This is a genomic window from Luteibacter sp. 1214 (assembly GCF_031455395.1).
GTDB lineage: Bacteria > Pseudomonadota > Gammaproteobacteria > Xanthomonadales > Rhodanobacteraceae > Luteibacter > Luteibacter mycovicinus.
Window position 1 is genome coordinate 1 of record NZ_JAVDSQ010000001.1, and the last position, 115,343, is coordinate 115,343.

The window sequence follows — 115,343 nt, forward strand, 5'->3', positions numbered from 1 at the left end:
GCCGGGCATCCCTGCAACGCCACCGTATGCTGGCATGTCGGTGCTCTGCGCTCGACGCTCTCCGACCGGCGGCGTCACGGGCTGGAGGTTGCCGTTGGGTGTCGTTCCCGGAGCGCTTCCGCACGAAGGCGAAGGCCGTAGGAGGACTTAGCGACGAGAATGGCACCCAACGGCACCCGTGCCACGAGGCAAAGCTCCTCAGCTCTTCTTCCGCCGAGCCAGCCATCTATCGAGTTCATTCGCGAAGTTCTGCCGATCGCGTGGATGCATCGCGGCGGGCCCACCGGTGTCGACGCCCGATCCGCGGAGCTCTTCCATGAAGTTACGCATCGAGAGGCGCGCCGCGATCGTGTCCTTCGTGTACATCTCGCCGCGCGGATGCAGCGCCAGTGCGCCTTTCTCGATCGCGAAAGCCGCCAGCGGAATGTCCTGCGTCACCACGAGGTCGCCCGGATGCACGCGGCGGACGATCTCGTCGTCGGCGACGTCGAAGCCGCCCGGGACCTGGATCGACTTGATGAACCGGGAGGCCGGTGTGCGGATCCACTGGTTGGCGACCAGGGTGACCTCGACCTGCTCGCGCTCGGCGGCACGGAACAGGATGTCCTTGATGACGTTGGGGCAGGCGTCGGCGTCGACCCAGATGTTCACGGTCAGACGTCCGTCCAGTCCACGTGGCCGTCGATGATGGTGTTGGTGCGGCCACCGACCCACACGGCCTCGCCGTCGATGCGGATGATGATGCGTGCGTCGTGCCCGACTTCGCGACCCTGGCTGACGATGTAGCCCTTCGCCAGCTGACCGGTCCGGTCGCGCTCGGCGACGTAGGCGGCGATCAGGCCGTTGGCGGCGCCCGATGCGGGGTCTTCGACGATGCCGACGCCGGCGGGGAACGCGCGCACGGCCAGGCCCTCGGCCGAGCGTGCGAACACGCACAGGCCGAGCGTATCGGTGGCCAGGGCGAGACCGCGGATGGCGGCGTGGTCGGGGCGCCAGCTTCGCAGCGCGGCTTCGTCGGCGAATTCAGCGACCCACCAGCGACGGCCACCTTCGACACAGGCCGGAGGCAGTGCGCCTGGCTGCATGCCGTAGAGAACGGCGGACAGGGTCTCGCCGCCGTGCGATGCGTCACCGACGATGCGCGCCTTCGGCGACTGCACGAAGAGTTCACGCGAGGGACCTTCGCCCTCGACGCGGATCGGCAGCACGCCGGCGCCGCATTCCTGCCAGATGACGCCGGCGGCATCGGGTTTCACCAGGCCGGCATCGAGCGCGGCATGCGCGCTGCCGATCGTCGGGTGGCCGGCGAAGGGGATCTCCTTGGTCGGCGTGAAGATGCGCGCACGATAATCCGCACCGGCGGCGCGCGCGGGCATCAGAAACGTGGTTTCGACCAGATTGGTCCAGTGGGCGAAGCGCTGCATGCGCGCGTCCGACCAGCCGTCGGCTTCGACGACGACACCGAGCGGATTACCGCCGCCGTGACGGGCGGCGAAGACGTCGAGCTGCTTGTAACGGGTCGAAGGCATCGGTGGGACCGGATCGATGGGGGAGGGCGCCATGATAGCCGCATCATTCGACATCGGGCCCCGCAAGCGCGAAGATGCGCGCTGGCTCGACCCCTGAAGGACACTGTTCCAGGCATGATTACGCTGATCATCATCCTCGTGACCTGCGTGGTCTCGATCGTCGCATTCCGCAACCAGCGCCTGCTGGACGACCTCATCCTCTGGCCGCCGGCCCTGTCGCGAAGCCGTGAGTACTACCGGCTGGTGACCTATGGCCTGGTCCACGCGGACATGGGCCACTTGTTCTTCAACATGTTCTCGCTGTACTTCGTCGGCCGCAGCATGGAGCAGCTGTTCACGCAGGAAATGGGGCCGCTGGGCTTCGTCACCTTCTACATCGGTGCGCTGGTCTTCTCGATCCTGCCGTCATACATGGCCAACCGTCGCAACGCGGGCTATCGCAGCCTGGGGGCGTCGGGTGCGGTCTCCGCCATCCTCTTCGCGTTCATCCTGGTCCAGCCCTGGGCACGCATCATCGTGTTCATCGTGCCGATGCCGGCGATCCTCTATGCCGTTCTTTTCGTGGTCTATTCGATCTACATGGACAAGCGCGGCGGTGACAACGTCAACCACAGCGCGCACCTTTGGGGCGCGGCTTATGGCGTCATCTTTACGATCGCACTGGAGCCGCGCGTGCTGCCGTATTTCCTGCAGACGCTGATGAATCCGCGGTTCTGATCACCCCGAACCTGAATTCTTTCCGACGGATTTGTGTGACTTCGGGCGACGGCTGATACATCATGCGGTTGTCCGCGACGAAGACCTATCAACTTGAGTCGTCCGGCATGCACGCGGGTTTCCCCCGGTGGGGTGGTTCGCGTCGGCTACTACCGCAGGAGGAATGAACGCATGGCTACGACCCGCAAGTCCGCCGCGAAGAAGTCCGCGGCAAAGAAGACGGCCACGAAGAAGACCGCCGTCAGGAAGGCCGGCGTCTCCGCCGCCGCGAAGAAGACGGCCCGTAAGAGTGCCGCACGTCCGGCAGCGAAGAAGACGGCCGCTAAGAAGACGGCCGCTAAGAAGACGGTAGCGAAAAAAACGGCGGCGAAGAAGGGCGCGGTCAGGAAAACCGCCGTCAAGAAGTCGGCCGTCAGGAAGTCGGTGGCGAAGAAGGCGGCTGTGAAGAAGGCGGCCGTAAAGAAATCGCCGGCGAAGAAAGCGCCGACCCGCAAGGTCGCTGCGAAGAAAGCCGTCAGCAAAACCGCTGTGCGTAAGGTCGCAGGCAAGAAAGCCGCGGTGAAAAAGGTCGCCAGCCGGCCGTCGACGCGCAAGTCGGCGGTGAAGAAGGTGCCCGCCCGCAAGGTCGTTGCCGCGAAGAAGGTCGCGACAAAGGCGCCGGCCCGGAACGTCGCCGCCACCAAGAGTCCGGCAAAAAAGGCGGCGGTAAAGAAGTCCGCGAGTAAGTCGGTCGTACGTAAGGCACCGGCGAAGAAAGCGGCGGTCCCGACGACGTCGGCTACGGCGGCAGCCGCGTCCAGGAAGTCCGCGCCGCGTTCGTCCGCTGCGCACCCCGTCGAGCACAAGCCCGTCCAGCGGGCACCGGAAACCAGGGCCGCACGTCAGGCGTCCCCGTCAGTGGCGACGCCGAAGGCGACACCGACATCGGCGCCAGCGCCGGCGCCTAAGCCCACGTCGGGCGCCAGCCCGACGCCCGTCGCGAAGGCCGCCCCCAGGCCGCGTCCGAAACCCGTTCCGACACCCGCTCCAGCACCTTCACCCGCCGCTGAGCCTTCGGCCGACGAGCCGGTTCAGCACATCAGCCAGGAAGAAGCGGTAGCGCATATCCAGGCGTTGCTCGATGCCAAGCGCGAACGCGATCGTCAGCCACCGACATGGCCCACGGGCGAAAACGGCAACGGTACGCCGGCCGTGCAGCCAGGCAGTGAGCCCAATCCAGCACCGAAGTCGCCATCGTCGGAAGCGACTCACGCCAACGCGGCGCACGAGCGCGGCGATCAGCAGAAAGACAAAGGCTGAGATGCAGCCTGAATGAAAGGGAAGGGCCGCCACGTGCGGCCCTTCTCGTTTTAGCGGCCATTCAATCGCGCGAGCGCAGTGTCCAAAGCGCCATCTGCCGAGGTTCCCCATGCGTACCGCGCGCGTCTTGTTAATGACCCTGGCCGTCTCCCTTCCGCTCACCGGGTGCTACTACGACCCGGGCTACGGCTATGTCCGTAACGGCTCGGGCGGAGACGCCTATTACGGTGAAGAGACCACGACGACGATCGTCGACCCCGGCTACGGCTACTACGACAACGGCTATGGCTACGGTCCGGGTTGCTGCTATTCGGGCGTCACGGTCGGTGCGGTGTGGTACGACTATGGCGGTCGTCGGTATTACCGCGGGCGCGATGGAAATTACTTCGACCGCGACGGGCATCGCGGCCCGCCTCCGGGTCGCGGCGATCGGCGACCGCCTCCCGGCGGCTGGCATGGTGGCGATGACGATCACCGGCCGCCCGGTGGCTGGCAAGGCGGCAATCGCCCCGGCGGCTGGCAGGGTGGACGTCCCGGTGGCGATCGCCCCGGGGGTTGGCAAGGTGGCCGTCCCGGCGGCGACCGGCCTGGCGGTTGGCAGGGCCAGCGTCCGCCGCAAAACGGGGGTGCCGGAGGCGGTAACCGTCCGCCGCCGCCCGGCGGCTGGCACGGCGGTGACCGTCCTGCCGGCGGCAACCCCAATGCGCACCCTCCCGGGCAGCGTATGCGGGACGATAATGGCGCGCGTAACGATCGCCGCGGCAATCGCGATCGGTAAACGCTGACGCCGCAACGCGGACCACGCTGAGGTCGTCGCCACCTACGCTGGCGACTCTCCGAGTCGATGACCAACGGTGTTTCGCGTCCCTGCTGTCTCCCTCATTACCGTGGCGGTCGCCGCGCTGCTTGGTTGCACGTGGGTGCAAGCGGCGCGGTCGCTTCCTCCGTGGCCGGTATGTGCGCTCACGGCGTGCGTATCGCTCTGCGCGGCGCTGCGTGCGCGACGACGCCCGGCCTTATGCCATGTCGCCCTCGTGTCGGCCTTCGCGGCATGGGCGGCACTGCACGGCGTGCGAGCCTTCGAGGCAAGACTGCCGCGTGAGCGCGAAGGCGACGATGTCACACTCGTCGGACATGTTATCGAGCTACCCCGCCGCATCGATGCCGACACCAGCTTCGTGTTCGTTCCTGACGACGCCACCGGCAACGACGCGGCCTTGCGGGGCAAACTCCGCCTCACGTGGTACCGGGCCGAGGCAGCGCCGCGCGCCTGCGAGCGATGGCGACTCACGGTACGTCTGCGTCGTCCGCGCGGTTCGCTCAATCCCGGGGGCAACGATGCGGAGCGCGGCGCGCTGCAACGGGGTGTGGTGGCGACGGGCTACGTGCGCCCCTCGGCAGGCAACGAACGACTGGCGACAGGCACGTGCGTCGACGGATGGCGATCCGCGATCGCGGATGCGCTGGACCGGCAGCTCGGCCCGCGTGGTTCCCGTGTCGTCAGGGCACTCACCGTCGGCGACACGCGAGGTCTCGACGCGTCGGACTGGGACGTCGCGCGCGCGACGGGCGTCTCCCACCTCATCGCCATTTCCGGCTTCCATGTGGGGGTCGCCGCCGGCGGTGGTCTGCTGTTGGTCCGCCTGCTTTATGCGCTCTTGCCGTGGCTGGCGCTGCGCGTGCCACGGCCCATCGCACAGTCGGTCGCAGGCCTCGCCGTGGCGGGTGTCTACGGCCTGCTGGCGGGGATGGGGCTGCCGACCACGCGCACACTGTTGATGATCGCGGTGGTGGGTGTCGCGGCATGTCTTCGTCAGCGGACCCATGGCCTGACGATGCTTGCCCTCGCGTTGCTGGTGGTGCTGATCGTGGCGCCGCTGTCCGTCCTGTCGGCGGGCTTCTGGATGTCGTTCGCGGGCGTCGGCTTCCTGATGGTCTGTGTCGCGCCGCGCGCACAAGGCTGGTGGGGCTGGGTCGGCGAGCTGTTGCGTGCGCAAGCCGCGATGAGTCTCATCCTGCTGCCGATGTCGCTGTGGTGGTTCGGCAGCGCCTCGCTGGCCGGCTTCATCGCCAACCTGGTGGCCGCGCCGCTCGTGAGTTTCGTCGTCGTGCCGATGTGCCTCGTCGGCTGCGCGCTGCTGGCGTGGCCGGTGCTGGCAGGCCCCTTGCTCGACGGCGCGGCGTGGTTGCTGGAAGCGCTGTGGCAAGGGCTGGCGGTGATGGCGCAGTGGCCTGCCGCGCGCCTGGGCGTCTCCGAAGCGGGGCTGTTGCCGGTCCTGCTGGCGACGTTCGGCGCGGCGTGGCTGTTCATTCCCCGGGGTGTCCCGTTGCGCGGTTATGGTGCCTTGCTCTGCCTTCCGTTGTTGCTGCCTCCGCGAGACGAACCGGCGCACGGCGCGTTTCGCGCATGGGTGCTGGATGTGGGACAGGGTCTGGCCGTGCTGGTGCGCACACGCTCGCATACGCTGGTCTACGACGCGGGCCCGGCATGGGCGGGAGGGCGGGACGCCGGTAGCGGCGTGGTGCTTCCCGCCGTTACGGCGCTGGGTCTGTCGCCGGTGAACCGACTGGTCATCAGCCATGGCGATCGCGACCATGCCGGCGGCGCGGCATCCATCGTCGCCCGCTATCCGTCAGCGGAGCGCCTGTCCGGCGAGCGTCGCCGACTGTCGTTCGAGGCGGAGCCCTGTACCGCCGATCGATCCTGGTCGTGGGACGGCGTGGACTTCCGCTTCCTCGTCGTGCCGCGCGAGCGCAGCGGCAAGACGCCGGGCAACGACCGTTCCTGCGTCCTGTCCATCGAAGGGGAAGGGGGCCGGTTGTTGCTCACCGGGGACATCAGCGATCGTGCCGAGCGACGCATGGATCCGGCGTCGCTCGCCGTGGAGGTCCCGACCGTCACTACGGTCGCTCATCACGGCAGCCGTCATGGCTCGAGCGACGCGTGGCTTGCCGCGGTGGCTCCGGTCCTCGGCGTGGCTTCGGCCGGCTATCGCAACCGCTTCCACCATCCGCATCCCGCGGTCGTGCAGCGTTACCGGGCGGTCGGTGGCGACGTGGTCGTCACCGCGGATACCGGTGCCGTTCGTATCGATTTTCCGGTCCGGAACGGTCCCCGGCGGGTCCGCGAGTGGCGCCGGCCGAAGGATCGCTACTGGCGCGAGTGACCGGCGCCGTGTTGCAGCGCGGTTTGACATTCCAAATTTAGAACGATTTAAATGGGGATTCCGCACTCAAGGGGATAGACGCGTGATGCGATCGAAGCAGGGTTGGGGCAGGACGGCATTCGTCCTGGCGATGGCGGCTATGGTGGTACCCGTAGGGGCCCTCGCGGCCAATCAGCGCTTCGACAGCTCATTCGAGCCGGGTGATCCCGCGCTGGCGAATAAGGCGCCGGGCGGTCTCGACGTCAGCCTGGTCGGCGGCCCGCCCGCCGAAGCCGTCCTTACGGCCAAAGCCAATGTCGGCTTCACCGGTACGCACTCGCTGCGCTACGCCGGCAACTCCACGGGCGCGCCCAACACGGCGAAGCTGTTCGACACCGATATCCGCGTCGGCGAGGGCACCACGCTGTCCTGGCTGGTCTTCCCGCGATCGAATAAGGACGACCTCGCCAATCCGGCCAACTACGTGGCCGTGGATCTCGTCTTCGACGATGGCTCCCGCCTGTCGACCACCACGGCAGCGCGCGACCAGCACCGTATCGCCGCCACGGCGAAGGCGCAGGGCGAAGGCCGCGTACTCTATCCCGACCAGTGGAACTACGTCAGCGTGGATCTGGGCGCGGTCGCCAAAGGCCGTCGTGTCCGCTCCATCGAGCTGGTCGCCGACGCACCGCCGGGTGAAGCCTTCGAAGGATTCATCGACGACGTGCGCATCGGCACGGCAACGCCTGTTTCGAGCACGCACCCCACGGACTACGTGGACACGCGTCGCGGCTCCAACGCCAACGCCAACTTCTCGCGCGGCAACAACTTCCCTGCCGTGGCAACGCCGCACGGCTTCAACTTCTGGACGCCGGTGACCAACGCCGGTTCCAACTGGCTCTACCAGTACCAGGAGCGTAACGGCGACGACAATCGCCCCCGCATCGAGGCCTTCGCGCTGTCACATGAGCCTAGCCCGTGGATGGGCGAGCGGCAGACCTTTCAGGTCATGCCCGCACAGGCGGAGACGGGCGCACCGGCGCTGAAACGCGAAACGCGCGCGCTGGCGTTTGGCCACGATGCCGAGGTGGCGCATCCGGACTATTACCGCGTGCGTTTCGACAACGGCGTGACCACCGAAATCACGCCGACCGACCATGCGGCGATGTTCCGCTTCACCTTCACGGGGAAGCGTTCGCAGCTCATTTTCGACAACCTCAACGACAAGGCCGAAGTCACCCTGGATCCGGGTCATCGCGCGATTCAGGGCTGGTCGGACGTCAGGAGCGGCCTGTCGACCGGTGCCACGCGTCTGTTCTTCTATGCCGAGTTCGACCGCGATGTGTCGGAGAGCGGCCGCCTGACCGGCGAGAAGCGCGACGCCGCCTCGGCATGGTTCGGCTTCGACACCGCGAAGAAGGGCAACCGCACGGTCAACATGCGCATCGCCACGTCGCTGATCTCGGTCGATCAGGCCAGGGCCAATCTCGGTCAGGAAATCGCGAGCGCCGATACCTTCGACAGCGTGCGCGAACGCGCGCGCAAGGCCTGGGACGACCGCCTCGACATGATCAAGGTCGAAGGGGCATCGCCCGACGAGCGCACGATCCTCTATTCGAACCTGTACCGTCTGTTCCTGTACCCGAACCAGGCCTACGAAAACACCGGGACGAAGGATAGGCCGGTGTGGCGCTACGCCAGCCCGTTCTCCGCGCCGGCCGGCCCGAACACGCCGACGCAGACCGGCGCACGCGTGGTCGACGGCCAGCCCTACGTCAATAACGGCTTCTGGGATACGTATCGCACGGCGTGGCCGGCTTACGTCCTGTTTACGCCGACCGAAGCGGGCAAGATGATCGACGGTTTCGTGCAGCAGTACCGCGACGCCGGCTGGATCGCGCGCTGGTCCTCGCCCGGTTACGCTGATCTGATGGTGGGTACCAGTTCGGACGTGGCCTTCGCCGATGCATGGCTCAAGGGCGTGCGTAACTTCGATGTGTCGGCGTTCTATCAGTCGGCGATCCGCAACGCCTCGACGGTCAGTGACGTGAAGGGCACGGGCCGCAAGGGCATCGAGCGGTCGCTGTTCAACGGCTACACCGACGACAAGGTGCACGAAGGCCTGTCGTGGTCGATGGACGGCTATATCAACGACTTCGCGATCGGCAACCTCGCCGCCGCGCTGTCGAAGGACCCGGCCGCGGCCGGTGACTACAAGGCCTACGCGGACGATGCCGCCTGGTATCGCTCGCGTGCGGTCGGCTACGCCAACCTGTTCGATCCGGCCGTCGGCTTCTTCGTCGCCCGCGACCCGGCTGGCAAGTGGCGCTGGACCGACAAGGACTTCAGCCCGATCCGCTGGGGCGGCGACTACACCGAGACCAACGCCTGGAATATGGCGTTCCACGCACCGCAGGACGGCGCCGGCCTGGCCGCGCTGTACGGTGGTCGCGAAGCGCTGGCCGCCAAACTCGACCAGTTCTTCAGCGCGCCGGGCAAGTTCGACGTGGGCGACTACGGCGACGTAATCCACGAAATGCTCGAGGCGCGCGATGTCCGCATGGGCCAGTACGGCCATTCCAATCAGCCGTCGCACCACATCATCTGGATGTACGACGAGGCCGGCCAGCCGTGGAAGACGCAGGACAAGCTGCGTGACGCCGTGTCGCGCCTGTATGTCGGCAGCGAGATCGGCCAGGGTTACCCGGGTGATGAGGACAACGGCGAGATGTCGGCGTGGTGGCTGTTCGGCGCCGCCGGCTTCTACCCGCTGCGCATGGGCACGCCGGAGTACGTCATCGGTGCGCCGCACTTCCCGCACATGACCATCCGCCTCGAAAACGGCGCGAGCATCGACATCCGTGCGCCCGGCGTCAGCGACACCAATCGCTACGTGCAGTCCCTCAAGGTCAACGGCCAGGCATGGAACAAGGTCACCCTGCCGCACGAGCTGCTGGCCAGAGGCGCCACGCTGGACTTCGACATGGGTCCGTCGCCATCGAAGTGGGGCACCGGTGAGGACGCGCTGCCAGCGTCGATCACGACGGAGGGGTCGAAGCCTGCGCCGCTGGTCGACCTGACCGCCGATGGCGGCAAAGCCTTCGGCTCGGTCAAGGCCGACGAGCTGGCCAGGCTGTTCGACAACACGTCGGACACCACGGCTCACCTGGATGCCAAGGGTGCCGCGATCGGCTGGCACTTCGCCAGGCCGGTTACCGTGGAGATGCTGACCCTGACGTCCAGCGCGAAGCCGGCCGATCCGTCGGGCTGGGTGCTGGAGGGTTCCAGCGACGGCAAGCACTACACGCCGGTCGATGAGCGCAAGGGTGAGACCTGGCCGTGGCGTCGGCAGACGCGCGCGTTCGCCGTGGCGACGCCGAAGGCGTATGCCTGGTACCGCCTGCGTCTGGTGGCGGCTGACCCGGCAGCGGGTGTGGATATCAGCGAAGTGGAGTTCCTCGGCCACCGCTGAGAGCTTCACTCTGGCGGGGCCTATGGACCTTGCCTGCCCTGGTAGGAGCCAGCCCTGCTGGCGATTCATGCTTGCCTCGGTTCTTCGTGGAGACTGAGGCAAGATCCTTTCGCCAGCAGGGCTGGCTCCTACCAGAGCCGGCCTCTGGAGCTGGCCGTTCGCCGTAGTGTTAAGAGCGCCTCAGTCCCTTTCCCGGGCCCTGCTATGATGCGCATCTGACTCAAAAGTACCTCCGGGGTTCACGTGCTCGAGATCCTTCTCGCTGGCGGCTGGGCATTGCTGCCGATCCTGATCTGCTCGCTGGTCGCCATGGCGATCGTGTTCGAACGCTTCTGGGCGCTGCGTCGCGCGGCCGTGCTGCCGCCGGGGCTGGGTGAAGAGGTGCGGCAGTGGGCCCGCTCGGCACAGCTGGATGCGGCGCACCTTGCCGCGCTGGAGAAGGGGTCGCCGTTGGGCGAGCTGTTCGCTGGCGCGCTCGCCGTGCGCGACCGTCCGCGTGAGCTCATCAAGGAGCGCATCGAGGACAGCGGCCGTCACGTGGTCCACCGCATGGAGCGCTACCTCAATACGCTCGGCACCATCGCCCTGATCGGTCCGCTGCTCGGCCTGCTGGGCACGGTCATCGGCCTGATCCGCATGTTCATGGGCGTGATGGCCGGCGGTATCGGCGATCCGACCAAGATGGCCGGCGGTATCGGCGAAGCCCTGATCTGCACGGCCTTCGGCCTGATCGTCTCGATCCCGGCCTACGTACTGCACCGTTATTTCCGCTCCAGGGTGAGCGGCTACGTCGTCCAGATGGAAAAAGAGGCAACCGCGCTGCTCGACGACCTGTCGGCCCCGCGTCCCGCCGCGCCGCGTCGTCGCACCGCCGCGGAAGCCGCCGCGCCGCAGGCTGGCTGATCCATGCGCATCGGTTCCCGCCGTGAGGACGACTTCGAGATCAACGTGATCTCGCTGATCGACGTCCTGCTCACCCTGCTGATGTTCTTCGTGCTCAGCACCACCTTCGTCCAGCATTCGCGCCTCAAGGTCAACCTGCCCAAGGCGGACAGTGAGGCGCGCGAAGGCACCGACAACGCGCTCAACGTGGTCATCGACCGCGACGGCCATTACTCCGTCGGCAGCGACGAAGTGATGGGCGAGGGCATCGAGCCGCTCAAGACCGCCATCCAGCGCGTCGCGGGCGACGATCGCAATCGCCTCGTGGTGATCCGCGCCGATGCCATGACCCCCCACCAGAATGTCGTGCGCGCCATGGATGCGCTGGGCCAGGTCGGCTTTACCCGCCTGTCCATCGCCACGACGCCGTCCGAGGCGGCTTCGGCCCAGTGAGTACTCCACGCGTTTCGGTCTGGGATGTCCGGACCTGGCAGACGTACAAGCGTCTGCTCAGCTACACGAGACGGTTCCGCACCGCCGGCATCATCGCCATCATCGGCATGATCATCGACCCGGCCTGTCTCTCGCTGTTCACCAACCTGCTGCAGCCGCTGATCGACAACCTGTTCATCGCACGCGATCCGCACACGATCTTCTGGATGCCGATCTGGATCATCTGCATCTTCGCGGTGCGTGGCGTGGCCTCGTATTGCACCGACTACGGCATCGCCTTCGTCGGTCGCAACGTGGTCCAGGCGATCCGCATCGAAGTGTTCGCGGCGTATCTGCGCCTGCCGTCGACGTTCTTCGCCAGGGAGCCGTCGGGCCAGCAGATCTCCCGCATCACCTACACCAGCGAGCAGGTCGCGGCGGCATCGTCTGATTCGCTCAAGGTCGCGGTGACGGAAGGCCTCACGGTCGTCGGCCTGCTTGCGGTCATGCTCTATCAGAGCGCGTATCTCGCGATGGCGTTGCTCGTGCTGGTGCCTTGCGTGGTGGTCATCGTCACGGTGATCAGCCGGCGCTATCGCAAGATCAGCAAGCGCATCCAGGGCAATATGGGCACGGTGACCAGCGCGGTCGAAGAAGCCGTCGCGGCCAATCGCGAAGTGCGCATCTACGGCGGCCAGGCGCGCGAGGGCGACCGCTTCGGCGCGATCGCCGACCGCCAGCGCCGGCTCAATCTCAAGGTGTCCGCCACGAGCGCAGCCTCCAGCGCGACCATCCAGACCGTCGGCGCCATGGCGCTGGCGACATTGGTGTTCCTGGGCACGCGCCCCGGCGTCATCGAGACGATCACCCCGGGCGTATTCACCGCCGTGCTGACCGCGATGGGCGGCATGCTGCCGTCGCTGAAGCGACTGGCCGGCATCCAGTCGAACCTGCAGAAGGGCGTGAGCGCGGCGGAAGACCTGTTCGCGATCATCGACGAGCCGCCGGAAGTCGACCATGGCACCGAGAACCTGGTCCGTACCAAGGGCGACATCCGTTTCGAAGGCGTCAAGCTTGTCTACGAGCGCAACGACCATATCGCGCTGCGCGGCGTCGACCTGGTCTGCGCCCCCGGCACGGTCACCGCCCTGGTCGGTCGTTCCGGTAGCGGCAAGTCCAGCCTCGTCAGTCTGCTGCCGCGTTTCTACGAGCCGACCGAAGGCAACATCCTGATCGACGGTCGCGACTATGCGCAGTACACGCTGGCCTCGTTGCGCCGACAGATCGCCTGGGTCGGCCAGCACGTGGTGCTGTTCGACGACACCGTCGCCGCCAACATCGCCTACGGCGAGATGGCCGGTGCCGCCGAGGCGGACATCATCGCCGCCGCGAAGGCCGCTAACGCGATGGAGTTCATCGAGCGCCTGCCCGAAGGCCTCAATACGCAGATCGGCCAGGGCGGTAACTCGCTCTCCGGCGGTCAGCGCCAGCGCATCGCCATCGCCCGCGCCATCCTGAAGAACGCGCCGATCCTCGTCCTCGACGAAGCGACCAGCGCGCTCGACACCGAATCCGAGCGCCTGATCCAGGACGCGCTGACCCGCCTCATGCGCGACCGCACCACGCTGGTGATCGCGCACCGCCTGTCCACCATCGAACACGCCGATCAGATCGCCGTGATGGAGCAGGGCAGGATCATCGAACTCGGCACGCACCGCGAGCTGCTCGACAAGCAGGGCCAGTACGCCGCCCTGCATCGCATGCAGTTCCACGAGCAGGTCTCCGAGGGCTGACCGTGGCCTTCGGAACGTCGTTACAGAGGCGTTGGTACGGGGGCGGGAAGCCGCCCTTGTGGACGCTGCCTCTTGAAGCGTTGTACCGCGCCGTTGTCGCTCGTCGCGCGGAACGTTTTCGACGTGACGCATCGAGCGTTGTGAAGCTGTCCGTGCCGGTTGTCGTGGTGGGCAATATCACCATCGGCGGTACCGGAAAAACACCGCTGATCGTCGCGCTGGCCAGAGCGATGGCCGAGCGCGGGTTCAAGCCCGGCATCGTGAGCCGCGGGTACGGTGGGTCCGAGCGTGGCCCGTACCTGCTCACCGGCAGCGACGATCCCTCGAAGGTCGGCGACGAGCCCACCCTGATCCGCCAGAGCGGCTTTCCTGTCGCCATCGGTCGCGAGCGTCCCGAAGCCGCGCAACTCCTGATCGATGCGGGTTGCGATCTGATCCTCGCCGACGATGGCCTGCAGCATCACCGCCTCGGTCGCGACGTGGAAATCTGCGTCATCGACGGCGAGCGCCGCCTCGGCAACGGCCACCTGCTGCCTGCGGGCCCGCTGCGCGAACCGGCCAGTCGCCTCGCACAAGTCGACTTCATCGTCGTCAACGGCCACACCGGTCAGCCGAACGAAATCGTCATGACGCTGGAAGGCGGCATCGCGATCAACATGGCCGACCCCTCGCGCACGGCACCGCTCGCCGACTTCGCCGGCCGCCCCGCACATGCCGTCGCAGGCATCGGCAATCCGTCGCGGTTCTTCGCCAGCCTGACCGCGCAGGGCATCGCCGTGGACGGTCACCCGTTCGCCGACCATCATGCATTCACCCGCGACGACTTGACGTTCGCCGACGGTTGCCCCGTCCTGATGACTGACAAGGACGCGGTGAAATGTCGTTCGTTTGCGCGCGAGAACTGGTGGCGCGTCCCGGTGAGTGCGTCGTTGCCGCCGTCGTTTTATGACGAAGTCGTGGCGTGCGTCGCACGTAAGCGATCATAGATAAGGTTTTCTGACTGGAGTTCGCATGAAGCATGGAACAGCTTGGGTCGTCGGCGTATGCGGGCTTCTTTTTTCGCTCCAATCAGTCGCGGGCGCCGCTTCCTTCATCGGCATCCGTCCGGGATATGCGGCCTGTCTTGACGCTACCGAGGGTCCTGACCTCGATTGGATCGGCTGCTCGCGTAATGAATTCGGATTCCAGGATGTGCGCTTGAATGCGGCTTACCGGACACTCCTGAGCAAACTCCCGGTCGAACAGCGATCTGAGCTGAGGGCAAGTGAGCGGGCATGGATTTCTGCGCGCGATGGCGTTTGTGCCAATAGCAAAGAGGACGGGCAAGGCAAGCCGTTGCGATGGTCGAATACCTATGCATTCAAGTACTCAGATCCAGCGAAGGCCTGGATCTTGTCCAGCGCGCTATTTGGCGAGAAAGACACGGTGACAGGTCAGGAGAAGCGCCGCCTTCTCACGTCCAGGGACTTTGGCGTTGTGAGGTTCGAGGACGCGGATCCAGCGCAACTTTCAAAGTTCAACAAGGTTTGATGAGTTCATCGTCGGAAGCGAGCCGATAAGGCGCAAGCACCTTCAACTGCTACAGATGCCCAGGGGCTCGGCTAGCGGCCCAGTCACGGAGCGAACCGCCGCTCGACCCCACGCTGCCTTACCGTCCGAAAGAGCCGGCGGGTGCCACCCTCGCGTCCGGTAGCCGCAGGCGAGGGCTCCGACTGGAAGAGGCCGCGACAGCGGGGCCGGCCATGGATGGCCGGTCGTTTTCGGGGAGGCAGGGACAGCCGACTCGAAAACCCCCAGTCGGAGCCCGACCCGGCCGTAGGCCATTGAAATACGGCCGCGGTAGCGGCCTTTCCCTGAGGGGTCGCCGCAGGCGTGGGCGCGAGGGTGGCACCCGCCGGCTCTTGCTCGTGCCGCCCGAACGCGGAAAGCCAAACGCGATGGCGAAGCCGAGCCCTCAGCTTAAAGCACACAAAAAAGGCCGGTCAAAAGACCGGCCTTCGAATAGCGAAGAAGTCGGAGCGCCTGTTACTGCACCCGCGACACGTTCCCGTTCTCGTCCACCACCACGATGTCGCCCTGGCGAATGGCGCTCGCATCCTTCACCTGGACATTAGTGTATCCACCACCGCCCATCTTCAGACGCAGCGTGTAGCTCTCGCTGCCGCCGCCCTTGCCGATCGCGTTACCGGCGAAGCCGCCGCCCACCGCGCCGCCGACGGTAGCCAGCTTGCGGCCGTTGCCCCTGCCGACCTGGTTGCCGAGGACGCCGCCGGCGATGGCGCCGATGACCGCACCCGCGGTGCCGTGGTCGCGGCCCTGGACGACGTTGTGTTCGATGCTCTGGACGACGCCGCACTGGTCGCAGCGGACGTAGATGCCGTCGCTGCGGGTCAGCGTGGCGGCCGAGGCCGGCGCGACTGCCGCCGTGGCGAGCAGGGCGGCCAGGGGAAGGCCGAGGACGGTCTTGACGTTCATGGAAAACTCCTCATTCGAACGGCGGGGACGGTGCCGGAGTGGGACCAGTCTAAGCATCGCTGCTGAATGGATGGCGAGCACGATTCACACTTCACACAAAGACTGGATACTAGGGGCATGACTACCGCCATCCTGTGGTTCCGCCGCGATCTTCGTCTTGCAGATAACCCCGCTCTCGTCGAGGCGATGAAGGCGCACGACCACGTCGTGCCGCTGTACATCCACGCCCCGGAAGAGGAGGGCGAGTGGGCACCCGGCGCCGCCGGGCGCTGGTGGCTGCACCATTCACTGGCGGCCCTGGATGCCTCGCTTGGGGCACACCGCGGGTCGCTGCAGATTCTGCATGGGTCGAGCCTCGATTCGCTGCGCGCCGCCGTCGAGGCGACCGGCGCCACGGCCGTGTACTTCAACCGGCTCTACGAACCGAAGGTCATCCGTCGCGACAAGGCCGTTCGCAAGGCGCTGGAGGAGGACGGTATCGACGTCGCCTCGTTCAACGCGTCGCTGTGGTGCGAGCCCTGGGACATCGCCACGAAGCAGGACGAGCCCTACCGGGTGTTCACGCCGTTCTGGCGCAACCTCCGCACGCGGATCGACGAGGTCGGGCCGGTCGAGGCGCCGTCCCCCATGCACCTGGCGGGCCTGCCGACGTCGGTGGCGCTGGACGACCTGGCGCTGTTGCCGACACTCGACTGGGCCAGAGGCTTCGACGAATGGACGCCGGGCGAGCGGGGCGCTCACGAGATGCTCGAACTCTTTGCCGACGATGCCGTGGGCCACTACGTGGAGGGTCGCGACCTGCCTGCGAGGCATGGCACGTCAAGGATGTCGCCGCACCTGCACTGGGGTGAGATATCGCCCCTCCAGATCGCCGCGGGTCTGCGCGCCCACGCGGCAAGGACGAAGAAAAAGCCCGACATCGAGCCCTATCTGCGTCAGCTCGGCTGGCGCGAGTTCGCGCATCACCTGCTGTTCCACTTCCCCAAAACCCCGAAAGAAAACTTCAACCCGAGGTTCAACGGATTCCCCTGGGCGAAGCGCGATGCGCACGCGTTGCGCCGTTGGAAGCAGGGCAAGACCGGCATTCCCATCGTCGATGCGGGCATGCGGCAGCTTTGGGCAACCGGCTGGATGCACAACCGCGTGCGCATGCTGGTCGCCAGCCTGCTGACGAAGAACATGCGTCAGCACTGGGTGCTGGGCTCGAAGTGGTTCTGGGACACGCTGGTCGACGCGGACCTGGCCAACAACGCGCTGGGCTGGCAGTGGGTGGCCGGCAGCGGCGCCGATGCCGCGCCGTACTTCCGCATCTTCAACCCGGTGACCCAGTCGGAAAAATTCGACAAGGACGGGGCATACATCCGGCGCTGGGTGCCTGAGCTTCGCGATGCGCCCGGACGCCTGGTGCATGCGCCGTGGGAAGACGAAGCGTTCCTGAAGGCCTCGGGCTACCCGCGCCCGCTGGTCGACCTGAAGGCCACGCGCGACGACGCGCTTACGGCTTACCAGGCGTCGAAGAGCGATCGGGCGCCGTCCGCGGATCGTGCAGACGGCTGAAGATCCAGCTGGCACTGAGGGTGATCAGCCCGAGCACGATGACCGACGAGCGGAACGCCCAGACATAGCCCTGGGCGTTATGCGAACCGAGGAAGCCGGCCATCAGCAAGGATGCCAGCGCGATGCCGAAGCTCATCGACAGGTACTGCGCGGTCGAGGCCATCGAAGACGCCTGCGAGGCGTACTGCACGTCCAGGTCCACATAGGCCAGCGTGTTCATCGAGGTGTACTGCAAGGACATCACCGCGCCGTAGACGTAGACGAAAATGACGGTGACCCAGGCCGGCGTGTCGGCCGAAAGCAGCGCGAAGGAGCAAAGTACGGCCGAGACGGCGATGGTGTTGCCGAGCAGCAGGCGGCGATAGCCGAACTGAGTGAGCAGACGGTTGATGAAAGGCTTGACCGAGATCGAGCCGATCGCCTGCGGCACCATCATCATGCCGGCTACAAGGGGCGACCAGCCGCAACCGATCTGCAGGAACAGCACCAGCAGCAGATACATGCCGGAAACGCCCAGCCGCGTGAACAGGTTGCCGGCCAGCGAAACCCACACGCTGCGCACCTTCAGCAGCGAGAGGTCGCTCACCGGGAACTCGGTACGACGGCTATGCCGGACGTAAAGCATGCCCGTCGCGATCGCGGCAACCGCATAACCGAGCACGAGGGGCCAGTGGCCGTCGCCACCGGCGGTCTCGGCGGCCATCAGCAGCAGCGCCGATGCGCCGGCAAACAGGATGAACCCCAGCGTATCGAAACGGTGCGCGGTATCCAGCCGGTAGTCCGGCATCTCGCGGCGATTCAGCAGCAGACCGACGATGCCGACCGGGACATTGATAAGGAAGATCAGCCGCCAGTTGGTGAACTCGACCAGCGCGCCGCCGACGAGCGGGCCGACCACCGATCCCAGCAGGCCGAAGGTGGCTACCGTCGTCATCGAACTGACGAACTCCCGGCGATCGATACTGCGCACCAGTACGTAGCGACCCACCGGCATCAGCGCCGCGCCGCCCAGGCCCTGGACGATACGCGAGGCGACCAGCTGCGGCAGGCTCTGGGCCACACCGCACAGCAATGAGCCCAGCGCGAAGACCAGGATCGCGCCGCCGAACACGCGGCGTGTGCCGAAGCGATCGCACAGCCAGGGGCTCATCGGGATGAAGATCGCCAGCGTCAGTACGTAGCTGGTGAGGGCGGTGCGCATGCTCAGCGGCGTCACCTCCAGCGCGTGGGAGATGGCGGGCACCGCGGTGTTGACGATCGTCGAATCCAGCGCCTGCATGAAGAATGCGGCCGACACCAGCCAGATCAGGCCGCGATAGCGCGCCTTGCTGGACGGCTCTGCCGGAGCGAGGGCCGGTCGATCGGCGGGTAAGGCGTGGACGTCGGTCGAAATGGGGGTGTCAATGACGTCGGTCGGGGGCATGATCCGGGCGATTATAGCGGATCGAAACCTTGCTTTTGACGCGCCTTCGGCCGACAGTTCAGGGTCGCGTCTGCTTCGCTCATGCCATCACGGACCCTGCACATGCCTCAAGCCACCGCCCCCGAAGCTGAAGTCGCGCGCGCCGCCGAGCTGCGCCGCCGCATCGAGGATGCGAACTACCGCTATCACGTCCTCGACGATCCCGATATTGCCGACGCCGAGTACGACCGTCTCATGCGTGAGCTCGAGGCGCTCGAAGCCGAATACACCGATCTGGCCGCACTCGACTCGCCCACGCGTCGTGTCGGTGCGCGAGCTCACGGCGGTTTTGCCGAAGTGACGCATGCCTTGCCGATGCTCTCGCTGGGTAACGCCTTCGAACAGGAGGGCGACACCGATCGCGAGAAGTACCGCGAGGTCGCCGAGTTCGAGCGTCGTATCGAACAGACCCTCGGCCGCAAGCAACCCGTGTTTTCCGTCGAGCCCAAGCTCGATGGCCTCGCCATCAGTCTTCGTTATGAGGACGGTGTCTTCGTACAGGGCGCCACACGCGGCGACGGTGCGGTCGGGGAGGACGTCACCGCCAATCTGCGCACGGTGAAGGCGATTCCGCTGCGCCTGCGCGGTTCGGACTGGCCGCGCGTGCTGGAAGTGCGTGGCGAGGTGATCATGCCGCGTGCTGGCTTCGAGAAGTTCAACGAGCGTGCCCGCGAAGCCGGTGAGAAACCGCTCGCCAATCCGCGCAATGGCGCCGCGGGTTCGCTGCGTCAGCTGGATCCCGCCATCACCGCGAAGCGTCCGCTGGCGTTCTTCGCCTATGCGATCGGTCTGGTCGAGGACGGCGAATTGCCGGATACGCACTCCGCGACGCTGGCGAAGCTGCGCGAATGGGGTTTTCCGGTCTCGCCGGAAGTATCGACGGCGAAAGGCTTCGAGGGTCTCATCACCTACTTCCGCAAGATCGGCGAGAAACGCGACAGATTGCCGTACGACATCGACGGCGTCGTCTACAAGCTCGACGATTACGAAGGTCAGCGGGAAATGGGCTTCGTCTCGCGCGCACCACGCTGGGCCATCGCTCACAAGTATCCGGCGCAGGAGCAGATGACCACCGTCGAGGCGATCGAGATCCAGATCGGTCGCACGGGTGCGGCCACGCCCGTGGCGCGTCTCACGCCGGTGCAGGTCGGTGGCGTCACCGTGACCAATGCGACGTTGCATAACGCCGACCAGGTCGCGCGTCTGGATGTGCGCATCGGCGATACGGTGATCGTGCGCCGCGCCGGCGACGTCATTCCCGAAGTCGCGCGCGTGGTGGAAGAGCGCCGGCCGACGGGGACGGTCGCCTGGCGGATGCCCGCGACGTGTCCCGTGTGCGGATCCGAACTGCTCCGCGAAGAGGGCGCGGCGGCGTATCGCTGCTCCGGTGGCCTGATCTGCGCTGCGCAACGCAAGGAGGCGCTGATTCACTTCGCCTCCCGTCGCGCGATGGACATCGACGGCCTGGGCGATCGCTTTGTCGACGCGCTGGTCGAGTTCGACATGGTGCACACGCCGGCCGATCTGTATGCGATGACCGTCGACCGCTTCGTGCAGATGAAGACGCTGGCCGACGAGCGCGACGGGTCGACGCCGGAGACGGTGAAGCAGGGCAAGGTCGCGACCCGGTGGGCCGAGAATCTCGTAGCCGCCATCGAGGCCAGCAAGCAGTCGACGCTGCCGCGCTTCCTGTTCGGTCTCGGCATCATGCATATCGGCGAGAGCACGGCGAAAACGCTGGCGTCCTGGCTCGGTTCGCTGGAGTTCGTGCGACATACGCCGGCACCGGTGCTGCGAGTGCTGCCCGATATCGGCGACGAAGTGGCGACGTCGATCGCCGCCTTCTTCGAGCAGGAAGGTAACCAGAAGGTCGTCGACGCGCTGCTCGATGCGGGAATCGTTTTCGCCGACGAGGGCGCGCCGTCGCCGAAGCTGCGTGAGCGGCTGGGGCTGGATGTGCTGCTCGATGCGGCGAAGGTGCCCAAGCTGGGTCCGAAGAGCACGGCGACGCTGGCGAAGAACTACGCGAACCTCGATGCGCTGATCAAGGCCGGCGAGCATCAGTGGATCGTCGCCGGTGTGCCGCAGGCGGCGGCGTCGAATCTCAGTGCTTACCTCGCCGACAGCGATCGCGCGGCGGCTCTGCGCGCCAGTGCGGAGGCGATGGCCCGGCTGGCGGAGGCCTTGCCTGCGAAGGCGGCTGCGGCCTTGCCGCTGGAAGGGCTGACCTATGTGATCACCGGCACGATGGAAGCGCTGAAGCGCGATGACGCTACGGAACGGCTCGAAGGTCTCGGGGCCAAGGTGGCGGGGTCGGTGTCGAAGAAGACGACGGCGGTGTTCGCAGGTGAGGCCGCGGGGTCGAAGCTGGATAAGGCGAAGGAGCTGGGCGTGCCGGTTTATACGGAGGCGGATCTGGTGGCGTTGCTGGCCGAGCATGGGGTGGCGCCGTGACGGCGGACCACCGCCGAAAGGGCTGGCTCCCGCCGGGGCGCGAGGCCTTGAGACTGCGGGCGGAGACGCTGGGCCGGATTCGCGCGTTCTTCCTCGAGCGCGGCGTGATGGAGGTGGAGACGCCCATGCTTTCCGCCGCCGGAAACACGGATCCCAATATCCAGAGCTTTACGGCCAGCTTCACCGGCCACGTGGATGCCGGTGCGCGTGAGCGCTGGATGCGTACGTCGCCGGAGTTTCCGCTGAAGCGCCTGCTCGCAGCGGGCGCGGGTGACATCTATGAGCTGGGGCGCGTGTTTCGCAACGGCGAGGCGGGCGGCAGGCACAACCCCGAGTTCACCATGCTCGAGTGGTATCGCGTGGGCTGGGATGACGTGAAGCTGGCGCGCGAGGTGATCGACCTGCTGGAGCGGCTGCTGGTGCAGGCGGGGAAGACGTTCGGCGTATACGAGACGACGTATGGCGGACTGTTTCACGACGCGCTGGGCATCGACCCGCTGGTCGATCCGGTCGAGAAACTTCAGGCGGCCATGACCGGCACGGAGATCGACGGCGAAGGCCTCGAACGCGACGACTGGCTCGACCTCGTGCTGACCCATCGCATCCAGCCGTTTTTTCCGCGCGATCGCATCACGGTGGTGTATGACTTCCCGGCGAGCCAGTGTGCACTGGCGAGGATCCGTCATGACGATCCCCCGGTGGCCGAACGCTTCGAAGCCTATGTCGGGCCGTACGAAGTCGCCAACGGGTACCACGAGCTGAACGATCCCGCCGAGCAGAGGGCACGCTTCGAGCGTGACAACGCGAAGCGGCGTGAGCGGGGCGACCGCGAAGTGCCGATCGACGAGCGCTTGCTGAGTGTGCTCGCGGATATGCCGGATTGCGCGGGCGTCGCGCTGGGCGTCGAGCGCCTGCTGATGGTGCTGGCCGGTACGGATGCGATTGCCGACGTGCTGGCTTTCCCGTTTTCGGAGGCGTGACGATGGGGATGCTCGAGGCCATTCACCACGTCGCGATCATCTGCTCCGACTATGCGAAGTCGAAGGCGTTTTATACCGAGACGCTGGGATTTCGCGTGGTGCACGAGGCGTACCGGGAAGCGCGTGACTCGTGGAAGCTGGACCTGGAAGTGAGCCCAGGCGTGCAGATCGAGCTGTTTTCGTTTCCGTCGCCGCCGAAGCGGCCGTCACGGCCGGAGGCGCAGGGGCTGCGGCACCTGGCGTTTTCGGTAGGCGATATCGATGCGGTCGTGGCGACGTTGGCGGAGCGTGGTGTGGATTGCGAGCCGATTCGTGTGGACGAGTTTACGGGGAAGCGGTTTACCTTCTTTGCCGACCCGGATCATTTGCCGATTGAGTTGTATGAGAACTGAGGCGGGTTGAATCGCCCGCAAGGCGGGCTCCTACAGGTACGGCGGCACCCGGTGCCGATACCCTATGTAGGAGCGCGCCCCGCGCGCGATGCCCGTCCGCGCGCGATCCCCTCAAAACTCCAGCTCCTGCGCCGCACACAGATAATCCACCATCGGCGCGAGCCGCCTGAAGCTGTCCACCACAAACGGAAGCAGCTCCGACGAGCACGCCATCTCCTCATCGAAATTCTGCCCGGCGGCGAAATTCTTCCGCTTCAGATCCTCGATCAGCTCATGGTTCGGATCGAACCCGCGCGGCGGCCGCGTCAGGCTTTCACCCCAGAACTCGAAGCGCTCGCGAAACGCCTTCCCGTGCGTCGCCCGCTTCCATGAATCCGGGTTGTCCGCGAGAAAGTCGCGCAGCTTCTTCAGCACGGGCGGCTCGGGATGCCACATGCCGCCACCGGCGAAGCATTCGCCCGGCTGGATATGCAGATAAAAGCCGGGCGCCTGGATCTCATGCCGGCGCTCATGAAAGAAGCGCGATCCCTGCCAGCCCTTGTACGGCTGCTTGTCATTGGCGAAGCGCGTATCGCGATGAATGCGATACAGCGAGCCGCCGACCTTGCGCGTATCGGCGCGGTAATGCGGGCTGATCTTCTTCAGCGGCGCGTCGAGGTCGCCGATCAGCTGAAGGAACGGCTCGCGTACGTGACGCTCGTAATCCGCCTTGTGATCCTGGAACCACTCGCGGTTGTTGTTGCGCATGAGCGACTTGAAGAAACGAAAGGTCGCGGGCGTGAAATAAGTCTGGGCCATGGGTGTCAGAGCAGTTCGTGGCCCCACGCTTCCAGCTCGTCGAGCAGGGGCAGCGGGGAGCCGGGCAGGGCGCGGAGGGCGGTGAGTTCGAGCTGGTATTCGTCGAGCGTGAGCGAGGTCAGCGGGCCCCTCCGGGTGAGGCGCGCGACGCGGAACGCCTCCCAGCGCTCGTGCTCCTGTACCGAGAGGGTCTCGGGCCAGTTGCGCGCGCGATAACGGAACAGCAGTTCCGCGTAGCGCGGGTCGCGGAATGTGAAGCCACGCGAGCCCAGCTGGTCGGGCGGCGTGGCACGTACTTCGGCGAGCAGCCGCTTGTCCGCGTCGGGCAGGAAGCCGCCGTACAGCGCGAGTTCCGGATCCTCGGCCGGCGGAAACTGGCCGGCCTGACCGTAGATGCGCCGCACCTTTTCGGCGAGGCCTTCCGCCTGGCGCAAAAGGGCGAGATGGCGTTCGACCGCGTCCATGTCCAGGCCGAGGCGGGTGTGGTCGGCACCCTTCAGGACGGAAAGCGGCGCAAGCGCCGGCGCGTTGTTCGCCTTGATCGTGCGCAACGCGATGCGTTCGACCCCTTCGGGCAGGTCGGCGCGCGACGTGAACACGCGGTCGGCCACATCGCCGTCGTCCAGCGCGAGCAGATCGGCGGGATCGGCCGTGAGATCGTAGACGATGATTTCTCCGGCGCGCGACGGATGCGCCGCCAGCGGCGCGATCACGGTCAGGCACTGGCGGCTGGCGGGATAGCGCGACGACACGTGCACCACCGGCGTCATCGCCGCCACGTCCAGCAGTTCGAAGACACGCTGTTTGCGGCGCAGGGCGAAGTACCAGTCCCACAGCTTCGGCTGGTGCCGGCGGATCAGGCGGGCGAGCGCGATCAGGGCTTCGACATCGGACAGCGCGTCGTGCGCGCGGTCCTGCTTGAGCCCATTGGCGGTAGCCAGGTGCTCGAGCCGGAAGCTGGGCAGGCCGTCCTCACGGGTCGGCCAGACGATGCCGTCGGGGCGCAGCGCCTGGCACAGGCGCACGAGGTCGATCAGGTCCCAGCGGGAATTGCCGTTCTCCCATTCGCGACCGTACGGCTCGTAGAAATTGCGGTACAGGAGATGCCGGGTGAACTCGTCATCGAAGCGCAGCGAGTTGTAGCCCACGGTGCAGGTACCCGGCACGGACAGCTGCTCGTGGATCGCGGCGGCGAAGTCGGCTTCGCGCAGGCCTTCACGTGCGGTCAGCTGCGGAGCGATGCCGGTAATCAGGCAGGCCGCGGGCTGGGGCGGCATGTCGCGCGGCGGCTGGCAGTAGATCATCAGCGGCTCGCCGACGATCTCCAGGTTGGCGTCGGTGCGGATGCCGGCGAACTGGCTGGGACGGTCCCGCCGCGGGTCGGAGCCAAAGGTTTCGTAGTCGTGCCAGAAGAAGGTCGGTTCGGCCATCGGCACATCATCTCATGGGTCGACCTGCTTTCCACGCGCACTGCCGTTAGACTGGGCGACACCGTTAGGAGCCCCCATGACCGCAGCGCACGACGACAACCTCATCTGGATCGACCTGGAAATGACCGGTCTGGACACGGACAACGACTCCATCCTGGAGATCGCCACGATCGTGACCGACAAGGATCTGAACGTGCTGGCTGAGGGCCCGGTCTTCGCGATCTCGCATGCCGACGCGCGCCTGCAGCAGATGGACGCCTGGAATCGTAACCAGCACATGCGCTCGGGCCTCTGGGGTCGGGCCGTCGAGTCCGACACCGCACCGGGTGAAGCCGAAACGGCCACCATCGAATTCCTCAGGCAGTGGGTGCCCGCCGGCAAGTCGCCGATGTGCGGCAATTCCATCTGCCAGGACCGCCGCTTCCTGCATCGCGAGATGCCGAAGCTGGAGCGCTTCTTCCATTACCGCAACCTCGACGTATCCACGCTGAAAGAGCTGTCGCGTCGCTGGTCGCCGGACATCGCGCGCGGCTTCAACAAGGACTCCGCTCACACCGCGCTGTCCGACATCCGCGATTCGATCGACGAGCTTCGCTACTACCGTCGCTTCATGGGCCCGATGGGCGGCCCGCAGCAGGGCTGAGCCATGAATCCCTTCGCCACCTCGCTGGACTGCAACGGGCGCGTACTGGTCCTCGACCGGCCGCGCGTCGTCGGCATCGTCAACGTCACGCCGGATTCGTTTTCGGACGGCGGCCGGTACGACACGCTCGACGCCGCCTACGAGCACGCCCTGCGCCTGGTGGAAGAAGGCGCCGACATGCTCGACATCGGTGGTGAGTCCACCCGCCCCGGTGCGGACGACGTCGGCGCCGCGGAAGAAATCCGTCGCGTGGTCCCGCTGATCGAGCGGCTGGCAGCGGCGACCACCGTGCCGCTCTCGATAGACACCTCCAAGGCGGAGGTGATGCGCGCCGCCGTCGGCGCCGGCGCCGGCATGATCAACGACGTCTTCGCGTTGCGTCGTGAGGGTGCGCTCGATGCCGCCGCCGATCTGCGGGTGCCGGTCTGCCTGATGCACATGCAGGGCGAGCCCCGGGGCATGCAGGACGCGCCGGATTACGACGACGTGGTCGGCGAGGTCCATCGCTTCCTGACCGACCGGCTGTTTTCGTGTGAACTGGCCGGCATCGATCGCAGGCGGGTGCTGGTCGACCCGGGCTTCGGATTCGGCAAGAGCCTCGAACACAACCTGGCCCTGCTGCGCGCCACGGGGCGCTTCGCGGAACTCGGCGCCGGGGCGTACGTAGGTCTGTCGCGCAAGTCGATGATCGGCGCCATCACCGGTCGTGACGATCCGCGCGCCCGGGTGTCCGGCTCGGTCGCCGCCGCCCTGATCGCCGTGCAGCGTGGCGCCATCCTGGTCCGCGTCCACGACGTGGCCGCCACGGTGGACGCCCTGGCCGTGCAGCACGCCGTCCAGGCCGGCGACACCGCCGCCCGGGTCGACAAACCCACGATGCCGCGCTGGCCGGACGACGACTGAGACGGGGATCGCGCGCAGGCGCCGGGTCGCGCGCAGGCGCGCTCCTACAGGCGGCTTTCGTAGGAGCGCGCCCTGCGCGCGAAAAGCCAACAAGGCGACGACGCGGCACCCCCCATCCGGAGGTATCCTTCCAACCCCGGAAAGGAATTAGCCATGAGCGAACGCAAATACTTCGGTACGGACGGCATCCGTGGCCACGTCGGCTCATACCCGATCAGCGCCGACTTCATCCTGCGACTGGGCCGCGCCGCCGGTGCCGTGCTGGCGCGCCGCCGCGCCGCCGACCGCCGCGGGGCCGGTGCCGGTCCCGATCGCCGCGACCCCAACCGCAAGGTGCTGGTTGTCATCGGCAAGGACACCCGCGTGTCCGGCTACATGTTCGAAGCCGCGCTGGAAGCCGGTCTGGTCGCCTCCGGTGCCGACGTCCGCCTGCTCGGCCCGATGCCCACACCGGGCGTGGCTTACCTGACGCGTTCCCTGCGCGCCGACGCCGGTATCGTCATCAGCGCCTCGCACAATCCGCACCAGGACAACGGCATCAAGTTCTTTTCCGGGCAGGGCGAAAAGCTGGACGATTCGCTGGAGGCCGAGATCGAGGCCGAGCTCGAGGCGGACTTCGCCACCGTGGCGTCCGAAGCGTTGGGCAAGGCCCGCCGCGTCGACGACGCGGTGACCAAGTACGCCGAGTTCTGCAAGTCCACCGTGGCCGACGAGTTCTCGCTGCGCGGCATGCGTCTGGTGCTGGACTGCGCCCACGGCGCCACCTACCAGGTCGCGCCCAAGGTGTTCACGGAGCTGGGGGCCGAGGTCTCGACCATCGGTGCCGAGCCGGACGGCCTCAACATCAACCGCGGCGTCGGCTCCACGGCCCCCGAGGCGCTGGCCAGGGCCGTGGTCGAGCGCGGGGCCGACCTGGGCATCGCCTTCGACGGTGACGGCGACCGCGTCCGCATCGTCGATGCCGACGGCTCGGTCACCGATGGCGACGACATGCTCTACGTGATCGCGCGCCACTGGAAGCGCAAGGCATCCCTGCCGGGTCCCGTCGTCGGCACGCTCATGAGTAACTACGGCCTGCAGCGTGCGCTGAAGGCGATGGACATCCCCTTCGTGCGCGCCAACGTGGGCGACCGCTACGTCCTGCAGCAGCTCAAGGAACACGGCGGCATCCTCGGCGGCGAGACGTCCGGGCACGTGCTGTGCCTCGACCGCTTCACCACGGGCGATGGCATCGTCGCCGCGCTGGCCCTGCTCGAATGCCTGGCCGAGACGGGCGAGACCTTCGGCGAGGCCCGTGCCGGCCTGGTCAAGCTGCCGCAGACGATGCTCAACGTGCGCGTGCAGGGCGCCAAGGCGGCGCTGGGCAGCGACACGGTGAAGCAGGCGCTTGCCGAGGTGGAAGCCGTACTGGAAGGCCGCGGGCGCGTCGTACTGCGGGCTTCGGGTACCGAACCGCTGGTCCGCGTCACCATCGAGGCCGCCGACGCGGCCGAAGTGGAACGTCTGGCGGGGCAGCTGGCCGAGGCCGTAAAATCGGCGGCCCAGGCAACCGCCTGAACGAAATCCGGAAGCAGCATGAAGAAGGTTCCCACCCTCGATATCCGTCGTTACGAGACCGACCGCGACGCCTTCGTCGCCGAGCTCGGCGCGGCCTATCGCGAATTCGGTTTCTGCGGCATTAGCGGTCACGGCATCCCGAAGGAAGCCATCGACGGCGCGTACGACGCCTTCGTGCGCTTCTTCGCGCTGCCCGACGAGACCAAGCGGCAGTACCACATCCCCGGCGGTGGCGGTGCGCGCGGCTACACGCCGTTCAAGGTCGAGACCGCCAAGGACAGCAAGTTCGCCGATCTCAAGGAGTTCTGGCACATCGGTCGCGAGATCCCGCGCGACTCGAAGTTTGCCGACGTGATGCCGGCCAACGTGTGGCCGTCCGAGGTGCCGGACTTCAAGGAAAAGGGCTACGGCATCTACGAGGCGCTGGACCAGCTCGGCGCGCGCGTGCTCCGCGCCCTGGCCCTGCACATCGACCTGCCGGAACGTTTTTTCGACGACAAGATCGACTCGGGCAATTCCATCCTGCGTCCGATCCATTACCCGCCGATCGTGCAGGACGACGTGCCCAACGTGCGCGCCGGTGCGCACGAGGACATCAACTTCATCACGCTGCTGGTGGGCGCGAGCGCGGAGGGCCTCGAGGTCCTCACGCGTGAAGGTGAGTGGCTGCCGATCACCACCGAGGGCGACGCCATCGTCGTCAACATCGGCGACATGCTGCAGCGCCTCACCAACCACGTGTACCCGTCGACGACGCACCGCGTGACCAACCCGCAGAACGCCAACGCGCGCAAGCCGCGCTATTCGGTGCCGTTCTTCCTGCATCCGAACCCGGATGTCGTGCTGGACGTGCTGCCGTCCTGCATCACGCCCGAGAACCCGAAGCGGTACCCGGAGCCGATCACGGCGCACGAGTATCTTCAGGAACGTCTGCGCGAGATCAAACTGATCTGACTCCGCCTTAGCGGCTTTTTCACCGGGAGGGTCCCACGATGGACCCTCCCGGTTTTCGTTCCGGAGTACCTCGTGAAGACATCCAGCCAGCAAACGCCGGCCAAGCCGTCGTCTACCCGAAAAAAGGCCGCCTCCACCAAGGGCAGCGTGCGCACCTCCGGTAAGCGCGTGCGCCGCCAGCGCACGATGCGCGCACGCGGCCGGGCATAAACAGCGCCATCCCCCACGCAAAGCTCCTGTAGGAGCGCGCCCCGCGCGCGACATCCCTTGCAGAAGCCTGCCCCGCGCGCGATGTCCCATGCAGGAGCGCGTCGCGCACGCGACCCTAAGGCACCACCAGATCCGACGTCTCCGCCTTCTCACCCCTATGCAGATAAGGATGAGCAAACACGGCGCCCAGAATGATCGCCACCCCCACATAAAACGCCCAGCCCAGTTCCTTCTGCTCTCCCAGCAGCGGAATGGCCAGGACGATCGCATACACCGGCTCCAGATTCGTCACCATCTGCGTCGCGAAGGCGGTGAGATGCCGTAATGCCGTCAGCGCCAGGACGAACGGCAGCAGCGTGCACCCATAGGCCAGCAAGACGATCAGCGCCCCGTCATGCAGATCGGGCACGGGGAATGCCGTGCCCGGCATGAACGGTGCAAGCACGGTAAGGAACAGGGTGCCCGTGCCCAGCTCGATACAGGTCACGGTGAGCGAATCGGCCTTATCGATGAGCCGCTTGTTGAACGCGCTGAAGAACGCCACGAACAACGCGGACAGCACGCCAACAGCGAGGCCGATCCGCATCTCACCCGGCACGCCGCCGGCGACCAGCGCCACGCCGGGCACGACGGCGGCACCGATCAGCAATTCGCGTGGATCGAAACGTCGTCCGGCCACCCAAGGCTCGACCATGGCCAGAAATGCGGGGCATAGCGCGATACACGTCGCGGCGACCGAGGCGTTGGCCAGTTTGATCGCGCCGTAAAACGTCAGCCAGTGCAGCGCGACGATGACGCCGATCCCCGCATAGGACAGCAGCAGCTTTGGCGGAAGCGCGCGTATCGCTCGCCATACCCGGGGCAGGCAGAGCAGGGTTCCCGAGACCAGCAACATTCGCCACCAGACCAGGGGCAGGGCGGCCAGGGTGATCAGCTTGCCGAGGATGGCGGTAAAGCCCCAGAGCAGGACGCAGAAGTGGATCTGGAGATGGGCTTTACGGGAAGGCGACATGCGCGAAGCTTGCCGGGGCCGTGGCGCATCCACAAGCGCCACATCGCACCCATAGGAGCGCGCCTTGCGGGCGATGCTCTTGGTCAATGCCCGTCAGGGCAAAAAGCATCGCGCGCAGGGCGCGCTCCTACGGTGGGTTACCGGCCCTTGGTCTTCCCAGCCGGCGGGGCCTTAGGCGGGTTGTTCCGGATGTCGTCGAGCAACGGCTTGCACTGCGTCGCATCCGCTTTGCCGCTCTCCGGCACCGCCAGGGCACCGAGGGCAGCGACAGGAGCGGCAAACACCGCCAGCGCCGCCGCACCGCCCGCACGCAGGATCAGCGGCCCGGCATGCACGCCGACCGAGGGGTTCTTCATCGTCCCGTGCACATACAGCGGCGAGCGAAGCGAGAAGAGACGGAAACCCTTCGTATGCGGAACGATGTCGAGGTTCAGCTTTTCATCCCGGAAGTTGATATTGCCGTTGACATTGATCAGAGCCTTCTCGGTATCCAGCGCGAAGAGGCGCGACTCCATGTCGCCGTTGGTCGCCACCAGATCGGCGGCCATGCAGTTGATCTTGACTACCTCATCGCCGAAGAGCTTGTTCACCGCGTAGCTGCCGACATTCAGGCCGGCGAGTTCCAGCAGCGAGCTGCTGATGGCGCCGTCGTTGATCAGCAGCTTCACCTCGCCGTTCGAGCTGCCCAGCAGGGCGGCGGGCGAGTTGCCGGTGGCGGTGAGGGAAGCATCGCCGTTGAGCTCACCGAAGCTGGTCTGCATCGGCGCGAAGGTCGGGAAGAGCTCCTTCAGCTTCAGATGACGGGCGCCCAGATTGAAGCCACCCCTCAAGGGCGTCTTCGATCCGTCCAGTTTGATGTTGCTGCCGACCGTGCCGCCGGCCACGCCGAACTTCAGCGGGTCGAGGATCAGCACGGCGTCCTTCATGATGAGGTGGGTGTAGAGGTTGTCGATCGGCAGACGCTCACCGTGGACGATCTTCACGCCAGTGAATTCGACATCCGCGTCCATGGCGTTCCAGCGATCGGTCTTGAACGGCTCGACGGGCAGCACCTTGTCGTTAGGTTGCTTCACCGCGTCGCCGCGCTCGGCCTTCTCTTCGTTCGAGCCACCGCCGATGAGCGGGGCCAGATCGCTGAAGAGCAACTGGTTGGACTTGAGCGCGCCGGTCAGCTTCGGACGCGGCCCGCCCGTGTTGAACGTCAGGCTCCCGCCCAGGTCGCTGCCTCCCACCTTGCCGGTGAAGTGGTCGTAGGTGAAGACGCTGGCGCCCTTCTTCAGATTGGCCTTGAGGTGGCCCTCGGTGGCGAACGGCGGCGTGTCCGGCAGGGTCACGCCGGTCAGGTCATACAGATGCGACATGCTCGTGCCGGAAAACCACAGGCGGACGTCCAGCGCGCCCATGTTGATCGGGTCGGTAAGGGTACCGACGAAGGCGATATGCGTATCGCCGAAGCGCGCGTCGGCCGCGACCGGGAAGGGACGGTTCGAGTCGCGGAGCGCGAGCACGCCGCCGGTCTTCGCCTTTGCGGTCACCGTCGACTTCTTGTACGTGCCCTTGGCTTCCCACGCGAACTGATAGACCTGCTTCTTCTTGGTCTCGTCGTTGCGGTCCTTCTCGTCCGCGTCGCTCTTCGACATCGCTTTGGCGCTGGCGCCCGTGGTCTTCTTTGCCTGCGCGCGCGAGTCGGTCTCCTGCTGCGCCATGATCTCGTCGAACGGGATGCCCTTGCTCAGTGGCGTCACGTCGATGCCCATGGCGATCTGGGTCTGCGCATCGTTGAAATCGATGTGACCCTTGTCGAACGCGATCGCGTTGAGTTCGAGCTGCCACTCGGACGGGCCCGTGCTTTCCGGCAGCTTGAAGGTCCACGTGTTGTCACCGTTCTTCACCCGCTGAAGATCGATCTTCGGCTGGCCAAGACGGATCTCCGGCACCACGATGCGGTGCGAGATCAGCGGGAAGGGCGAGAGGCGGAACTGGAGGGAGTCGAGCGTCGCGAACTGCTTCGTCTTCGCCCAGTCGGGATTGGCGACGGTGATGTCACGCGCTTCGAAGTGCGGCCAGGGGATCAGGCTGACCAGCCCGCTTTCACCCGGCTCGCGCGACCAGTGCGCGGAAAGGTCGCCATTGATCGCGAAAGGACGGCCGATGGCCTCCGAGACCTTCTCGTTGATCGTCGGCTTCAACCGGTTCCAGTCGAAGAACGCGATGAACAAGATGATCGCAACGATCAGCAGGACGAAGATCCCGATAACCCAGGCCAGTATTTTCCTTCCACGTCGCATCGTCACTTCTCCACTCCCATAACGGAGACAGAGGTAACGTGATCGCCGCCAACGTTATGTGTTCACGGAAGGCGGCGATTAAGCGTCGTGCAGGGGAGGTGATTGCGGGAGTATCGGAGGCCCCGCGGCATCAGTCGGCCTGCCAGTACCCCGTCGCCTTCACCCAGTCTTTGTCGATCCCGCGCGTTTCGACGAGCAGCGAACGCAGGGATCGCGCACGCTTCGACTCCGTGGCCACCCACCAGAACGTGTCGCCACCCGGGATCGGCAGCGCCGCCAGCGTATCGTCCAGCGACGGCACCGAGCGATCGCGTACGAACCAGTGCACATCCCGCGCGAGTATCTGCTTCTCTTCGTTGGAGCCGATCTCGACCAGTACGGTCACGGGTGTCGAGGCAGGCAGCTCCTCGAGCCAGCGGCCGATGGCAGGCAGCGCGGTTTCGTCGCCGACCAGCACGTAATGATCGAAGTCGTGGGGCACGATCATCGATCCCCGCGGCCCGCCGACACCGAGGGTGTCACCGACCTTCACCCGCTCCGCCCAGGTCGAGGCCGGGCCTTCCCCGTGCAGAACGAAGTCGATGTCGAGCTCGTTATGCGCGGCGTTGTAGCGGCGCGGCGTGTAATCCCGGGCGGGCGACGGGGTGACACCCTCGGCGAACACCGGGCCTTCCGGGGTCATCGTCGGCGTGTTGATCGCGCCGTCGTCGACGGGGAAGAACAGCTTGACGTGGTCGTCGGGCGAGGCGGTGACGAAGCCCTCGAGGTCCGGGCCGGTGACCGTCACCCGCACCATGTGCGGGGTCAGGTTCTGCACCCGGGACACGCTGAGCTTGCGCATCTTCAGTTCGTGGCGGACGCGGGTGATGGCGTGGCGCTCGGTGATACCGCTCATGCGCTGCGCTCCGCGATGGCCCTGGCGGTGGCTTCGAGCAGCTTTGCGACGCGATGCAGCTCGGCCTCGTCCCATGCCTTGTGGTGGTTGATCAGCTGGTGCTTCAGTGTGTGCATCGCCTCGCGTACCTCGTTGGGAACGCTCATGCGGCGCATGTGGCGCGACATGACCTGCAGGCGCTCGGTCAGGGCTTCCAGCGTGTCGCGGTTCTCCTGAAGGAAGGTGCTGCCGGCTTCGGTGATCGCGTAGAGCTTCTTGCCGCCGGTCTCGGCCTCGACCCGGGCGTAGCCCAGCTCTTCGAGCATGGTCAGGGTGGGATAGATGGCGCCCGGGCTCGGGCTGTACTGGCCCTCGAACATCTCCTCGATGGTGCGGATCAGCTCGTAGCCGTGGCGCGGCTGCTCTTCGATCAGGGCGAGCAGAAGGAGGCGCAGGTCGCCGGTGCCGAACATGCGGCCGCCGAAACGACCGCCGCCGCGGCCGCCGCGCATACCGTCGCCGCGGTCGTCGAAGCCGAAGGGGCCGCCGCCGAAGCGGCCGCCCGGACCGCCGCGGCCCATGGCCATGGCCGCCATCTTGTCGTGGAAGCGGTGTTTTGCGTGGTGGAAAAAGTGCATGGGGGTGCTCCAGATATATCGTACGTAGTGGTCGTACGATATATCTTAAGAAACACTCTTGGCAAGACCCGCGCTGGCGCCGCTCCTAGCCGAAGGTGAACGTGAACGCGTGGAACCCGCCCTTCGGAATCTTGATCGTCAGCACGTGGTCCTTGTATCCGTCGCCATCGAACAGGGTGTACAGCTGGCTCTTCTGGACGGTCACCGGCGCCATCGGCTTGCCGTCCACCGCGATCTCCAGTGTCACGGCATCGTTTGCGCTCGCCACCATATGCACCTTCTTCGCCTTGAAATGCAGGCGAATCTCACCGTTGGCGCCCACCAGCGTGGCGTTCTGGCGACCGATCTCCCACTTGCCGATCAGTGCGAACTGGTTGAGCTCCAGCCTCGACGGCGCCGTGAAATCGCGGGTACCGGCGCTGTCGCCGCCCGGGCTGGCATTGTTCTTCGCACGGTCGCTGCCGAAATACATTTCCGGCGAGCCCAGCTGGGTGAAGTCCGGCGCGTCCTTGTCGGCTTCGGCGGTGGCCTCAAGACGGGGCAGGCCGAGCAGGGTACGGATCGCGTTTTCCATCTCGGCGTAATTGCCCTCGCCGAAATGATGGGCGATGACGTTGCCGCGCTGGTCGACCAGATACTCGGCCGGCCAGTACTGGTTATCCCAGGCGTCCCAGGTCTCCAGATCGTTGTCCTGGGCCACCGGGTACTTGATGTTGTACTTCGCGATGGCGTCGCGGACGTTGCCGTCCTGCTTCTCGAAGGCGAACTCCGGCGAGTGAACGCCGACGATCACCAGACCCTTGTCCTTGTACTGGTCGTACCAGCGGGTGACGTGGGGCAGGGTGCGCAGGCAGTTGATGCAGGAATACGCCCAGAAGTCGATCAGCACGACCTTGCCGCGCAGGCTCTTCATGGTCAGGGGCTTGGAATTCTGCCAGTTGGCGATGCCGGCGAATTCCGGGGCGGTCTGGGCGGCCATGGCGGGCGTGGCCGCCGCGAAGGCGGTCAGCGCGACGAGCAGGGCGAAAAAGGTGTGACGTAGCTGACGCATGAAAACTCCGTGGTTCCTGGGTACCGGAAGAAGACCGGTCGATCGCCCGGCACCTTACACCGGCCGGGTGCGCTAAAATCGCTGCTTTGCCAGCCCCCGCGAGCCAGCCGAAGCGCCATGACCTCGATCAAGCAGGACGACCTCATCACCAGCGTCGCCGACGCTCTCCAGTACATCTCGTACTATCACCCGGTCGACTACATCAAAAACCTCTCCGCCGCATACGAGCGTGAAGAGTCGCCGGCCGCCAGGGATGCCATCGCCCAGATCCTGATCAACTCGCGCATGTGCGCCGAGGGGCACCGCCCGATCTGCCAGGACACCGGCATCGTTACGGTGTTTCTCAAGGTCGGCATGAACGTGCGCTGGGACGATGCGACGATGGGCGTCGAGGACATGGTCAACGAAGGTGTGCGTCGCGCCTACAACCATCCGGACAACAAGCTGCGCGCCTCGGTCCTGGCCGACCCTGCGGGCAAGCGCATGAACACCCGCGACAACACGCCGGCCGTGGTCAACGTGTCGATCGTGCCGGGCGACAAGGTCGACGTGATCGTCGCCGCCAAGGGTGGCGGTTCGGAAGCCAAGTCCAAGTTCGCGATGCTCAACCCGTCCGATTCCATCGTCGACTGGGTGCTGAAGACCGTGCCGACGATGGGCGCCGGCTGGTGCCCGCCGGGCATGCTCGGCATCGGTATCGGCGGCACCGCTGAGAAAGCGATGCTGCTGGCGAAGGAAGCGCTGATGGAGCCGATCGACATCGTCGACCTCATCGCGCGCGGTCCGTCCAACCGTGCCGAAGAACTGCGCATCGAGCTGTACGAGAAGGTCAACGCACTGGGGATCGGCGCGCAGGGCCTCGGTGGCCTGACCACCGTGCTCGACATCAAGGTCAAGGATTACCCGACCCACGCCGCCAACCTGCCAGTCGCGCTGATTCCCAACTGCGCCGCCACGCGTCATGCGCACTTCGTGCTCGACGGCTCCGGCCCGGTGGCGCTCGATCCGCCGTCGCTGGAAGACTGGCCGAAGCTCACCTACGACTCGTCCAAGGGCCGTCGCGTCGACCTCGACACGATCACCCGTGAGGACGTGCTCGACTGGAAGCCCGGCGAAACGATCCTGCTCAACGGCAAGCTGCTCACCGGTCGCGACGCCGCGCACAAGCGCATGATCGACATGTTGAACCGCGGCGAGACGCTGCCGGTCGACTTCACCAACCGCTTCATCTACTACGTCGGCCCGGTCGATCCGGTGCGCGACGAAGTGGTGGGCCCGGCCGGTCCGACCACCGCGACGCGCATGGACAAGTTCACCCGCCAGATGCTCGAGACCACCGGTCTGCTCGGCATGGTCGGCAAGAGCGAGCGCGGTCCGGCCGCTATCGAGGCCATTCGCGACAACAAGGCCGTTTATCTGATGGCCGTGGGTGGTTCGGCGTACCTGGTGTCCAAGGCGATCAAGGCGTCGCGGGTGCTGGCGTTCGAAGACCTCGGGATGGAAGCGATCTACGAGTTCGAGGTGAAGGACATGCCGGTGACGGTAGCGGTCGACAGCGCCGGCACGTCGGTGCATGAGACCGGCCCGAAGGAATGGAAGTCGAAAATCGGCAAGATTCCCGTAGTCGTCATGTAGGAGTCAGGTGCCATGTGTGGCGGGCGATCTGCTCATCTTCTTCCGTCACCATCACCCGTGACGGAACATCGCCGATCCACTGCAGCCCCGCGAGAATCGCATCGCGGGTTACCGCATCGTTCTCGCCGATACCGCCGGTGAACACCAGCAGATCGATGCCGCCAAGCGATGCGACCATCGCCGCGATCTGCTTCCGCGCTACATGCACGAACACATCCTGAGCGAGCGTCGACGCCTCGTTATCCATCGCATGCAACTTGCGCATGTCGCTGATACCGCCGGAAAGCCCCTTCAGGCCGGCCTCCCGATCGACCAGTTTTTCGAGCCGCTCCGCATCGTAGCCACGCTCGCGCATTAGGTAGAGCAACACGCCCGGGTCCAGATCGCCCGGTCGCGTCCCCATCACGATGCCGCCGGTGGGCGTGAGCCCCATGGTCGTATCGACCGACCGCCCGTCGCGTACCGCGCACAGGCTCGCGCCATTGCCCAGATGGGCGATGACGACCCGCGACGGAATGCCCTCGCCCAGCTGTCGGACGATCGACTCGTACGAGAGCCCGTGAAAGCCATACCGCTCGATACCACCCTCACGCAGATCCGCCGGCAAGGGCAGGGTCTTCGCGACCAGCGGCATCGACGCGTGAAAGGCCGTGTCGAAACACGCCACCTGCGGCAGGTCCGGGAAACGTTCCCTGCACCGTTTCACCATCGCCACCGCGGGCGGCACGTGCAGTGGCGCGAACGCGCGCGCCTCGTCGAGGTGCGTCATCATCGCCTCGTCGATACGCGCATGCTTCCGCACACGGGGTCCGCCGTGCACGATGCGGTGACCGATCGCATCGGGGGAGGGCAGGGACTGTTTCGATAACGCATCGACGATGCCCGCCAGCGGATCGGCATCGGCGGGGCCGTCCGTCTGCCCGGTAAGCAGCGCCTCGCACCGATCGCCATCGACGCGGTACAGGCCGTATTTCAGCGACGACGACCCCGTGTTGAGGGCCAGTACATGGCCGGTGGCGCTCACGAGGGATCCTTCCCGTGCGATGCCGCCTCTTCCGCCTTCCACTGCCAGTCGCGCACCTCCGGCAGGTCCTGCCCGTGCTCACTGACGTACAGCTTGTGTCGCTGGATATCCGACCAGTAACGCTGCGTCGCCTTCTCGCGCTCACCGGCCAGGCGCGGAATGCGGTTGATCGCATCGAGGGCCAGCTGGAAGCGGTCCATATTGTTCAGCACCATCATGTCGAGCGCGGTGGTGGTCGTGCCTTCTTCCTTGTAGCCGCGCACATGGATATTGTCGTGGTTGTGCCGGCGATACGTCAGCTTGTGGATGATGCCGGGATAGCCATGGAAGGCGAAGATCACCGGCTTATCTTTGGTGAACAGATCGTCGAACACGTCGTCGTCCATGCCGTGCGGATGTTCTTCCGGCTGTTCCAGCGACATCAGGTCGACCACGTTGACCACGCGGATGCGGATGTCCGGCACGTATTCGCGCAGCAGCATGACGGCGGCGAGAATCTCCACGGTCGGCGCGTCACCCGCGCAGGCCATGACCACGTCGGGATCCTCCCCGCCACGGCCGGCCCATTCCCAGATGCCCGCCCCGGCGGCACAGTGACGGATCGCACTCTCCATATCCAGCCACTGCCAGTCCGGCTGCTTGCCCGCGATGATCACATTGACGTAGTGGCGGCTGCGCAGGCAGTGATCGGCGACGGAGAGCAGGCAGTTGGCATCGGGTGGAAGATAGATGCGCACGATCTCGGACTTCTTGTTCGCCACGTGATCGATAAAGCCGGGATCCTGATGCGAGAACCCGTTATGGTCCTGGTGCCAGACGTGCGAGCTCAGCAGGTAGTTGAGCGACGCGATCGGCGGACGCCACGACATCTTCCGGGTGACCTTCAGCCACTTCGCATGCTGGTTGAACATCGAATCGATGATGTGGATGAAGGCCTCGTAGCACGAAAAGAAACCATGGCGGCCGGTGAGCAGATAGCCTTCGAGCCAGCCCTGGCACTGGTGCTCGCTCAGTACCTCCATGACGCGGCCGGCGGGGGAGAGGTTCTCATCCACCTCTTCGTATTCCGCCAGCCAGGTCTTGCCGCTGGCTTCGTAGACGGCTTCGAGCCGGTTCGACGCGGTCTCGTCGGGCCCGAACAGGCGGAAGGTCTGCATGTTCTGCCGCATTACGTCGCGCAGGAACCTGCCGAGCACGCGCGTGGCTTCGGCCTTGTGGTCACCCGGTGTCTTCACGTCTTCCGCGAAACTGCGGAAGTGCGGCATATGCAGCTGCTTCAGCAACTGGCCGCCATTGGCATGGGGATTCATGCCCATGCGGCGCTGACCCGTGGGTGCCAGCGAAGCGAATTCGTCCCGGAAACGCCCGTGTTCGTCGAAGAGTTCGTGCGCGTCGTAGCTCTTCATCCAGTCTTCGAGGATCTTCAGATGCTCATCGGTCTCGAACTTCGCGATGGGCACCTGATGAGCGCGCCAGGTGCCTTCCACCGGCTTCCCATCGACTACCTTCGGGCCGGTCCAGCCCTTGGGGCTGCGCAGCACGATCATCGGCCAGCGCGGGCGCACGGCATCGGCGGCATCATCGCTGCGGGCGGCCTCCTGAATGCGTCGGATCTCGTCGAGGCAGGTGTCGAGCGCCGCCGCGAAGTCCTGATGCATCGGCTCGAACTCGTGGCCTTCGACGAAGTGCGGCTCGTAGCCGTAGCCGCGCATCAGGTCGCGCAGTTCCTCCGGTTCGATGCGCGCGAGCACGGTGGGATTGGCGATCTTGAAGCCGTTGAGGTGCAGGATCGGCAGGACCGCGCCGTCGCGTGCGGGGTTGAGGAACTTGTTCGAATGCCACCCCGTGGCCAGTGCGCCGGTCTCGCCTTCACCATCGCCGACTACGCAGGCGACGATGAGGTCAGGGTTGTCGAACGCTGCGCCGAACGCGTGTGACAGCGAGTAGCCGAGTTCACCGCCTTCATGGATCGAACCCGGCGTTTCGGGTGCGACGTGGCTCGGAATGCCGTACGGCCACGAGAACTGGCGGAACAGTTCGCGCATGCCCGCTTCGCTGCGGTCGATGTGCGGATAAATCTCGGTGTACGACCCTTCCAGATACGTATGCGCGACCAGGCCGGGACCGCCATGGCCGGGACCGATGACGTAGATCATGTTGAGATCGCGTTCGACGATCGCGCGATTGAGATGCGTGTAAATGAAGTTCAGGCCGGTAGTCGTGCCCCAGTGTCCAAGCAGCCGGTGCTTGATGTGTTCCTTGCGCAGCGGCTCCTGCAGCATCGGATTGTCGCGGAGGTAGATCTGTCCCACGGTGAGGTAGTTGGCGGCACGCCAATAGGCGTGCATGCGACGGAGCAGGTCGGGCGCGAGCGTCATGAGTGCTTCCAGGCGACGGGGTCGCCAAACAGGCTAAGCGCGCGAGGATTGTCCCGGCGTGAACGAAACGGCCCTGACTTCGTTTAATCGTGCGGCGGAACGCCGCGACGCGATGACGAACCGGTCAGATGACGGATCGGTTACTCGTGCGAGCCCAGTTCGCGCGTGCTCTGTTCGAGCACCTTCATGCCGTCTTCGTGCCTGCGTGCGTTGCGTGCGTCCTCGGACTGCTGGCGCAGGCGTTCGCGCTCCGCGATTTCGCGCGCGGCGGAGGGCGGATCGAGCGCACCATGCGTGCTGACGATGCCGGATGCGCCACTGAGCGGAGGCGTGCCGGTCGCCGGCGCGACGGCGGACGCCGCCGGGTCGACAGGCGGGGCGGGTGCGACCGCCGGTGCGATGGCCGGCGTCTGCGCCGACACTGGCGCCGTGGACGGGGAGGGTGTGGCGTCGTCCGTCGGTGCCGTGGCGGCCACCTCTTCCCGGCGCGACATGCTGTGCCAGACGAATAACCCGAGCAGCGCCAGGATGGCGATCACGAGCAAGGCCGGGCCGAGACGCGAGGCGTCACCGGACGACCGGCGACGGGGCGCCGCGCCGCGTGTTTTCTCGTGCTTCGCGCCTTTGCCGCCCCGGGCGGATGGGGCCGAGGCCGCACCCGGAAGCGACATGTCGAGATGATCGGGCAGCTTCAGCATCACGCGCAGGACGTCACCGTCGACCAGCTGCAGGCGTGGCTGGCGGCGCATCAGTGCCCTCGCCTCGCTGCTGTAGCGCCCGCGGGTGACGAAGACGCCCTTGCTCGCGGCCTCGTTGAGCATGTTGCCAAGCAGCTCGTTCACATCCTGCAGCTGCACTTCCTCGGTGTCCCAGTGCTTGCACTGGACGATGACGGTTTCGCTTCCGCGGCGCAGCCGGAGATCGACGCCAGCCGTCAGCGTCTTGAGTGACGTGGCAGGCGTATGGTGTTCAACGAGGTAACCCTGGCTACGATAATGCTCGGCCAGCAGATGCTCGAAATCCTGCCAGGCGAGGCGCGCGAGGGCGTCACCGGCTTGGGCTGGCGTCTGTCGTGCCGCAAACATCGTTCGGAAAAAACCCTGCCAAGGTTCAAACCGGCATTGTACCCGGACGGGACGCCGGATTTCCGCAACGGCGGATTTCCGCCATGGCATGGCGCCCGCCGTGCTCTCCGCCCTGCGTTGTCCGGGTTGCCGACGGTGGTTTCGCCCGGTAAATTGGGAGGTTGTATCGGGGGAATTCGGGGTTTGTCTGTGATCAAGCACGTATTGGCCGCCGCCGCGGCCCTGGCGCTGTCCGGCTGTGGCGGCAAGTCGATGATCGAGAGCGACATGAGTCGCCTGGTGTCCGCCAGCCCGGCGTCGCCGTGGCTCACTGTCGAAAACCGCGGTGAAAGCGTCGTCGTCGTTTCCGGGCTCGAGGGCAAGCCCAAGGTTCAGGTCAGCCCGGACATCGCCACGGCCGTCGAGGCCCGCCTGCGTACGACACTGCAGCCGAAGTACATCACCGACCTGATCATCAACTGCCGTGGGCTGGAGACAGCCACATCGGTCGCCGCCGAGGCTGAGCCGCCGGCCGCCACTCTCACCCTCGCGGTGAACTGCCGAATCGTCAATCGTGGCGTGGTGACGGCGAAGGCCTATCGCATTCAGCAGTCGCTGCCGGTACAGCCGGACGCGCCGCGCCTGGATACGCTGGTGCCGCGCCTGATCGACGGTGCGTCGACCCAGCTGGCGGATCAGCTCTGGGCGGACGTGAAAGCGACGACCCGTTAAGCCTCGACCGTATTGGCCGCCCGCACGGCTTCCTGACACTCCACCAGCTGAGCCTGGGTGAAGCTCTGGCCGGGCACGGCCAGCAGCACGGCATCGGCCTCGGCTCCGCCCTGGTCGATGAGGACGTCGATCATCGCCACGCGACTGGCCGCGATCAGGGCGCGGCCCAGCGGCGTGCGCGCGCCCGCGTCGGCGGGATCGGCGCGCTCGGACAGGGCCTGCACCACGCGGGATGGGAAGTCCCAGTGCCGCGCCGCATGCAGCGACAGGCGCTCCATCTGCTCGGCCAGCGCGGCGATGAACGAGCGGCTGTACTGCGGTACCGCGTCGCCGTATTTCTCGAGCTCGGCCAGGATGGCCTGGGAGCCCGTATGGCTGACCAGTCCGGCCAGAAAGGCCTCGAAGGGGTCGCAGGCCGGACGGCCCAGATGGGAACAGGCGCGGGCGCAGCGCTCGGCGTGCTCCCACAGTCGTTCGCCGGCATGGTGGATGCCGTTTTCGCCCGTGCGCAGGATCGGCCGCATCACCAGTTGCATGACCACCCGGCGCAGGCCGTTCTGGCCGAGCAGCGTGATCGCCTGCTGCAGGCCCGTCACGGGTTTGGTCGAACGGAAGAAAGCGCTGTTGGCCACGCGGATGATTTCGCCGACCAGTACGCTGTCGCGGGAGACCTGTTCGGCCAGCATGCGGCTGTCGGTGTCGTCGCTGCGCAGTGAGCGCATCAGCTGCGGCACGACCGAGGGCAACCGGGGCAGCAGGCCGACGTCGAAACGTTCGCCGCCGAAGACGTCCTTCAGGCGGCGCAGCAGGCTCTGCTCGGCCGGCGTCATGGCGGGTTCGAACGATGGCGCCGCCGAGAGGATCAACCGGTAAAAACGGTCTTCCACCTCGTCGGCCGGCAGCGCGCCGGCGGGCACCTCGACGATCGCCTCCACCCCTTCGTCGGCAACCGGCGCGGGCGCAGACACAAGCGGCCATGCGTTGCTGGCCGCCGCCGGGGGAGTCGCGCCGCGAGCGCCGAACCACTTCCTGAAAAACCGGCCGATCACGGGGAAGCCTCGAGGCTGGGGAGGGAGGAAGACACAGTATATGGCGGCCGTGAGGCGAACGAGTTGAGGGATATAATCTTACGATGGAACCGCTTCCGCCCAGCCGACTCGTCCTGCCCGCCGGCGCGTGGCCTTCGGTGCTGGATTTCCTGTGCGAGCGCTTCCCGGCGATCGGCCGTCCGGTCTGGATCGACCGCATGGAGCGCGGCATGGTGGAGATCGACGGCGTGGCGATCGACCGGCTCGCGCCCTACCGGCCGGGTACCAGGCTGGCCTACCGCCGCGAGGTGCTGGCGGAGCCGACCATTCCCTTCGAGGAAACCATCGTCCATGCCGACGACGACCTCGTCGTGGCCGACAAGCCCCACTTCCTGCCCACGATGCCGGCCGGTCGTTTCGTCGAGGAGACCCTTTCCGTACGCCTGATGCGCCGGCTGGATAACCCGGTGCTGGTCGCGCTGCATCGGCTGGACCGGGGCACCGCCGGGCTGGTCGTGTTCTCGGCCCGGGCGGAGAGCCGGGACGCCTATACACGCCTGTTCCGCGAACGCCGGATCGGCAAGGTTTATGAGGCGCTGGCCGCCCCTCTGCCGGACCTCGTTTTTCCGCACGTCCGGGAAAGCCGGATCGAGCGCGGTGAACCTTTCTTCCGCGTCCGCGAAGCCGACGGCGAGCCCAATGCGCGCACCCGCGTCGAGGTGCTGGAGCGAGGCGAACACTGCTGGCGTTATCGGCTGCAGCCGGTGACCGGACGCAAGCACCAGTTACGTCTGCACATGGCCGCGCTGGGTGCGCCGATTCTGGGCGATCACGTGTATCCCGAACTGCGCGATGAGCCCGCGGACTTCAGCGAGCCGCTGCGGCTGCTTGCCCGCGAACTGCGCTTCGTCGACCCCGTCACCGGACAGGACCGCTCGTTTCTAAGCAAGCGTTCACTCGACCTTTGAGGCGTGCGGGCGCAAACTGTGCGCTTCCTCGCCGCTCCTTTCCGGATGACTTCCGCTCCTGGCTTCCGCACCGTTGCCCTGATCATCGCAAGCGCGATGTTCATGGAACAGTTGGACGGCACCATCCTGGCCACCGCGCTGCCGGCCATGGCGGAGTCCTTCGACGTTTCCCCGCTGCACATGAGTGTGGCGCTGACCTCGTACATGCTCAGCCTCGCCGTGTTCATCCCGGCCAGTGGCGCCATCGCCGATCGTTACGGTTCGCGCAACGTCTTCCGCGCCGCCATCGCGTTGTTCACGGTGGGATCCATTCTCTGCGGTCTGTCCGGCAACCTGCCGCTGCTGGTGCTGTCGCGCCTGCTGCAGGGTATCGGCGGCGCCATGATGGTGCCGGTGGGCCGCCTGGTGCTGCTCCGTTCGGTGCCCAAGTCCGAACTGGTCAGCGCGATGTCGTGGCTGCTGGTCCCTGCACTGATCGGGCCCGTGGTCGGGCCGCCGCTGGGTGGCTTCATCGTCACCTGGGTGTCCTGGCGCTGGATTTTCTACATCAACGTGCCGATCGGTCTGGCAGGCATGTGGCTGGCGACGAAATTCATTCCCGACATCCGTATTCCGGACAAGGTGCGCTTCGACAAGCTCGGTTTCGTGCTGTCGGGTGTCTCGCTGTCGTGCCTGGTGTTCGGGCTGGAAATGGCCAGCCGGGGCGCGACGTCGATGGCAGGTTCCACGGGGCTGATGGTGGGCGGCCTGATCGTCGGTGCGATCTACGTATGGCATTCGAAGCGGACGACCAACCCGATCCTCGACCTGTCGCTGATGCGTTTCACCACCTTCCGCCTGTCCGTGATCGCAGGCTCGCTGACGCGTATCACGGCCGGTTCGGTGCCGTTCCTGCTGCCGCTGATGATGCAGCTGGGCTTCGGTCTTTCGGCGGCGCACAGCGGCGTGATCACCTTCGTGTCCGCACTGGGCGCGATGTTGATGAAGGCGACCGCGGCGCCGGTGCTGCGCTGGTGGGGTTTCCGCGCGACGCTCGTCTGGAACGGCGTCCTGTCGATGGTCTGCGTGGCCTTGTGCGCCGCGTTCCGGCCCGAGTGGCCGCTGTGGATCATCTACGTGGTACTGCTGTTCAGCGGGTTCTTCCAGTCGCTGCAGTTCAGCGCGTACAACACCGTCGCGTATGCGGATGTGCCCAGCGAGCGTTTTTCCAGCGCGACCAGTTTTTACACGACGTTCCAGCAGCTGATGCTGTCGCTGGGCATCTGCGTGGCCGCCGCGGCCTTGCACGTGTCGGTGACCTGGCACGGCCGTGAGCATGCGCAGCTGCCGGACTTCAGCGTGGCGTTCCTGGTGGTGACCTTCGTCTCGCTGCTGGCCGCGCCCGTGTGTCTGCTGCTGCCGAAGAATGCCGGCGCGGAGATGAGCGGACACCGCCGCCGCTAACGCCGTCGCTCACGTGTAGGAGCGCGCCCCGCGCGCGACCCGCGACCCGTCAAGGCAGCGCAATCGCCTCGCTGATCCAGCTCCCCACCTTCCCCGGCATCGCCGCCAGGCGCCTCGCCTGCGCGATGAACGGTCGCCTCGGAATCTCCACCGCTCCCATGCTCAGCAGATGATCGTTGGTCACCTGCGCATCCAGAAACGGAAACCCCCAGCCATGCAGCAGTCCGCATAAGCCCGCCAGCGCTACCTTCGATCCACCCGTGCGCGCACTGAACATCGACTCGCCGCAAAACAGGCGCCCCACGGCCACACCGTAAATGCCGCCGACCAGCGACCCGCGATCCCACACTTCGACGCTATGCGCATGCCCGCGCCGGTGCAGTTCTTCGTAAGCGGCGATCATGTCCGGTCCGATCCACGTGCCCGGCTGGCCGTTACGCGGCGCCGCGCACGCACGCATCACCCGGGCGAACGAGGTGTCCGCGGTGATCCGCCAGTTCGACTTGTTGAGCTGCTTGCGCAGACTGCGGCTGATGTGGACTTCGTCCGTGCGGAACACGCAGCGCGGATCGGGCGACCACCAGAGGATCGGCTCGTCTTCGTTGAACCAGGGGAAGACGCCCTGCGAATACGCCGCCAGCAAGCGATCGGCCGAGAGATCGCCACCCCACGCCAACAAGCCGTTGGGCTCGGCCAGCGCCGACTCGGGGTCGGGGAACAGGCCAGTGCGCTGGGGATGCAGTTGTGGCAGCTGGATCATCGGTCCGCGTAAGGCGAGTGAGTCATCAGTTCGTCTTTATAGGCTTCGCGGTGAGCCGCTTCGTGGACCAGGGCATCGGCCACGGCCTGGCGGAAACCTTCATGCGCAATGTAATGCCGTGAGTGGGTCAGCGTCGGCAGGAAACCACGAGCCAGTTTGTGTTCGCCCTGCGCGCCAGGTTCGAAACGCGCCAGACCCTCGCGGATCGCGTAGTCGATACCGCGGTAGTAGCAGAGCTCGAAATGCAGGCCGGACAACTCCACGCTGGCGCCCCAGTAACGTCCATACAACGCGTCGGCGCTGCGGAGGAAGAGCGCCATCGCTACGATGTCACGGTCGTCGCGTGCAAGCGCGACCTGCACATTCGAACCGAGCGTACGTCCCAGGTATTGGAAGAACCGCGCCGTGAGTGCGGCATGGTTGCCCTTCATGTCGAAGGTGAGCTCGTAGAGGCCATGGATCTGCCTCCACTCGGCATCGGACAGCGTGTCGCCGCCGCGCATTTCCAGGGTCAGGCCGGAGGCCGCCGCATGCGCGCGCTCCTGTCGTATATTCTTGCGCTTCTTGCGCGCCAGCGCATCGAGGAAGCCGTCGAAATCGGCATAACCGCGGTTATGCCAATGAAACTGATAGTCCGCCCGGATCAGCCAGCGGTCGTCGAAGGCGTGAAGATCGGCCTCGGCGAGGAAGTTGGCGTGGATGGAGGACAGGCCGAGGCGATCGGCTTCGTCCACCAGCGCGGCGGTCAGCCGATTGCGATGGATGTCGGCCCCGGGGCCCTCACGCACTAGCAGGCGCGGACCGGGCACGGGAGAGTAGGGCGCGGCGACCAGCAGCTTGGGGTAATAGTCCCCACCGGCGCGTTCCCAGGCCGAGGCCCAGCTCCAGTCGAAGACGAACTCGCCGTGCGAGTTGCCCTTGAGGTAGGTCGGGGCGGCGGCGACCAGCCGGCCGCCGTCGAAAATGGCAAGGTGGTAAGGCTTCCAGCCGTAATCTTCACGCAGGCAGCCCTTGGTCTCCATGCCGCTGAGAAACGCATGCGACACGAAAGGGTTGCCGTCGGGCACGAGCGCATCCCAGTCGGCGGCAGGGATCTCGCCGAGTCCGTCGAGGAAGCGGATCTCGCTCATGCGGCGCGGTGCCCCGCGCGTCGGGAGGCGCGGGGCGGTGCCATCACGTCAGCAGGTGCTGCTGGTCGAGCCAGCGCTCGGCATCCAGTGCGGCCATGCAGCCGAAGCCGGCCGAGGTGATCGCCTGGCGGTAGACGTGGTCGGCCACGTCGCCCGCCGCGAACACGCCCGGGACCGAGGTCGCCGTGGCCATGCCGTGGGTGCCCGACTGGATCTGGATGTAGCCGTCCTTCATGTCGAGCTGACCTTCGAAGATGCCGGTGGCCGGGGTGTGGCCGATGGCGACGAAGAAGCCCTGGACGTCGAGGTCGCGCTTCGCGCCGGTGTTGACGTCCTTGACGCGGACGCCGTTGACGCCGGAGTCGTCACCCAGCACTTCGTCGATCTGGTGGTTCCAGAGCAGCTCGATCTTGCCGGCCGCGACCTTCTCGAAGACCTTGTCCTGCATGATCTTTTCCGCACGGAACTTGTCGCGGCGGTGGACGAGGTACACCTTGCGGGCGATGTTGGCGAGGTACAGGGCTTCTTCGACCGCGGTGTTGCCCCCGCCGACCACCACCACGTCCTGCTCGCGGAAGAAGAATCCGTCGCAGGTGGCGCAGGCGGACACGCCGCGGCCCTTGAACTTCTCTTCCGAGGCGATGCCCAGGTACTTGGCGGTGGCGCCGGTGGTGATGATCAGCGCGTCGGCGGTGTACTCGCCGCTGTCACCCTTCAGGCGGAACGGGCGGTTGCCCAGGTCCACACTGTGGATGTGGTCGAAGACCATCTCGGTTTCGAACCGCTCGGCGTGCTCGGCCATGCGGCGCATCAGCTCCGGTCCCTGCACACCCTTCTCGTCACCGGGCCAGTTGTCGACCTCGGTGGTGGTCATCAGCTGACCGCCCTGCTGCAGGCCGGTGATCATCGTCGGCTTGAGGTTGGCGCGCGCCGCGTAGACGGCGGCGGTATAGCCGGCGGGACCGGAGCCGAGGATCAGCAGACGGCTGTGCTTGGGGGTGCTCATGTATAATCCTTGAGGTTTGCTGCGACGTGTTTCGAGGTTGCGCAAGATCGTTGTCGACCCGGAAGAATGGGGAAGACGAGGGTGCGATTCAAGACATTCGCTTCATGATGGTGCCTCCCATGTCCCCGCATGGTGGCTTTTGTTCGTCCGACTTCTCTCGGTTCATTCAGGATCCTCCTCAAGATGCGCATCGGTATCCCCTCCGAAACCAAGACCCTCGAAGGCCGCGTGGCCCTCATTCCGGCCGCCGCGGCCGATCTGGTCCGCCGTGGCCATGAGGTCTTCATCCAGTCCGGCGCCGGCACCAAGTCCGGTTATACGGACGCCGACTACGCCGTGCTGGGCGTCACCGTGGTGCCCGACGCCGCCGCCCTTTATGAAAAGGGCGAGCTGATCGTCAAGGTCAAGGAGCCGATCGAAGGCGATCTGAAGCTGCTCAAGAAGCACCACCTGCTGTTCTGCTACCTGCACCTGGCCGCCGAGCCGGCGCTGACCAAGAGCCTGCTGGATATCGGGCTGACCGGTATCGCGTTCGAGTCCGTCGACGAAAACGGCGTGCTGCCGCTGCTGCTGCCGATGTCCGTCATCGCCGGCCGCATCGCCACCCAGATCGGCACCACGCTCCTGCACCAGCCCAACGGCGGCAAGGGCAAGCTGCTGGGCGGCATGGCCTCCACACCGCGCGGCAAGGTCGTCGTGCTGGGTGCGGGCGCCGCCGGTGGCAACGCCGCCGCGCTGGCCGCCTCGGCCGGTGCCAACGTCGTCGTCTTCGACAAGCGCCAGGACCGTCTGGCCGAGATGATGGCCATGGGCCCCAACGTCACCGCGCTCTACGCCTATGAGTCCTCGGTGGCCGAAGAAGTCCGCAACGCCGACATCGTCGTCGGTGCCGTGCTGATCCCCAGCGCCAAGGCGCCGCGCGTGGTCACGGAAGAGATGGTCAAGACGATGGAGAAGGGCTCGGTGCTCGTCGACATCTCGATCGACCAGGGCGGCTGCTTCGAGACCTCGCGTCCGACCACCTGGAAGGAGCCGACCTACGACGTCCACGGCGTGACGCATTTCTGCGTGACCAACATGCCGGGCGCCGTGCCGCAGACCTCGTCGACCGCCATTTCGGCCGCCATCCTGCCGTACGTGCAGCGCCTGGCCGCCGGCGACGCGTGGCGCGATCACGGTCCGCTGGCCGCCGGCATCAATATCGAGGGCGGCAAGCTCGTCCACCCGGCGCTTCAGGGCGTGGCATGATGCCGAAAACCCGATCCGAGGTCGTTTGCTAAGTGGCGCGCAGCGCGAAAGTCGTCAAGAAACAGGCCAGGACGCAGATCAAGGCCCAACGCGAAGGCTTGAGTGACGAACTCAAGCGTCGCCTGCGCGAAGCGGGAGCCCTTCTGGTGCTCCCGCTCGCCCTGTACCTGCTCGTCTGCCTGATCAGCTACAACGATCAGGACCCGAGCTGGGGCCACATGGGGGTCGCCGAGCACGCCACCAATTTCGGTGGTGCGGTCGGCGCCAACATCGCCAATCTGCTCCGTTACATCTTCGGCCTGGTCTCGTACTTCTTTCCGCTGCTGCTGCTGGCCCTCGGCGTGCAGGTGATCCGCCAGCGGGGCGAGCGCAACGTCGCCCCGTGGGAGCCGTCCCTGCGCCTGATCGGGTTCGTGTTCTTCTTCATCACCGGCCCCGCGCTGGTGTATCTGAACGTCGATTCGCCCGTGTTGCCGGAAGGCCCGGGCGGCATCGTCGGCAAGTGGGTCGGGCGCGGCGTGCATGCCGCGTTCGGCGACAAGGGCGCGCCGCTGCTGCTGCTGGCCCTGTTCCTCATCGCCGTCACCCTCGCCACTGGCCTGTCATGGTTCCGCCTCATGGACCTGACGGGGCAGGGCGTGGTGCGACTGGGCGGCTGGTTCGGCGGCAAGATGCGCCGCGCGCCGGACGTCATGGCGGCCCGCACCGCACGCGCCGAGCGCGAAGTGGTGAAGAAGGCCGAGGCCGTCAAGCAGGCCAGACGCGAGCCCGTACGTATCGAGACGCCCACCCCCATGGTGGTCAAGAGCGAGCGTGCGTCCCGCGAGAACCAGATCCCGCTGTTCACCGGCGCGTCCATCGAGGGTGAGATCCCGCCGCTGTCGCTGCTGGACGAAGCGCCGCCGCAGGGTCCCGGCTACTCCGAGGAGACCCTCGAGGTGCTGTCGCGCCAGGTGGAGCTGAAACTCAAGGACTTCCGTGTCGAAGCGCGTGTGGTCGGCGTCTATCCCGGCCCGGTCATCACCCGCTTCGAGCTCGAACCCGCCGCGGGCGTACGCGGCAGCCAGGTCTCCAGCCTGGACAAGGACATCGCGCGCGGGCTGTCCGTGGTCAGCGTGCGCGTGGTCGACGTCATTCCGGGCAAGAACGTCATCGGCCTGGAAATCCCGAACACCAAGAAGCAGATCGTCTACCTCTCGGAAATCCTTCGTTCCGAGCGCTACGACCAGGTGAAGTCGCCGCTGGCGCTCGCCCTCGGCAAGGACATCGGCGGCAAGGCCGTGGTCACCGACCTCGCCAAGATGCCCCACCTGCTCGTCGCCGGTACCACCGGTTCCGGTAAGTCCGTGGCGGTCAACGCCATGGTGCTCAGCTTGTTGTACAAGTCGAGCGCCAGGGACGTGCGGATGATCATGATCGATCCGAAGATGCTGGAGCTCTCGGTCTACGAGGGCATCCCGCATCTGCTGGCGCCGGTCGTCACCGACATGAAGGAAGCCGCCAACGCGCTGCGCTGGTGCGTCGCCGAGATGGAGCGCCGCTACAAGCTCATGGCCGCGGTGGGCGTGCGTAACCTCGGTGGCTTCAACAAGAAGGTGAAGGACGCGGAGAACAGCGGTCAGCCGCTGCTCGACCCGCTTTTCCGCGCCAACCCCGACATGCCGTCGATGACGGCCGATCCGCTCGAGCCGCTGCCGCACATCGTCATCATCATCGACGAGTTCGCCGACATGATGATGATCGTCGGCAAGAAGGTCGAAGAGCTGATCGCGCGTCTGGCGCAGAAGGCGCGTGCGGCGGGTGTGCATCTGATCCTCGCCACGCAGCGTCCGTCGGTCGACGTCATCACCGGTCTGATCAAGGCGAACATCCCGACGCGTATCGCGTTCCAGGTGTCGTCCAAGATCGACTCGCGCACCATCCTCGACCAGTCCGGCGCCGAAGCGCTGCTCGGTCACGGTGACATGCTCTACCTCCCGCCGGGTACGGCCACGCCGGAGCGCGTGCACGGTGCCTTCGTGGACGACCACGAGGTGCACAACGTCGTCGAGTGGCTGCGTGCGCAGGGTGCGCCCAATTACATCGAAGGCGTGCTGGAAGAAGTCCAGTCCACCGCCGATGGCAAGATCATTAACGACGCCGGTCTTCCGCAGGACGCCGACGGTGACGGCGACAGCGACAACGCTCTCTACGACCGCGCCGTGCGCGTGGTGACGGAGACGCGTCGCGCGTCCATCTCCGGCGTGCAGCGTCATCTGCGTATCGGCTACAACCGCGCCGCCCGCCTCGTCGAACAGATGGAGCAGGAAGGCATCGTCAGCGCCCCGCAGCACAACGGTAACCGTGAAGTGCTGGCGCCGCCGCCCCCCAAGGATTAATCGCCCCATGAACACCATGAAACCGGGCGCGCTACGTCAGCGCCCCTGGAGCCTGCTCGTCACCGGCGACCTCGTGCCCACGGCCGAGGTGCTCGACGAAGTCACGAGCGTGTTCGAACTCAATCCGTCCATCCCGGGTCTGGAGCTGCGCGCCGACGACGGCCGCGCCTGTTTCGTCACGCGCGAGTACCCGAGCGGACACACCGCCGAGGTCGACGACGCGCTGGAAGTGATCTTCGCCGAACAGACCGAGATCGCCGAGATCGTCGTGCTGGGTCAGGAAGCGCGCCCCGCACACACGGCCACCCGCGATGCGCCTTTCTGGCACCGCGACGGTAAGGCCATCGCCGACATCAGCGAGAAGATGGAGGCCGGCGAGATCTCGCCGGGAGAAGCCATCGACATGCTTAAGTCGCTGTTCGAAACCGATCGCTGACAATCGCGCCGAACCCTACGGAAGACATCCCATGAAACGCCTCCTGCTCGCCGCGACGCTGTCCCTCCTCAGCCTGCCGACTTTCGCCGCCACCGGCGCGGCTCGCGAGCGCCTGGATGCGTTCTCAAAGGGCCTGCATTCGCTGACCGGCCGTTTCAGCCAGACCCTGGCCAACGCCAATGGCGACCAGGGCAAGGTCAGCTCCGGCACGCTGGCGCTGCAGGCTCCGCGCCAGTTCCGCTGGGAGACCACGGCGCCGTACAAGCAGACGATCGTCGCCGACGGTAGCCGCGTATGGCTCTACGACCCCGACCTGGAGCAGGTCACGGTGCGCAAGCAGAGCAGCGAGGAAGCGCAGAGCCCGCTGACGGTGCTGACCGACCTGTCGCAGATGGACAAGGACTTCAAGGTCACCGAGCAGGGTGAGCACGACGGCCTGGTCTGGCTGCGCCTGCAGTCCACCTCGAAGGACCCCCAGTTCGACTTCGCCGATCTGGGGTTCGACGCCAGCGGCCTCGCCCGCATGGCCTTCAAGGATCAGCTCGGCAACACGACGCAGATTTCGTTCGCCGGATGGCAGAAGAACCCCGCCGTGCCGGCCAGCACGTTCGAGTTCGTCCCCCCGCAGGGCACCGATGTGATCGGAGACGCCCCGGTGCTGCAGACCCAGCCGGTGAAATAACGCACATCACCCCCTCCGGGGCGCGCTCCTACACGCGCGGGGCGCGCTCCTACGCGTCTGGCATTCATGCCAGACTCCGCCCGTCACACAGGATGTTACGGAGAGACCAACGGTATGTACGTCATCTGGGCCATTGTCTGCGCGGTGATCGGCGCCCTTGTCGATCAGGGGTGGACCGGCGCCGTCGCGGGGGCTGTCATCGGCTGGTTACTGGGGCGGCAGTCGCAATTTCGCGATGAGCTGGATGCACTGCGGACGCGGCTGGATGCGGTGAGTCCGGGCGCGGCGGAGTCAACGTCCGCGACGCCGAAGCCACTGACGCCGGCGGACTGGCCTGACGCCGATCCGGTGCGGATGCCGCGACCTCCGGTGCCTGTTGCGGGACCGGAGGGCCAGCCGGGGGGCTTTTCTTCACGGCCGCCGCCGGTGCCTTTGTCGGTGCCTGGGGCGGTTTCGCAGGCCCCGATCGCCAACAGGGTTGGCGCCACGCAGGAGCCGGGGACATCGGGTGAACCGGCAGTGTCCCGCGAGCCCTCCGTGCCCGTTGAGCCAGTCGGGCCTTCGTTGGTCGATCGGTGGATCGAGGCGGGCAAGCGCTGGTTTACCGAGGGTAACGTGCCGGTGAAGGTCGGCATGCTGGTGTTGATCGCCGGCGTGGGCGCGTTCCTGAAATACGCCTCGGATAACGGCTTGCTCCGGGTGCCGGTATCGGTACGGCTGAGCATCGTGGCGCTGGTGGCGATCGCTGGCGTGGCGTTTGGCTGGGTGCAGCGCGAGAAACGGCGTTCGTTCGGGCTGGCCTTGCAGGGCGGCGGCCTGGGTGTGCTGGTGATGATCGTGTTCGCCGCGTACCGACTTTATGGTCTGCTCGATGCGGGTCCGACGTTCGCACTGCTGCTGATCTTTGTCGCGGGTATGGGTGTGCTGGCGGTGCTGCAGGATGCGCTGGCGCTGGCCGTGCTCGGACTGATCGCCGGCTTCGCCGCGCCGATCATGGCATCGTCGGGGCAGGGCAATCACGTCGCGCTTTTCAGCTATTACGCGGTGCTCAACCTGGGCATTCTCGGCATCGCATGGAAAAAGGCGTGGCGCGTGCTCAACGTGCTCGGCTTCGTCGCCACCTTCGGTGTCGGCACCGCGTGGGGCGTGCTGAAGTACAGCCCGTCGCTGTTCGAAAGCACCGAGCCGTTCCTCATCTTCCACTTCCTGCTCTTTCTCGTGGTGCCGTGGCTGCACGTGCTGCGCTCGCCGAAGGGTCGCCGCGCCATCCTCGACGGCTGCCTGATGTTCGGCAATCCGATCGCCAGCCTGCTCTTGCAGGGCGCGTTGCTCGACTGGGAGCCGATGTCGCTGGCCATCTCCGCGCTGATCGCCGCGGGCCTTTATATCGCCATCGCGTTCGCCATCCGCAAACGCGAGGATATGGGCCTGCTGCGTGAAACCTGGGCCGTCCTGGCCGTGGCCTTCGCGACGATCGCGGTGCCGTTGGCGCTGAGTGCCGCTGTGACCGCCAGTGTCTTCGCGCTCGAAGGCGCGGGCCTGATCTGGCTCGGCTTCCGGCAGGAACGTCGGCTGCCGCGCTGGTCGGGTGTGTTCCTGCAACTTGTCGCTGGCGTGGCCTGGTGCCTGGCTCTTGCGTTCCGCACACGCTACCGGGACACCGCCTTCCTCAATCCCGAGTTCATCGGCAGCTTGCTGCTCGTGGTCGGCGCGGGTGTGGGGGTATGGCAGTTCGATCGTCATGGCACGTCCCGGGGCGTTTCCAGTCTCGCGCGGGTCGGTCTCCTGCTCTGGGCGGGCCTCTGGTGGTTCGTGGGTTTCGGCAATGAAATCGGGCGATTCGTGCGCGATGCCGGTGACACAGGCATCCCGGCGAACGTGGATGCCGCATGGCTCGCGCTGGTCGGCGTGACCGGCTGGTTGCTCGCGGAAGCCTGCCCGCGGACACGCAAGCTGGATCTCGGCGCCGTGCTGGCATTCTCGGTGCCGCTGTCCTTCCTGTTCTCGCTGCTGATCGTGCTGCAAGGCGCCAACGAGCGAGTGCAATGGCTCGCCGGTTGGCCCCTGGGTGCAGTCGTCGTCATGGCGGTGACCGGCTGGCTCGCGATGCGCGGCGAAGGTACGCACCGTGTCGCCGGCGTGGCGACCAGCACCGTCTGGTGGCTTCGCTGGCTGGCCCTGTTCACCTTGTCCATCGGGCTCGCGCTGGATCATGTGGCGGGCGTGGGGCAGGGCTGGCAGATCGTCGCCTGTTCGGTGCCGACCCTTTTGATCGCGGCAATCACGGCGTGGTGGCCTCGTCTGCTTGCGTCGCCACTGGCGATTTACCTGCGCGAAATCCGCGTCAGTGTCGGGGGCGCGATGGTGCTGGCGATGGCCGTCGTCGGCCTGATCGCACTCACCGCCGCGGGCAGTCCGCAGCCGTTGCCCTTCGTTCCCGTCCTCAATCCGCTGGATCTTCTGCTCATCGCGGTGCTTCTGTTTACCGCACGTGCGATTTCCGACGAGGCCGTTCCGTCGGCGATCAGGCGCACGCGGCCCGCTGCGCTCGCGGCCGCCTTCTTCATCGTCGCGACCAGCATGACGCTGCGCGCCGTGCATCACCTTGGCGGCGTGCCGTGGGATTCGTCGATGCCTTCGTCCAGTCTTGCCGAACTCTCGCTCACCGTGGTCTGGAGCGTGATCGGTGTCGTCGCCTGGGTGCTAGGTTCGCGCCGCGGCCAGCGCCTGCTGTGGATGGCCGGTGCGGGCACGATGGCCGTGGTGCTGCTGAAGCTGCTGCTGGTGGATCGCGGACATCTGGGCAACCTGTTCGGCATCGCGTCATTTATCGCCTATGGCCTGCTGTGCACGGTTATCGGCTATCTCGCTCCCGCGCCGCCCAAAGAGGGCGCGGTCATCGCTCCGGAGTCACCGCATGCGTCGTGATGTGGGTTGTTTGCTTGTTCTCGGTCTGTTTGCCGTGGGCGCCCGTGCCGAGGTGCCCGAGGCATTCGCCTATTCTTGGCCGATCGTCGCGCCGCAGGGTGGCAAGGCCTACCTCGTCGAACTGCCTCAGGACGCGTACGCGTGGGCATCGCGCGATGCCGGGCTCGCCGATGTCGTCGTGGTCGATGCGGAGGGGCGGCAGGTCGCCGCCGGCCCGTACACCGCCGCGGCGCCCACGTCGCATCCCGTGACGCTCGACGCGCCGTTGCGCGCCGTGCCCGCCGCGGTGGACGGCGTGCCTGGTGCGCGCATCCAGCGCAGCACCAACGGCGACATCGTGATCGAGCCGGGTCCGGTGGCGCCGACCGCCACGCCGCGCGTCTGGCTGTTCGACGCGCGCTCGGCGATCGCGCCGGAGCGCCTGGAGTTTGCGGCGATCGACCACGACGTGAACCTCGGCGTCGACGTCGATACCAGTAACGACTTGCAGGACTGGAACACGCGCGTGCGCGGCGCGTCGATCGTGACGCTCGGCAAGGGCGATGGCGCGGTGGATGCGCGCGTGATCAAACTGTCCGGTTCGCCGGCGCGTTACTACCGCGTCCGTGTGATGAGCGGCGAAGCACCGTGGGCGGTCGACGGCACGTCGTCCGTCACCTTGTCGGGAAGTGTCGAAGACGCGGCGGCAAAGGACGAAGCGAAGCTGCTCTGGCTGGACGTTCCCGTCGGTGACACGAAGAGCAGCGGGCAGGGCGTCGATTACGACTATCGCTTGCCGGCCGCGTTACCGCTGAGCGCCGTGCGAGTCACCCTGGGTAAGAGCGACAGTGTGGCCCGTCTGGATGCATCGGCGGTCGAGGGCACGATGAGCAGCGAGGCGCTGGGCACGCTCGTCGTCACCCCGGATGGTACGGAAGGTCGTCGGCCGCTCGAGGTGAATGCGCGCCGCCGCGATCTGCTGCGTCTGCATTCGGCGACGCCGCTGCGCGAAGCGCCGCATCTGTCGGTGGGCTGGCGGCCGGATCGCTTCGTCTTCCTGCCCGAAGGCAAGGGGCCGTATCGGTTGCTGGTGGGCAGTGCGCGCGAGCGGCGTCCGGCGTGGCCCGTCGGCGATGCGGTGACGGCCTTGCGTAAGAGCGAAGGCGCGGCGTGGCGGCCTGACGAAACGACATTGGGTCCCGGACAGGAGCTGGGCGGACGCGAAGCGCTGAGTTCGCCGGCGGCGCCATTCGACTGGACCCGGCCTTTGCTCTGGGTGGTGTTGTTGCTGGGGGCGGGTTTGATTGCAGGGATGGCGGGCAGTTTGCTGCGGAAGCCGAACGCGGGTGGCGAGGACGAAGGCAAGGGTTGAGGGCTAAGGGCGGCTCAGAGGCCTTGAGCGCATCTGCACGCCTGACGCGCGATAATAGGCCTTCACCCCCTCCCGCGAGTCCCATGTCTTTTCAGTCCCCCGGCCTTTTTGCCGAACCCGAAGCGCTGAAGCCCCTGGCCGAGCGTATGCGTCCGCGTGCCCTCGACGAGATAGTGGGGCAGCAGCGGGTGGCGGGCGAGGGTAAGCCGCTGCGCCGTGCGCTGGAGGCAGGCAAGGTCCATTCGATGATCCTGTGGGGGCCGCCGGGGTGTGGCAAGACCACGCTGGCCCTTCTGGTCGCCCGGTACGCCGACGCCGACTTCCGCGCCATTTCCGCTGTCATGAGCGGCCTGCCGGACGTGCGAAAGGCGCTCGCGGAGGCGGAAGGCAACTTCGCGCAGGGGCGCCGCACCGTCCTGTTCGTCGACGAGGTGCATCGCTTCAACAAAGCCCAGCAGGACGCCTTCCTGCCGCATATCGAGCGGGGCGTGATCATCTTCGTCGGCGCGACCACCGAGAACCCGTCGTTCGAGCTCAACTCCGCGTTGCTCTCACGGTGCCGTGTGCACGTGCTGGACGCGGTGAGCCCGGACGATATCGTGGCCGCATTGCATCGCGCGCTGGCCGACAAGGAACGCGGTCTGGGCGATCTCGAACTCGATGTCGACGAAGCGTCGCTGAAACTCATCGCCAGTGCCGCCGATGGCGATGTACGTCGTGCGCTTACCTTGCTGGAAATCGCCGCCGAGCTCGCCGAAAACGGCCGGATCGACGATGCGACGCTGGAGCAGGTGCTGGCGGATCGCACGCGTCGTTTCGACAAGAGCGGCGAGCAGTTCTACGACCAGATCTCGGCCCTGCATAAATCCGTGCGCTCGTCCGATCCGGATGCCGCCGTTTACTGGCTGACGCGCATGCTCGACGGGGGCTGCGATCCGCTGTATCTGGCCCGGCGCATGACGCGGATGGCGGTGGAAGATGTGGGTCTGGCCGAGCCGCGCGCGTGGCGCATGGCGCTGGATGCGTGGGATACGTACGAGCGCCTCGGCAGTCCCGAGGGCGAGCTGGGCCTGGCGCAGCTGGCGATCTGGCTGGCCATTTCGCCGAAGAGCAACGCCGCGTACATGGCGTACAACAAGGCCAGGGCCACCGTGAAGCAGATGGGCACGCTCGACGTGCCGATGCATCTGCGCAACGCGCCGACCAAGCTGATGAAGGGGCTGGGTTACGGCACCGGTTACCAGTACGACCACGACGTCGAAGGTGGCATTGCGCTGGATCAGCAGTGCCTGCCGGATGAGCTGACAGGGACGACCTTTTATGAGCCGGTCGATCGCGGACTGGAAACGAAACTGCGCGAAAAGCTGGAGGCGTTACGCGCCGCGCGTGCGGAAGCCCGGACGCGGAAGTAGTTCACCCGCTGTCACGGGAGTCCTGGCGGTCAGTCGTCTGCGGCATCTCGAGAGCGTCATTTTCCGCGGCCAGTTCGGCTGGCACCGTGCGATCCTCGTCCAGCCATCGCCTGGGTTTATTGAGCGAATGCTCCAGGCAGTGTGAGAACCACGACCCGATAAACCCCTCCCTCAGCATCGATCTCAGCCGCGCCGCGCCGGCGGTGCATCCCACCCGCCGCGCGATTTCGTCCCGGTCCTCGACGCCTTGCTGCTGCAGATCCGCAACGAGTGCACGAAGGTTGTTCCTGCGGGCGGACTGGGTGGACATCGTAAAAAGATGCTCCCGGAACTGTGACTTTGGCGCATACGTGGCGCTGGAGGCTGAGGGCTCGCTTTTTCAGGGCGTCCCCCGCGACCTTAACGACGGTATTTGCTGCATTGCGGTACGATACGGTGCATCCCCGCTGAGACTTTCCCCGATGATCGATCTGATTGCCATCGACATGGATGGCACGCTGTTGAACGCCGCGCACGAAATCACGCCGCGGGTAAAGCAGGCCATCACGGCGGCCCGGGCCCGGGGTATCCGCATCGTGCTGGCTACCGGCCGGCCTTTCTCGGGTGTCGAGGAATACCTCGCGGAGCTCGGCATGAACGGGGAAGGCGACTACTGCGTCACTTTCAACGGTGCGGTCGTGCAGAACGCCGCAGGCACGAAAATCATCGCCGAGACGACCCTCGGCTACGACGATTTCATCTACTGCGAAGAAGTCTCGCGCGACCTGGGTGTGCACTTTCATGCACTGTACGAGCGGAGCATGATGACGCCGAACGCGGACATCAGCTCGCACACCGTGCGTGACGCGTACATCTCACGCACGCCGTTGCTTTACCGCTCCATCGAACAGCTGGACCCGGCGTGGCGCTTCCGGAAGTTCATGATGGTGGATGACGGTCCCGTGCTCGATCGCGCCATCGCCAACATGCCGCCGGAACTGACGGAGCGTTACACGGTGGTCAAGAGCGCCTACGACTTCCTCGAGATCCTGCATCCGGACGCGGGTAAGGGCAGGGCGCTGGCCACGCTGGCCGCGCACCTGGGTGTCCCCAGCGATCGCATCATGGCGATCGGCGATCAGGAAAACGATCTGGTCATGCTGGAGTTCGCGGGCGTCGGCGTGGCGATGGGCAACGCGATCGACACCGTGAAGGCCGTGGCGAACCACGTCACGACGAGCAACAACGAGGACGGCGTGGCCGTCGCCATCGAGCGATACGTGCTCGACAGGCACTGAAGAACCCCTGCCGAAAGCCACTACCATCGTGCGTTGACGAGTCGTACGCTCGGACCAACAGCCCGGGTGGAGACGGCTCATGCGTATCGCGATGGCAACGCTGATCGGTGGTCTCGTGATGTTTCTCTGGGGTGCGTTCGCGCACATGGTGTTACCGCTGGGCGAGATGTCCATGCGGGCGCCACTGGACGAAGACAGGGTGATTGCCTCCCTGAAGCAAGGCCTGCCGGCCGAGGCTGGCATCTATGTGCTGCCGCACTTCGACAGGGGTGCCGCGGACGATGAAAAGGCCCGCGCCGCGTTCTCCGCGAAGGCGGTGGCCAGCCCGTTCGCTTTCATCGTTTATGAGCCGCATGGGCGCGATTCCATGCAGATGGGCGTCAACCTGTTTCATCAGTGGGTGACGAACACGCTCGGGGCATGGATTCTCGCCCTGGTGATGATCCGTGCCGGGGTGGGAGTGACGCGCGGGTTGGTGCTTGGCCTGGCGATGGGCGTCTTCAGCTGGTTGTCGATCAGCGTGCCCTACTGGAACTGGTACCGGTTTCCGGACGCGTTCACGGTGGGGTCGCTGCTGGAGATCGCGTTCGGGTGGCTGCTGGCGGGTGCCTCTATCGGATGGTGGTTGAGGCGGGGGGTATCGCCAGCAGGCCCGGATCCCACCGGCCCACTGTAGGAGCGCGCCCCGCGCGCGACCCAGTTCGCACGAAGAACATCTGACCAAGGCAACCCGCAAGCGCCAGCAAGTCCGACTCCTACCCAAGAGCGTTATTGCCGGGTAGCCTGCGCGGACCGACTTGGGGAAGTCTCGCCCGTGACGTTATTCGAAAGCCTTCTTCTGCTGCTGCTGGCGGCCATCGTATTGCTGCAGGTGGCGCGGCATCTGTCGTTGCCGTACCCGTCGATGCTGGCGTTGGCGGGCGTGGGCGTGGCGCTTCTGCCGGGGGCACCGGACTTTCCGATCGATCCGCAGACCGCTTTGCCGTTATTCATCGCGCCGGCGCTGATGGATGCGGCGTTCGATTTCCCCGTGACCACCGCCAGGCGCTTCTGGATCCCGCTGGTCATCTTCGCGCTCGGCGGGGTGCTTATCACGGCCCTGCTGGTCGCGTGGGTGGGCTGGGCGTTCGCGGGCCTGCCGATCGCCGCGGCGCTGGTGCTCGGTGCGATCGTGGCACCGCCGGACGCGGCGGCGGCCACGGCGATACTCTCCGGCATGGCGATTCCGCGCGCCACCGACGCGATCCTGCGCGGCGAGAGCCTGTTCAATGACGCGGCCGCGCTGTTGCTGTTCAGCGCCGCGCTGACCGCGCAGATGTCCGGCGGACTCACGGCGGCCCAGGTCGGCGGATTCGCACTGGCTGCGCCCGGGGGTGTGTTGTTCGGCATGGTCGCCGCGTGGCTGATGCCGTACATGAGCCGGCTCGTCACGGGCGCGCTGGACAGTAACCTGCTGCAGTTCGTCAACACCTTCCTGGTCTGGATCATCGCCGAGCACCTTCACGTATCGCCCGTGCTCGCCGTGGTGGCGCTGGCGATGACGCTCGCGTCGCGTACGGCGCGACCGACCTCGCCGCGCATGCGCGTGCAGTCGTACGCGGTGTGGAACGTCGTGGTGTTCGTGCTCAATGTGCTCGCCTTCCTGCTGATGGGCCTGCAGGCGCGGCGGATCATCGGCGACATGAGCGGCGAGCACCTGCGCCACGCGCTCGCCTTCACCGGGCTGGTGATCGCCATCGTCGTGGTCGTCCGGCTGGTCGTCGCGCTGGGCTTCAATCGCGCGGTGGCGTGGTACCGCCGCCGTTCGGGACGGGCGGAGCCCGCCACCTGGCGGCAGGCCACGCTGGCCGGGTGGTGCGGTATGCGCGGGCTGGTGACGCTGGCGACGGCGTTCATCCTGCCGGCGGAGTTCCCGCAGCGGGACACGGTGGTTCTCGCCGCCTTCGGCGTGGTGCTGGCCACGCTGGTGGTGCAGGGGCTCACCCTCGCGCCGATGATTCGGCTGCTGGGGCTGGATCATCGCGCGGTGACCGAGCGCGAGCTCGTCGCGGTCCGTCGCGGTCTGGCCCGGGCAGCCCTGCATCGGCTGGAGGACGAAGCCAGTGAAGAGGGCGCGCGGCTGGCCGCGCTGTTCCGCATCGAGGTCGACGCGCTGGACGAGCCGCCACGTGGCGATGCGCATCAACGGCACTGTGCCCTGTCGCTCGCCGCCATCGCCGCGCAGCGGGCGGAGCTCGAACGCTGCCGTCTGGAATTTCAGCTCAGCGACGACGATTACAACTTCCTGCTCGAGCAACTCGACTGGCGGGAACTGACCGTGCTTCCGCCGGAAGCGACGCGCATCGGTACGGCTTAGCCGCCGCAGCGGCTTCGGCTCGAAAAATCAGCATTTGGCCGATACGGCTGGTGGGGCGTCACGACATACCGTGACCACTCCTTCCACCGACCGGATCGTGTTATGCCTGGCGATTATCTGCGTCCCAAACCCGACCCCGTGTACGCGACGGCACGCTGCGGCCGTGCCGTCGTGGCGCGGCCACCGGGCGCACCCGTGGCCGCCAGCCGGCAGCGAAGCGTCCGCCGGTAAGGGTAGTCAATCGGGGGACCGACGATGGATTCGCAGCATCATTTCACCGCCATCGATGGCGGCTTTTGCCGTGGGCGGCTCGCATGATGCCCGTGTCGGTTTTGCTTGCGGACGAGCAGGCGCTGTTGCGCGACGGTGTGGCGGCGCTGCTGAGTCACTCCACGCGCTACCAGGTGATCGGCAGTACCGCGGACGGTCGCGACTGCGTGCGCCTGGCGTTGCGACAGCAGCCAGGGCTGATCGTCTTCGACTGTGCCATGCGCGGACTCAGTGGTCTGGAAGCGATCCGGCGGATCGCACCACGCTGTCCACACACCCGGCTTCTCTGCCTTTCCGGCTACGAGGATTCCCGATGGGTACGCGCCGCCTTCGACGCTGGCGCCCATGGCTACGTATTGAAGCGCGACGGTTTCGACGTGCTACGTGAGGCGATCGATACGGTGATGCGCCAGCGTTACTTCATCAGTCCGGACATAGGGCATCTGCTGGTGGATGGTCTGCGTCGCCAGGATGGACCGTCGTTTGCGACGACCGGAGCGCTGAGTGCGCGCGAGCGCGAAATCACCCAGCTGTTCGCCGAAGGGCTCAGTGCACGCGACATTTCCGAGCGATTGCACGTCAGCATCAAGACCGTCGGCACGCACCGGGAACACATCATGGCGAAACTGGGCATCAACGGTATCGCACAGCTCACGCGATACGCCTTGCGCGAAGGACTCACCACGCTCGATCCGTGAGTCCCGCAGGTCAGCAACGGCGGCCGCGCGATTCAGTGTTTTGCCGATGCCGCCATTGCCACCACCCACGGATAGTGACTCCACGGACGCCACCGCGTCTTTTCAGGAGCTCACACCATGGCCGACTTCAACAGCTTCTTTCCCACGCTACTCAGACATGAGGGAGGGTTCGTCAACGACCCTGCGGATCCGGGCGGCGCGACCAACAAAGGCATCACGCTGGGCACGTTTCAGCAGTGCGCCAAACGCCTTCTGGGTGTCGAGCCCACGCTCGATAACCTGCGTGCGCTGAGCGACGCGGACGCGGGCAGGATCTACAAGGCGTTGTACTGGGACAAGGTGCACGGCGACGAGATCGCGCTGCAGGATCTGGCGAACATCGTCTTCGACTTTCAGGTCAACGCCGGTGGTAACGCATCCAGGCTGCTCCAGCGCGTGCTCAATGCGCAGGGTGTGACCCCACAAGTCGTCGTCGACGGCGCCATCGGTGCCGGTACGCTCGCCGCGCTGGGCAAGGTCGATAACGTCGCGGTTTACACCGCGTACAAGCAGGGGCGCAAGGACTACTACAAGAACCTCGTCGCCCAGCGGCCGGGGCTGGGCAAGTTCCTGAAAGGCTGGCTCAACCGCGTCGACTCTTTTCCCGATCTGCCGCAAGCCGCCACGGGAGGTCCCTGAGCCATGGCCGCGCAGACCTCGCTCAATACCCTGATCGAAGCCATTGCCGGCGCGGTGGTCGATGCGCAGGACCGCATCGAGCAACACCAGATCTCCCACCTCAGCGAGTTTTTCGATGAGGACAACCGGCCCAAGAGCGTCGTCATCCGCATGCCGTCCCTGCATCCGCAGGCTGGCGAGGACGATGAAGACCTGTACCGCGCGCCGATCCTTCCCCTGGTCTCGACCAACGTGCTGCGCATCAAGGATGTCGAGATCACCTTCGACGCGGACCTCGGTCCGCTGATCGAGGGCGACCCACCGGGTGATGACGCGCCCCATGAGCCCGGCTGGAAGGGGGCGAGCGCCGCGTCGCGCCCCCACCTGCGGGTCGATCCCTCGGTCGGTGGCAGCGATCGTCGCGGCGGGTCCGTGCACGTGGTGCTGCGCGTGGAAGGCAGCGAGCCGACCGACGGCGCGTCGCGGCTGATGAATCACCTCGCGCAGACCCAGGGGATCTTCAAGACGTTCAAGCCGGGCGACTGAACACGTCGGTCGCGCTGAACCGCTACGCGCATTCCGCGTGTCGCGTCACATCTCACCAGGAGTCACATCATGGCTGACGAACTCGTCAACATGTCGAGTCAGTTCAAGGGTCTGCCCATGGGCGACCTGATCGGTTCGCCGCTCAGCGCCGCCTGCGAAGCGCAGGTCAAGCTGGCCCAGGCCACCGCGGATTTCATCAAGGTCATCGGCTTTCTGCCGCCGGCCGCGAACGATCCCAATGGCGTGGGCGATACCCGTACCGCCACGTTCCGTTTCAAGCGTCCCGTCGACGATCCCAATGTCCAGGGCGGCACCGCCGAGGAAGACGTCGAGATCGTGGTGCCGCTGCTGGCCATCGTCAAGGTGCCCAGCCTCAGCATCACCAAGGTCGACATCACCTTCGACATGGAAGTGAAGTCGTCTTTCAGCAGCACAGAAAGCGAAGACAAGAAGGGCGAGTTCAGCGCCGAGATGTCGATCGGCTGGGGCATCTTCAAGGCCTCCGCCAAGGTGTCCGGTTCGGTCGCCACCCATAAGGAAAACACCCGCAAGTCCGACAACTCGGCGCGTTATCACGTCGAAGTACACGCGGAAGACGGTGGCATGCCGGAAGGCCTGTCGCGCGTGCTGGACATCCTGCAGACCGCCTGCGCGCCGCGCAAGGTCGGCGCGCCGGTGGCCGTGCCGGGTAACGCCTTGCCGAAGAAGACCAAGATCGCACCCGCGGCCATTCCGGCGCCGGCTCCGGCTCCGGCAACGGGTCCGGGCCCGGGTCCGTAAGCGGTTTGTTCCATACCTCGAGTCGCGGCGTCCGCAAGGCCGTCGCGATTCTCTCCAGGAGACCCAGTGATGTTCGATCTGACTGACGTCAAGTTCGTCAAGCGTGTGGTTGTCGGCAGCGACAACCCCAACCAGATGAGTACGGAGGCGCAGGTGGAAGAAGCGCGCGCCTTGCTCAATCGCTGCCTCACCGATTCGCCGAAAGGCTCGATCATCGGGACGGAAAAGAGTTTCACCATTCTGCAGGTCGGCGAGCATCAGGTCGTGCTGCAGTGGCTTTGCTATCACGTGGGCTTTCCGCGGAAGCCGTCGTGGATGACCGAGGGGTAGGGTGCCATGGCCGAGTGCAGCTTCGATCAGTTGTTGTTCGCGTTGCGTGTTTCCGTGGAGGCGGCCAATGACGGTCTGCGCCGTCGCCGGGGCTTGCATTACGAACACGACCGTGCCGGAAACGAGGCATTGCACGTGGATATTCCGCGCGGTCCCCGCGACGATGCGACGCTGGATCCCGTGGTGATACCGATGAGCTGGTTCCGCGATCCGCGCCTGCCGCAGGTCACCGAACTGTCGGTCGCGTTCGACTGTCGCCTGCGCTACGAGCGGGTGCGCGGTGCGGCCGATGCACTGATCATCGACATGAATCCACCCCCGCCTCGCTGGTTCCGGCGACGCCCCCTGCACCGCATGGTGATCCGCTTTCGTGCCGCCGACGCCTGGCGGGCCGACGTGTCGCTCGATGGACGTCCGGTCGTCGTGTCGCATGCCGGGGCGTCGTGATGGACAGGCTCTCCGGCCTGCGCGTGTCGACTGCCTGGCAAAGCGCCCTGATCGCCAGTACCGAGGTTGCTCCACGGTCGCGTCGCGGCCGCAGCGCCGTACGGGTCACGGCATACGTTCTGTTTCTTGCCGGCTTAGCCGGCTTCGCGGTGTGGCTTGCTCGGTAGCGTGAGCCCACCACCCAACATGTAAGGAGATCACGATGCATCTGAACACCATGAAGTGCCTGAGCCTTGCCGCTCTCATCGCGGCGCTGCCGACCCTGGCCGTCGCCGCCGAGCCCCAGGGGGTATGGCAAGGCCTTATCCAGCAGGCAAACTCCGATGTCGCATTGCGGCTTACGTTTGCACCGCAGCTGGTCAGGCTGCATTTCAACGAGCCGCTGTCGTGCGACGTGCCGGCCCGATTTCTGAAGGCCGACGGCGACACGTTGATCTATCGCTTTGCCCCGTCCGTCAACGGCGGCAGGTTCTGCGACGGCGTGTTGAATCACGATCTTCGGATCAAGGTAGCCGCCGAGCCGAAACGTGAGCTGGATCTGGTCTTCGACGGTCCGCGCTCGACATGGCACGGCCGTCTGGCTCCGGTCACGTCCCCCTGACCACAGCGAGGTCGCCATCATGGATTCCGTGGTTCTCTTCACCCGTTTCTGGCTGCTGCTGGCGGCCGTGGGCGGCGCCATCCTGCCTGTGGCGCTTGGCAACGAGGCATCGCGCAAGCGGGCCGTCGTCCAGGTGGTATGCGGGGCGATGATGGCGATCTTCCTGGGGCCCGCGCTGGAGCGGCGTTTTCTTCCCGACTCGCCGGCGGAGGTACACGCCGGCGTCTCTTTTCTCATCGGTTGTTTCGGTTTACGCCTGACGATGATCGTGCAGCGACTGATCGACTCGCGCGGTGAAACACTGGCCAATCGCGTCATCGACCGTATCGCCGGAGGCGATAACCTGTGAATACACTTTTCTTTCTTTACACCGACCTTGCCTGCAGTGCGGTCATCATGGTCTCGGCCTGCTGGCTGCTGACCGATCTCAGCCTGCGGCGCATCAACCGCACGTGTCACGCCTGTATCGCCGCCGGTGCCTTTGCCAACATCCTTGGCATCGTGGCGGACCGGATCGGTTTTCAGGACATCAGCTACGGCAACGTCTGGCCGGGCGAGGTCGTGGTCAACATCGGCCTCGCGGTGATGCTCGGCGCGACGTTCTGGCGCTCGGTCGGTCGTCGTCTACAATGGACTCCTCTGCAGCGCGAGGGCGTCGCACGCAAGGAGTGATCCATGAACACCGACACATCCAGGCCAGACATTCAGGGGTTCTGGGAGCCGCGGACGGGCACGGTGCAATACATCGTCGCCGATCCGGTCACGAGGCACTGCGCCATCATCGATCCGGTGCTCGACTTCGACGAGAAGTCGGGCTCCGTCGCGACGACGTCCGCCGACGCCTTGCTCGATGCGGTGGCGTCACAGGAGCTCACGGTCGAGTGGATTCTCGATACGCATCCGCATGCGGACCATTTCTCCGCCACGGCCTATCTGTCGTCGAAGACCGGTGCGCCGATGGCGATGGGCGCTGGCGTGCTGGACGTGCAGCGCATCTGGGGCGAGATCTACGGGTTGCCACTGGATCAGCTGGACGGGCGTTACTGGGACCGGTTGTTCAATGAAGGCGATACGTTTTCCATCGGCTCGCTGGAAGTGCGCGTGATCTCGTCGCCGGGTCACACCGCGCCATCGGTGACCTACGTGATCGGCGACGCGGCGATCGTCGCGGATACGCTGTTCATGCCGGACAGCGGCAGTGCCCGCGCGGATTTTCCCGGCGGCGATGCGAGCGTGCTGTGGCATTCGATCCAGCGGATCCTGTCGCTGCCGCCGGAGACGCGGTTGTTCACCGGGCATGACTACCAGCCGGGAGGTCGCGAACCACGCTGGGAAAGTACGGTGGCCGAGCAACTAGCCACCAACACGCATGTGGCCGGCCTGGATGAGGCTGGGTTCATCACGTTGCGCCATGGGCGGGACAGGGTGCTGCCCATGCCGAAGCTGCTGCTGCCCGCGTTGCAGGTAAACCTGCGCGGTGGGCGGTTGCCGGAGCCTGAGGCTAACGGTCGGCGTTACCTGCGGATTCCGCTGGATGCGTTTTCGGGGTCGGCCTGGTAAGCATTGCGGGCAACGGGTGGAGCTACCTAAGTAGCTTTCGGGAGCGCGCGTTCACTCAGGTGTTCTCTCTCTTCACCCGCGTTGCGGTGCGCGCAAACATCCATAGCGCTAGTTTCGTAAGTCTTATCCGGGAGACAGCGCCATGACTATCAAAACCATCGAAGATCTCTTCATCCACGAGCTGTCCGATATCTACAGCGCCGAGAAGCAACTCACCAAGTCGCTGCCGCGACTGGCACGTGCATCGACGGCTCCGGAGCTCAAAGAAGCATTCACGTCTCACCTCGAGGAAACGCAGGGCCAGGTCGAGCGCATCGATCAGGTCGTCGAGCTTCTGGGTATCCGTCTGAAGCGCATCAAGTGCGCCGCGATGGAAGGGCTGGTGGAAGAGGGCAAGGAAGTGATCGACGGCGTCGAAGAAGGTCCGCTGCGCGATGCCGCCCTGATCGGCGGCGGAAACAAGGTAGAGCATTATGAGATCGCCTCTTACGGCACCCTCATCGCGCTGGCCAAGCAGCTCGGCTACACCGATGCCGTGCCGCTGCTCGTCGCGACGCTGGCTGAGGAGAAGGCGGCCGATGAGAAGCTGACGCTGTTGTCCGAGCAGTTGTCGAAGCAGATGCGGGCTGAGAAGGCCGCCTGATAACCTGACACGGGACGGATATCCCGTGTCATCGACGGGCTGATGGCGCCTTCCCTGAGGCGCCAGTGGCGGGGTTCGACGAGGATCTGGCATCGGGCGGGCATGAGGCCCCCCGAATTTGCGATAATCCTCCGTTCGAACACCCACGGAACCCGACCCATGCTGGATCCTGCTCTCCTGCGCGGCAAACTCGCCGAAACGGCCGAACGCCTGCGCGCCGCCCGGAACTTCGACCTCGACGTCGCCACGATCGAGCGCCTCGAATCCGAGCGCAAGGCCCTCGCCACCGAGACCCAGGAGCTGCAGAACCTGCGCAACACGCGTTCCAAGGCGATCGGCCAGGCCAAGAGCAAGGGTGAAGACGTCGCCCCGCTGATGGCCGAGGTCGCCGGCATCGGCGACAAGCTCAAGGCCAACGAACAGGCCCTGGCCGACGTCCAGGCCAAACTGGCCGACATCTCGCTGGGCCTGCCCAACCTGCCGGACGAGTCCGTGCCCATCGGCAAGGACGAGAACGACAACCTCGAGATTCTCCGCTGGGGCCACGCCCGCGCGTTCGACTTCGAGGTTAAGGACCATGTGGACCTGGGCGTCCGCCATGGCTGGCTCGACGGCGACGCTGGCTCGAAACTCAGCGGCGCGCGCTTCACCGTCCTGCGCGGCCAGCTCGCGCATCTGCACCGCGCGCTCGCCCAGTTCATGCTCGACCTGCACACCACGCAGCACGGATACCTCGAGCACAACGTGCCGCTGATCGTGAACCCGGCCGCGATGGAGGGCACCAGCCAGCTGCCGAAGTTCGAGGAGGACCTGTTCGCGACCCAGATCGGCGATGCGAAGCGCTACCTCATCCCGACCTCCGAAGTGACCCTGACCAACCTGGTCCGCGAGAGCATCGTCGAAGCCGACGAGCTGCCCATGCGCCTGACCGCCCATTCCATGTGCTTCCGCGCCGAAGCCGGCAGCTACGGCCGCGACACCCGCGGCATGATCCGCCAGCACCAGTTCGAAAAGGTCGAAATGGTGCAGATCGCGACCGCCGAGACCAGCATGGCTCAGCTGGAGGAGATGGTCGGGCACGCCGAGACGGTCCTGCAGAAGCTGGGCCTGCCGTACCGGAAGGTGCAGCTGTGCACGGGCGATATGGGCTTTGCGGCGGCGAAAACGTATGACCTGGAGGTCTGGCTGCCTTCGCAGAATACGTACCGCGAGATCAGCAGCTGCTCGAATTGCACGGACTTCCAGGCGCGGCGGATGCAGGCCCGGTGGCGGAACCCGGCGACCGGGAAGCCGGAGCTGGTGCATACGCTGAATGGGTCTGGGTTGGCTGTGGGGCGGACCCTCGTTGCCGTGATGGAGAATTTCCAGCGGAAGGATGGGTCGATTGAGGTTCCTGAGGTGCTCAGGCCTTATATGGCGGGTTTGGAAGCGATTGCGTGACCTGACCGGGGGTCGGTCGGGTACAATGGCGCGCCGCTGGGGTGCAATGCCTTGGTGGCGTGCGGTAAAAATACGGAGAGATGGCCGAGTGGTTTAAGGCAGCAGTCTTGAAAACTGCCGTAGGTGTGAGCCTACCGTGGGTTCGACAAGGCGGCGAAGCCGCCGCAGGACGCCCGAAGTGCGGTCCCGACCAACGGGAGGGATTCGTCGCGAAGCGGCGAACAATCCCACTCGGCGTCCGAGCCACCTCGACGGTGATCGGAGCTAGCGTAGAATCCGAGACGCGCAAAGCGCCTCATACAATACGGAGAGATGGCCGAGTGGTTTAAGGCAGCAGTCTTGAAAACTGCCGTAGGTGAAAGCCTACCGTGGGTTCGAATCCCACTCTCTCCGCCAGCCATCGAGAAAAAGCCTGTTTTAAGGGCAATTTGAGATGTCTGGGAGAAAAAAGGCGCTTGGCGAAGTCGGTTGGCGAAATGCACCATGCGACTTGCCCACCATTTGCAGCGCCACCCCTCGGGGATGTGGCACTTCTGCCTGACCGTTCCGAAAGACCTGCGGGCCGCCTTGGGCCTGCGTTACATCAAGAAATCCCTACGCACCCGTGATCCGCTGCTTGCCCGGTGGTGGGCCTACGCTTTGGGCGCGCACTATGCTCAAATCTTCGCCACGACACGCGGAGCAGGGGCAGGCGCCACGATGGCACAGGAACCACCAAACACGGACGAGCCAGAGGCGAGCACGCCTGGCGCTCCGCGAAATCGGGTAAACCTGAGGACAGGGACCGGCAACGAGCTGGTCGACTACGCGTGCGAGATCCGAGTGGATGGCTCCATGCGGTTCGAAGCCACAGACCAGGCCGACCACGAGCGACTGATGGAGGCGTTGCGGGAGGCTAAGAAGCCGGTGCCTTCGCACACACCGAAACCGCCGCGGCCGGCTCCGGTTCAATCTCCTCATCCCGACACTCAGGTATTGGCCGGCATGATGGAGGCGTTCAACACCTCGCTGGTCCAGGCGAGGGCAGGTGCCGCGGTGGCGGTTAGGCCCATCGTTCCAACGCGACCACGCGAAATCGGCAAAGCGGCCGACCAATGGCTGCGGAGCATTAAGGCCGACACCATCCCCAAGACCCTCATCATCAAGACCGCGGCGGTGATGGGCTTCGTCCGGCACGTCGGAAGCAAGAAGCTCATGCACGAGGTCCAACGCGAGGACGTGCATGCATGGGTTGAAGCGCTCAGGGCGAGCGGCCTGCAAACGCCGACGCTGGTAAACAAGACCTCGTATCTACGCGGCTTCTTCACTTGGGCAGTGTCGTCGGGCTGCTACCCGAAGTTTCCGAAGGACGAAAATCCGGCCGCCGGCCACGTGGTGTTCCGCAAGCAGGAAAAGCACCGACGCAAGGCTTTCGGCTTCAAGGCATTCAGTCCGGAGGAAATCCAAAGGCTCTACGCGCCTGATGCGCTCGCTAGGTTGAGCGAAGGCGCCCGGTGGGGCGCGGTCATCGGGCTTTACACGGGCGCGCGCGTGTCGGAGATCGGCCAGCTTGCGCTGGTGGACTTCACTACGGTGGACGGGATCCCGTGTCTGACGATCACTGACGAAGGAGAGGGTCAGAGCGTAAAAAATCTCCCTAGCATCCGCACCATCCCGATCCATGCGGATCTGCTTGCACTGGGTCTGATGGAGCGTGTCGAGAGGTTGCGGGAAGAGGGTGAAAAGCGCTTGTTCCCAAAAGTGAAGATCGGTTCGGTGAACGGGCAGGGCGACTGGCTCTCCAAAGCATTTGGTCGGCACATTCTTGCGGTCGGCATCACCAAGCCGGCTAAGGGCAAGCATGGGTTTCATAGTCTTCGCAAAACCGCCATCCAGACGATGAAGGCGGCGAAGGTGCCGTTGGAGTGGCGTTGCGCTTACGTTGGGCACGATCTCGACGAGGAACACGTTGAAACATATAGCGGCGATTACGGACCCGGAGAGATGCTGGATGCTGTCGGGACCGGTTTGAGCTGGAACCTCACGCTGGGCTCTATCCGGAAAATCCTGCTCTATTGAGCTGGGTGCGCGATACTAAAATTTGGCTATCGGCCAGCTGCTCAGTCCGGTCGAAGCACTAGCGAAAAGTTGGAGACCCCCGCATTGATTGAACATCCCTTCCCGACGGATGCCACGGCCAAGCGGTTGTATGCACTGGCCGTTGACTGCGCTTTTCCTGGATGCTTTGAGCCCCTCTATCGCGAAGACGAGGCTTCGGGCTCGTGGGTGCTCAACTCGCGCATTGCGCACATCTGTGCGCGCAGCGAGGGAGGGCCGCGATGGGACGACGAGCAACCTGCGGATGACAATCGTTCGGATAGCAACTTGCTGCTTATGTGCATCAAGCATGCTGCTGCAATTGATGAGCCGAGCGGGCAAAGTGACTACACGGCCAACGTGCTCCGTGATTGGAAGGCCGCTCAAATTGATGCTCATCGTAAACGACGCCAAGGCTGGCCCTTGACGGATGCCATGGCAAGAGCCGCGGTTTCGGCGTCCTTCTCGAACGTCGAAATTGCTATCAGCAATTCTACATTGGACCTCGGGGGAGGTGGCGGCCATGCACCTGGGGCCGGCGGAGGCGGTGGGGGTGCCATCGGCCCAGGAGCTCGTGGGGGAAATGGAGGGCGCGGCGGAACCTTCTTGGATCTGGTTGAAGGTCAATCTGGGCACGTTGACCTTGCCCATATCTTGTCGGATGCATCTATGGATCTACCGCCTGGCTCGGGCGGCGCGGGTGCAGGCGCCATTGGCCCTAATTCGATCGGTGGAGACGGCGGGAACGGTGGCAACAGCTTTCGTGGTTCATTCGCCGTCGAGCCTGGCGACGAGGTTCAGATCGAAGTCGGACAAGGGGGGCGGGCCGCGCGTCTCCCGGGCCAACATGCCGAATGTGGGGGAAAAACCTCTCTAACCATTCGTTCCAGCGATGGCACGATCAAGGACGTGTTGAGTGTCGACGGCGGCGAAGGAGCATTGTCAGGTCGCTTGCCCGATGATTGGTTAACCATCTCGCCATCCGACGTCGATGGTGGATTTCACGTCAGCACTTTGCTCACGGCGAACGCGTTCGAGCTACGCGAAGGACTGCTATTCGCCCTGGGAGCCGGATGGACAGCGCTTAATGTTCCCATTCTGCCGGTGGAAACAGTTTGGCCAGTTGCCTGCATCGCCACATGGAAGAATTTGATCGGAGGCCACTGTCGAGGACTTCAATTGTGTCTCGTCAACCCGGAAGGGGCTGAGGTGTCTCGATTGGCGCTTCACTTGCCATCGCCTGATGGGACGGGGAACAGCCAAACTTGGATACAGCAATTGGGTGCACCTCTGGATCGTGAGGGGCGCTATCGCATCCAGCTTAAATCCGGGCAATATCTGTTTCAAGAAATTGAGATTAAAGTTAGCTCGGCTTCGCGAAGCTATGGGATGTCGACATAGCAGATGCACACCCGTGCGGACGAAATCGAACCTGCACTAGATCAGGTCCTGTCCCTGCTCTGTTGGTTTCTGCAGCGCGAGCCAACGAAGCTGGACATCAGTAAAATAATTACTGCAAGAGAGGAGTGCGGGAACGCAGATCCGAGCCCGGCCACCTAATTCGATGTTAGACGCGTAGTGCATTGCTTGCGCGTATAGCGTCGAACAAACCACGGCCTTAGAGCTGATACGAATCGGCCTTTGGTTACTGTCCCATAGTCCTCGACCTCGCCACGCGTTCCAAGCCAGACGTATCAGGTAACTAAAATCGTAAGTCTGTTTGCCCTGAGTAAGTGCGCCGATCACAATCCTATACCGTTCGAGATCGCTCATCCTCGGGCGGCGAAGTTTAAGGGCATGCTGTCCATCGGCATATTCTTGAAGATTGCGTATCATCACGCCGCGACGAAGACCAGGTATCTTGAAATTGGCCTCGACCACGTTTTGTCCATCGCCAAGACAGACAGCGGCGTGGGTCCACTGGGCATCCTGCTCCTCATATGCGCTCGCTTGCGCTTTAACAATACCTCTGGATACCCAGTCATTTTCACGCCCACCAAATGGACGCGTTAAAAGTAGATCGCCAGGCGCAATATTTTGGTGATCGATCAATCGCCCAAAAGCACGAGCTTGTGGAGGCAGTGTTATGTTCGAGGGAGTGGTACCGGAGGCCGCGTCCGTCGGCAAAAGTTCCAAGTGACGAACCCTTCTTAGCGGAAGAGACGTTTGATGAGCGAATCTTCACGATTGCTCACAATCAAGACCTTCGTTAGGTCACGCTTTTGGCCGACTTCAACCCGGGTCCCATGACGAAGTCCCAACTCGTCAAACGACTGGCCGCCATATGAGAAAATCTTGCCATCGAACTTCTTCACCATCAGATTGCTGGGGCGGAAGCTTAGGCTCTCACCGTCATCCATCACGACATAAATAATCGAGTCGCCGAACGTGCTTTCGACGCGACCTGTGTGAAGGGTGGCGCTTTCTGTTGCTAGGGCGGCGGTGGTGCTCATAGTTTCATCATCGTAGCTCTCCATAAAAAGTCAACCTTTTTAGGATAGCGGCGATCTTTGCCTTTCCATCTGGTTCACCAGAGAGGTTTCGATCAGGAAGACACACCGGTCATAGCAGGCTTGCCGTGTTGGGTGTGGGATTGGTTCCGATTTGAATTGGTCTCACCCCATGAGACCCCGCCCCGCCATGTTAGCCCCTGAACCCACCTCATCCCCTTTATGAGGTTCAGCGGCCATCCCGTTGATCCTGGCACTGGGAAATTTTGACCCTTTCATTTTCACCTAAAAAGGTGAAAAGTGGCCGCCATGACGCTCCTTCTCACCCATCGCCAACAGAATGTCCTCGACTTCATCCGCGCCCGCCTCCAGCGGGACGGGGAGGCCCCGACGTTGGAAGAAATCGGCCAGGCCTTGGGCATCGAGCACGTCAGCGCCGTTCTGAAACACGTTCGCTCGCTCCAGACGAAGGGGCGCCTCGTGATTGAGCCCAACCGGCCCCGCGGCATTCGTCTGATCGCGGAAACGGACCCCATGGCGGCGGACACCCTGGACCTTCCCTTGGTGGGGCGCATTGCCGCCGGTGAGCCGCTGTTCTCATCCGAGCGGGTCGAGCGTTCACTTCGGGTGTCCACCTGGCTCTTCAAGCTGAAACCCGACTACCTGGTCGAGGTGGTCGGTGACTCCATGCGGGACGAGGGGATCCTCAATGGCGACCTGGTCGGGGTGCACGCCACCCCGGTCGCCCGCCACGGCCAGATCGTCGCCGCCCGCGTCGGTGGCGATCGCTTCACCATCAAGCGCCTCCACCATCAGGGCGATGTGATCCGCCTGCTGCCCAACAGCCCGGGCTACCACCCGATTGATCCCGACCCCACGGACGACTTTGCCATCGAAGGACTGTTTGCAGGCTTGGTCCGGAGAAGCTGATGGGCGCCGTCGTTGCCTTATCGGACCTCGTGGAAGCCCGGCAGGTCTGGCGTGGCCGTGCCGCGCCCGTGCCTGCTGGCGACCAGCCGACGGGCTTGGCCGCCCTGGATGCCGCGCTGCCGACCGCTGGCTGGCCGGATGCTTCGGTTTCCGAAATCCTCATGCCGCTGGATGGAGTAGGTGAGCTGCGCCTGGTGCTGCCCACCCTGGCCCGCCTGACCCAAGGGAAGCGTCCCGTGGTCGTCATCGCGCCGCCCTACGTGCCGTTCGCCCAGGGCTGGCGCCAGCGGGGCCTTCGCCTGGCCCAGGTCCACTTCGTCCGCGCACCCGACGCCGAGGTGCTGTGGGCGGCCGAACAATGCCTCCGCTCCGGGGCGTGCGCCGCCGTCCTGGTCTGGCCGAAGCAGGCCGACGACCGCGCCTTGCGGCGGCTGCAGGTGGCCGCGGCGGACGGCCAGGCGCTGGGCTTCGTCTTCCGCGACCGCCGCCACCTTTCGAACAGTTCGCCCGCGCCCCTGCGCCTGGAACTGGCCACCCAGCCCACGTTCGCCGTCTGGATCCGGAAGTGCCGCGGCGGCAACCCTCCAGCGCACCCGGTTCCGTTCCCGGACACGGTGCATTGAGGGCGACTGGCGATGCTTTGGGCCTGCCTGTTGCTGCCATCCCTGGCGCTGGATGGGGTTCTCCGCCGCCAGGCTGATCCTGGACCGTTGGTCTTGGTGGATGGCCCGGTCCAGACCCGGACCGTGGTCGCCGCCAATGGCGAGGCAAAGGCGGCCGGGCTGCGGGTGGGCCAGCGTCTCAGCGCCGCCCAGGCGCTGTTGGCCCAGTTCACGGCGTTGCCCCACGACCCGGCCGAGGTCGAACGGTGGCAAACCTTCCTGGCCGGGGTGGCTTACCGCTATTCGTCCGAGGTGGCCCTGCTGCCGCATGCCCTGGTCCTGGAAGTCAGCCGGAGCCGGGGCTTGTTCGGCGACTGGCCGGCCATCGAGCGGCGCTTGCGAGCGGATTTGACTGACCTGGGCTTTCGACACCGCCTGGCGGCCGCGCCCACCCCGCACGGGGCCTACGTGCTGGCCGGCATCCGGGATGGCTTGGCGGTGGCGTCCCCGGATCACCTGCGACGCGCCTTGGAGCCGGTCCCCCTTGGGAAAGCTCGGTTGCCGGTCGAAGCCGAGCGATTGCCGGGCATGGGCATTCGGACGCTGGGCCAACTCTTGCGCATGCCCCGCGATGGGCTCCGCCGCCGGTTTGGTGCGGCGTTACTCGACACGGTGGATCAGCTGCTGGGCGACCGTCCTGCCGGTCTGGACCTCTTCGTGCCGCCGGACACCGTGGATTGGCGCATTGAGCTGTCGCACGAAGTCGAAAACGTTGCCGCGCTGATCTTCCCGGTCCGGCGCATGACGGCGGATCTGGCGGCTTACCTCGCTTGCCGGGACGGGGGCGTGCAGCGTTTCGTTCTTCACCTCGAACATCGGGAAGGAGCCACCGAGGTCACCATCGGCTTGCTCGCACCGGAACGCGCGGCCACCACGTTGTTCGAAGCAGCGCGCGGTCGTTTGGAACAGGTGCGTTTGCCGGCGCCGGTGCTGGCGCTCCGTCTGCGAGCCGATCAGTTGCCTTCCTTCGTCCCTGAGGGGAGGGACCTCTTCGATGAGCGTCCGGCGAACGCGCTGCCGTTCGGACAATTGCGCGAACGCCTTCGCGCGCGACTGGGCGACGAGGCCGTCTATCAGCTGGCGACCACGATCGACCCCCGACCGGAACGGTCGCAATGCGTGGGCGCGCGGGACGAGGGCGAGGCCGAAGTGCTGCCGCGGCCGACCTGGTTGCTGGAACGGCCCATTCCGCTACGCGGACCCACGCCCACCGTGCTGGCCGGTCCCGAGCGCATGGAGACGGGTTGGTGGGACGGCGACGTGGTGCGTCGGGACTACTACGTGGTCGAAACCTCTCAGGGCCAACGGGCTTGGGCTTTCCTCCCGCCGGACGAAGCGCAAGGTTGGATGCTGCACGGCTGGTTCGCATGAGCGAACCGGACGCATCCGCTTACGCCGAACTCCATTGCCTCTCCAACTTCTCGTTTCAACGGGGGGCTTCCACGGCGCGCGAACTGTTCGAACGGGCCAAGGCCTGCGGCTACACCGCGTTGGCGATCACCGACGAATGCTCGATGGCGGGGATCGTGCGCGCGTTGGAAGCATCCCGGCTCACCGGCGTCCGGCTCATCGTGGGCACGGAAATCCAGCTGGCCGACGGGCCCAAGCTCGTGTTGCTGGCCGAAACCAAAGCGGGCTACGTCGCTTTGTGTCGGATCATCACCCAAGGTCGTCGCGCGGCGGAGAAGGGCACTTACCACCTGACGCGCGCCGACCTGGCTGACGGATTGCCCGGAACGCTCGCGTTGTGGGTGCCAGGAAGGGAACCGGAGGCGGAGCAGGGCGTGTGGGTGCGAAAGACCTTCGGCGACCGGGCCTGGCTCGCGGTTGAGCTGGTCAAAGAGTTCAACGACCCGCGCCGCTGCGCCCAGCTCGAAGCGCTGGGACGCGAGGTGGGGCTGCCATGCGTCGCCGCGGGTGACGTGCACATGCACGTGCGGCGACGGCTGGCGCTCCAACACACGATGACCGCCATTCGACACCGGCTGACCATCGCCGAAGCCGGCGCCGTGCTGTTTCGGAACGGGGAGCGGCATCTGCGCCATCGAGCGGTCTTGGAGACGTTGTATCCGCCGCACCTGCTGGCCGAGACCGTGCGCATTGCCGGCCGTTGTCGGTTCTCCCTCGATGAGCTGAGCTACGCATACCCCGCCGAACTGGTGCCCTCCGGCTACACCGCGACCCGATGGCTGCGGGAGCTGACGGACGCGGGAGTGCGCTGGCGCTGGCCGGAGGGGCCGCCGGCCAAAGTGCGAGAGCAGATCGAACACGAGCTGGGCCTGATCGCGGACCTGAGCTATGAGTCTTATTTCCTCACCGTCCACGACATCGTGCGCTTTGCGCGCGGCGAGGGCATCTTGTGCCAGGGTCGCGGGTCGGCGGCGAACAGCGCGGTGTGCTTTGCCCTGGGCGTGACCGAGGTGGATCCGTCCCGGTTCAACCTGCTGATGGAGCGGTTCATCAGCAAGGAACGGAACGAGCCGCCCGACATTGACATTGACTTCGAGCACGAACGGCGCGAAGAAGTCATCCAATACATCTACCGGAAGTATGGCCGGGAGCGCGCAGCGCTCGCGGCCACGGTGATCTGCTACCGCGGCAAGAGCGCCGTGCGGGACGTGGCCAAGGCCATGGGCTTGCCACTGGAACAAGTGGATCTGCTCAGCAAGGTGTTCGCCTGGTGGGACGGGTCCGTCCCGTTGGACCAACTGTTGCGTGAGCGTGGCTTCGACCCGAGCAGCCCGGTGATCCGCAAAGTCGTGGTGCTGACCGCCGAACTCATGGACCAGCCCCGGCATCTCTCGCAGCACGTGGGTGGCTTCGTCATCGCCGATGCCCCGTTGCACGAACTGGTGCCTGTGGAAAACGCCGCGATGGCCGATCGCACCATCCTCCAATGGGACAAGGACGACCTGGACACCATGGGGCTGTTGAAGGTGGATTGTCTGGCGCTGGGGATGCTCACCTGCGTTCAGAAGTGTTTGAACCTGCTGCGACGGCACGAGGGCCAGGCGCTGACCATGGCGACGTTGCCGCCCGAGGATCCGGAAACCTACGCGATGATCCAGAGGGCGGACACGCTGGGCGTGTTCCAGATCGAAAGCCGGGCGCAGATGGCGATGTTGCCGCGGCATCGGCCGGAGAACTTCTACGACCTGGTGATCCAGGTGGCCATCGTGCGTCCGGGACCCATCCAGGGCGACATGATCCACCCGTATCTGCGACGCCGGCGGAATGAGGAGCCGGTGGACTACCCATCCGAGGACCTGAAAGCGGTTTTTGAACGCACCCTCGGCGTGCCGTTGTTCCAGGAACAGGTGATGAAACTGGCGATCGTCGCCGCCGGCTACACCGCAGGCGAGGCCGACCAGTTGCGCCGCGCGATGGCCGCGTGGAAGCGGCATGGGGGCATGGAGCACCACCGCGAACGGATCATGAAGGGCATGTTGGAACGGGGCTACACCACGGCCTTCGCCGAGCAGCTGTTCGAGCAGATCAAAGGGTTCGGCTCCTACGGGTTTCCCGAAAGCCATGCGGCCAGTTTCGCCGGCATCGTCTATGCGTCGTGCTGGCTGAAGTGCCACCACCCGGCGATGTTCGCGTGCGCGTTGCTCAACAGCCAACCGATGGGTTTTTACGCGCCCAGCCAAATTGTCCAGCACGCGCAGCGCAGCGGCATCGCGGTGCGTCCCGTGGATGTGCGTTACAGCGATTGGGATTGTTCGCTCGAACCCAACCCGAGCGGTCGCGGTGAGTGGGCGATCCGATTGGGCTTCCGCCAGGTGCGCGGGTTTGCCGAAGGCGTGGCGCAGACGATCGAGCGAGCACGGGAACAGCGTGCTTTCGTGGACATCCCGGATTTGTGCGCGCGGACTGGGCTGGACAAACGCCATCAAGACCTGTTGGCGGAAGCGAGCGCGTTGCGCGGGCTGGCTGGGCATCGGCACCGGGCTCAGTGGGCGATCGCCGGCGTCGAAGCGCAGTTGCCGCTGTTTGGGGAGAGCCCGGCGGAACAGCCCGTGGTGCTGCCGCCCCCAACGCAAGCCGAGGACACCTTGGCCGACTACGCGCGCACTGGGGTGAGCCTGGGACCGCACCCGCTTCGGCAGATCCGCCACAAGCTGCGCAGCGCGCGGTGGCTGGACAGTCGGACCCTGCGCACCTTTCCCGATGGCCGGTGGGTGCGAGCCGCCGGCATGGTCACTCTGCGGCAGCGGCCGCAGACCGCGTCGGGTGTCACGTTCCTGACCATGGAAGACGAGCACGGCCTGCTCAACGTGATCGTCTGGCGGAAGATCGCCGAAGCCCAGCGGCGGGAGCTGTTGGAAACCCGGCTGCTCGGAATCGAGGGGCAGTGGCAGGTGGAGGAGGGGGTTTGCAATGTGGTGGCGAGGCGACTGGTGGATCTGAGCCATTTGCTGGGAGCGCTGGACGCGAGGTCGCGAGATTTCCGGTAGCTTTGCCCAGGCGATCCGTCTAACCGACAAGTTCAGAGGTGTCTGATCTATGGCTTTTTGGGAGTCAATTAATCCTGGCACATGTTGCATTTGCGGAGCGGCCGGGCCCTTGACCGGTGAGCACCGCATCAAGCGGTCACTGATGAAATCAGAATTTGGCAGTGAGCCAGTGGTCCTTGCCTCGTTCGATCCGGAACGGCGGTATCGTCCGCTACAAAGCCTGCGCTCTAAGTTGCTTCACTTTGAGTCCGGGCTTTGCGCTCGGTGCAATAACGAACGGACTCAGCCTGCCGACCGCGCTTTCGACGATTTTTTTGAAGCGCAGAAAGAGCGACTAAGTCGGCCTGATGAACATGGGATTGCGGTAAACGAAGATTTGTTCAAGGCTGAGGGTCCTGGCGTTATCCCATTGGCCCAATACTTCGCAAAGCTCATCAGTTGCCATCTGGCGGATCAATGTCAAATTCGTTGGCGTCGCCTGGCAGACTTCGTTTTAAACCCGGACATCGCGTTCTTCCCAGCGTTTGTGGTGACGAACGACCCGGCGGCGTCGGAATATCGCGAATCAGTCGGAGTGCGGTCCTATGCGTCAAACGGTGGCTTCGGGATGGTTTGGTCAACCGATGCCGACAGCGTGGTTTTCCTGCGTTCGTCACGGACTTTCGGCGAAACTCGCGTCATCTTCTGGTTTCGACCAAACGAGGAAGAACAGGCAGCATTAAAGCTGGAGCACCCAACGATCTGGCGGGAGTGGCGAGAAATAGCCCTGAACCCAGCAGTTGAACCTGCCGCTGACGATCTTGCCCGGCTGGGCCTTGAATGATTACGCGTCGCCCTTGTTCACAGTCTGATAGTTGTAGGTGATATCCAGCGGGTCATCCAGGATCGCCACCATGTCCATCAGCCCGCCGGCCTGCGGATCGAGCCAGGCATCCAGGTGCTCAGGCTTGATCGCGATGACGCTGCGGTCGTGTCCAGCGGCGACGAAGTCGGGCAGGGGATCGCCGGTGATGGCGGCCACCGTGTAGAACCCTGGTTCTTCGCCCTCGGGCTCGACATAGCGCCACAGACAAGCCAGCAACAGGTCCTGATCCGGCTCCGGGCGAAACTCTACCTCCACCGAGGTCTCCCGCTCTCCGGGAACCAACAAACGGCGTTCCAAGTCATGGAGGGCCACTGACTCATAGATGCGGCGTGCCAACATGATCCCGTGGGTCTTGCCCCACAGCTCTCGCCAGGCGGTGGTGAGCTTGTCTCTGCGAGCGTTGTAGGTGCCGTCCCACTTCTTCTCATCGGCCGCCGTCCAGCTGGGCAGCCGGCACCGGTAGCGCATGGGCACCACGCGGCGCTCCCCGGTGGCCGGATCTCGGATCAGCACCGGGGTGATGCCGCCGGGCCAGATCCGGGCATAGCCGTCACCCTTGGCGTGGTCGTGGACTTCGGCCAGTTTGGCTTTGGCCGCCGCGACCTTCTTGGTCGCGACGCGCTGATCGGTCTCGGCCTTCTTGGTGGGCTTGGGGCCGGTCAAGACCGTCTGTGCCTTCGTCAACCGGGCAGTCTGTTCGGCCAGTTCCTGTTCCAAGACGAGAGTGGCGGCCTGGTAAGCGTCTAGCGCGGCCGCGCGGGCTTCCTGTTCGTCGGGTTCGTCAGAGTCCAGGAAGGCGTTGCGGATGCCCTTGGGGACACTCTGAATCCAGTTGCCGTTCCGCTTCGACCAGCCCGCCATTTTTACGTAGGCATCCAGGTCGAGGTCGCCCCCGAAACGTTGGTAGGCCTTGAAGTCGGCCTGAATTTGAGCGGAGTAGCACATGGGAAGAGGATAGCGCGGTCGCCCATTCCCGTGGTCAAGGGCGACGGCCTCTTGCGCCCCACGACGCCACATTGATCCCCTTGTGACCCCAAGCGGGAACGGACACGCACATCGAGTGGCCTCGTGGAATCCTCGCACGACGGCCATTTCCCGTCGGTTGATACGAGTGAGCCCTTGGCAAGCAGAACGACTCACGCTTAGGTTGTGTTTCTAGTAAGTGCACAGGCGCATTCACCCAAAAGGTGCCGTGCAGAACGATGCAGCGTGACGAAAGTCGCGTTTCCGGATGCTTCCTAGAACTCAGTGCAGTTTTCTCATGCTGGCCGCATTGACATTCATTGTGGTTCGGCTTGGATGCCCTTTTGCAACCTCCGCCTCGTTCCACACATAAAGGATCATTGATGTATTTGCCACCTTCACTCATTACTTATCATCGCCTCTTCGAACCATCCATGTTCGAAGCCGCTTCTCGTTTGCAAAAAAGGCCAATCTTCGATGGGCGAAGCGGCGATTTCCATGATGTCGGCGACGAAGATCCAGAGAGGACCGTCGTGAAAACGTATGTCGTTGCGCCCGATGACAGTCCCGCATGGGCTTTCGACGTTGAAACCCTCTTGAATTCGGTGGATGAAGCCACGGAAGGTGGGCGCGAGGCGCTTGCGCACCACGCGTGGATTTCGATGCCTAACGGATACGATGAAGACCGAGCGGCGAGGTTGACGAAGCGCGTGGCTTCCTATGTCGCGTGGCGGTTCAACGTTCCGGTATCGGTGACGCTTTGCCACGAATGGAATGAGCCGGAAGTGGTTGAAGGAAAATCAGAGCCACGACGTTGCGCAGAATTCTCAGCAGAATTGATATTTCCGGCGCGAGAACTGGCGGCCCGCGGTGGACGCGAAGGGGATCAAGCAGACCGACGAAATTTCGTCGAGAAGTCAAACGAGAAAATGAGCAAGAAAGTGCGAAAAGCGATTGAGGTGCTTGTTGAAGAAGCAGACCACGACCTTTGCGCGGACAGGCGCGTCCGCTTTACCTGAATCGTCTCACCGTGAAGCTTCGCGCTTGACGGAACCGATCGGTGAAGCCCCAAGAAGCGGCCCGCGAGGTCAGCGCGGTCCAGGTGAGCCGGGATGGTTGATGAAGCCGTCCCGGCCTTGAGAGCATGATCATCTGGTGTGAACAGGATGGATCATGCCCCTGGCTCAGCTTTGTTCTCATCATCAAGAACAGCACATCCAGCCCGCCTGAAACGTTTCCTGGCAACGGTGCCTCACTCAGTCGTTCGGCACTCGCGATCAGAGCCGCTTTCTGACAGCCGGTGACACGCTGGAAGGTGGCAAGACATACTCCAACAGCGCTGCGGAATGTATCGCTTCCGACAGCGCGGCTTTCTTATGCGCCTTGGCGGTGTGTCGAATGGCGGCTTGGCCGCGTCGGGTGCCCCTGTCTTTTGCCGCTTTTGCGGCATCCAGGACGAGAGAAGCTTTTTTCAGTCGCTCGTCGGCGCGCCGGTGGTTGGATTGGAGCTTGCGGTGTTCAATGTCATTAGGCTGGACACTCATGTGATTCCACCTTCCGTTGTGTTTAGGTTGACGCGTTCGTTAGGGCGTTGCTGACGATGCCTTGCTCTCCCTTCACTCGGATCCATTCCTCTTTGAGGATGATTTGCGCTTGGGACAAGATCTGCTCGATGATCTCGCCGATGCGCGATTGAATGACGGATGTTGGCTCTTTGGATCGTGTTCGATCGAACTGCTGAACGTTGGCTTCGAGACGTTGGATCAATTTCACTAACTGGTTGTGGTTATCTTCATTCGGGTTCAGCCGCAATCGGATTCGCAAAACGTTCTCGTGTGCTCGAAAACGAATATCAGCCACTTCTTTTTCGAACCTTGGAAGCTTAGCGGCCACAGAGGTTCCGCCCTTCGCACGCCTTTGTGAGTTGATCTCTTCTGACGCGCGATCCACGATTGCCTGCCACCGGTATGAAATGTCCTGCCACATAGCCAAATAGACAGAAAGGTCACTGCGGAGGCCGTTGATCCATTCTTGGCGCTTTGCCGCGATGTTGTCGTGGGCCAGCCTTCGGCTTGCGGACAGTTGAATGTCCAATTGCCGAATGGAAGACTCCTGTTGCTTTTCCGCGATTTTCTCATGCGCTTCCAGCTGTCGAGCGGCCGTGGCTAGCTGGTCTTGTGCAATGTCGCTTTGAACTTTCAGTTGACGCCTCATCACAAAGACCTGAATCACGGCACCCACGACGAGGGAGACGAAGGCGACACCTCCGGAAAGGGCGGCAACGTAGACCTTGTTGAAGCTGTCCACGTTCGCGAGGCCGGCGTCGAGGAGGGCCTTAAATGCCATTAACTCGTCCGAGTTTGGCGGCGATCCAAAGAGCATGCAGATGAACCCCTTTTGGTTGCGGTGACAGATAAGGCATGGCGGTCGGGCGGAGCCGGATGCTACCGCTTCGGCGATGGCGCATGCACCGGGTGGTCCGCCCCCGGTTTACGGGGCCAATGCAACGTCCAAACCACCAGCAACAAGCAAAAGCGAAGAGCGCGTCTATGAGTTGTTCCAACACGCCGCTAAGAGCCAAGTCAAAAGCGAAAATCATTAGCAAATGCCTGAAAAGAAGGTGCCAGAGCGAAGCGCACACCGCAACGTCGGGCGTGTCCCTCTCGCTGCCAACTGACAAACCCTGATCGACATCTCGCGTGTCGTTCCTACGTCTCCTGCCGTCGACGCTGCCGACCCGGTTCGGAAGACCTTGCAAGATTTGCCGAAAAGACATGATTCTTTCGGGATTGTGATGCGCGTCATGTCAAGTTCGATTGACAGTCATCGACCCTCCGCTTTGATGGGTTGCACGAGGCAGCGCAGTGCTCATCAAGCTCTGCGCAGGCTATTTGACGGTCTTCGGACCGATGGAACAGACGCACCGCCTCACGCGGTAGATAAGGAATGCCATGCGACATGCTCGACCCCACCTCGAAGTCCACTCTCGATCCAAAGGCCATTCTGCGGTCGCCGGTGCGGCATATCGGCTCGGCCTGAAACTCAAAGACGAACGCACTGGCCTTTGGCACGACTACACGCGTCGTGCTGCGGGGGAGGAAATCGTCTTTGCTACCACTGTGGCGCCTGAGGGCGCTCCAAGCTGGGCGAGCGATCCTGCCCAGCTTTGGAACTGGGTGGAGAGCGTCGAGAGACGCAAAGATGCACAAGTCGCTCGCGACTATCGCATCCCCATTCCCTTGGGGTTGGATGATCGTCGAGCCGGCCAACTGGCCGAACGGTTGGCCCGGTTCATCATGTGCGAACTCAGCACGCCGGTTTCCGTGGGGTTGCACCGCGACGCCTCAGTCGATCTTTTCGGGGATGTGAAACCGCAAGAGAAGCAGGGGTATCACGCCCATCTCTATTTCCCATCCCGTCCGCTACTGGTGTCCGTTCCGGACGGCGAGGATCAGGAGGCGGCCAGCACTGCAACGTTTGGTCCGCGCCATCCGATGCTGATCAGCAGAAAGCTCGGCCGGGGCATGGTCGAGATGTTCAACCGCACTTGGGCCGAGATGTCCACCGAGGCGGCAGCCGATGCCGGTATCGACGCCCAGTATGACCACCGCAGTTACGTCCGGATGGGTCTGCCGATCGAGCCGCAGCCCACCTTGGGCGCCGAAGCCACTGCGCTCGAACGAAAGGGCTTCTTCACTCGAAAGGGAGACGCGGTCCGCGAGATCGTCGTGATGAGCAAGGTCTACGAAGCCGCCCATGCCGAGGTCGCGGCGGCCCAGCAGGACCAGGCCCGGTCGGACGTGGCGAGAGAGCGTTTGGCGGGGGTGGAAGCGGAACGCCCGGCGCCGATGACACGGACGGACGCCATGCCAGGCAAATTCGACTTCGTGCCGTCAGAGCCAGCGACGGGTTCGGCTTCTCCTCAGCTGGCCGAGATGGATGCCCGACCTGCGTTGTCGCCCGACGCGGCACTGGTGGAGCGCTTCACGGCCATCGCTCCGCACCCAGCGTCGGCAGACGACGACGCGCGGTGGGGAGCGTGGCTTCGGCTCGTGCGCACCCTGCAACGGGCACTGGCGGTCCTGCGCGAGCTCGGCGGACGTCGTGCTGAGCACGAGGGAAGGGCCGAGCGTGCCACCGCCGCGAAGCTGGAAGCCGAATACGAGCTGGACGAGGCCCGACGGCGTCGCATCGTAGCTTCTGAGCGTGCGGCCAGATGGGCCAGGGACCATCGGTTCCGCATGTTCGCCGCGAAATGGGCGACCCGCGGCAAGCCGAAGGCCTGGCGTGAGCTCGCCGCCGAAGTCACGCATCGACACCACGCCGTGCAGGAGATGGAGGCTGCAGTGCGATTTCGGTCGGTGAGGGCGGACGACCTGAAGCGCCAAGCGGCCGCAGTTGCCCAACGTGAGCAGCGGGCCAATGTCGTGTTCCGACGGACGGTCGAGGTGTTGGCCAATATGCCTGGTGAACTCATGCCGCCATTGCTGGCCGCCATGAACCCGGTCGAACGCGCCGCGTTCGAGGAGGTGTCCCCGCTGCCGGCACCGCCGCCGGACGTTCCCACCGCTCCCGTTGCCCAGGAGCGTTTGGATTACCGGCCACCCATTCAACGGGCCAGACCATGACGCAAGGTCAGTGCAGCCGTTTGTTTTAACCGCGGGGCGAACTGGCATGGCCGTCGAACGATCACCCGCACCGTTCGACGGCGTCCAAATGAACATGTCCGCGGTGCATCCACACCAGGCACATGTCAGTTCCAACCCCCGACTTCTTTCCATTGCTTCATCGCACCCAGAGAGAGCCCGCCATTGGTCGGGCTCTCTCTTCGTTCGCGTGGTTTGGTCGCCTTCGCAAGATGCGAAGTCAAAAAATTATGCGGCGCGCCGCGCTTTGAACTGGCGCGCGAAGGGGACAGTATTCATCAGGTGTGTAACCCACAAGTTTCGCGCAGAAAAACTTTCTGACTTCGCGCATGAGAAAAATCATCTCAATGTAATAGAGAGAAATCTCTCAACGATTTAGTTAAGGGAGCGGCCGCGGCGGGCGCAAAAAAAGCCCCGGGCTTTCGCCCAGGGCATAGGGACCGACGGTGGCTTGTGGAGAAGGGGCTGGCTACGGGCCCGCTGACCGCCGCCCGGGTTTACGCATCCACGCCTTCAACTCGACGTCGTGGGCGGAGGTGAGCAACCGACCGAAGATGCCGCTGGCTGCGGACGGGTCCGCGAAGAGACCGTCCCACTCGTCCACCGTCCGGGGTGAGATCACGATCACCGCCCCGTTCCCTCGTTCGCGGACGTCGACCACACGCCGGAGGAGGTAGGTGTCTTTCACCGAGGCGCGCTCCAAGGCGAAATCGTCCAACACCAGCAGGTCAAACCGCGCCACATGTTTGAGGAAGGTGGTCAGTGTCTTGGCCTCGCGGTGATCGTGCAGCACCGAAAGCAACTCAGGCACCCGCACATAGTGAGCCGACCGGCCGCGATCCACCGCCATCTGGGTCAGTCCAGACGCCAGGTGCGTCTTCCCGCTCTGGGTGGGGCCCGTGATGATCAGGTTCTGGCGCCGGTCTAACCACGCCAACGTTTCCAGATGCCGCAGTTTTGCGGTGGCCAGGCCCCGACTGGCGCTCGGCTCCCAGTTGGCCATGACGAGGCCGGCGGGCAGCACGGCCTTCTTCCGGAAGCGCTCCGCCCGCAGGCTGGAGGCGACGTTGCGTTGTTGGGCCACGAGCTCGGCCACGCATTCTAGGGAGCACCGATCGGCGTTGGCCGGGTCGGCGACCCAATGTTCCAGCGCCAGGGCCATGCCCGGCATGCGAAGGCTCCGCAACGACCCGACCAGCTGATTGACGTTGATGTCAGTCATGACGATTCTCCCGGATGGCGCGCGCGCTCATGTCGAGCTTCGACCGCACGACTTCGCGTTGGCGGCGCTCCGCGTTGGCCAGAACGCGTTTGACGGTCGAGATGTTGGGCGTGCCTTGTTCATAAGCCCAGCCAATGGCCCGGTCCACAGCCTCGGTCCCGTGGGCGCCGGCCAAGCTCTTGATCGCTTCGCTGGGCTTCCACCCCAGCATCCGCCGATCTTGCGCGAACTGGTCGGTGACAAACCGGACGATGTTGGGGCCGGCCTCCTGCGCCCATTCCTTCAACATGTCCGGCGTCCGCTCCGATTGGGCCCGATGGGCCACGGTCTGGTGATCGGGCAGGGTGGTCGAGCCGCCCACGTCATTTCTGCGGACATGCGTGGCGACCGTCTTCCGCTGGTGGACGACGGTGACCTGGTCGGCGGAGACCCGAACGTCGACCGACTTGCCGACGAGCGTATGCGGCACCGAATAGAAATGACCCTGCACCGGCACGTGGTAGTCGGGGGCCACCGCTTTGATCGTCATCCAGTCGGCATACTCGAACGGCGCCGCCGGCAACGGCCGCAATGCGGCGCGTTCGATTTCTTCGAACCGCGCGCGACGACTTGGCTCTCCACGTGTCATGGGACGGTTGTTGGCTTGCTCCAAGAGTCCGGCGATCGCCTCATTGATTTCGTCCAGGGAATGGAACGTCTCTCTGTTCAATCGGGACAGGATCTGTTGCTGCGCGAATTTGACGCCGGCTTCGGCCTTCGCCTTGTCCTTTGGTCGCCACGGTCGGGCGTGCAGGGCGACGGCACCGTAGTGTTTGGCCATGTCCCTGTAGGCCTGGGTGTGCGATGCCTTCAAGTTGTCGGGCACCAGGATCTCGCTGACCCCTCCAAAATAGTTGAACATTCGGACATGGGAAAGGATGAAATCGTGGGTTTGCTGCGTGGCCGTGGCGGTCACGAAGAGCAACGAACTGCCGCCGAGCACACCGATGAAAATTTGGGCGGCCACGCGTTCGCCGGTCTCGCGGTCCATGTAATAGGCAAGCTTGCCGCTGTTGTCCACGAAGACGCGTTCCCCGGGAATGTGGGTCTGCCGCATCACGGTCGGTTGGCTGTCGCGGTAGCGCCGCAATTCGGCCGAGAGGTAAGAATACGAGGGTGTCGTTGCCGGATACTCTGACTTCTGGTCTTCCCACCAGACCTGCAACGGCATCCGGCACCGCAGCAGCTCAGCATCGAGCTCGGCCAGGTCGGGAAGCAGATCGGACTTACGGCGTGGAGACGGCTTGTTGAACACCCGATGGAACGCGTCGAAGTCGCAGTCTTTCAGCGCGTCCCATGTCAGGGCCTTTTCGGCCGCCAACTTTCGGTAGCGCCGGACGGTGGACTCCGCGACCTGGGTGGCCGAAGCAATGTCGTAATTGTTGAGGTGGGTGGTGAGGATCAATCGGACAGTATCGTATTGGCGCATCGGGATGTGACCTTGCAATGGGGGGATTTTGGGCCACAGCTGCCCGTGCCGAATTCGAACGAATCGGACGCTTGACAGGTGTGGGGTTTGGCCCTAAAACGCTCCCCGCAGGGCCTAGAAAACACTGCGGGTAGCGGGACCGGTGAGTGGATGCTCTCCGGTCCTTTTCTATGGGCTGGGCACGACATGAGGGACGGGGACTGGGTCTACGGGGCTCTCCTTTCGCATCGACGGATGACAGTCGCCGGTTGCTGCGCAACGGCGTTCGGTTCGGATGCCGTTCCTTGTAGTCCAATCCCGAGGTCTGTCAATCGACCTAGGCGAAAAAAGTTTCCCGGCCCTGTGCCACGTTCCTTTCCACTTGCAGGCGCCACCCGATTGATCGTTGCGCGAAAGGCAGATTGGGCGATCAGATAGCGCGGTCGGTGGACGATAGTTATCACCGCCGCGTTGGGGGAACATTGAGCGAAGATGCACCTGACGCGCAGGAAGGAATGACGGTGGACGACGATCACAAGTTCATGGTCGCGCAAGCAGATGCGGCCCGGGAACACATAGAGGCCATCCCGCGTGCGATGGCGGCGCTTCGATTGGAGGCGGCTACGCCCCGCGTCCGCATAGTGGCCCAACTCGCGCGGGCTTCCATCGATTTCGGTCGGGGAGCCGCCATCCTCATGGCCGAAGGCTTCATGGACCTGGGTGCACCGGCGATCAGCCTGCATCGCATGCAGATGGAGCAGGTGCTACGAAGCGCATTTTTCAGCGGGCCGGCAACGGAAGAGGAGGTCAACTATTTCGTCAAGAATGACAAACTTCGTCACCGGCCCAGGGAGTCAGGCCAGAAACACGCGATGACTGTCAACGAGCTTACGGCCATTGTGGAGCCTTACCTAGATCAAGACGAGCCATTCAACGGCAAGCTGGGCCGTGTGGTTAAGAACAGTTACGGCACGCTGAGCGCGCTGGTCCACGGCGGGCACGCCTTGCTCAACGCATATGGCGGAGGAAGCGATCAGGTCGGCTTTGACATCCCGCGAGATGCTGCCTGCCAAGTTCTCGATCACGTCGTTGCCTTCGCCAATTTCGCTCTGGCGATCGTGGCGCGATCGGCGAACGACGGCCCGGAAGCGCTTTCAGAAATTTTGGAGGCGCCGTTCCGGTCTTTCACCACGTGGACTGAACGAAGGGAAATGCGCAAAGCCGCTGGATAACGAGGCGCCGACCGCCTCACCTAGCCAAACCACCGTGAGAGATCGTCGTGGTCACGTTGTTCCTAAGGCGGCGCCAAGTTGTGGCCCTGCATGAGCACCGTAGGCGTGTATCGGTCATTGAGCACCAGGACATGGTGCTTTGCCCGCGTGATAGCCACACGGAAGAGGCGCCGCGATGCCTGATGCGGATGAGCCTCGTTGCGGTCAAGCGGACAACTGTGGTGGTCGTCGAAAACGATGACCACATCAAACTCTTTCCCCTTGGATGCGTGGATCGTCATCACATGGATGCCATGGGCTTCTCGCCGGCCGGACAAGAGATAGTCTTCCGCAAGCGCGGCATCCAGTGAGGCGCGAGCCCCCGCATATTCGCCTTGCCTCTGCCAGAGCTCAGTGAAGCCATTCGCAATCCGCTGGCCTCGTTGAAATAGGACAAGTTGATCAACGTCTTTCGAAATTGAAGCGATGTCATTGTTTCCGCTTTGCCTTATCAGACCCCGCATATCCAGCCAGTCCCGCTTGGGATCTCCGCTGAATGTATGGGTTGAGGTCGCGGCTACAACTTGAAGAAGTTTTCCCGCGGCGGTGTTGGCACCAGGCTTCTTCCCTGAGCGGCACTGGATTGCCGTTGCTGCGAGTTTGGCAGCAATCGCAAGATTTCCTTTCTTGCCACGCGCACGAAAGACCCCCGCAGAGAGATCCAAGGCTTCTGCCACGTCAAGAAGCTGTTGTTCTGGGCCGCGGCGTGGTTCCATCAGGAAGGCCACCAACCTGCTGGACAGAAGCACTGCTGCTTCATCAAAAACCACACGATGGGGAATGCCCTTCCTCGCGCCATCCTCGCGAAGCGCCTGCGACACGAGGTTAACCCCTCGACCCCACGTGGCGAGGATCGCCATGCTTTCGATCGGTTTTTCTCCGGCGGCAGCGCGGGCAGCAGTTAGAGCCCGACCGACGGCCATACGGATGGCATTATTTCTGTTGATGGCATCCGGTCGAAACATGATCTGAGACACGCCGCGGTATCCAGAGCCCCGTGGTGTTCCGAGTAAAATGTCGTTTCCAAATGTCGAAATTTCGGAGTCAGGACTCCGATGGTTTTGGCCTTGCAAGTCGACGCGGATGGGATGAAGTTCATCGAGGATCTGGTTGACCCGGTCCGCGCTGACACCTTCACGGAAGTCGTAAATCTGCTGGTCAAGGTCGGCAAGACATATCAATTGCGTATGCTCGGCGAGCAGGCGCACGCAAGCCCATTGGTCGTTGGCCGTGTCTTGAGATTCATCCACCACGATCAGAGGGAAGCGGGCCGCAACGAGTCGGCGGATACGTGCGCTTCGTTCAAGGAGCAAGCGCGTTTTTTCGGCAAAGAGGTCGAATGAGACCTTGCCTTCTTCCCTAAACAGACGTTCGCGCTCCTCGTTCCAATCCAAATCTTGACTTTCGGCAAAGTTTTTGAGCGCCTTCTCATCTTGAGGAAGCAACAACTCCAAGCGTCGCTTGGTTCCTAGCAAGTAGCCATAGGTTTGGAGGATTTCCCAAAACAGGGAATGGAAGGTCTGGATGGACAGCCTCGCCTGAAGGGCCTTGGGTAGCTGAAGTTTGCTGGCATCTACGACCCGGGCCACTGCGGCCCTGGAAAAACTTAAAAAGAGCACGTGTTGACCGGGCGACAGGCCCCCTTCAACAACACGTTGTGCCTTGGCGAGGGCGATGGTGGTCTTGCCACTGCCGGGGCCACCTGTGACCAACACCGTTTCGGTGGCGTCCAGGATGCGCTGTCGGTCCTCGTCGATGACCAGCGCCATAACCTATGCAACCGGTTCAATGGCTGGTGCTGCTGGCGGCTCATCGAGAGCGATTTTCTTAGCGGGCCTCGGATTTAGCAGGTAGACGCTATACAGAAAACCTTTGATAGTCGCTGGTAACTCTGCGACGCTGCACGTTCCTAAAAGCCGTGCCGCGCCGCCGTCTCCTTTCAAGCCCCGAAGAACGCCGACAGTGTGCTGTTTGAGGGTTTCGTCGTTAGCGGGGCGTTCGGCAGGAATACCATGTTCACCTTCAGGATTGGCTGCGCGGTGTGCAGCCAAAAATGCCCATTGCCGATCAAGCGGCACTTCGGTGGCCAAAAGCATTTCAGCGCCTTTCTGCTTTATCTCGCATGCGATTTCGTAGGTATCGTTCAACGCTTTTAGCTCTTCTTCCGTCCGCTTCTTCCGATCAAAAAATGCGAACGCGGGAATGCCGATTTCTTTGAAGAATAGGCCCAGTTTCTCAAGGTTTCCATCACCTTCGGCATTAACTATCGTGATACCGGCGACATCGAGAGGAAACAGGTCATCGTCAGCTTCCTCTAGTTTCTGCGCAACCACAAAGAGGGCATCCTGCTCCGTGATGCCTTCGCCCACGATCACGCCACGTCCAAGCATGGCCTCGGCCAATATGCGACGGAAGTTCTGGCGATAGTTCTTGGCCTTCATCCCTTCGGGCAGCCGGATCGGAACCCCCGACAGCACGCCATTTGGCTGTCGGACCAGTTTTACAATCCCATCGGTCTCGAAGCGCTCAATGACATACGGAGAATGGGAAGTGACAAAGCATTGCGATGTTTTTTCGATGAGGTAGTTGGTGATCCTCCTCTGCGTGTGCGGAGGAAGAGCAATTTCGGGCTCTTCCATGGCAAATATCACGTTATCCTTCTTGAGGTCTGCAATGAAGGTCAGAAGTGCCAGAACCAACGTGTTGAGGGTGCCGGTGCCCGCGTGCTGAAACGGCACGGGGGTCTCGCCGTCATTCATAGTAAGGAAAAACGCAATTGTTTTCCTCAGGTGTTCCCGTGTCAGTTGGGACACAAATAATCGCGTGGCGCGGCCTTCTCCAGAAGGCGCTATGTATTCAGCCAATCTTTGCTCAATTTCCTCAAGGATAGGACCCAGTTCGTTGGCATCCGCATCCACAGGCGGGTCGAGCGTGGTCAGACGCTTGCGAATGCCCTCCCACAGTCCTTTCCGGGCATCCTTCATTCGGAGAATGTTATCGAGCAATGTGCCCCGCTCGAGGCTTAGCGCCCTCGACCCGGTCCGGATTGTTCGTAAGTAGAGGAAACCAAGAGCGCGTTTCACGCGGGAGGGAATAGGGCGAGGCTCCTCTTCGTCGTCGACATTTGCACGACCAAAGATCGTCCTTGCTTCGAACGTATCGTCATCAATGTTGTAGTTGCCGATGGTCACTAGGCGGAGGCAGGGTTTCACTGCAGCGCCGTCTACAGCCTCAATGTCTCCCTCGCCGAGCAATTTTTGCTCAGCCTCATGCCAGAACTCTAGGTTCGCAGCACACATGTTGGACACATCTTCGCTCAGATCAACCAGAACTGCCTCGATCTTAAGCGGGACCAACGTTTCCCCGTCGTCTGCCAGATAGGTGGCATTCCGAAAGTCGAATTCCTCGATAGGCGGGTAACGATTGAGCCGGTCTGGACCCAAGACGAGGTCGAGGGCTTCGCAGACCGTACTCTTTCCTACGTTATTGCCCCCTATGAGGAGCGTGTGCCCGTTAAAATGAAGTTCCGCGTCCGAAATGCCACGAAAATTCTTGATGGTTAGACGCACAACGCGCATGACCGTGATCTCCTGACCTGGTCAGTGAAAGGGAGAACGGCGAGGCCCCATCCGTCCTTGGCTCGCACGATGTTGCGCCCGCTCATTCTTGGAAGCAAGAACCTTACATATGCCCGCAACCACTGGTGCATAGCCCCTTTAATCCGGACCATATGTTCTGGTCGGACTTGGCCGGAGCGATTGGGTAGACTAGCTGCGGTAGGGTAACGCGGCGGACGTAAATGGTCACCGACCACGGTCGGTTTCAGAGCCAAGTCACCGTCTGTGTCATGGGTGGATCCGTCCTTGTTCTCTTTCAGCTACTTCCTCTCAATCGCTCGCCTAACCGGATGCTGACAGCGAACACTGCCGCAGCGCAGGCCGGATCCGGAACGCTGCCAAGTGGTCCGAAGAGGCGCACGACCACGGCTGCGGCGCGTTCCAGATCCCAGTCACCTGACTGACGCGCTCCGCAATGAAGGCATTGCGCTCGGAAGCGCGCTTCTTCCATGTCTCCGTCGAGAAGGGCCCGGCACATCGCGCGGCTGTCTTCCGACATGGCTGCCGTGTCCAAGATCGATTGCTCCGTGCCTAGGTTCATGTGGTTCTCCGATCGGTCCGCGGCACCGTCAGACGATACCCTTCCTAAGGCCGTTCGGCGAGGGGGCTGGGCGCCTGCCGTTACCGATGCCATGTAGCTCAGCGCTGGAAGCCGGGCAGTCGCCGCGTCACCTCCATGGCCACCGCATTCGCCTGTGTCTCAGTCAACCCGCCAGCCAAAACGGTGGACCGGCCGGCATGTTCAACTTCGACCGTGTAGCTTACTTGTGTAAGTAAGTGAGCCGTCGTGGCAGCAACTTGGCTGACGCCGGCGACGACACCCACGCCGCCGACGATCACCGATTGGCGGGACTGGGAGTTGCCACGACGAATGGCATAAATTTCCCCAGGAGCTAAGAGGGTGCCGCTCGGGAGACGGATGCCCTGGGTGGAAACTTGGAAAGGCCTCCGTTGGACTTGGCGGGTTGCGTCATGGCCTGCCTTGAAGAGCTTCGTGATGAGGACGCCGCAGCCGACAAGCGCAATGAGGCCAAGGATCACGGGTAAAGGCGAGTGCGCGTCCACCTTGGCACCCAAAGCTGCTCCGGCCCAGCCTGCCGGGAGCGCGAGGCACCAGGACACGACCGTGACGCGGGCAGGCAGCGCCGCAGGGGTGGTCGCCACGGTCGTCCAACCGTGCTCTTCCGTGACCCGCATGGGCGGGTGTTTGATCGCATCCCGATCTCGGTGTCCAGCCGCCAAGTGCCGGGTGATGAGAGCGAGGACGAAACCGAGGGCGATGACCGCGAGCAGCGTGATCATCGCGACGGCTCCTGCGGGCGGGATGAGTTAGCGTCGATGCCAACGACCCACAGGGTTTTGCCTGATCGAATGTCGATGGTCGGGTTGCTGTGGCTCATCCAGCCGGTCAGCCACATGAGCCTGACCAGGATTTCGTGATACTGGTGCGCAAGAGTTCCGGTTTGACTATCGGTGCCGAGGTAAAAAAGCATGTTGGGAGGGAGTTCCGTGTCGCGTGCGTCGCCGGGCGCTGTATCTACGTGCGACATGCCCTGGATGTTTTGCGCAATGCTGAAAGCCAGCGTTCCCTGGCCGCCGCCGGGGGCATCCTCAGGCGCGGTCATGAAGTGTGTCTGGCCCATCGCGTCAGTGAAGGCGAGCGGCGAGTTACAGATGTCGAACGTTTCAGTCCGACGGTCTTTCGGCGAGCGCCAGATCGTTGCCTGTGCCGTCCAGCACGCCTGGTCGGCTCCGGCACGTGTGAAGCGGACGGCGACGCGCGGCCAGGCATCGCCCATCCGATGTTGATCAAAGATGCCCACGATCGCGCCAGGAATGGACGGGTTGATCGGCCGGTAGTAAGCGCCGGTTGTCTTTGCGGGCCCCGCGGCCTGGCCGCCGGGAGCGGCAGAGGTGTTCCCCAGAACTTTCGAGGTCGTTTGGCTGACGGCCGCACCGGCGCGGTGCATGAACCTCTTGAAGCCAGACTCCTGGTCTTGCGCTTGGGCTGACGTGACGACTGCAATCACCAGCGCCGCAAACGCGGCACCGATCCGAATGAAGTTTTTCATCTGTTGGCATCCCTGTGGGCGAGGTGGACGCCGGGCCGGTGCTGGGCCGTCCCTGGCGAGCTGAAAATACGATCGACAACCGGAACCAAGGATAAACAAAAACACAAGGTCGGTGTAATCAGGTTCGTGCCATAGCTTGGGCGCCCGGTGGCATCTCGGGAGAAGGCTCATGGCATTGAAAGCAGGGGACGAGGGGCGCGCTCAAAAATCCCTCTATCGGCCAGAGAACACGGCCTTCCTCGCGACCTTACGGGCACTGCGGACCCGCGCTGGACTGACGCAAGGGGATCTCGCCGACCGATTGGGCCGATCGCAGAATTACATCACGGCTGCCGAGAGAGGCGTGACTAGGCTGGATGGGCTGCAGCTGCGTGACTGGTGCCTGGCCTGCGGGGTTGACCTGATCGTATGGGCCAAGGAAATTGAACAGGCTCTGGCGCCGGCGAAGGTTAAGCGCCGCGGTAATCCATCGCGGCCTGGCCCGATGTGGTGAGGCTGGGTTTAACGGATCTGCAACTAGGAGGGGCAACGGATGAAGCTGCGTTTACTGATCGACACATGCGTTTGGCTGGACTTGGTCAAAGATCATCGTCAGCTCCCGCTCATCGAGGCGATCGAGGCTTTGATTGAAGAGGGGGACGTGGAACTTATCCTTCCGACTATCGTTGTAGATGAGTTTGCACGAAACAAGGAACGCGTGGTCGCGGAGAGTAAGCGAAGCCTGTCCACTCATTTTCGACTGGTGCGCGATGCCGTCGCGCAATTCGCCCCCGCCGAAGTGCGCGATGCCACGATCGGTCAACTGAATGAAGTCGACCATCGAATTTCGACGGGTGGAGAAGCGGCAAACGAAGCTGTGGGCCTCGTCGAAAGGCTGTTCGCCAGGGCTTCACAAACAGAGCTGACCGACAAGGTGAAAGCGCGGGCGGCCGACCGGGCCCTCAAGAAGATCGCGCCGTTTCACAGGCAGCGTAATGGCATCGACGATGCCATTCTCATCGAAACGTATGCAGATGCCTTGATTGAGCGTCAGTCCGAAGACGATGTATATGGATTTGTGACCCACAACATTCACGATTTCAGTGAAAAGGGCGGCGACAGTCGATTGCCGCATGCAGACCTTGCTTCCTTCTTCGATGGGACATCATCCAGATACGTGACAAACCTCGCCCCCCTGCTCGGTGAGTTCGCCGAAGAGCTTGTTGAAGACATCCGGTTCAGCCGTGAACTTTTTCAAGAGCCACGCAGGCTGTCCGAACTACTTGAAGCCGAAGACAAGCTGACCCAGCAGATTTGGTATGGCCGTAAGGGGAACTTGCTCGACAGCTTCGAAAGCGGAAAGTTGAGACGCGTCCCCAAAGAAGTATGGGAGAGGGCGAGCGTTGAAGAGCAGCGAGGACTGATCGTTGACAGCATCTGGGACGGCATGATCGCAGCGATGAAGAGCACCGAAGAAGATTTTCCGGGCGAGTTGGGGCCTTGGACGGACTTCGAGTGGGGCATGCTCAGCGGAAAATTGTCAGCCATTCGGTGGATGCTGGGGGATCAGTGGGACATGCTTGACACCTGACCGCTTCTCGGGGGTCCCCGTCGGACTACCGCTGCGCGGTCACCCGTCGCCGACCTTTATGGATGAGGCGTTGTCGCAGCGCGGGCCCGCGATTGGTAGTCCAGCGCGGCAGTGAGCGAAGTGGACATCGCGCGGCGGTTGCTGGAGGACGGGGAAGAGCGATAGCCTTCCCGCACTTGGCCAAATCTGGGAGGAAACTCCAACGGACGAGCCGGGCGCCGGAGACGTTGGTGGGACTGGACGTTACTCACCTCCCACTCTCTCCGCCATAAACCCTCAAGGTGATCTTTTTCAGCCACTCAGGAGAGGCTGGAGAAATTCGGTGGTAGGAACCCGCATAGGCGCTTCGCATACGGTTAGCACATCACCTTGATCGTTCCCCGATCGGTGTCGTTGAGGCAGCGTCGTCGACAAGAAAATGCAGCCGCAATTAACCGCACCCGTCTCGTCGCATTCAACCCGGCCGGGCTCCATCATCGCTCATGTCGCGGCGACAACGGCGGGCGCGCGGGTCCTCGGTTGCTGTGGCATCCTGACGGCCTAGTTCTCAAGGTGAATAAGATGAAGGCATGCCTCCTCGTCGCCGGCCTTTGTGCGGCCATCAGCGGTCCGGGACGGGCGGCCGATCTGCAAGAAGCCCTCAACGCCCAGCTCAAGGCGAACGCTTTAGGTCACGGCATTCCGGCTCAGGCGGTGCGCGTTCGTCACAACGACCAGCTCATCTACGAGGGGATGACAGGTACAACGGCATTGGAGGGTGGAAAGCCCATCACTCCGAGCACGCCTTTTCCCATCTATTCGGTGAGCAAGTTATTCACCAACACGTTGATCCTTCAGCTCGTGCAAGAGGGGAAGATTAACCTGACTGCGCCTGCCTCGCGTTACGTCCCGAACCTGCCCGTGGCATGGCGCGCCATCCGCGTGGATCAGTTCATGAATCACGTGTCGGGACTACCCGATTTCTTCGACTCGCAGAATATGGCCCGCCCCTTTCCTCTTTCACTCGAAGCGGCATGGGACGTCGCGAGCCAGCGGCCAGTCACTTCCGCCCCAAACGTGCAGACGCGCTATTCGGGAACGAACTACTTGGTGTTGGAGGCGGTGCTCGAAAACGTGACGCACAAGCGATACCAGGCCCTTGTGGAGGAGCGAATCATTCGACCCTTGGGCCTGCATCACACGTCGCTGGAGCCTTCGCACGCGCCCCGCGACATGGTAAGCAGCTATCACGCGGAGAATGGGCGCGCCGTCCTCGATCCGCAGATCAACTGGCCCGATTACGCCATCGCCCAGGGCTGTATCGTCTCCACGTTGGAAGACTTGGAGACCTTCATGTCGGCTGTTGCCGATGGGAAGCTGGTTCCACGCGACGCCTTGGTCAAGTACTGGCATCCGTATGCCTTTCCCAATGGTAATTCAGGTGGTTTTGCATCCGGTTGGGAATACGGTGAAGCCGGCCGCTGGCATGAGCTGGGGCACGACGGAGGCACGAAGGTGCGCGTCCGCGTCCTCTATGGCGCGAACCTGGACGATCACTACGTCATCGTCTACTTGACCAACGGCAATCGTGACGATGTCTGGTCACGCACATTAGTGGACTCGGTGCAGGCGATCGCCGTGCCTCGCTGACGGCAGTTTTCGAGCAGCTGGCCGCTCGAGACACTGGCGCCTTGCGTGATCGTGCTCAAGAAGAACGGGGCAGGATTAAGAATGATCGGACTTGACACGCCGAAACGGATGACCCGCCATGGCGGCCAGCAACACATGGTCGACCAGTGCGATCAGACGCTCTACTGGAATCGATTCCCCGACAGGCCCGGTGTGGTGAGCCAGGAGGGCAACGACGGTGTCGGAAAGGACGTCGAGCTTGTCCTTTGGCAGCGGCTCGTGGCCCGTCTCGGCCGACCGCGTGGCGAGCTCTTGCAGTTCCGTTCGGACGTATACGCGGAACCTTTCCGTCAGCGTCTGAAATAGGTCCGGGTGGGAGCGTGCCATCTCCATGGTGGCCGTGACAACCGGGGGGCTGCCTTCGCACTTGCCAGCCTGCTCCATGAAGGCAATAAGATCGTCCCGCAAGGATGTGCGCATCCAGCCATTGCCGAAATCGAACATATTCATCGGTCAGCGCCATCTTGGCTCCCCATCCTGATGGAAGCAGATTAGTTGAATCACCTGTGACCTTCCACGGCGGTCCCATCGTTTCGGGGCCTGTCTTGAGCCATCGAGTCCGTGGTGAGGTTCTGATGCGGACGCGTTACTCGAGGCACTTTGCCCTGGTGTCGGACGATCGCGGGTTAGAAAACGGACTGCCCTGAATAACGAAGGGTGTCCACGACCAGCCGGAATGCCGGTGTCATCTGGCGTCGGCTCGGGTAATACAAGTGATAACCCGAGAAGGGCGGGAGCCACTCGGACAACACCGACATCAACCGGCCCTGGTCCACGAGAGGTTGAACCATCGTGGCGGTGAGGTAGGCCAAGCCGAAGCCGTCCAGCGCCGCCTCAAGCATCGGATGGATGCTGTTGAAGGTCACTTGCCCGGCTACACGCACCTGGACGTCTCGGCCGCCGTCCTCAAACTCCCAGGCATACAGCCCGCCGTGGGTGGGCAGACGCAGGTTGATACACCGATGCCGGGTCAGATCGCTCGGAGCGGCGGGCGTCCCGTGGGCTTCCAGGTAGCCGGGTGAAGCCACCACGGCCATGCGCATGGATGGCCCTATCGGGACCGCAATCATGTCCTTGGCCACCAGTTCTCCCAGGCGCACCCCCGCGTCATAGCGTTCGGCCACGATGTCCGAGAGGCCGTAATCGGTGATCAACTCCAGTTGTATGTCGGGGTAATCGCGGAGGACCGGGCGCAACCTCGGCCAAAGCAAGGTTTCTTGGGCGTGCTCATCGGCCGTGATCCGGACCGTTCCAGAGGGCCGATCGCGCAGGTCGCTTAGGGCGGCGATCTGCGCCTGGATTTCATCGAGCATCGGCGCCAGGGAAGCCAGGAGCCGCTGCCCGGCCTCCGTGGGGGCCACCGAGCGGGTGGTTCGGGCCAGTAAGCGGACGCCGAGCCGTTCCTCTAGCCCGCGCACCGTATGGCTAAGTGCCGAAGGGGTCACGCCCAGTTTGGCCGCCGCGCGGGTGAAACTCTGTTCGGCGCCTACGGCGACAAAGGCGGCCAGATCGTTGAGGTTGGGGAGGGGCATGATTGAGCGTCAAGCGACGGAGATTGTTGAGGCTATCTCAATATTCCATGAAGTAAAGGCCGTCTTATTCAAGGATTGGCGGCGGCCTATAGTCGACATCCCACGTTCAGAGCGGCCCCAGCCATGCAGCAGATCATTCGCAACGGATCCAAACCCGCCGTCCAGGGCTCTGCCGACTTCTTCACCGGTCAAGTCCGGATTGATGCCATCGCCCAGATCCCTGAACCGAGCCGAGCGAGCGTCGGCGTGGTGACCTTTGCCCCAGGCGCGCGGAGCAACTGGCACACCCACCCTCTGGGCCAAGCCTTGGTCGTCGTCGCCGGGCTCGGCTGGACGCAGTGCGAGGGCGGCCCAAAAAAGGAAATCCGCGCGGGGGACATGGTGGTCTGCGGGTGTAACAAGCGCCACTGGCATGGCGCGACCGAGACGACGGCCATGACTCACTTGGCGATTACCGAAGCGCTGGACGGGTCCAACGTGACCTGGCTGGAACCGGTCAGCGATGAGGATTACACCGCGCCGGTCGAAAGCGACTAGGCCCTCGGCTGCCCATACCCCTACTTAGCGAAGGCTCACACATGACTGCGAAAACTCCTACGACGGCCGCCCGCAAAGGCTTCGGTGACATTGCGCCCAAACTCGCCCAGTTGAGCGATGAGGTTCTTTTTGATGATGTCTGGGAGCGCCCCGAACTCTCTAAGCGCGATCGCAGCCTGATCACCTGCGCGGCATTGATCGCCACCGGCAAGTCCGAACAACTCGGCTTCCATTTTCCTCGTGCGATCGAGAACGGGGTGACGTCCGAGGAACTGGTCGAAGTGATCACGCACATGGCGTTTTACAGTGGCTGGCCCAATGCCATGTCGGCCATCGCCAAGGCAAGGGAAACCTTCTTGAAAGGCCGTTGATATGGGCGTAAGCCGGTCAGACCTGCGGACGATTGCTGAAGGCAGATCATTGACGCATTCACGATTGGCGGCCTTATCAATCCGTGGGCATGGGGCAACACTGGAACGCGCGCCATTCGAGCAGCAACGGGAATGGCAACGGCGTCCTTCAACTTGTTCCAGTGGTGATTCCCATGCGCAAGGTTCTTTTGATGGCGGGCCTACTCGCCGGTACCTCCACGACCATCGCGACCAAGTCCCCAACAGCGGCAGACAACTTTTTTAAGAGCGACAAGGTCACGATGGAGCGGGTGACCGCGTTCTTCCGCACCAACCTCAAGTAACGCAGGCGCGCGCCTACTCATTTTCTTTGGAGACCTCCATGCTTGCCACCTTGATGTATGCCCCCGGCGATGTGCGTGTAGAGGACATCGCCGAGCCTCAAATCCTCAAGCCGACGGACGCCATCATTCGTCTCGCCGCGACCTGTATTTGCGGGTCTGATCTGTGGCCCTATCGCGGGCATGAGCCCTTCGATGGTGCCAAGGCCATGGGGCACGAATACTGCGGTGAGGTGGTTGCGGTGGGCGACGCCGTCACTACCGTGAAGCCGGGCCAGTTCGTCGTGGGCTCGTTCTGTATCTCGGACAACACCTGCCCCCACTGCCAATACGGGTTTCAATCCTCGTGCGAGCAGCGGGAGTTTATGAGCGGGGCGCAAGCCACGCTTGCGCGGGTTCCCTTGGCCGACGGCACGCTGGTTGCCCTAGACGAGAAGCCGGCCGACGATCTGATTCCGAGTCTGTTGGCGGTGTCCGACGTGCTCGGCACTGGCTGGTATGCGGCCGATGCGGCGCGCGTCCAGTCTGGCTCGACCGTGGTGGTCGTGGGGGATGGCGCCGTGGGACTCATGGGCGTTTTGGCGGCCAAGCAGATGGGTGCTGCGCGGATCGTCGCTATGAGTCGTCACAAAACCCGCCAGGACTTAGCGTTGGAGTTCGGCGCCACCGACATCATCGCCGAGCGCGGCGATGCGGGCGTGGCCGCTCTCAAGGCCCTGACCCACAATGTGGGCGCCGATGCGGTTCTGGAGTGTGTGGGCACCCAAGAATCCATGGCCCAGGCGATCGCCTGTGCCCGGCCGGGTTCGATGATCGGGTATGTCGGTGTGCCCCATGGGGTCCAGTTCGACGGGGCCCAGATGTTCTTCGACCAAAAGGGCCTGCTGGGTGGTCCCGCGCCGGTGCGCCGCTTTCTGCCAGACCTGTTGGACCTGGTGCTGGCCCGCAAGATCAATCCTGGGCGCGTGTTTGACCTGGAGTTGCCCTTGGCAGACGCGGCCGACGGTTACCGCGCGATGGACCAGCGTGAGGCCATCAAGGTCCTCCTGCGGACCTGATCAGCGGCCCGCGCATCGCTCCCAAGGGCGGCGCGCGGGCACGGCGGCGCCGGTGCGCAGGCGAGGCGGTTGACACTTTTGCCAGATGCGTCACGCTCCAGGCATGCCATCCATGAAACTCATTCAGCAGTCGGGCACCCATCCATTCGGCGAGGTCTGTTCATGAGCGCGCCGAAATCCGCCGACCTCCAGGCCTTCCTGGCCGTTGCGCGCGACCGGAGTTTTAAGAAAGCCTCCGTGCGGCTAGGGGTCACCTCGTCGGCGCTAAGTCATACGATCCGCCGCCTGGAGGAGGGCCTGGGCGTTCGGCTTCTGGCACGCACCACGCGCAATGTCTCGGCCACCGAGGCGGGTGAGCGACTCGCCGCAGCGATTGCCCCGCTGTTCGACCAGATCACCGCCGAGGTCGAGGCTTTGGGCGACCTGCTCGACAAGCCCCGGGGCACCCTGCGGATCACTGGCACGGATGACTCGATCGAGCTGTGTATCCGACCCATGCTGGCCAACTTCCTGGCGGCGTATCCGGAGGTTACGGTTGAACTGTTTGTGGACTACGGGTTCACCGACCTCATCGAAGAGCGGTTTGACGCGGGCGTCCGCCTGGGCGAGGCCATCAGCAAAGACATGATCGCGGTGCGCATCGGTCCCGACTGGCGGATGGCCTTGGTCGCCTCACCCGGCTACTTCGCGCGCCACCCACCGCCGGCGACGCCTCACGACATTCCCCAGCACACGTGCGTCAACATCCGTCACCGAGCCTCGGGACCCATCTACGCCTGGGAGTTCGAACGGGACGGGCGCGCGTTTACTGTGAAAGCGGAGGGCCCGCTGGTCTTCAATAGCAGTGTTCACGTGCTCAATGGTGCGCTCGATGGGATCGGGTTGGCCTATGTGCCCGAGCCGATGGCCGCCCCGCACATTGCTGCCGGTCGCTTGATGGAAGTGCTCGCCGACTGGTCCCCGATGTTCGAGGGGTTCCATCTCTACTACCCGAACCGGCGTAACCCATCTCCGGCCTTTGCTCGGTTCGTGGAAGCCATCCGCTTCCGAGGGTAGGCCGGCGATCACGGCCAAGCGCTCCGCCCGGGTATTCGGGATTGATGAGCCTATTTCAGTTAAGCAAGTAATAGGAGGCGGGTTATCGGGCCCAATCGGCGTCCCTATGATGAATCGGTCAGCCGAATCATTGTTGGAGCAGTCATGCGGTCCCCGTCTTCCCCCCGCCAACTCACGCCGTTTCAAGACGAGCCCCGCTGGGGCGCCGTCTTCGCGATGGCCCTGTGCGTGGCGGTGCTCATCGCGTCGGAGTTCATGCCGGTGAGCCTGCTTAGTCCCATCGCGCACGATCTGGGTCTTACCGAGGGCCAAGCCGGCCAGGCCATTGCCATCTCGGGCATCTTCGCGGTGCTCACTAGCCTGTTCATGACGGTGCTCATTGGGCGGGTGGACCGGCGCGTGGTCTTGCTTGGGCTTACGGCGGTCATGATCGTATCCGGCACCACCGTGGCCTTGGCACCGAACTACCTGATTCTGATGATTGGCCGCGCCCTGGTCGGCATCGCGATCGGCGGGTTCTGGTCCATGTCGGCCGCGACGGTGATGCGCCTGGTGCCCGCCGAGTCGGTGCCACGGGGCCTCGCCATCATCTACGGCGGCAATGCGGTCGCCTCGGCCGTCGCCGCGCCTTTGGGCAGTTTCGTGGGCGGCCTGATCGGTTGGCGGGGAGCATTCTTCAGCGTGGTGCCGTTGGCCCTTGTCACCCTCATCTGGCAGGCGGTCACGCTGCCGCGGTTGCCGGTGAAGGAGAAGGCTACGGCCGGGGGCATGTGGGCGTTGTTCCGCAACCGCCACTTCAGTATCGGCATGGTGGCTGTCATGTTGGCCTTCATGGGTCAGTTCACGCTGTTCACGTATCTGAGCCCCTTCCTGGAGCAGGTCACCGGCGTCGGTGTCTCGATGCTGTCGGGGTTGCTCTTGGTGGTGGGCGTTGCTGGCTTCGTCGGCACCTCGATGGTGGGCCGATTCCTCGATGGCCGGTTGAATGCCACCTTGGCGGTGGTCCCTTTGGGCATGGCCGTGACGGCCTTGGCCATGGCCTGGGCGGGCCACTTCCTTGGAGGTATGGCTGCCTTGCTGGCCGCTTGGGGCGTGCTCGCGGCAGCCGGTCCTGTCGCGTGGTCCACATGGCTGACCAGGACCGTGCCTGACGATGCCGAAGCCGGGGGCGGCTTGATGGTCGCCATCATCCAGTTGGGCATCACGGTGGGGGCGACGGCGGGGGGAATGGTGTTCGATTCGAGGGGAGCCATTGCCACGTTCATGGGGGCGTTCGTTATCCTGCTCCTGGCGAGCGCTGCAGCATATGCCGCCAGCCATGTTCACCGGCGCACGGCTCCGGGGCCGATAACGAGCGCAGCATCGGCGGTGGAGGCTTGCCGCGACTGCTGATCGCGAGCCACCATTGGGTTGCTGCTCCACTGTCCGAGATTTCCGAATGAAGGAACGGCAACGAGCGGCCAGGCCGGGCGATCCAGGACCTTGCGGCGCAGGCTCGATCAGGAGCATCGTCAGGTGCCGCGATGGGCGGCGTGTTTCGGGAACAGGTCATGGCCAAGAACGAAACCACGGGTAAGAAAGCGGGCACCGCCGCGAGCAAGACGTTGAAGAGTTCTTCAGCATCGAAGGATGCGAAGACCGCAGCAGCGTCCGCGATGACCCAGCGGCCCGAAAAAAAGAAGAAGTAAACCCAAGGGCCCGGGAAACCGGGCCCTTTCAGTTGGGCCGGGTGTATCGGCCGCACCCGAGGCATCTGTGGCAGATGCTCCACCGACGCTGTTTCGCCTCCCCCATGAGGCAACCGCAATGCGGGCAGGTAGGGCCCTCGCCGTTCATCCACTGGCGGATGCGCCACCCTTGCCAAGCGACCAGGCCGGCCGTGATCACCGTCCCCAGCCCCATGACCACCAAGGGAGCGTCGGCTAACGGGGAGGTGGGGGCACCCATCCCCAGAGGCAGGTCCGCGACCGCGGTCGCGACCCACGTGGCCACTCCACCCAAAAAGCCCGGCTACCACTTGGACAGGTTAACCCTTGATCATGCGGAGCCCGCCGTCGTCGTGCTCCAAGTTCGCGATGGGCAAATCCTTCGCGCCCTGGCTGCCTGACGGAGCGTCCGCGGCCGGTCCCAGTCCGGCCTTCCGGCGACAGACGTGGGGAGGCAGAGGCTGGCTTGGAGAGAGGTTCGCGTCATCGCTGCTTGAGGTCTGCGGTTTACTCGGTGACGTCATTGGCGGGGTCTTGGATTCACCGAATCTAGCCCCGGGATGACCGGTCCTAGCGTGCCAGCCGTGCCTCAAGCACGGATGCCCGCCTCGCCGTCTGATTCAATACGCACTGGTTCGCATCAAGCAAGCTGCCTGTCCCACCTTCATCGGCTGCGCAATCGCGATCGCGTGCCACAATCCATCCTCGTTCCTCGTCACGCAACGAAGTGCGAAGCTCAGGCGCGAGTGAATCGCGTAGCCGTCGGTAGGCGGCATTCAAGCGTTTGTCCTGCGCATCGTGTTCGGTACCGATGCAATCGTTCAGCGCTGCGGTCACACCGCTCGACGCTTCGACGCATGCATAGAAGGACGTGCTCAAATCGCCAGTTGGCAGGTCAACAATCTTAAGGTCGGGCGCAAGTCCGGATGGAGTAACATCTTTGCTGTTGATTCGAAAGACCCGGTCCTGAGTCGACAGTAGGAACGTGTTGTCCTCCAGGTCCACTACCTGGAGAGGTTTACTCGTCCAGCAGGCGCGCGTGCGGTCGAAGTCGGCGAGGATTTTGGCTCGTTCGATGAAGTCCTTCTCGGTATCTTGATACCTCGTCCCGCGGGTCTCGACGACGTATGGCTGGGGCTCGCACGATGCTTGCCCCGAGAAATACTTCTTCTCCTTGCCGGGTGATGCGTCTAGTAAAGCGCGTTCACCGTTGCTGACATAGCCGACCCCCAATGCGGCACCGAAAACGACGTCGTGACCCGCGTCTCCGCTCTGCCATGCAGCATAAGTGGACGGTTGATCAAGATTGACGGTATAGGCAAAGGTCTTGACTTCACTATATCGATACCCATGCGAGTCGAAGAATGTGACGCGTTTTCCATCGGTGGTGACACTCACGGTATCTACCTGTTCACCGCTGAAGAACTCGACGGCGCGCGCCACGCCACCCAGGGGAGCGGAGATCAGCCAGATGCGAGCAGGCCTTGAAGTCTTGTCGAGATAGAACTGGGCAGTAGGAAAATCGCGTTGGGCGGGGCCGTTGGTTGGCCATGGTTGCTCAGCCACAGGCAGCCTGCTTGCAGCCGGAGCCGAGGAGGCCAGAGTGGGTGTGCAGGCGAACGTACAAGCCAGGGTGATGGCTCGTAGACTACCTTTTCGTATCAGTGAAATGCCGTCCATGCTTAAATTCGCTTCCGTTCCCAGGGTGTCGAAAATCATACGACACTCATCCGATATATGGCCGACCCGCTAATACGACAGGGATACGCATAGACGGAGGCAATTGAAGCCCTCATCGCCTGGGTCGTAGCGGCGTCCTCGTCTTTCGGATCAGGTGTGGCGGCCCCGAACGGGCGCGAAGACGCGTCGCGTACTAGCGAAATACAGCCGTCCTGTTCTTGCACGAGGATGGTGCAGTCCTTGGGGTTGCAGTCACCCGCCTGACTTTTCCACATGGCATCAACAGTGGCGCTTCCGTGCAGGAACGAAAACTTGTTGTCTTTGCTGTGGCGGCTTCGCTGGCGCGAATATCCGTCCGCTACCCCGGCATGTCGCCGTGGCACTCGAGTGATCTTGAGGAGGCTCAGACTGCCCGTCGTGCGGGCTGGCGCCGCGGCCGAACCACGCATAGCGGTGGGCTCGGATATTTTGTCTGCGATTTGGCATGTCGTGCCGAGTTGGCGGCGGCCCGAGCATGCGGCACCATCGGACCCTTGGATTTTCCACTCAAGGACCATGCCATGCCTTCACGCGCGCGCGGGACCACTTGGCTCCTTCTGTTCGCCGTTGCGTTGTCCAGCTCGGCTTGTGCCGCCCAGTCGCCGGCCGTGACCATCCGTACCCAGTCCTATCCCCGACCGCCGTATTCGGAAGCCACCTATTACGTCTACGAGCGGGATGGGAAAGTCATCTGTACGAAGTTGAAGGTTTGCGACAAATACGAGCACTGTGACGTGGACTACCACGCCGGTGCCTTCCTCGAGCTGCTGGACCAGCGGACGGGCGATCCGTATGGCATCACTGCTGCAGTGCCTATTCCGAAGGCCAAGCGTGCCAAGCATGAGTGCTTGGCGAAGTTTGTGCCCGACGCCCTGTAACACTGCCCATCACAGGACGGACGGTGACGACCCAACGCGAAGCCGATCTGCTTGTCGCTGCCCATGCGCCGGCACCTCGCCTAAGGAACTGGCCAACTTTATGGCCCAGGTGACCCAGGAGTCGGGTGGCGTAACCCCTCTGGGGGAGGGCTTTCGTTACCCTCGGGGCGTCGATACCGTTCCGGTCCGCTCCGCGCGCGCGAGTCCCGACGGCCCGGCCGCACAGCGAGCGGCCATGAACGGCGATTCGAAGCCACTGGCGGAACTCATGTATGGCGGCAATGAAAGCAATAGGCTGGGGGAGGGTTATCTCTACCGGGGGCTACGCGCTCTGTCGGACTCGGCTAATACCTCGATTGCTCGGAGCAGTGCGCAGTGGCCGCATACTATGGAACATGGCCAGCAGCAACCACCATTACTGACGCGCTAACTCCACGATAGCCAATGAATACCCTAATAACCCCAGACGGCCGATATCTGATCGTGAGAGGACGGCTCTGGCGCACGTCCAATCCAGGCCTGGATGAGCAGCAACGGGGGTGCTTGGTCAACGAACTGATGGACGCCCGGCGTGCCGTCAAAGTGGCAAAGGCCAATCAGGACGCGAAGGGTCTCGCCGCCGCACGCCGCGCCGTGAACGACGCTAAGGTTGGATTGGGGGAGCGGGGCCCGGTGTGGTGGACCGATGGCGCCGAAGACCTCAACCGGCACATGGTGAAGAACACGGCCTACGCGGAGTGGTTCGCCGGAACGCAGTTGCCAAAAAGCTAGATAGTGATGAACAGGGAAGTTTCGTCGCCCTGAATTATTCTGGCTGCTTTGAATAAACACGTTGTCCGGAATGCCGGAAGCCACCGCGCGGAATCGAAGGGCCCTCACTGTGATGCACGTATCTCACTGATGTCCGTCCGCAGCGAGAACTGTTTGGTCCTGCGTGGTTTGACCAGGATCCTGAAGCAACGAAGCCGTAAACGAGCCGTGTCGGTACGCGCAGTTCACAGGTATTGACGAACGGCGTTACGCGCAAACCGACTCCTGAGTGCCTACGAAGAGTTGCGCGGTCCAGTTTAGACAGGCAGGCATGTCACCGTCCTTTCCGGCGATTTACATGTGACACATTGACCAAGATGCCTGTCACAGCCGTCGAGAGCCCGACAACGAACACCGAGACACCCAGATCCATGAAGCCGAAAATTGCGATGACAAATCCGATGAATCCTATGGTCACCCCGCTCATCGTAATTCGAAACCCGATGTATTGACGGTCGTTCAGGATACTTGACCACTTGATGCCGTTCACCTTTTCGACCTCATTTGCAAGTTGACTGGGGCCTTGCTAGTTGTCTCTGGCGCAATAGTAGTGAGTAGCGCATACAAATGCTCATGCCGGCCAACTTTCGCACTGAAGCCGCAGCGCGACAGATAGTGACGTTGCGCGTCTCGGCTAAAGCCAGGACGCGACTCCTCCGTGCCTCGAACAAGTGCCTCTCCGGTTAACGCTGAAACTAAATGTTCCGTCGCGACATTGGGCTGATGCGCCCGCCGGCGCATGGTTATCTGTCGTGTGCGCCGGACGATGGACTTGGACGCCGCTTCGGCTTGTGTAATACCCGTCTTCGACCAGCGTTGCAGGTACTGGAGTGCCGGTCTTGGGCCCCCGCGGTTGAGTCGCAGCCTCGCTATTCGCTAAATGGGGAGCGAGCAGCAGCAAGGCGAGGAGCGACAAGGAAATCTGGCGGATCATGCGCAGTGCCTGTCATGCGGAGAAGCCCGCAATCCGCTCCGAAGCAACCGACGTGCCACTGAAGAAATTGCGGGTCGCCACTGCTTTTACTCGCCGAATTTGCGTATCGATTCAACCAGCCCATGCGTCCAGAACTACTTCGAACGGCCGATATAGCTTAGATGACAGGCCTCTCGGCGACGTAGTGCGGGAGGCGCAAAACAACTCAGATGAAAGCGGTTGGTTCAGTGATATGGATGAAAGCGCCAGGGACACGGTAAACGGTCCGAATGGTTCCGATCTGCCGAAAAGGTTACGCGTTTCGGTAGGAGCGTTCGGCCTCGCGATACTTGCGGGCGGTTTCCTCTTTACGGGCCGCGCGTATCGCCTGAGCTATTACGCACATTTGCATCTGAATGGGTCTGTTTTCCCCGATGACGCGCAGGCGCGGTCGTTCGACGCCGTTATCGCCTGGGGTGACGTGGTCACTTCCCTCATATCGCTGATATCCCGAACGGTCGCCCGGCACCATTTGGGAATGGTCCTCGGGCCAACGCTGGGTCTTCTTCTATTCGTCGTGACCCTGGCAGTCATTCGCGACGCGCCACTATGGACGATCTGGCGCAAAGTGTCACCCGCCGGCAAGAGAAGGCGGATGACGGGGCTAATTGCGCTTTTGCGTGGCCCCGGGCGCATGGTGCTCGCATTCCTAAGATGGATCGCTCCACCTAAGGAAAAGTTTCGGCTGGTCGAGCGCTTTTACCAAGCGATGTTAGGTCTCTACGGCGCCTATGTTTTTCTCGTTCTCGTAGGTCTTGTATTCGTCGCGCTGGTATTGCCTTTTCAGCACGCGGGCGAAGATGCCGCTTCACGTGATGCCAAGGATGGATTCTCGGGACAGCCGGACGTAGCGTTGGTCCTAGATGGTAAAGCTGCATCGTCATTCAAGCTCGTCGAGTGCGGTGCAGACTTCTGTGCGTTATTCGGAGGTGGCCATGCGATCACGGTTCCAAAAGACCAAATTAAGTTAGCCGTGAGCGCTCCTCCTGGCGACGCCCCCAAAACCGTAGCTGCAGCGAAGGACCACACGGTATCCCGGGCATCAAGCGACTAAGCTTCGGGCCTGCAGAGTCTCGTGGCACCTTTGGCTTGACGCGACGGCTCGTTGGGGACGACCCCTCAACGAACCGCGGCCACGCATTCCGACACGTCGATGCACGTGTGGTGCGTGACGCTCAGGCGTCGACTGGGTGATCCAGCACCATGGGTCACCACCGATGCGCAAAGCCAAGGTAGAACTGCTGGTCTGGCGTCTGATCGTTCAGTCCGAAATTCGCGCCCACATCCACCTGGAAGCGAGGCGCGATTGCGAAGCTCAACGCCACATCAGCCGATTGCTGCTTGATCGTACCGGCGGGGTCCCAGTTGCGTTGCTCCCAATATTCCACGGCCAGGGTCAGCCGGTCCGAGAGGGCGTGCGCCACGTTCACCAGATTGGTCAGCGCCGTGTGGTGCCCATCCCCGTCGGCGTCCGCAAGGTAGTCGAGCTCCGGACCCAGCGTGAGCGAAAAGCCGGCGGGTAGCGTGACGCCGACGGGTACCGCTAACCCGCCCTCCCACCGATCGTTCCCCAGTCCAGAGCGCGCGGTAGGTGCTTTCACGAAGGGAATGACCGCCACCGAGGCCTGGTCGGAACTGTAGAGCCGGGTTTTCAGGCGAACGACCAGGTCCCCCTGACCGTGTCGACGCTGGTGGTTGCCGTCTGCACGAGTGTGGACCCGCACGTCAGGCGCCCATGTGGCTTCCAGGTCGGTGGCGCCTCCAAGGCCGTATTTCAGTGTCGGATTGAGTGGGTACGAAGTGTCCGTTTTGTTCGCCCCTTGAGCATCATGAACGGTGTTCCCAATGTCCGTTTCCAGCTGCCAATGGCCTTCGGGAACGGGGCAGGTGGCATTGGCTTTGGTCGGGCGGTCGGTACACAGAGGGCTGTCGTCGGTGGCTTGCGCGTGCGCGAGGCCAGACAGGGAAAGCGCGACGAAGGCGGCAATGAACGCAGGTGTCTTCACAGTGGTTCCAGATGCGGCTCCTGCCAGCTGTGGCCATGGAGCGGAACCGAAGACAATAGGGACGGCGCCGTAAAGACGGTGGCCGCTGTGGCCCTGTACCCGTAAAGTTTGCGCAAGAAATTGCGGTGCTCGTCAGCGTGTCGTTTCCTTTTGGCGACCAGCCGAACCGTCAGCTCTCTTTTTCGACCGCACCCGCCGCCTGCACCAGCGCCCGCTGTTGCGCATCGCCTTTGCGTTCGCTGTAACGGTCGACCAGATAGTCGCTGCGACCTCGAACCATGAGAGTGAACTTCATCAGTTCCTCCATGACATCGACGACGCGGTCATAAAAGGCTGACGGTTTCATGCGTCCGTCTGCCTCGAACTCCTGCCATGCCTTCGCCACCGATGACTGGTTGGGGATGGTGACCATGCGCATCCAGCGGCCGAGCACGCGAAGCGCGTTGACGACATTGAAGCTTTGCGAACCGCCCGAAACCTGCATCACCGCCAGCGTCCGGCCCTGTGTCGGGCGAACGCTGCCGTCTTCGAGTGGCAGCCAGTCGATCTGGTTCTTGAATACGCCCGTGACCGATCCGTGCCGTTCGGGGCTCACCCAGACCTGGCCTTCCGACCAGGTGGACCATTCGCGCAGACGCTGCACCTCGGGATGGCTCGCCGGCACGGCGTCAAGCATGGGCAGCTCGTGCGGGTCGAATATCCTCGTCTCCGCACCCAGATGCCTGAGAATGCGCTCGGCTTCCAGGGCGAGCTTGCGACTGAACGACTGGGGCCGCAGCGACCCGTAGAGAATAAGGATCCGCGGTGCGTGGCCGAGGTCATCCGGATGGCGCAGCTGCGCCCCGTCGGGCGGAGACAGGTGATCCAGATCCAGATGGGGCAGATCGGTGTGCACGGGCCGTGTGTCCTCGGAATGGTTCCGACTATTCTAGTTCCATCTCTCCCAGTTCCATCGAAAGGAAGGAATTCAAACCGGAGGCCCTGTCTCAGGCAACCGACCGATCCCTGCGTTCTGATCGAACTGCAGCTGTCACGGACGTAACGGACGCCGTTGCGTATGTTTCCGACTTGCAGGCGGTTGATCGCCGGAGCGGAGTCGACGTACTCCAGTCCGGTCTCAGTGCGTACCCAAAGCCCACGTACTCAGCGAGGGCAGGTCCAGTGGCTCTCCAGCAGGCGCGATATCGTCCGTGTGCACCGCTTTGCGTACCACCCCTGTCTCATCGACCAGCATGAGTGTCGGGTAGACCTTCACGCCTGCGCGGTCGGCCAGTTCGGCCTGATCCGCCACGACGGCCCAGTTGAGCTTGCGGGTGATCGCGAAGTCTCGTGCCGTAGCCGGATCGTCGAACGTAAATGCCACGACCGCCATGTCCGGATGTGCCTGGTGAAAAGCGGAAAGCACGGGGGTTTCAGCGATACATGGACCGCATTGCGCAAAAAAGAAGCTGGCCAGGAAGGGCTTTCCGCGCAGCGCCGCGGTGGAAACCGGCGCGCCGTCCAGCGTCGTCGCGTGGAAGGTCGGGAAGGGGTGGTCCTGAATGGCGAGCGCTTTCGGCTTCGTCTTTGCCGCGGCCTGCCTGGCGATCTTTGCGTCATTCTCGAGCTTGAACGTCACCCGGTGACCGGTAGCGTCCTTCTCAAGATCGAACGGCCGCTTGGCCATGGCGGCCTGAAAGCGTTCGTACGAGATCGGGTTCCCCGCCTCGTCTTCGAAAGAAGTCCGGTAATCGCCCGGGATACCAAGCTGATTGAGGAAGGGCTTAGGCAGCAAGTCCTTTGCGAGATCGGACCGGGTGTCGGCCATGGAGAGGCTGCTCAGACAGCAAAGAGCGAAGACACAAAGAAATTTTGCCACGACGGCTTCCAGGGAGCTGCTTCGGGAGCTCTTACGCTACACATGTAGCGTGCAAGTTACAACGGTAGCCTTGAAGCGTCGTTTTATGGCTGCGACGTCGCCACGACCCAGCTCCCATCCTGCGCGCGCGTGAACGAGACGCGGTAGTCGCCCGGATGAAAAGGCTGGAAATCAGGCGTCACTGGCGCCCCCAGCGTCGTGACGTGGAACCGATTCGTAGCGCTGCTGCTCACGGGAAGGAATCGCAAGGTCATGCCGTGAAGGCCAGCCACCGTTTCGATACCGGCATGGACGCGCCACGCCGAGACTGCCGTTGCCCATCCCAGGGCGACAGCGAGCAGGGCGGCAATCCAGTGACGAAAGTCATGCGCGCGGTACGACTGCCCGGGATCGAGGATGGCGGTCATCCTTCTGCGCAAGGCGGGCAGCGGGCCGGCGATGGTCGAT

Annotated in this window: 106 protein-coding genes, 1 tRNA gene and 1 pseudogene (1 of these 108 running past the window's edge); 69 read left to right on the forward strand and 39 right to left on the reverse strand. The window is 64.1% G+C overall.

Going from position 1 to position 115,343, the window contains the following annotated elements:
• Positions 1-198 precede the first annotated feature (198 nt).
• Positions 199-651: a YaiI/YqxD family protein gene (locus J2X57_RS00005; RefSeq protein ID WP_309862283.1), complete on the reverse strand. Its 453-nt coding sequence runs from the start codon at positions 649-651 to the stop codon at positions 199-201.
• Positions 652-653: 2 nt separating this feature from the next.
• The gene (locus J2X57_RS00010; RefSeq protein WP_309864324.1) at positions 654-1,529 is read right to left on the reverse strand and encodes a PhzF family phenazine biosynthesis protein; all 876 of its coding nucleotides are present in this window, start codon (positions 1,527-1,529) and stop codon (positions 654-656) included.
• A 114-nt stretch (positions 1,530-1,643) separates the two neighbouring features.
• On the opposite strand from J2X57_RS00010, the gene J2X57_RS00015 reads away from it, so the two are divergent.
• The 10 genes from J2X57_RS00015 to J2X57_RS00060 all read left to right on the forward strand — a co-directional run bounded on the left by J2X57_RS00015 (position 1,644) and on the right by J2X57_RS00060 (position 14,800).
• Positions 1,644-2,246, forward strand: a complete 603-nt coding sequence (locus tag J2X57_RS00015) for a rhomboid family intramembrane serine protease (RefSeq protein WP_043694507.1) — start codon at positions 1,644-1,646, stop codon at positions 2,244-2,246.
• 171 nt (positions 2,247-2,417) lie between these two features.
• The gene (locus J2X57_RS00020) at positions 2,418-3,545 is read left to right on the forward strand and encodes a histone H1-like repetitive region-containing protein (protein WP_309862288.1); all 1,128 of its coding nucleotides are present in this window, start codon (positions 2,418-2,420) and stop codon (positions 3,543-3,545) included.
• A 109-nt stretch (positions 3,546-3,654) separates the two neighbouring features.
• Positions 3,655-4,323 (forward strand): hypothetical protein, encoded by a 669-nt coding sequence (locus tag J2X57_RS00025; protein ID WP_309862291.1) that lies wholly within the window; start codon positions 3,655-3,657, stop codon positions 4,321-4,323.
• A gap of 142 nt (positions 4,324-4,465) precedes the next feature.
• Positions 4,466-6,712, forward strand: coding sequence for a DNA internalization-related competence protein ComEC/Rec2 (locus J2X57_RS00030; RefSeq protein WP_309864327.1), 2,247 nt, complete (start codon positions 4,466-4,468; stop codon positions 6,710-6,712).
• An 85-nt stretch (positions 6,713-6,797) separates the two neighbouring features.
• Positions 6,798-10,163, forward strand: a complete 3,366-nt coding sequence (locus J2X57_RS00035) for a GH92 family glycosyl hydrolase (RefSeq protein ID WP_309862294.1) — start codon at positions 6,798-6,800, stop codon at positions 10,161-10,163.
• A 243-nt stretch (positions 10,164-10,406) separates the two neighbouring features.
• Positions 10,407-11,066 carry a MotA/TolQ/ExbB proton channel family protein gene (locus J2X57_RS00040; protein WP_309862297.1) on the forward strand — a complete coding sequence of 220 codons (660 nt, stop codon included), beginning with the start codon at positions 10,407-10,409 and terminating at the stop codon, positions 11,064-11,066.
• A gap of 3 nt (positions 11,067-11,069) precedes the next feature.
• Positions 11,070-11,498 carry a biopolymer transporter ExbD gene (locus tag J2X57_RS00045; RefSeq protein ID WP_036112599.1) on the forward strand — a complete coding sequence of 143 codons (429 nt, stop codon included), beginning with the start codon at positions 11,070-11,072 and terminating at the stop codon, positions 11,496-11,498.
• A complete protein-coding gene (msbA, locus tag J2X57_RS00050) occupies positions 11,495-13,270 on the forward strand; it encodes a lipid A export permease/ATP-binding protein MsbA (protein ID WP_036112602.1) in 1,776 nt (591 codons plus the stop codon). The genes J2X57_RS00045 and msbA overlap by 4 nt, the downstream gene beginning before the upstream one ends.
• A 2-nt stretch (positions 13,271-13,272) precedes the next feature.
• On the forward strand, positions 13,273-14,256 hold the full coding sequence (gene lpxK, locus J2X57_RS00055) for a tetraacyldisaccharide 4'-kinase (protein ID WP_309862304.1): 984 nt from the start codon (positions 13,273-13,275) through the stop codon (positions 14,254-14,256).
• A gap of 25 nt (positions 14,257-14,281) precedes the next feature.
• Positions 14,282-14,800 carry a lysozyme inhibitor LprI family protein gene (locus J2X57_RS00060; protein WP_308847458.1) on the forward strand — a complete coding sequence of 173 codons (519 nt, stop codon included), beginning with the start codon at positions 14,282-14,284 and terminating at the stop codon, positions 14,798-14,800.
• A 495-nt stretch (positions 14,801-15,295) separates the two neighbouring features.
• On the opposite strand, the gene J2X57_RS00065 is transcribed toward J2X57_RS00060, so the two are convergent.
• On the reverse strand, positions 15,296-15,745 hold the full coding sequence (locus J2X57_RS00065; protein ID WP_036112607.1) for a glycine zipper 2TM domain-containing protein: 450 nt from the start codon (positions 15,743-15,745) through the stop codon (positions 15,296-15,298).
• A gap of 117 nt (positions 15,746-15,862) precedes the next feature.
• On the opposite strand from J2X57_RS00065, the gene J2X57_RS00070 reads away from it, so the two are divergent.
• On the forward strand, positions 15,863-17,302 hold the full coding sequence (locus J2X57_RS00070; RefSeq protein ID WP_309862315.1) for a deoxyribodipyrimidine photo-lyase: 1,440 nt from the start codon (positions 15,863-15,865) through the stop codon (positions 17,300-17,302).
• On the opposite strand, the gene J2X57_RS00075 is transcribed toward J2X57_RS00070, so the two are convergent.
• Entirely contained in the window at positions 17,241-18,725 is a 1,485-nt protein-coding gene (locus J2X57_RS00075; RefSeq protein ID WP_309862317.1) for an MFS transporter, read from the reverse strand. The two genes, J2X57_RS00070 and J2X57_RS00075, sit on opposite strands and share 62 nt — an antisense overlap.
• Before the next feature lie 102 nt (positions 18,726-18,827).
• Between J2X57_RS00075 and ligA the strand changes: the two genes are divergently transcribed.
• Genes ligA through J2X57_RS00090 form a run of 3 tightly spaced genes read left to right on the forward strand, consistent with a single transcriptional unit; the run spans position 18,828 to position 22,590 of the window.
• Entirely contained in the window at positions 18,828-21,218 is a 2,391-nt protein-coding gene (gene ligA, locus J2X57_RS00080; RefSeq protein WP_309862320.1) for an NAD-dependent DNA ligase LigA, read from the forward strand.
• Positions 21,219-21,265: 47 nt separating this feature from the next.
• Complete coding sequence (gene epmA, locus J2X57_RS00085) at positions 21,266-22,198, forward strand: EF-P lysine aminoacylase EpmA (protein ID WP_309862323.1); 933 nt, start codon at positions 21,266-21,268, stop codon at positions 22,196-22,198.
• 8 nt (positions 22,199-22,206) lie between these two features.
• A complete protein-coding gene (locus J2X57_RS00090; RefSeq protein WP_043697909.1) occupies positions 22,207-22,590 on the forward strand; it encodes a VOC family protein in 384 nt (127 codons plus the stop codon).
• A gap of 111 nt (positions 22,591-22,701) precedes the next feature.
• On the opposite strand, the gene J2X57_RS00095 is transcribed toward J2X57_RS00090, so the two are convergent.
• Positions 22,702-23,388, reverse strand: coding sequence for a DUF2461 domain-containing protein (locus J2X57_RS00095; RefSeq protein ID WP_036112614.1), 687 nt, complete (start codon positions 23,386-23,388; stop codon positions 22,702-22,704).
• Between the two features lie 5 nt (positions 23,389-23,393).
• Entirely contained in the window at positions 23,394-24,818 is a 1,425-nt protein-coding gene (gene sbcB / locus J2X57_RS00100; protein ID WP_036112615.1) for an exodeoxyribonuclease I, read from the reverse strand.
• Between the two features lie 76 nt (positions 24,819-24,894).
• Between sbcB and orn the strand changes: the two genes are divergently transcribed.
• The 5 genes from orn (at position 24,895) to J2X57_RS00125 (ending at position 29,085) form a co-directional block, all read left to right on the forward strand.
• Entirely contained in the window at positions 24,895-25,461 is a 567-nt protein-coding gene (gene orn, locus J2X57_RS00105; protein ID WP_308847454.1) for an oligoribonuclease, read from the forward strand.
• 3 nt (positions 25,462-25,464) lie between these two features.
• On the forward strand, positions 25,465-26,364 hold the full coding sequence (folP, locus tag J2X57_RS00110) for a dihydropteroate synthase (protein ID WP_309862327.1): 900 nt from the start codon (positions 25,465-25,467) through the stop codon (positions 26,362-26,364).
• A 153-nt stretch (positions 26,365-26,517) separates the two neighbouring features.
• Complete coding sequence (glmM, locus tag J2X57_RS00115) at positions 26,518-27,921, forward strand: phosphoglucosamine mutase (protein WP_079520315.1); 1,404 nt, start codon at positions 26,518-26,520, stop codon at positions 27,919-27,921.
• An 18-nt stretch (positions 27,922-27,939) separates the two neighbouring features.
• A complete protein-coding gene (locus tag J2X57_RS00120; RefSeq protein ID WP_309862331.1) occupies positions 27,940-28,875 on the forward strand; it encodes a 2-oxoglutarate and iron-dependent oxygenase domain-containing protein in 936 nt (311 codons plus the stop codon).
• 72 nt (positions 28,876-28,947) lie between these two features.
• Entirely contained in the window at positions 28,948-29,085 is a 138-nt protein-coding gene (locus tag J2X57_RS00125) for a hypothetical protein (protein ID WP_176167683.1), read from the forward strand.
• Between the two features lie 115 nt (positions 29,086-29,200).
• Here the strand turns inward: J2X57_RS00125 and J2X57_RS00130 are convergent, their stop codons facing one another.
• The 5 genes from J2X57_RS00130 to J2X57_RS00150 form a co-directional block, all read right to left on the reverse strand.
• Positions 29,201-30,097: a DMT family transporter gene (locus tag J2X57_RS00130; RefSeq protein WP_309862336.1), complete on the reverse strand. Its 897-nt coding sequence runs from the start codon at positions 30,095-30,097 to the stop codon at positions 29,201-29,203.
• 137 nt (positions 30,098-30,234) lie between these two features.
• Complete coding sequence (locus J2X57_RS00135; protein WP_309862338.1) at positions 30,235-32,385, reverse strand: AsmA family protein; 2,151 nt, start codon at positions 32,383-32,385, stop codon at positions 30,235-30,237.
• Positions 32,386-32,515: 130 nt separating this feature from the next.
• Positions 32,516-33,280, reverse strand: a complete 765-nt coding sequence (locus tag J2X57_RS00140) for a siderophore-interacting protein (protein ID WP_309862340.1) — start codon at positions 33,278-33,280, stop codon at positions 32,516-32,518.
• Positions 33,277-33,897, reverse strand: a complete 621-nt coding sequence (locus J2X57_RS00145) for a PadR family transcriptional regulator (protein ID WP_308847448.1) — start codon at positions 33,895-33,897, stop codon at positions 33,277-33,279. Before J2X57_RS00145 ends, J2X57_RS00140 begins: the two co-directional genes overlap by 4 nt.
• Positions 33,898-33,982: 85 nt before the next feature.
• On the reverse strand, positions 33,983-34,948 hold the full coding sequence (locus tag J2X57_RS00150) for a thioredoxin family protein (protein ID WP_051943543.1): 966 nt from the start codon (positions 34,946-34,948) through the stop codon (positions 33,983-33,985).
• 117 nt (positions 34,949-35,065) lie between these two features.
• On the opposite strand from J2X57_RS00150, the gene J2X57_RS00155 reads away from it, so the two are divergent.
• A complete protein-coding gene (locus J2X57_RS00155; protein ID WP_308847447.1) occupies positions 35,066-36,583 on the forward strand; it encodes a fumarate hydratase in 1,518 nt (505 codons plus the stop codon).
• On the opposite strand, the gene J2X57_RS00160 is transcribed toward J2X57_RS00155, so the two are convergent.
• The 3 genes from J2X57_RS00160 to J2X57_RS00170 form a co-directional block, all read right to left on the reverse strand.
• Positions 36,576-37,607, reverse strand: coding sequence for an acetate/propionate family kinase (locus tag J2X57_RS00160; protein ID WP_309862345.1), 1,032 nt, complete (start codon positions 37,605-37,607; stop codon positions 36,576-36,578). The two genes, J2X57_RS00155 and J2X57_RS00160, sit on opposite strands and share 8 nt — an antisense overlap.
• Positions 37,604-39,985, reverse strand: a complete 2,382-nt coding sequence (locus tag J2X57_RS00165) for a phosphoketolase family protein (RefSeq protein ID WP_309862348.1) — start codon at positions 39,983-39,985, stop codon at positions 37,604-37,606. Before J2X57_RS00165 ends, J2X57_RS00160 begins: the two co-directional genes overlap by 4 nt.
• 140 nt (positions 39,986-40,125) lie before the next feature.
• Entirely contained in the window at positions 40,126-41,070 is a 945-nt protein-coding gene (locus J2X57_RS00170; protein ID WP_309862351.1) for a restriction endonuclease, read from the reverse strand.
• Positions 41,071-41,253: 183 nt separating this feature from the next.
• On the opposite strand from J2X57_RS00170, the gene J2X57_RS00175 reads away from it, so the two are divergent.
• Positions 41,254-41,781, forward strand: coding sequence for a hypothetical protein (locus tag J2X57_RS00175; RefSeq protein WP_309862353.1), 528 nt, complete (start codon positions 41,254-41,256; stop codon positions 41,779-41,781).
• On the opposite strand, the gene J2X57_RS00180 is transcribed toward J2X57_RS00175, so the two are convergent.
• Positions 41,778-42,830 (reverse strand): HDOD domain-containing protein, encoded by a 1,053-nt coding sequence (locus J2X57_RS00180; protein WP_309862356.1) that lies wholly within the window; start codon positions 42,828-42,830, stop codon positions 41,778-41,780. The two genes, J2X57_RS00175 and J2X57_RS00180, sit on opposite strands and share 4 nt — an antisense overlap.
• An 83-nt stretch (positions 42,831-42,913) precedes the next feature.
• Here J2X57_RS00180 and J2X57_RS00185 point away from each other — a divergent pair, with 83 nt between their 5' ends.
• Both J2X57_RS00185 and J2X57_RS00190 read left to right on the forward strand, forming a co-directional pair.
• Complete coding sequence (locus J2X57_RS00185) at positions 42,914-43,777, forward strand: pseudouridine synthase (protein ID WP_309862359.1); 864 nt, start codon at positions 42,914-42,916, stop codon at positions 43,775-43,777.
• A 45-nt stretch (positions 43,778-43,822) separates the two neighbouring features.
• The gene (locus tag J2X57_RS00190) at positions 43,823-45,220 is read left to right on the forward strand and encodes an MFS transporter (protein WP_051943556.1); all 1,398 of its coding nucleotides are present in this window, start codon (positions 43,823-43,825) and stop codon (positions 45,218-45,220) included.
• Between the two features lie 49 nt (positions 45,221-45,269).
• Here J2X57_RS00190 and aat read toward each other — a convergent pair whose 3' ends face one another.
• Genes aat through trxB form a run of 3 tightly spaced genes read right to left on the reverse strand, consistent with a single transcriptional unit; the run spans position 45,270 to position 48,116 of the window.
• On the reverse strand, positions 45,270-45,980 hold the full coding sequence (gene aat / locus J2X57_RS00195) for a leucyl/phenylalanyl-tRNA--protein transferase (RefSeq protein ID WP_036112640.1): 711 nt from the start codon (positions 45,978-45,980) through the stop codon (positions 45,270-45,272).
• Positions 45,977-47,110 carry a GNAT family N-acetyltransferase gene (locus J2X57_RS00200; RefSeq protein WP_309862363.1) on the reverse strand — a complete coding sequence of 378 codons (1,134 nt, stop codon included), beginning with the start codon at positions 47,108-47,110 and terminating at the stop codon, positions 45,977-45,979. The genes aat and J2X57_RS00200 overlap by 4 nt, the downstream gene beginning before the upstream one ends.
• A 43-nt stretch (positions 47,111-47,153) precedes the next feature.
• A complete protein-coding gene (trxB, locus tag J2X57_RS00205) occupies positions 47,154-48,116 on the reverse strand; it encodes a thioredoxin-disulfide reductase (RefSeq protein ID WP_036112649.1) in 963 nt (320 codons plus the stop codon).
• 183 nt (positions 48,117-48,299) lie between these two features.
• Here trxB and J2X57_RS00210 point away from each other — a divergent pair, with 183 nt between their 5' ends.
• From J2X57_RS00210 to J2X57_RS00240, 7 genes are all read left to right on the forward strand, one after another.
• Positions 48,300-49,364, forward strand: coding sequence for an alanine dehydrogenase (locus J2X57_RS00210; RefSeq protein WP_309862368.1), 1,065 nt, complete (start codon positions 48,300-48,302; stop codon positions 49,362-49,364).
• Between the two features lie 98 nt (positions 49,365-49,462).
• Positions 49,463-51,742: a DNA translocase FtsK 4TM domain-containing protein gene (locus J2X57_RS00215; protein WP_309862371.1), complete on the forward strand. Its 2,280-nt coding sequence runs from the start codon at positions 49,463-49,465 to the stop codon at positions 51,740-51,742.
• A 7-nt stretch (positions 51,743-51,749) separates the two neighbouring features.
• Complete coding sequence (locus J2X57_RS00220; RefSeq protein ID WP_036112654.1) at positions 51,750-52,178, forward strand: hypothetical protein; 429 nt, start codon at positions 51,750-51,752, stop codon at positions 52,176-52,178.
• A gap of 31 nt (positions 52,179-52,209) precedes the next feature.
• Positions 52,210-52,860, forward strand: coding sequence for an outer membrane lipoprotein chaperone LolA (gene lolA / locus J2X57_RS00225; RefSeq protein WP_036112657.1), 651 nt, complete (start codon positions 52,210-52,212; stop codon positions 52,858-52,860).
• Between the two features lie 114 nt (positions 52,861-52,974).
• Complete coding sequence (locus J2X57_RS00230; RefSeq protein WP_309862384.1) at positions 52,975-55,788, forward strand: DUF2339 domain-containing protein; 2,814 nt, start codon at positions 52,975-52,977, stop codon at positions 55,786-55,788.
• On the forward strand, positions 55,778-57,139 hold the full coding sequence (locus J2X57_RS00235) for a DUF3999 family protein (RefSeq protein WP_309862387.1): 1,362 nt from the start codon (positions 55,778-55,780) through the stop codon (positions 57,137-57,139). The genes J2X57_RS00230 and J2X57_RS00235 overlap by 11 nt, the downstream gene beginning before the upstream one ends.
• An 83-nt stretch (positions 57,140-57,222) precedes the next feature.
• Positions 57,223-58,551, forward strand: coding sequence for a replication-associated recombination protein A (locus tag J2X57_RS00240; RefSeq protein ID WP_308847734.1), 1,329 nt, complete (start codon positions 57,223-57,225; stop codon positions 58,549-58,551).
• Between the two features lies 1 nt (position 58,552).
• On the opposite strand, the gene J2X57_RS00245 is transcribed toward J2X57_RS00240, so the two are convergent.
• The gene (locus J2X57_RS00245; protein ID WP_309862394.1) at positions 58,553-58,861 is read right to left on the reverse strand and encodes a hypothetical protein; all 309 of its coding nucleotides are present in this window, start codon (positions 58,859-58,861) and stop codon (positions 58,553-58,555) included.
• Positions 58,862-59,012: 151 nt separating this feature from the next.
• Here J2X57_RS00245 and yidA point away from each other — a divergent pair, with 151 nt between their 5' ends.
• The 18 genes and pseudogenes from yidA (at position 59,013) to J2X57_RS00330 (ending at position 73,633) form a co-directional block, all read left to right on the forward strand.
• Positions 59,013-59,828: a sugar-phosphatase gene (yidA, locus tag J2X57_RS00250; protein ID WP_079520295.1), complete on the forward strand. Its 816-nt coding sequence runs from the start codon at positions 59,013-59,015 to the stop codon at positions 59,826-59,828.
• 79 nt (positions 59,829-59,907) lie between these two features.
• The gene (locus J2X57_RS00255) at positions 59,908-60,504 is read left to right on the forward strand and encodes a hypothetical protein (protein ID WP_051943558.1); all 597 of its coding nucleotides are present in this window, start codon (positions 59,908-59,910) and stop codon (positions 60,502-60,504) included.
• A 138-nt stretch (positions 60,505-60,642) separates the two neighbouring features.
• A complete protein-coding gene (locus J2X57_RS00260) occupies positions 60,643-62,184 on the forward strand; it encodes a cation:proton antiporter (RefSeq protein ID WP_309862399.1) in 1,542 nt (513 codons plus the stop codon).
• A 323-nt stretch (positions 62,185-62,507) separates the two neighbouring features.
• Positions 62,508-63,152: a response regulator transcription factor gene (locus J2X57_RS00265; protein WP_309862401.1), complete on the forward strand. Its 645-nt coding sequence runs from the start codon at positions 62,508-62,510 to the stop codon at positions 63,150-63,152.
• Positions 63,153-63,269: 117 nt separating this feature from the next.
• Positions 63,270-63,830 (forward strand): glycosyl hydrolase 108 family protein, encoded by a 561-nt coding sequence (locus tag J2X57_RS00270; RefSeq protein WP_036112675.1) that lies wholly within the window; start codon positions 63,270-63,272, stop codon positions 63,828-63,830.
• Positions 63,831-63,833: 3 nt separating this feature from the next.
• The gene (locus tag J2X57_RS00275) at positions 63,834-64,355 is read left to right on the forward strand and encodes a DUF2589 domain-containing protein (protein ID WP_309862405.1); all 522 of its coding nucleotides are present in this window, start codon (positions 63,834-63,836) and stop codon (positions 64,353-64,355) included.
• A gap of 69 nt (positions 64,356-64,424) precedes the next feature.
• A pseudogene (locus J2X57_RS00280) lies at positions 64,425-65,042 on the forward strand (DUF2589 domain-containing protein); the annotation flags it as partial.
• A 162-nt stretch (positions 65,043-65,204) separates the two neighbouring features.
• On the forward strand, positions 65,205-65,465 hold the full coding sequence (locus J2X57_RS00285; protein WP_036112678.1) for a hypothetical protein: 261 nt from the start codon (positions 65,205-65,207) through the stop codon (positions 65,463-65,465).
• A 6-nt stretch (positions 65,466-65,471) separates the two neighbouring features.
• Positions 65,472-65,912 carry a hypothetical protein gene (locus J2X57_RS00290; RefSeq protein WP_309862409.1) on the forward strand — a complete coding sequence of 147 codons (441 nt, stop codon included), beginning with the start codon at positions 65,472-65,474 and terminating at the stop codon, positions 65,910-65,912.
• Positions 65,913-66,114: 202 nt separating this feature from the next.
• Positions 66,115-66,513 carry a hypothetical protein gene (locus J2X57_RS00295; protein ID WP_036112681.1) on the forward strand — a complete coding sequence of 133 codons (399 nt, stop codon included), beginning with the start codon at positions 66,115-66,117 and terminating at the stop codon, positions 66,511-66,513.
• A 19-nt stretch (positions 66,514-66,532) separates the two neighbouring features.
• Positions 66,533-66,862 (forward strand): hypothetical protein, encoded by a 330-nt coding sequence (locus J2X57_RS00300; RefSeq protein ID WP_309862412.1) that lies wholly within the window; start codon positions 66,533-66,535, stop codon positions 66,860-66,862.
• Positions 66,859-67,185 (forward strand): hypothetical protein, encoded by a 327-nt coding sequence (locus J2X57_RS19875; protein WP_343218457.1) that lies wholly within the window; start codon positions 66,859-66,861, stop codon positions 67,183-67,185. The genes J2X57_RS00300 and J2X57_RS19875 overlap by 4 nt, the downstream gene beginning before the upstream one ends.
• A gap of 3 nt (positions 67,186-67,188) precedes the next feature.
• The gene (locus tag J2X57_RS00305) at positions 67,189-68,073 is read left to right on the forward strand and encodes an MBL fold metallo-hydrolase (RefSeq protein ID WP_343218458.1); all 885 of its coding nucleotides are present in this window, start codon (positions 67,189-67,191) and stop codon (positions 68,071-68,073) included.
• Positions 68,074-68,215: 142 nt separating this feature from the next.
• Entirely contained in the window at positions 68,216-68,716 is a 501-nt protein-coding gene (locus J2X57_RS00310; protein ID WP_036112688.1) for a ferritin-like domain-containing protein, read from the forward strand.
• Between the two features lie 159 nt (positions 68,717-68,875).
• A complete protein-coding gene (gene serS / locus J2X57_RS00315; RefSeq protein WP_036112689.1) occupies positions 68,876-70,156 on the forward strand; it encodes a serine--tRNA ligase in 1,281 nt (426 codons plus the stop codon).
• A 306-nt stretch (positions 70,157-70,462) separates the two neighbouring features.
• Positions 70,463-70,552, forward strand: a tRNA-Ser gene (locus J2X57_RS00320).
• An 87-nt stretch (positions 70,553-70,639) separates the two neighbouring features.
• Positions 70,640-72,214 carry a DUF6538 domain-containing protein gene (locus J2X57_RS00325; RefSeq protein WP_309862419.1) on the forward strand — a complete coding sequence of 525 codons (1,575 nt, stop codon included), beginning with the start codon at positions 70,640-70,642 and terminating at the stop codon, positions 72,212-72,214.
• An 84-nt stretch (positions 72,215-72,298) separates the two neighbouring features.
• Positions 72,299-73,633, forward strand: coding sequence for a hypothetical protein (locus tag J2X57_RS00330; RefSeq protein WP_309862422.1), 1,335 nt, complete (start codon positions 72,299-72,301; stop codon positions 73,631-73,633).
• A 36-nt stretch (positions 73,634-73,669) separates the two neighbouring features.
• Here J2X57_RS00330 and J2X57_RS00335 read toward each other — a convergent pair whose 3' ends face one another.
• Both J2X57_RS00335 and J2X57_RS00340 read right to left on the reverse strand, forming a co-directional pair.
• Positions 73,670-74,368: a hypothetical protein gene (locus tag J2X57_RS00335; protein ID WP_309862427.1), complete on the reverse strand. Its 699-nt coding sequence runs from the start codon at positions 74,366-74,368 to the stop codon at positions 73,670-73,672.
• 14 nt (positions 74,369-74,382) lie between these two features.
• Positions 74,383-74,685, reverse strand: coding sequence for a hypothetical protein (locus J2X57_RS00340; protein WP_309862430.1), 303 nt, complete (start codon positions 74,683-74,685; stop codon positions 74,383-74,385).
• A gap of 306 nt (positions 74,686-74,991) precedes the next feature.
• Between J2X57_RS00340 and lexA the strand changes: the two genes are divergently transcribed.
• The 5 genes from lexA (at position 74,992) to J2X57_RS00365 (ending at position 81,554) form a co-directional block, all read left to right on the forward strand.
• The gene (gene lexA / locus J2X57_RS00345; protein WP_309862433.1) at positions 74,992-75,612 is read left to right on the forward strand and encodes a transcriptional repressor LexA; all 621 of its coding nucleotides are present in this window, start codon (positions 74,992-74,994) and stop codon (positions 75,610-75,612) included.
• The gene (gene imuA, locus J2X57_RS00350) at positions 75,612-76,235 is read left to right on the forward strand and encodes a translesion DNA synthesis-associated protein ImuA (protein WP_309862436.1); all 624 of its coding nucleotides are present in this window, start codon (positions 75,612-75,614) and stop codon (positions 76,233-76,235) included. The genes lexA and imuA overlap by 1 nt, the downstream gene beginning before the upstream one ends.
• Positions 76,236-76,247: 12 nt before the next feature.
• Positions 76,248-77,645, forward strand: a complete 1,398-nt coding sequence (locus J2X57_RS00355) for a DNA polymerase Y family protein (protein WP_309862441.1) — start codon at positions 76,248-76,250, stop codon at positions 77,643-77,645.
• Positions 77,642-80,731: an error-prone DNA polymerase gene (locus J2X57_RS00360; protein WP_309862443.1), complete on the forward strand. Its 3,090-nt coding sequence runs from the start codon at positions 77,642-77,644 to the stop codon at positions 80,729-80,731. Before J2X57_RS00355 ends, J2X57_RS00360 begins: the two co-directional genes overlap by 4 nt.
• A gap of 109 nt (positions 80,732-80,840) precedes the next feature.
• Entirely contained in the window at positions 80,841-81,554 is a 714-nt protein-coding gene (locus tag J2X57_RS00365) for a hypothetical protein (protein ID WP_309862446.1), read from the forward strand.
• Here J2X57_RS00365 and J2X57_RS00370 read toward each other — a convergent pair whose 3' ends face one another.
• Positions 81,555-82,541 carry an SOS response-associated peptidase family protein gene (locus tag J2X57_RS00370; protein ID WP_309862449.1) on the reverse strand — a complete coding sequence of 329 codons (987 nt, stop codon included), beginning with the start codon at positions 82,539-82,541 and terminating at the stop codon, positions 81,555-81,557. It abuts the gene before it with no gap.
• Between the two features lie 401 nt (positions 82,542-82,942).
• Between J2X57_RS00370 and J2X57_RS00375 the strand changes: the two genes are divergently transcribed.
• A complete protein-coding gene (locus J2X57_RS00375) occupies positions 82,943-83,578 on the forward strand; it encodes a hypothetical protein (RefSeq protein ID WP_309862452.1) in 636 nt (211 codons plus the stop codon).
• A gap of 258 nt (positions 83,579-83,836) precedes the next feature.
• Here J2X57_RS00375 and J2X57_RS00380 read toward each other — a convergent pair whose 3' ends face one another.
• Positions 83,837-84,103 carry a hypothetical protein gene (locus J2X57_RS00380; protein WP_309862454.1) on the reverse strand — a complete coding sequence of 89 codons (267 nt, stop codon included), beginning with the start codon at positions 84,101-84,103 and terminating at the stop codon, positions 83,837-83,839.
• 22 nt (positions 84,104-84,125) lie between these two features.
• Positions 84,126-84,941: a hypothetical protein gene (locus J2X57_RS00385; RefSeq protein WP_309862457.1), complete on the reverse strand. Its 816-nt coding sequence runs from the start codon at positions 84,939-84,941 to the stop codon at positions 84,126-84,128.
• 569 nt (positions 84,942-85,510) lie between these two features.
• Between J2X57_RS00385 and J2X57_RS00390 the strand changes: the two genes are divergently transcribed.
• Positions 85,511-87,187, forward strand: a complete 1,677-nt coding sequence (locus J2X57_RS00390; protein ID WP_309862458.1) for a MobA/MobL family protein — start codon at positions 85,511-85,513, stop codon at positions 87,185-87,187.
• 487 nt (positions 87,188-87,674) lie between these two features.
• Here the strand turns inward: J2X57_RS00390 and J2X57_RS00395 are convergent, their stop codons facing one another.
• Both J2X57_RS00395 and istA read right to left on the reverse strand, forming a co-directional pair.
• A complete protein-coding gene (locus tag J2X57_RS00395; protein ID WP_309862461.1) occupies positions 87,675-88,427 on the reverse strand; it encodes an ATP-binding protein in 753 nt (250 codons plus the stop codon).
• Positions 88,420-89,895 carry an IS21 family transposase gene (gene istA / locus J2X57_RS00400; RefSeq protein ID WP_309862464.1) on the reverse strand — a complete coding sequence of 492 codons (1,476 nt, stop codon included), beginning with the start codon at positions 89,893-89,895 and terminating at the stop codon, positions 88,420-88,422. The genes J2X57_RS00395 and istA overlap by 8 nt, the downstream gene beginning before the upstream one ends.
• Before the next feature lie 500 nt (positions 89,896-90,395).
• On the opposite strand from istA, the gene J2X57_RS00405 reads away from it, so the two are divergent.
• The gene (locus J2X57_RS00405; protein WP_309862466.1) at positions 90,396-91,106 is read left to right on the forward strand and encodes a hypothetical protein; all 711 of its coding nucleotides are present in this window, start codon (positions 90,396-90,398) and stop codon (positions 91,104-91,106) included.
• A gap of 62 nt (positions 91,107-91,168) precedes the next feature.
• On the opposite strand, the gene J2X57_RS00410 is transcribed toward J2X57_RS00405, so the two are convergent.
• From J2X57_RS00410 to J2X57_RS00425, 4 genes are all read right to left on the reverse strand, one after another.
• Positions 91,169-92,914 carry an ATP-dependent helicase gene (locus J2X57_RS00410; RefSeq protein WP_309862468.1) on the reverse strand — a complete coding sequence of 582 codons (1,746 nt, stop codon included), beginning with the start codon at positions 92,912-92,914 and terminating at the stop codon, positions 91,169-91,171.
• A gap of 3 nt (positions 92,915-92,917) precedes the next feature.
• Positions 92,918-94,723 (reverse strand): AAA family ATPase, encoded by a 1,806-nt coding sequence (locus J2X57_RS00415; RefSeq protein WP_309862471.1) that lies wholly within the window; start codon positions 94,721-94,723, stop codon positions 92,918-92,920.
• A 678-nt stretch (positions 94,724-95,401) separates the two neighbouring features.
• Entirely contained in the window at positions 95,402-96,064 is a 663-nt protein-coding gene (locus tag J2X57_RS00420; RefSeq protein WP_309862473.1) for a hypothetical protein, read from the reverse strand.
• Positions 96,061-96,834 (reverse strand): hypothetical protein, encoded by a 774-nt coding sequence (locus J2X57_RS00425; RefSeq protein ID WP_309862475.1) that lies wholly within the window; start codon positions 96,832-96,834, stop codon positions 96,061-96,063. Before J2X57_RS00425 ends, J2X57_RS00420 begins: the two co-directional genes overlap by 4 nt.
• Before the next feature lie 169 nt (positions 96,835-97,003).
• Here J2X57_RS00425 and J2X57_RS00430 point away from each other — a divergent pair, with 169 nt between their 5' ends.
• From J2X57_RS00430 to J2X57_RS00440, 3 genes are all read left to right on the forward strand, one after another.
• Positions 97,004-97,327 (forward strand): helix-turn-helix transcriptional regulator, encoded by a 324-nt coding sequence (locus J2X57_RS00430; RefSeq protein ID WP_309862477.1) that lies wholly within the window; start codon positions 97,004-97,006, stop codon positions 97,325-97,327.
• 39 nt (positions 97,328-97,366) lie between these two features.
• Positions 97,367-98,404: a PIN domain-containing protein gene (locus J2X57_RS00435; protein WP_309862479.1), complete on the forward strand. Its 1,038-nt coding sequence runs from the start codon at positions 97,367-97,369 to the stop codon at positions 98,402-98,404.
• Between the two features lie 561 nt (positions 98,405-98,965).
• The gene (locus J2X57_RS00440; RefSeq protein ID WP_309862480.1) at positions 98,966-100,033 is read left to right on the forward strand and encodes a serine hydrolase domain-containing protein; all 1,068 of its coding nucleotides are present in this window, start codon (positions 98,966-98,968) and stop codon (positions 100,031-100,033) included.
• A gap of 75 nt (positions 100,034-100,108) precedes the next feature.
• Here J2X57_RS00440 and J2X57_RS00445 read toward each other — a convergent pair whose 3' ends face one another.
• Together J2X57_RS00445 and J2X57_RS00450 are read right to left on the reverse strand one after the other, a co-directional pair.
• Positions 100,109-100,522 carry a hypothetical protein gene (locus J2X57_RS00445; protein ID WP_309862482.1) on the reverse strand — a complete coding sequence of 138 codons (414 nt, stop codon included), beginning with the start codon at positions 100,520-100,522 and terminating at the stop codon, positions 100,109-100,111.
• Between the two features lie 176 nt (positions 100,523-100,698).
• Entirely contained in the window at positions 100,699-101,604 is a 906-nt protein-coding gene (locus tag J2X57_RS00450; protein ID WP_309862485.1) for a LysR family transcriptional regulator, read from the reverse strand.
• Between the two features lie 123 nt (positions 101,605-101,727).
• Here J2X57_RS00450 and J2X57_RS00455 point away from each other — a divergent pair, with 123 nt between their 5' ends.
• From J2X57_RS00455 to J2X57_RS00485, 7 genes are all read left to right on the forward strand, one after another.
• The gene (locus tag J2X57_RS00455; RefSeq protein ID WP_309862488.1) at positions 101,728-102,141 is read left to right on the forward strand and encodes a cupin domain-containing protein; all 414 of its coding nucleotides are present in this window, start codon (positions 101,728-101,730) and stop codon (positions 102,139-102,141) included.
• Between the two features lie 41 nt (positions 102,142-102,182).
• Positions 102,183-102,512 (forward strand): carboxymuconolactone decarboxylase family protein, encoded by a 330-nt coding sequence (locus J2X57_RS00460; protein WP_079520265.1) that lies wholly within the window; start codon positions 102,183-102,185, stop codon positions 102,510-102,512.
• Positions 102,513-102,685: 173 nt separating this feature from the next.
• Entirely contained in the window at positions 102,686-102,835 is a 150-nt protein-coding gene (locus J2X57_RS00465) for a hypothetical protein (protein ID WP_309862491.1), read from the forward strand.
• 38 nt (positions 102,836-102,873) lie between these two features.
• On the forward strand, positions 102,874-103,890 hold the full coding sequence (locus J2X57_RS00470; RefSeq protein WP_309862494.1) for a zinc-dependent alcohol dehydrogenase family protein: 1,017 nt from the start codon (positions 102,874-102,876) through the stop codon (positions 103,888-103,890).
• A 162-nt stretch (positions 103,891-104,052) separates the two neighbouring features.
• Positions 104,053-104,946, forward strand: coding sequence for a LysR family transcriptional regulator (locus J2X57_RS00475; protein WP_079520261.1), 894 nt, complete (start codon positions 104,053-104,055; stop codon positions 104,944-104,946).
• A 228-nt stretch (positions 104,947-105,174) separates the two neighbouring features.
• On the forward strand, positions 105,175-106,338 hold the full coding sequence (locus J2X57_RS00480; RefSeq protein ID WP_309862499.1) for an MFS transporter: 1,164 nt from the start codon (positions 105,175-105,177) through the stop codon (positions 106,336-106,338).
• A 158-nt stretch (positions 106,339-106,496) separates the two neighbouring features.
• Positions 106,497-106,634 (forward strand): hypothetical protein, encoded by a 138-nt coding sequence (locus J2X57_RS00485; RefSeq protein ID WP_309862501.1) that lies wholly within the window; start codon positions 106,497-106,499, stop codon positions 106,632-106,634.
• 588 nt (positions 106,635-107,222) lie between these two features.
• Here J2X57_RS00485 and J2X57_RS00490 read toward each other — a convergent pair.
• Complete coding sequence (locus tag J2X57_RS00490) at positions 107,223-108,371, reverse strand: lysozyme inhibitor LprI family protein (RefSeq protein ID WP_309862503.1); 1,149 nt, start codon at positions 108,369-108,371, stop codon at positions 107,223-107,225.
• Positions 108,372-108,892: 521 nt separating this feature from the next.
• On the opposite strand from J2X57_RS00490, the gene J2X57_RS00495 reads away from it, so the two are divergent.
• Positions 108,893-109,249 carry a hypothetical protein gene (locus tag J2X57_RS00495; RefSeq protein WP_309862506.1) on the forward strand — a complete coding sequence of 119 codons (357 nt, stop codon included), beginning with the start codon at positions 108,893-108,895 and terminating at the stop codon, positions 109,247-109,249.
• A gap of 444 nt (positions 109,250-109,693) precedes the next feature.
• Positions 109,694-110,020, forward strand: coding sequence for a hypothetical protein (locus tag J2X57_RS00500; RefSeq protein WP_079520248.1), 327 nt, complete (start codon positions 109,694-109,696; stop codon positions 110,018-110,020).
• Positions 110,021-110,333: 313 nt separating this feature from the next.
• On the opposite strand, the gene J2X57_RS00505 is transcribed toward J2X57_RS00500, so the two are convergent.
• Positions 110,334-110,549, reverse strand: a complete 216-nt coding sequence (locus tag J2X57_RS00505) for a hypothetical protein (RefSeq protein ID WP_309862511.1) — start codon at positions 110,547-110,549, stop codon at positions 110,334-110,336.
• Between the two features lie 144 nt (positions 110,550-110,693).
• A complete protein-coding gene (locus J2X57_RS19880; protein WP_343218459.1) occupies positions 110,694-110,993 on the reverse strand; it encodes a DUF3761 domain-containing protein in 300 nt (99 codons plus the stop codon).
• Between J2X57_RS19880 and J2X57_RS00510 the strand changes: the two genes are divergently transcribed.
• Positions 110,992-112,086 carry a hypothetical protein gene (locus J2X57_RS00510; RefSeq protein WP_309862515.1) on the forward strand — a complete coding sequence of 365 codons (1,095 nt, stop codon included), beginning with the start codon at positions 110,992-110,994 and terminating at the stop codon, positions 112,084-112,086. The two genes, J2X57_RS19880 and J2X57_RS00510, sit on opposite strands and share 2 nt — an antisense overlap.
• A 154-nt stretch (positions 112,087-112,240) precedes the next feature.
• Here J2X57_RS00510 and J2X57_RS00515 read toward each other — a convergent pair whose 3' ends face one another.
• The 4 genes from J2X57_RS00515 to J2X57_RS00530 all read right to left on the reverse strand — a co-directional run.
• Entirely contained in the window at positions 112,241-113,038 is a 798-nt protein-coding gene (locus tag J2X57_RS00515) for a transporter (protein WP_309862517.1), read from the reverse strand.
• 169 nt (positions 113,039-113,207) lie between these two features.
• Positions 113,208-113,933 (reverse strand): arsenical resistance protein ArsH, encoded by a 726-nt coding sequence (arsH, locus tag J2X57_RS00520; protein ID WP_036112738.1) that lies wholly within the window; start codon positions 113,931-113,933, stop codon positions 113,208-113,210.
• A 222-nt stretch (positions 113,934-114,155) separates the two neighbouring features.
• Positions 114,156-114,845, reverse strand: a complete 690-nt coding sequence (locus J2X57_RS00525; protein ID WP_309862521.1) for a TlpA disulfide reductase family protein — start codon at positions 114,843-114,845, stop codon at positions 114,156-114,158.
• A 134-nt stretch (positions 114,846-114,979) separates the two neighbouring features.
• Positions 114,980-115,343 carry the end of a M56 family metallopeptidase gene (locus J2X57_RS00530; protein ID WP_309862524.1) on the reverse strand. It continues 755 nt past the right edge of the window, so 364 of the gene's 1,119 nt are visible here — the last part of the coding sequence; its start codon lies beyond the right edge, outside the window — the gene reads right to left on this strand; the stop codon is at positions 114,980-114,982.

Coding starts and splice junctions, on each gene's coding strand:
- J2X57_RS00255 (WP_051943558.1), top strand. CDS start 59,908: ATGCGTATCGCGATGGCAACGCTGATCGGTGGTCTCGTGATGTTTCTC.
- J2X57_RS00310 (WP_036112688.1), top strand. CDS start 68,216: ATGACTATCAAAACCATCGAAGATCTCTTCATCCACGAGCTGTCCGAT.
- J2X57_RS00065 (WP_036112607.1), bottom strand. CDS start 15,745: ATGAACGTCAAGACCGTCCTCGGCCTTCCCCTGGCCGCCCTGCTCGCC.
- J2X57_RS00380 (WP_309862454.1), bottom strand. CDS start 84,103: ATGAGTGTCCAGCCTAATGACATTGAACACCGCAAGCTCCAATCCAAC.
- J2X57_RS00230 (WP_309862384.1), top strand. CDS start 52,975: ATGTACGTCATCTGGGCCATTGTCTGCGCGGTGATCGGCGCCCTTGTC.
- J2X57_RS00510 (WP_309862515.1), top strand. CDS start 110,992: ATGCGCAGTGCCTGTCATGCGGAGAAGCCCGCAATCCGCTCCGAAGCA.
- J2X57_RS00410 (WP_309862468.1), bottom strand. CDS start 92,914: ATGGCGCTGGTCATCGACGAGGACCGACAGCGCATCCTGGACGCCACC.
- orn (WP_308847454.1), top strand. CDS start 24,895: ATGACCGCAGCGCACGACGACAACCTCATCTGGATCGACCTGGAAATG.
- J2X57_RS00235 (WP_309862387.1), top strand. CDS start 55,778: ATGCGTCGTGATGTGGGTTGTTTGCTTGTTCTCGGTCTGTTTGCCGTG.
- J2X57_RS00395 (WP_309862461.1), bottom strand. CDS start 88,427: ATGACTGACATCAACGTCAATCAGCTGGTCGGGTCGTTGCGGAGCCTT.
- J2X57_RS00165 (WP_309862348.1), bottom strand. CDS start 39,985: ATGACGCTCGCGCCCGACCTGCTCCGTCGCATGCACGCCTATTGGCGT.
- J2X57_RS00385 (WP_309862457.1), bottom strand. CDS start 84,941: ATGCTCTTTGGATCGCCGCCAAACTCGGACGAGTTAATGGCATTTAAG.
- J2X57_RS19880 (WP_343218459.1), bottom strand. CDS start 110,993: ATGATCCGCCAGATTTCCTTGTCGCTCCTCGCCTTGCTGCTGCTCGCT.
- lolA (WP_036112657.1), top strand. CDS start 52,210: ATGAAACGCCTCCTGCTCGCCGCGACGCTGTCCCTCCTCAGCCTGCCG.
- J2X57_RS00465 (WP_309862491.1), top strand. CDS start 102,686: ATGCGCAAGGTTCTTTTGATGGCGGGCCTACTCGCCGGTACCTCCACG.
- J2X57_RS00370 (WP_309862449.1), bottom strand. CDS start 82,541: ATGTGCTACTCCGCTCAAATTCAGGCCGACTTCAAGGCCTACCAACGT.
- J2X57_RS00375 (WP_309862452.1), top strand. CDS start 82,943: ATGTATTTGCCACCTTCACTCATTACTTATCATCGCCTCTTCGAACCA.
- J2X57_RS00415 (WP_309862471.1), bottom strand. CDS start 94,723: ATGCGCGTTGTGCGTCTAACCATCAAGAATTTTCGTGGCATTTCGGAC.
- J2X57_RS00490 (WP_309862503.1), bottom strand. CDS start 108,371: ATGATTTTCGACACCCTGGGAACGGAAGCGAATTTAAGCATGGACGGC.
- J2X57_RS00220 (WP_036112654.1), top strand. CDS start 51,750: ATGAACACCATGAAACCGGGCGCGCTACGTCAGCGCCCCTGGAGCCTG.
- J2X57_RS00075 (WP_309862317.1), bottom strand. CDS start 18,725: ATGCCCCCGACCGACGTCATTGACACCCCCATTTCGACCGACGTCCAC.
- trxB (WP_036112649.1), bottom strand. CDS start 48,116: ATGAGCACCCCCAAGCACAGCCGTCTGCTGATCCTCGGCTCCGGTCCC.
- J2X57_RS00015 (WP_043694507.1), top strand. CDS start 1,644: ATGATTACGCTGATCATCATCCTCGTGACCTGCGTGGTCTCGATCGTC.
- J2X57_RS00460 (WP_079520265.1), top strand. CDS start 102,183: ATGACTGCGAAAACTCCTACGACGGCCGCCCGCAAAGGCTTCGGTGAC.
- J2X57_RS00325 (WP_309862419.1), top strand. CDS start 70,640: ATGCGACTTGCCCACCATTTGCAGCGCCACCCCTCGGGGATGTGGCAC.
- J2X57_RS00425 (WP_309862475.1), bottom strand. CDS start 96,834: ATGAAAAACTTCATTCGGATCGGTGCCGCGTTTGCGGCGCTGGTGATT.
- J2X57_RS00470 (WP_309862494.1), top strand. CDS start 102,874: ATGCTTGCCACCTTGATGTATGCCCCCGGCGATGTGCGTGTAGAGGAC.
- J2X57_RS00120 (WP_309862331.1), top strand. CDS start 27,940: ATGAAGAAGGTTCCCACCCTCGATATCCGTCGTTACGAGACCGACCGC.
- J2X57_RS00070 (WP_309862315.1), top strand. CDS start 15,863: ATGACTACCGCCATCCTGTGGTTCCGCCGCGATCTTCGTCTTGCAGAT.
- J2X57_RS00140 (WP_309862340.1), bottom strand. CDS start 33,280: ATGAGCGGTATCACCGAGCGCCACGCCATCACCCGCGTCCGCCACGAA.
- J2X57_RS00500 (WP_079520248.1), top strand. CDS start 109,694: ATGAATACCCTAATAACCCCAGACGGCCGATATCTGATCGTGAGAGGA.
- J2X57_RS00185 (WP_309862359.1), top strand. CDS start 42,914: ATGGAACCGCTTCCGCCCAGCCGACTCGTCCTGCCCGCCGGCGCGTGG.
- J2X57_RS00360 (WP_309862443.1), top strand. CDS start 77,642: ATGAGCGAACCGGACGCATCCGCTTACGCCGAACTCCATTGCCTCTCC.
- sbcB (WP_036112615.1), bottom strand. CDS start 24,818: ATGGCCGAACCGACCTTCTTCTGGCACGACTACGAAACCTTTGGCTCC.
- J2X57_RS00495 (WP_309862506.1), top strand. CDS start 108,893: ATGCCTTCACGCGCGCGCGGGACCACTTGGCTCCTTCTGTTCGCCGTT.
- J2X57_RS00090 (WP_043697909.1), top strand. CDS start 22,207: ATGCTCGAGGCCATTCACCACGTCGCGATCATCTGCTCCGACTATGCG.
- J2X57_RS00525 (WP_309862521.1), bottom strand. CDS start 114,845: ATGGCCGACACCCGGTCCGATCTCGCAAAGGACTTGCTGCCTAAGCCC.
- J2X57_RS00440 (WP_309862480.1), top strand. CDS start 98,966: ATGAAGGCATGCCTCCTCGTCGCCGGCCTTTGTGCGGCCATCAGCGGT.
- J2X57_RS00095 (WP_036112614.1), bottom strand. CDS start 23,388: ATGGCCCAGACTTATTTCACGCCCGCGACCTTTCGTTTCTTCAAGTCG.
- J2X57_RS00475 (WP_079520261.1), top strand. CDS start 104,053: ATGAGCGCGCCGAAATCCGCCGACCTCCAGGCCTTCCTGGCCGTTGCG.
- J2X57_RS00035 (WP_309862294.1), top strand. CDS start 6,798: ATGCGATCGAAGCAGGGTTGGGGCAGGACGGCATTCGTCCTGGCGATG.
- J2X57_RS00200 (WP_309862363.1), bottom strand. CDS start 47,110: ATGAGCGAGATCCGCTTCCTCGACGGACTCGGCGAGATCCCTGCCGCC.
- J2X57_RS00135 (WP_309862338.1), bottom strand. CDS start 32,385: ATGCGACGTGGAAGGAAAATACTGGCCTGGGTTATCGGGATCTTCGTC.
- J2X57_RS00455 (WP_309862488.1), top strand. CDS start 101,728: ATGCAGCAGATCATTCGCAACGGATCCAAACCCGCCGTCCAGGGCTCT.
- J2X57_RS00435 (WP_309862479.1), top strand. CDS start 97,367: ATGAAGCTGCGTTTACTGATCGACACATGCGTTTGGCTGGACTTGGTC.
- J2X57_RS00045 (WP_036112599.1), top strand. CDS start 11,070: ATGCGCATCGGTTCCCGCCGTGAGGACGACTTCGAGATCAACGTGATC.
- J2X57_RS00355 (WP_309862441.1), top strand. CDS start 76,248: ATGCTTTGGGCCTGCCTGTTGCTGCCATCCCTGGCGCTGGATGGGGTT.
- J2X57_RS00145 (WP_308847448.1), bottom strand. CDS start 33,897: ATGCACTTTTTCCACCACGCAAAACACCGCTTCCACGACAAGATGGCG.
- J2X57_RS00300 (WP_309862412.1), top strand. CDS start 66,533: ATGGATTCCGTGGTTCTCTTCACCCGTTTCTGGCTGCTGCTGGCGGCC.
- J2X57_RS00275 (WP_309862405.1), top strand. CDS start 63,834: ATGGCCGCGCAGACCTCGCTCAATACCCTGATCGAAGCCATTGCCGGC.
- imuA (WP_309862436.1), top strand. CDS start 75,612: ATGGGCGCCGTCGTTGCCTTATCGGACCTCGTGGAAGCCCGGCAGGTC.
- J2X57_RS00290 (WP_309862409.1), top strand. CDS start 65,472: ATGGCCGAGTGCAGCTTCGATCAGTTGTTGTTCGCGTTGCGTGTTTCC.
- J2X57_RS00245 (WP_309862394.1), bottom strand. CDS start 58,861: ATGTCCACCCAGTCCGCCCGCAGGAACAACCTTCGTGCACTCGTTGCG.
- J2X57_RS00130 (WP_309862336.1), bottom strand. CDS start 30,097: ATGTCGCCTTCCCGTAAAGCCCATCTCCAGATCCACTTCTGCGTCCTG.
- J2X57_RS00450 (WP_309862485.1), bottom strand. CDS start 101,604: ATGCCCCTCCCCAACCTCAACGATCTGGCCGCCTTTGTCGCCGTAGGC.
- J2X57_RS00150 (WP_051943543.1), bottom strand. CDS start 34,948: ATGCGTCAGCTACGTCACACCTTTTTCGCCCTGCTCGTCGCGCTGACC.
- folP (WP_309862327.1), top strand. CDS start 25,465: ATGAATCCCTTCGCCACCTCGCTGGACTGCAACGGGCGCGTACTGGTC.
- J2X57_RS00420 (WP_309862473.1), bottom strand. CDS start 96,064: ATGATCACGCTGCTCGCGGTCATCGCCCTCGGTTTCGTCCTCGCTCTC.
- J2X57_RS00295 (WP_036112681.1), top strand. CDS start 66,115: ATGCATCTGAACACCATGAAGTGCCTGAGCCTTGCCGCTCTCATCGCG.
- J2X57_RS00155 (WP_308847447.1), top strand. CDS start 35,066: ATGACCTCGATCAAGCAGGACGACCTCATCACCAGCGTCGCCGACGCT.
- serS (WP_036112689.1), top strand. CDS start 68,876: ATGCTGGATCCTGCTCTCCTGCGCGGCAAACTCGCCGAAACGGCCGAA.
- lexA (WP_309862433.1), top strand. CDS start 74,992: ATGACGCTCCTTCTCACCCATCGCCAACAGAATGTCCTCGACTTCATC.
- J2X57_RS00010 (WP_309864324.1), bottom strand. CDS start 1,529: ATGCCTTCGACCCGTTACAAGCAGCTCGACGTCTTCGCCGCCCGTCAC.
- glmM (WP_079520315.1), top strand. CDS start 26,518: ATGAGCGAACGCAAATACTTCGGTACGGACGGCATCCGTGGCCACGTC.
- J2X57_RS00285 (WP_036112678.1), top strand. CDS start 65,205: ATGTTCGATCTGACTGACGTCAAGTTCGTCAAGCGTGTGGTTGTCGGC.
- istA (WP_309862464.1), bottom strand. CDS start 89,895: ATGCGCCAATACGATACTGTCCGATTGATCCTCACCACCCACCTCAAC.
- yidA (WP_079520295.1), top strand. CDS start 59,013: ATGATCGATCTGATTGCCATCGACATGGATGGCACGCTGTTGAACGCC.
- J2X57_RS00025 (WP_309862291.1), top strand. CDS start 3,655: ATGCGTACCGCGCGCGTCTTGTTAATGACCCTGGCCGTCTCCCTTCCG.
- J2X57_RS00340 (WP_309862430.1), bottom strand. CDS start 74,685: ATGAGCACCACCGCCGCCCTAGCAACAGAAAGCGCCACCCTTCACACA.
- J2X57_RS00445 (WP_309862482.1), bottom strand. CDS start 100,522: ATGAATATGTTCGATTTCGGCAATGGCTGGATGCGCACATCCTTGCGG.
- J2X57_RS00170 (WP_309862351.1), bottom strand. CDS start 41,070: ATGTTTGCGGCACGACAGACGCCAGCCCAAGCCGGTGACGCCCTCGCG.
- J2X57_RS00060 (WP_308847458.1), top strand. CDS start 14,282: ATGAAGCATGGAACAGCTTGGGTCGTCGGCGTATGCGGGCTTCTTTTT.
- J2X57_RS00210 (WP_309862368.1), top strand. CDS start 48,300: ATGCGCATCGGTATCCCCTCCGAAACCAAGACCCTCGAAGGCCGCGTG.
- ligA (WP_309862320.1), top strand. CDS start 18,828: ATGCCTCAAGCCACCGCCCCCGAAGCTGAAGTCGCGCGCGCCGCCGAG.
- J2X57_RS00020 (WP_309862288.1), top strand. CDS start 2,418: ATGGCTACGACCCGCAAGTCCGCCGCGAAGAAGTCCGCGGCAAAGAAG.
- J2X57_RS00430 (WP_309862477.1), top strand. CDS start 97,004: ATGGCATTGAAAGCAGGGGACGAGGGGCGCGCTCAAAAATCCCTCTAT.
- J2X57_RS00190 (WP_051943556.1), top strand. CDS start 43,823: ATGACTTCCGCTCCTGGCTTCCGCACCGTTGCCCTGATCATCGCAAGC.
- J2X57_RS00390 (WP_309862458.1), top strand. CDS start 85,511: ATGCGACATGCTCGACCCCACCTCGAAGTCCACTCTCGATCCAAAGGC.
- J2X57_RS00240 (WP_308847734.1), top strand. CDS start 57,223: ATGTCTTTTCAGTCCCCCGGCCTTTTTGCCGAACCCGAAGCGCTGAAG.
- J2X57_RS00305 (WP_343218458.1), top strand. CDS start 67,189: ATGAACACCGACACATCCAGGCCAGACATTCAGGGGTTCTGGGAGCCG.
- J2X57_RS00485 (WP_309862501.1), top strand. CDS start 106,497: ATGGCCAAGAACGAAACCACGGGTAAGAAAGCGGGCACCGCCGCGAGC.
- aat (WP_036112640.1), bottom strand. CDS start 45,980: ATGATCCAGCTGCCACAACTGCATCCCCAGCGCACTGGCCTGTTCCCC.
- J2X57_RS00270 (WP_036112675.1), top strand. CDS start 63,270: ATGGCCGACTTCAACAGCTTCTTTCCCACGCTACTCAGACATGAGGGA.